The sequence below is a fragment of the Microcystis panniformis FACHB-1757 genome (genome assembly GCF_001264245.1).
Lineage (GTDB): Bacteria > Cyanobacteriota > Cyanobacteriia > Cyanobacteriales > Microcystaceae > Microcystis > Microcystis panniformis.
Genome location: NZ_CP011339.1, coordinates 1440228 through 1555570 on the forward strand (window position 1 = coordinate 1440228; position 115343 = coordinate 1555570).

Here is a 115343-nt window from a genome sequence, read left to right on the forward strand (position 1 = left end):
TCTTTCCGAAAGTCCTTGACTTGTTTCAGTTTTTCTATTAAGCTCAACATATATTTTAAAAGTTGCCGGTCACTTCTCATTTTACCTGATAGTGATCGCTTTTACTTTTGATATTCTGATGGGAGAATGAAACAGCCCTACCCGTTGGGGCGTGGCGCCGCCCCCAAACCCCGGAGCGCATTAGTTTTCCGGTGGGATGCTTACACGCAGCTGCTGATATATTTGTAATAATTTAAAAGTCACTGATAATTGCTGATTGTCCGTATTTCTGCAAATGTGAGATGCAGCCTCAACCCTTTTTTAGTCCTGTTGCTGCTAGAAAAATAGCCCCTAGAGTTTATAGAGTTCTTGCATAATTAATTTTTGAGAGTTCAAAAATGAGAAAAATAGACATAAAATTGCGTAAAATCCCTAAATAGAGCATTTAATTGATTAATGCTCATTCTTAATTCTCCTGACGACCGGCTACTGGCTCCTGACTCCTCACCTAAAGGAAGATTTTTGATTTTTGCAAGAGGTCTTATGACTAAAATTGTCATCATCGGTGCGGGTATAGTAGGGGCCACCATTGCCTACGAATTGAGCGCCATCGAAGGATTAGAAATTACCCTCATCGATGAAAAAAAACCGGGACAAGGAGCAACCGGGGCAGCTTTAGGGATTTTAATGGGGATTATCAGCCATAAAACTAAAGGTAGAGCCTGGAAACTGCGGCAAGAAAGTTTAAAACGTTATGAAACCCTCCTTCCTGAGCTAGAATCCCTCACCGGACTGACTATTCCCTGTTACCGTGATGGCATTGTCCTCCTGCGATCGAGTGCCGAAGACGAAGAAAATTGGCGCAAGTTAGCCCAAATCCGCCAAGAACAGGGATATTGTCTAGAAATCTGGGATAAAGAGACTTTGAAGCAAAAATGTCCCCAGGTGGCCGGGGAGCATCTCCATGGTGCCATCTATTCTCCCAGTGATCATCAAATTAATCCGGTCCTGCTCACGGAGGCTCTCGTCGCTGCTGCGGCAAGAAGGGGGGTTAAATGTCAATTTGGGGTAAAAGTTGAAAATTTCGGGAAGACAGAGCTTCATGGCTCTAATTTGAGGCAATGCACCCACGTTTATAGTTCCAATGGTATAGAGGAAAGCGACTTTTTGGTTCTTTCTGCGGGAATCGGTTCCACTGCTTTAACTGAAACTCTTAGCCATCCAGTGGAGATCCGACCGGTTTTAGGGCAGGCTTTACAGATAAAATTGACGCAACCTTTAGAAAGTTCCGATTTTAAGCCGATTTTAACGGGAAATGACCTGCATATTCTGCCTTTGGCCGGAGCGGAATACTGGATTGGAGCAACGGTGGAATTTATGGACGAAAAGGGCGAAATTATCCCTGATACTGCCCTATTAGAACAAGTGTATCAAAAAGCGATCGCTTTTTGTCCCTCTTTGGCTGCGGGTGCGATCGTGCGTACTTGGTCCGGTAAGCGACCGCGACCGGAGAAAAAATCCGCTCCCATCATCGAATATTTGCCCGGATACGATAACGTTATTCTGGCCTCGGGACACTACCGCAACGGGGTTTTATTGGCCCCTGCTACCGCTAAAATGGTCAGGGAAATGTTAAGTGGTAAGTTAGGGTTTACTGAAAAAGTTTGTTGATGGGGTTAGGAGTCGGTCGTCAGTATTCTCCGAGTCAGGAGATTATTTTTATTTATTCTCCCCTCTCCCCTCTCTACAATAATTACTCGCAGCCAGAAATACGTTGGGTTCCTATCATACTTTGTGCTTTTTGTCAAAAAAACTTTTTTTTTGCAATAAAACTACATAAAAAAAAGATCATCGTTGTGGGTGAAATTGACTGATTTACCCGTCTTAATTAGGATCACCTTCTAGGTGTGGCAAGGGTTTCAAGCACTGCTGTCCAAAAAGGCACAAAACAACCCATTATGAAATTCTATCAAATCGCTGTTACCTTCATAACATCGTTGTTAAATAAAAATCTTTCTCAATTAATTTTTAAGAATTTATAAATATTGCGTAATGTTAATTTAAATATTCTCAAGTTTTTGCAGTCAATAAATAATTTTTGCTTATCTTTGTCGGAGAATAGAACTCCTGCAACAATCCAACATCTACCATTGGGTTAGGAGTCAGTTATCAGTTATCAGTTATCAGTTCACTCAGAAAACTCCCCACACCCCACACCCCAATTCCCCAATTCCCCACTCCCTGCTATCGGCAGCCGATGACCCTATCTGACCAAGAAAGACAACAACTCTGTGACACTGCTCGGGAAGTGGCGAAACTTTCCTATTCTCCCTATTCCCGTTTTCGGGTGGGGGCAGCGGTCTTGACAAATAAAAAGATTTATGCTGGTACTAATGTAGAGAACGCGAGTTATGGCTTGAGTTTGTGTGCGGAAAGGGCAACTTTAGCGCAAATAATCGCGGCGGGCGATCGAGAAGTACGGGCGATCGCTATAGCCTGTATCGATGGGAAGGATGATATTAGTCAGTTAACTCCCTGCGGAGCCTGTCGTCAATGGATAGCCGAATTAGCACCGCAAGCGGAGATTATTATCTGTGGAACTCAGCAAAATTATTGTTTTAATCTCTCGGATTTACTGCCTTTTTCCTTTCGTTTTTAACTGTGGGTAAAGTATAGGGTTTAAGGTGCTACAACGCCATCACCTTGAGGCACTTTTGGCTATGAGATAATTAATGTATGCTGAACAAACCGAAAGCATAAATACCGCATCATCTTTTGTTACGGCGCTATGATCAGTCAGTGCATGGCGTATTCCCGATTCATCGCTTGTGTATCCATATAACTTGGACAAAGCCTCCTTTAGGACAGGATGAAGATACCCCATTTCTTCAATTTTCTTGATTGATTTCCCAAGTGTAGCTTTTGGATCACCCGTAAAGTCTCTACAGGCAGATTCAACCGCAGATATAGATTCTTTTATTGAATTACGATAATCTGGGTCTTCTCTATCGTAAAGAAATCTAACGGATGTTGTTATATGCGTGGCAGCACCAGCAAACTGATTTTGGTTTGCCGCATTTTCAATAGAATCTCTTGTATGTTCATCAATTAAGTCTGCCACCTTTCCATCAACAATTCTATAGCCACAGTTGTCTCGTTCCATAACACTGTTCATAAATTCGGTCATACTCCTAACTATGTTTTCGTCCTTTTCGTCAAAAGAAGATATCAGGCATTCGATGAAATCGTAAACCTCGTTCCACTTAAACTGGAAAAAGCGCTCACGGATAAATTCAACAAGTTTAGGCCAAGAAGTTGGGCATTCATCAAGTGGCATCTTAAAATAATTATGCCATAACCGCCTTAAGACAATCTCATGGCGACAATTGCCTTTCTGGACGTAGTACAAAGAACCCGGTTCTACAAATTTTAATGATATAGCAGACCATAACCCATTACGCAATCCCCTATCCATAGAATCTATCTGGACAGGAACCTCCGTCGGTTGAATATTTTTTCGTTGTGAAAATGTCATTGTGTTCTTTTTGGATAATTTTGTCCCCTAACTATTAATTCAATTATAGCAATTCTCATCCTGTTGAAGTACCAAGTCTCTTGTTTGAGAAAACAGGGAACAGAGAAAAAGGAGTGAGAAATCAATAGTTTAAGTGAGGTTATATCATGATACTGGTAAACTCTCTGGGTAGATTAAAAAGACAGGGTGAGCGTATCTCAAACGCTATTGACAATTGGCCAATTTTGTGAGTCGCTTGCTGTGTAGGCATTTCAAGTAATACCAGTCAATCATAAAAGTTACGAACTCGACCCATTTGGTCGATTATTGCTTAACAATTGAGATGGCAAATTATAAGCAAATATGCCTGAATTGTCCTCTGGGTAAGCAACCTCAATAAACTTCATTTTGTCAAGGATTGTCAAGATGCACTTACCCTAGATTAGAGAAACCAATTTTCAATCACTAAACCCTGAAAATCTTTAAAATCGTCAACATTATTGGTAACTAAAGTCAAATTGTTGGTAAAAGCAATAGACGCTATTTGAGCATCGACAAAGGCAGGACTCTTACCAACTTTAGATAAGCTTGCCCTTTCCCGTGCGTGATATTGGGCTGATTTTAAGTCATAATCGAATAAAGGTAGATTGGCTAAAATAACATTATTTACATAATCTTCTAGGTCTTGGCGTTTTTTGGACAAAGGAAGTCGAAAACAACCAAATAATAGCTCATGGATAACCAGAGTAGCTGTGGCTATTTCCCGTTTAGATAACCTGAGCTTTGTCATGACCTTCTGATTAGGTTGAGGTCGTTTAGCCTCTGACAAAACATTAGTATCTAGTAAATACTTGAGAGTCATAAATGAACATCTCTCCCCGTTGACTTGTCCCGTAAATTATCAAAAGTATCATCATCAAGACTTGCCAAATCTACCCTTTGCCTAAAATCTTGCAAGGCTGACCAAAAATCATTAACCTCTCTAATCTCTACTAATATCTCTTCATTATCGGGAAAATCAACTTCCTCTAATAACTCAATAATTTTGCCTTTTTTAATTCCTTTAACTAACATAATATCAACTCCTTCTAAATGATCTGTATCGTAGAATTCAACATAGAGATAATCATCAAAAATAGTTTTTGCTTCCTCAATTGAGACTTCGTGCTTTGATAGATTGCGTTCTGCCTTATTTTTATCCCAGTCAAACTGCATAAAGCCATTATACTGCTACTCACTGAAACTGATGGCACATTTTTGATATGTTTTGTCTATTACTTGAACGGGATATATTCAACTGTATTGAGCCATTCGTCAGGTTCAGAAGCCTTAGCAATCAATTCTAAATCCTTGACAAATTGACCAATAGTGCCTCCAAGTTGATGACCAAAAATTAAACCTGAAAACGGTTTGCCTGTTAGTTGCCAAGTTTCCGCTAAAACTCTAAAGCGAATGTCTTGGGTAAAGAGAATGCGCTTAAGCTCAGTTACTCTTAGCAAAAGTTGATCATCAGGTAGTTGTTCGGTTCCGTCTTCAAATGCTGTTAATACATCTATGCCTCGGCGACGCAACTGTTCGGTAATTGCTTGGGGAACATGAACATCCATGTACAAGGCAATAGTCATTTACAGTAGCCCTTTTGCTTTCATACGAATATAAAAAGGCGACTTGGCAGCTTGATGAGTCATATTTTCTTGTACTTGTTGCCATTCCAGGGTGATTTCTTGGTCAATTTCTTCTTGATGGTCAAAATAGTAACCCATGGCTGCATGAGCTTCGGCTAGGGTTAAATAAAGGTGTTGACGACAGATTTCTTCTACGGACCAACCATAGGCGATGTAGTCCATGACAATTTGAGCAACCCGGATACGCGGTAATCTTTGTAAATGTGCGGGTTGGTCGTCACTTTTTTCTATGTGTGGATAGGTTAGAGCTAACATAGGGCCTCTAGTTAATTGACTTGACCTATTCTAACAGTTTTAGGTGTTGCTGAATCAAGATATGAATGCCAATTGTGCATCCCATCCAAAAGTTATAGTCATTTCAGATAAGTCTGATACATTAGACCGTTAGGTGAGGAGTCAGACTTCGCACTGAACAGATGCGATCGCTATTATTCTCGTTTCTGATGGCCGAAGATTTCTTCAGTCTGTTATAATGGGTGTGTAATTCTGGATCAGATCAATTTGGTTAGACAGAAATATCGCAATATGTCCCAATTCAGATTAGGGCTGGCAGTATCATACAATCACCAAAGTTGATCAATTAAGTTAAACTAATTTAGTAACCCTATGGAAGTCAATTATGTTTGTTGAAACCATTGAGGCAATTGGTACAGGCGTAGGCGTAATTGAGATTTCGGAGAAACTATTTCCCACATTTAAGAGAATTTTTGATTTATTGAAGAATGGAGAATTAAAAATTGCAATTTTTGGTGCTGGTGGCACGGGTAAAAGCACCCTCGGTAAGCTATTATCGGGTGAGTTTGAGTTAAGCGGTCTCCTGCAAACTTATCAAGAGTCAATATCAATTGAACAGTACAAGCTGGAAAGTAATAAGATTGGCTCAGTAATAGTTGCCCCCGGCCAAAAGCGTCGAGAAGATACTTGGGATGATCTTTTAAGAACTTTGGTCGGTGGAAAAATTAAGCTAATTATTCATGTGGTGTCATGGGGTTATCACTCCTTTGGAGAGTTTAGCTATACTCAGCACCGGCTGTATCAAAGTGGTATGACTTTAGAGGAGTTTCTAAGAGAATATGCGGCAGTTTGTCGTAATCGGGAGTTAGATGTTTTAAGAAGAATAGAGCCACATTTATCAATTGCTGATCAAAGAAAAACCGTAGTAATTACTTTAGTTACCAAGCAGGATCTATGGTGGAACAACAGGTTAGAGGTTAATAAACACTATGTTGAGGGAGCCTATGAACAACTTATCCAAAATATTCGTAATCAGCGAGGAGCAAACAATTTTATTCATGAATATCGCTCTACTTCATTAGTAATGGAAAACTTTCTTTCAGGAGATAATGAGTTACTGATACCAACTACCCAAGGTTATGATCAACGATTAAAAGTTGCCAATTTTAGGTATTTTCTTAATGCGATCGAGTCTCTTTTTCAAATCTCATTGAGCGTTTAGGAGAAGTAAGCTAATGGCTATTTTTGATCAGGAAGACAGAAAGCTGATTATCTCTTTGTTAAATGAATACTCTGAGAAGCTTCTTAATATATGCGAACAAATAGATAGGCAGCAAAGAAACTTCGATTTTTTATGGTTGCTGTTAACATTTACCTGGACGATGGGTGTTTATTGGTTATTTTCTACAAAAATAATTACAATTATTACAATTCTTATAATAACTATCGTTTCGCAATCATTCATAATTTACATTTATTTTGGAATACAACAGCCAAGGCTAGAATTACTACAAAGAAAAGCTTCAATAATATCTGCAAAACTTGAGAAAGTTATACGGGCTGCCTCTCAAGCTCAGGAACATACTACCATGGCAGGAGGTTTTTTCGGCAATCTTGAAGTAGATTTGCGTTTATCAGATGCAGAATATGCTCTACAGCACTACAATAATCTGGTCAAAAAAAGAAAATTCTTTTGATATTTATAAGCTCAATTATCTCCTCCCGTAGCGACATTTTTAAATCTTTCTTGGGCAGCAGAAAAAGCCTCTTTCATCACCCTTTGAATCCTCTTAGGATCGGGTTTTTTACCCCCCATTAAATCGCCAAAATAGACACAAGCACCCTCTCCTAGGGCCCAGGTATAGGCAGCGGACCAAGAAGCGGCGATGACACTGCCAAAACCGGGGATAAATTTCACCAATTCCCGACCGATGGCCTGGGCCAAAAAGCCACCAGCGATCGCACTGACAATTCCACCGGCTTGGGATGGGGTTAAGACTTGACCGTATAATTTACCTAAAACCCCCACCATTGACACTTGTAGGGCGGTTAACACGGGCATAGTCGCGAAGGGTAAGGGAATCGCCGCCAAGGTTCCCGCTATGACGGAAAAGGCTAACATATAGCGTCGGGCCACGTCCCGATAGAGATGGCCTAATTTATCGCTGGTTTCCCGATCTAAAAGTTGGTGGATGGTGTTAGCCTCGGCTTTTGGCAATAAATCAGCTAAATTGTCTCTAAATGCCTCTAAACCGTAAAAAACGGGGTTGTAACCGTCTTCCTCTAGGGTGAAATCGACTACCACAGAATTGTCATATAAATCCTTAAAAGTTTCTTTAATTTCTTGATAGGCACGATTGATATCCTCGAAATCGGGAGGATAAGGGGGATGATCAACGGTATTAGGAGGATAAAGCTGATGAAGGCAGGTGACAGCCAGTAAACAGGGTATTTTAGGATATTTTTGCCGCAGTTGCTTGGTAATTTCCAGAAGGCTATCGGTGGCAAAATCATCAATTTTTACCGTCACGATAAAAACTTGGGCGCGTCCCGTGTTTTCGGCTAAATCTGCTAATAATTCCGCGATTATCGTCTCTGTGTGTTGATAGGCATCCCCTAACCCCACCGTATCGGTAAAAATCAACAGGGGTAAATCTTCTGCGGGGTAGGTGTAGCGCTGGGTGTTTTGGGTGTGGGGACGGAAACCTTGCCCGACGATTTCCGCCGAAACTCCCGTTATTCCCCGAATAATCGAACTTTTTCCCGTTTGGGGTTTACCGATTAACAGCGCCTCGGTGGTGGGTAATTCTTGACGGACTTTTTCTAAAATTTCCGCCACTTGAGTGTCACTAACACTAAACCACTGGAGGACAGTATTAGTCAACTGGTCGATGGGGAGTCTTTTCATCACTTCCCCCGTGAGACTATTCCAAGTATTGACCAAAGAATCAATGGGCAGTTTATTAGTCATGGGGATTAGAAGGGTTTATGATAACTAAAATAGAGATTTTCAGCGATAGAATCAGACGATGACAAAAGCCGCAATAACTCCGCAAGATTTATCATGGCCTTTTTGGCCAATTGTACCACTTTATCCCTACGGTCAAAGACGGACAATTCGCAAAGAAGTGGTGAAAGATACGCTCTGGACATTTGAGCAATTGCAGGGTATTTTCTATGTGGTCGTGCCGATTCGCATGACGGTAATTAAGTTAGCATCTGGGGGTTTATTTGTTTATGCACCAGTGGCCCCGACTCCTGAATGTATTCGCTTAATGCGTGAGTTGGAAAGTGAACACGGGGAAGTTAAATATATTATTTTGCCGACGATTTCTGGGATTGAACATAAGGTTTTTGTGGGTCCTTTTGCCCGTTATTTTCCTAAGGCTATAGTTTATGTTGCTCCTAATCAATGGAGTTTTCCTCTTAATTTACCTTTGAGTTGGTTGGGTTTACCAGCAAAACGAACGGAAATTTTACCTGCTGACTCGGCAACTACTCCTTTAGGAAAAGATTTTAGTTATGAAATTTTACCCGCAATCGATCTGAATGTGGGATACTTCTCGGAGGTGGCTTTTTTTCATCACTACTCTCAAACTCTGCTGCTGACTGATGGCATTATTTCTATCCCAGAAAATCCCCCCGCTATTTTAGAATTAGACCCCTATCCGCTGCTGTTTCACGCTAAAAATACGGCTAAGGATTTGGTGGAGGATACCCCAGAAAATCGCCGTCGGGGTTGGCAAAGAATTTGTCTTTTTGCTCTTTATTTTCAACCTCCTGTTTTAGCTGTTCCCAATTGGATTAAGGTCTTTCGAGATGCTTTTACTGCTAAGGAAAAGAGTAAAAAAGCCTATTTTGGTTTATTCCCTTTTCAATGGGGTGATGATTGGCAAAGGACTTTTTTAAATTTGCGTCGCGAGGGGAGGTTAATAGTAGCCCCAATTTTGCAAACTTTGATTCTTAATCGCACTACTGACGAGGTTAGTCAATGGGTTGATAGAATTTCTCAATGGCCGATTAAACAGGTTATTCCTTGTCATTTTGCTAGTCCGATTCAAGCTGATAGTCAAGAGTTTCAGCAGGCTTTTTCTTTCTTGTTAAAAGATTCTTATTTACCTAAAGATGACTTGGAATGTTTAGAAAGTATTGATAGTTTTTTAGTGCGTTGGCGATTGACTCCTCCTCCTGATAAAAAATTGTAATTTATGGCTAAGAACTGCTATAATATATGCAGTTGTTAGTTGATTGCTAATTAAGGTTATGCAAATTCCCGAAAATCCCAGTAATGATGACATCAGAGAAGCGTTGATTCAATTGCGAGAAGAACTTGGTCAAAAAGTTGACCGATTAGAATATAAATTTGATGCCTATCAAAAAGGTACAGATGGTATGGTGAGAATGGCTACTACTATCATCATTGCCACCGCTTCCGTGGTGGTTTTATCTAGTCTTAGTCCTGCGGTGACAGCAATTATCACCGCTTTATATTCTGCTAATGCTCATTAATTAATTTATCGCTAAATTCTGGTGCGTTAGGCTACCTTTCCTGAATTTTTACCCGTTGGTTTAATTGATTCATAGCCAGAGAAATCACCAGATTAAAGAATAAATAGGTGGCCATAACTACTATTAACATCTCTACAGCTTTTCCTGTTTGATTAGCGATGGTACTAGAGATAGCATAAATATCATTATAACCGATAGCGATCGCTAAACTAGAGTTTTTAACAAGGTTTAAACATTCATTAGTTAAAGGAGGAATAATCACCGGCAAAGCTTGGGGAAAAATTACTAATCTCATCACTAATAAAGGTTTTAATCCCAAGGCTTTAGCTGCCTCCCATTGTCCCCGATTAACCGATTGAATCCCTCCCCGTACCGTTTCCGCAATAAAGGCAGCTGTATAAACAGTTAAACCGATTAGGAGAGTAGCAAACTCAGAAGAAAGATGTAAACCGAAGTCAATATTTTGATTAAGAGGATTAACTTGGGGACTTTGCCATTGTAAACCCCAGATTAGAGGAATTATAACTAGGATTAGTAGGCTAGTTAGACATAAACCAAGTTTATTTTTTAGGTATAAAAATACTGAGATAATTATTCCTAAAATCATTATAGCTAAGGCTAACCATGTCCTGAAACTATTGGCAGGAAAAGGTAAATAGACTCCTGAGTTATTTAAAAATACCCTGCCAAAAAACTCTAGAGAGTCCTCAATTTTCGGCAGTTTCAGAAACACAGCAAAATACCAGAAAAATAATTGTAATAATAAAGGAGTATTGCGAATAGTTTCCACATAAATTGTTGCTAACTGACGAATTAACCAATTATCCGACAAGCGACCTAACCCGATGACTATTCCCAGACTAATCGCCAAAAATATGCCACTAATCATAATGCGGAGGGAATTAACTAATCCCACCAAAAGAGCGCGAAAATAGGTATCGGTGGGACTGTAGGCAATAGGAGAGTCACCAATCGCAAAAGAGGCTGGTCGGTCAGGATCAAAGAGAAAGCCAAAGCCAAAACTTAGGCGCAAACGTTGGAAATTAATCACTAAATTGCGGCCAAAAAACCAGAAAATTAGGCAGACAATTAGCAGAATAATTACCTGTAGAAAAATCTTCTGAAATCGCTCATCGTACCAAAAAGAATTTTTTTGAGGTAGAGTCATATTTATTAAGTAGCTGGTTCTAATTAAATCCCCCCTATATCCCCCCTTGATCCCCCTTGATAAGGTAGGGTTGATTCATGAATCAACCCTACCCTTGATAACGGGGGTGTCTGATAATTTTTAACGCCTACCTACTTATATAGTCGAGAATTTTTCACAAAAGAAATCGGTGACTTTTGGCCACCGATTGAGAAAATCAAAACATATTTAGATAACCCCCAGACGGGAAAGACCGAGGATGACACCGGCGCCGAGGACATGACCAAAACTGGTAGTACCCAGTAAAGCGCCTAATCCCATACCACCGAATAAAGCGGGGGAAGGTAAAGCAGGACCGACATTTTGTTGTTTAATAGTCGCTTTACCGAAAGCAATAGCGAGAATATTGCAGATAATCATGACAATCGCCACTTTGGGACTCCATTCGCTGGAACCTTGTACGGCGGTGGCGGCCATTAATAGGGTTGAATACATTGAAATTCTCCTGAACAGGTCGTTTTAAGTTTTTAATCTTAAAGGTAGTTTTCACCCCAGATCACGGCCTGTTGCAATACTTAATAATCAAAAGCAGAGGAGTCAACAATAAGGCCGATTCGTCTCCACTCATGAACTACTCGCCTAGTACAAATTTAAGTTTAAGCCTACTTCTCTAGCGAAGACGGCTAATCCTTTCTTTTCAATGGTTTTGATAGCTTTGGTGGAGATGCGTAGTTTTACCCAACGGTTGCCTTCCGACCACCAAACTCTTTTCCATTGTAGGTTAGCTTCTTGTAATTTTTTGGTGCGACGGTGGGAGTGGGACACCGCATAGGCGTTATTGGCCTTTTTCCCCGTCATAGTACAGACTCTAGACATAATTTACTCCTGTGCGATCGATGTTTGTCAATAGTCAACCTTTCTAGTTTAACTCAAATCTCGCCAGAAGTCCCCCTTCCCCTGGGTGAAGTGAACGGAGATAAATTTAACAGCAAGTGGGGGGATTAAGAAGTTGATTAAACCGGTTCACTGCTCAGACAATTTCGACAATTGCATCAAAGGTAATGGTGAGAATATTGTCAACAAATTTAGCTGTAATTTTTTACTGAATAAAAAATATTTTAATAAGTTTTACATAGTTTCTATTATTCTGGTTAATTCATTTTTGTTTTTCCACAATTTTACTTGAAAATCTTGGTATATTTTGGCGATAAAAGGGGCTTGATTACCTTGAGTTATTTTTTCAATTTTATCGATTGTTTCGACAAAAATATTAACCATGGTTTGACGAGGTAAGTTGCCAGAAACTAGAACAAATACTTGAGCCTGATAACGGGCTATCTGTTGAACTTCTAAAATATTTCTACCAATGTTTACATCTTTAGTTAATACTATCCATCCTCTTTGACTAACAATAGGTAGCCACTCCGTATCCGGTGCATCTGGGGCAAAATGGGCATGATGAAATTCAATTTTAACCCCTATTTCTTGCAAAGCTTCACCGATAGATTTTCCTAAAGCGCGGTCGATAAAATAGGTGTATTGATAGGTCATGCCGCTTGCCAATTGCACTCGAATAAAATCGCTTTTTCAATTTGCCAAGGTTGACAATTATAATCATTGGCAATATCTTCTATAGAGTCCCCCGCATCATAAAGTTCTGTGACAACTTTAGTGGGAATTCCTGTTCCTGTGATCACGGGGTTTCCAAAGGAAATATTAGGGTCTATCTTTAGGACTTTATTGCTGAAGTCTTCCCCATTTATGTCGATAGTGGGAAAAAGCCGTGTGGCGATATCTTGTTCATCCCATTCAATACGAGTTAAGAGATTATTTAAGAATTGTTTCATCGTCAATTGTCCCGAACGGGAGGCATTAATTAAATGTTCAAATTGTTCAATAAAAAGGTCAGTTCCATCGGTACTAAATTGTTTTTGAACCAGAGGATGATCGGTGTTAAATTGTTCACTAATATAGTCTAGTGCCAGTCTAACTTTATCGAGAGGGATGTTATGAACTTTGCGAATAACTCTTAAAACGTGCGCTTCCACTAAGTTAGTAAAGGAAAGTTGCGGAATATTCGGATTAGGTCGTTGAATGAGGGGTAAAAACTCTTTTTGTCCTTTTTTAGTGGGGTAGGTGCGTCCTCGTACCCACGTTCTCAGAGTGGGTAAAGGAATATGGAGATAGCGCGCAGTATCGGCTATAGTGTAGGTGGGAACATGATAGAGATGCTCTAGAGATAAGGGAGATGATGCTTTGACCATCGTTAATATTTTGGTGAAGTTGTTGAGATGAGATTATCGCCTATTATTTCATTTTAGCTAATTTTGGTATCCTTGAGGAGAGGGATAAAGCAGGATGAGGGCATCTCAGTGGACATTGGGGCTAAATGAGGTTATATTTTATCTATAGAAGAACGTTTGTATGTCGCAACGATAATGAGTAACTCACTGCCAAAATATCTAGAGGAAATCACGGGCATTTATCAACAGGGTAACGCCACAGAACACAGTTATCGTCCTGCTTTAAAAAAATTAATTGAATCCCTAAATAATAACCTACAAGCTCTCAATGAACCCAAAAGGATTGCTTGTGGCGCTCCAGATTTTGTGATTAATCAGGGTATGGTAGAAATTGGCCATCTGGAAGCAAAAGATATCGGAACTTCTCTCAAAAAGGTTGAAAATACTCCCCAAATAAAACGTTATTTACAGGCTTTGGGTAATTTAATTATCACCGATCATTTAGAATTTCGTTGGTATGTATCGGGAGAATTGCGTCTATCAGCTGCCGTGGCAAGTCTTAATCAAAAAAAGCAAATTAAACCTGATTCCCAGGGTATTTTACAAGTAGAACAATTGTTCTGTCAATTTTTCCTCTCAAAAGTTATTCAGATAACAACACCGCGAGAATTAGCCAAAAAAATGGCCGCTTTAGCGCAGTTAATTCGAGATGCAATCGGCCAAGCTTTAAAAGATCAAGATTGCGGGGGAATGTTGCGGCAACAATTGCAATCTTTTCAACGAGTTTTAATTAGTGATCTCAATGAAGCGCAGTTTGCCGATATGTATGCACAAACAATCTGTTATGGTTTATTCGCAGCACGCTGTAATACGGATCAAATAAGTTCTTTTTCCAGGGAAACGGCAGCATTTCGCCTCCCAAAAACTAACCCTTTTTTGCGGGGAATTTTTCATCAAATTGCTGGTACAGAATTAGATGAGCGGATTACTTGGGCCGTGGATACTCTAGCCACTATTTTACAACAAACGGACATGGAGGGGATTCTCGGCAGCTTTGGAAAACGCACGCGCAAGCAGGATCCTGTGGTTCACTTTTATGAGACTTTTTTAGCCGAATACGATAGTAAAATGCGTGAGTCTAGGGGGGTTTATTATACCCCTGAACCCGTCGTTTCTTACATGGTTCGCAGTGTGGACTATATTCTAAAAATAAGTTTCAGATTCCTAAAGGTTTGGCCGATGCCAAAAAATTACGATTAAGAATCCTAATGATAGCCAAGAAACTCAGGAAGTTCACCAAGTTTTAATCCTCGATCCTGCTGTGGGAACTGGCACTTTTTTACACTCTGTTATCGACCATATCTATGATAGTTTTCGTCAACAGAAAGGGATGTGGTCTAGTTATGTCAGTAAACATTTATTACCCCGTCTCTTTGGGTTTGAGTTACTGATGGCTCCCTACACCGTAGCACACATGAAATTAGGTTTACAACTTCAGGAATTAGGCTATGATTTTAGTGCCGATGAACGCTTGGGAATCTATCTCACCAACACCCTACAGGAAGCTTTTCAAATTCCCCCTGCTGATGGTTTTTTAAATCGTATTCGCGATGAAGCAGAGTCAGCGCAAGGTGTTAAGCAAGAACATCCGGTTATGGTGATTATTGGTAATCCTCCCTACTCTGGACATTCCGTAAATACAGGAGAATGGATTAAGGAATTATTGAAGGGAAAAGATATTATTTCTGGAGAAAAAACTGCTAGTTATTTTGAAGTAGATGAGCAACCTTTAGGCGAAAAAAATCCCAAATGGTTAAATGATGATTATGTCAAATTTATTCGCTTTAGTCAATGGCGCATCGAGAAAACTGGTTACGGAATTTTAGCTTTTGTTACTAATCATGGTTATCTGGATAACCCAACTTTTCGGGGAATGCGTCAAAGTTTATTAAAAACTTTTGATGATATTTATATTCTCGATTTACACGGCAATAGTAAGAAAAAAGAAGTTTGTCCCGACGGTTCACCGGATCAAAATGTGTTTGATATTCAGCAAGGTGTAGCTATTGGTATTTTTATTAAATATCACAATGGTTCTTCAAATTTAGCTAAAGTTTATCATGCTGATTTATGGGGCAAAAGAGAGATGATTGAGAATCAAGTTATTGTCGGTGGTAAGTATCATTGGTTAGAGGAAAATGATCTTTATTCTACTTCTTGGCAAGAATTACAACCTGATTCTCCTTTTTATCTATTTAAACCTCAGAATATTAATCTGCGCTCGGAATACGATCAATTTTGGAAGATTACTGAAATTATGCCAGTGAATGTCTTAGGATTTCAGACTCATCGAGATAATTTTGCTATAGATTTTGACAAATATAAGATAACTAAAAGATTTCAAGAACTAAGAGAAAATAATCTTTCTAACGAAGATTATACTACTAAGTATGATATTAAAGATAACCGAGATTGGAAATTAAATAGAGTTCGTCAAGCAATTCGTTTAGATGACCAATGGCAAAATAAAATAACTACTTGTCTCTATCGTCCTTTTGACCAGCGTTATTGTTATTATAGTGATTTGATCATGGACAGACCTAGGCGAGAGTTAATTGATCATGTCTTGGGAAAAGAAAATTTATGCTTACTATCTTCTAGACAACAGGCAACATTAGGTTATAGACATTGTTGGTTATCTGATCAACCTGCTAATGATTGTGTTATTTCAACAACGAGTAGAGAAGCAAATCAAGTATTCCCCCTTTATCTTTATCCAACCAATACCCCAACCCTATTTGAAACAGAACCAACCAACTCGCCAAATGGTCGCCGTCCCAATCTAGCGCCTGAATTTATTAAGGAACTTTCGGCAAAACTTGACTTAGAATTTATCAGTGATGGCAAAGGAGACGAAAAGAAAACCTTTGGACCAGAAGACATTTTTAACTATATCTATGCCGTCTTTCACTCTCCCCAATATCGCCAACGTTACGCCGAATTTTTAAAAATAGACTTTCCTCGTGTTCCCCTAACCAGTAATCAAGAATTATTCTGGGAATTAGTCAAAAAAGGTGACAGATTAGTACATTTACACCTGATGAAAGCAACGGGAAAAGAAATTAGTAGCTATCCCGTGGCGGGTTCTAATCTAGTCGAACAGGTGAAATATGACGAAAATAAACAACAAATTTCGATTAATTCTGACCAGTATTTTGCGGGGATTCCGCCCCAAATTTGGAACTTTTATATCGGCGGTTATCAAGTGTGTCAGAAGTGGCTAAAAGACCGCAAAGGTCGCCACCTTAGCTACGATGACCTAGAACATTATCAACAAATTATCTCCATTTTGGGCGAATCGATCGCAATTATGGAAACCATAGATATAATGGTTCTTCGGTTTGTCTTATGCAATGGACGGGGTTATAAGGAATGAAACCCTTATAGAGACAGACATTACCGCAATTTTTGTCAATTGTTTGCGATCTAGAGTGAACTAATCAATTAAATCCCTTACCAGATAAGGATTTAGTCGATTTATGCCCCCCTATCGAACCATACCAAGTCCCGAAGAGCCGATATAATTATCAATAAATATGGTGGTTTCCCCTTTAGTTAAGCCACCGGTGAGAGAAGATTAACTCTAAATCCGTTGACTATAGGCTACATATCAGGACAGGTAAAAGGGAGAATCAATAATCAGTACAGGTGCAAGATTTTGAGAGAATCGTGCTTCAAAACCTTGCGTTTTCATCGGCCCGCGTCCTGTAGGGGCGAAGCATTCGGGCAATAACCTATCGGTGAAACCGGAGATTTTCTATCCGAATGCTTCGCCCGTACTTTTTGCCGCAAACCCTAGATTGATATTTTATCGCAGGTTTCAACCACAGATAAAGCGTCTTCTAGGTTATATTTATTAGGGTTTTTCTTCCTTTTTTGTTGCGGTTGCCTTTTAAATTTATATTGAAATGTCTCAAAAATTTTGGCGTTGTCAAATTGAAAGATCTCCGAATCAGCACCGGAACTGAAATTACTTTGATAGGAAAGATTACATGGCATCTTGACAATTAGTGTTTAATGAACGAATAGTGCCGATAGTTGGCCTTAAGTGGGGAACAAGAGTCGCTCGATTTAGCAGTGGAATTAGCCCTACAATCGGCGTAGGGCTAATTCATGAATTAGCCCTACAATCGGCGTTGTCAAATTGAAAGATGCTCCGAATCAGTTGGGAGCATTGCATCTTTCCTCTTCTGAATCTGACAACGCCGTCCCTGTTCACCGATAAATGATTCTCCACTCCCAACCAGAGTGATACAATTGTTAACACCACAGACCAAGAGCCAATCGAAGCGAGAGAATAAAAACTGCTATGTTAAAAGCCCTACTCGGAGACCCCAACGCCCGCAAAATTAAAAAATTTCAGCCCCTCGTCACCGAAATCAACCTGCTGGAAGAAGACATTAAAAACCTGTCCGATGAGGAATTAAGGAGCAAAACCAGCGAATTTAAGGAAAGATTGGACAAAGCGAGAAATTATGACGAAAGAGAGGAGATTCTCGAGGAAATCCTCCCCGAAGCTTTCGCCATTGTCCGGGAAGCGGGAATCCGAGTCTTAGGGATGCGTCACTTTGACGTGCAGTTATTGGGGGGAATGGTACTGAACAAAGGACAAATCGCCGAGATGAAAACCGGGGAAGGAAAAACCCTGGTTGCCACTCTCCCCGCTTATTTGAATGGATTGACCGGAAAAGGGGTTCACGTCGTCACCGTTAACGATTATCTCGCCCGTCGTGACGCGGAATGGATGGGGCAGGTACACCGCTTTTTAGGGTTAAGTGTGGGACTAATTCAAGCCGGCATGAGTCCGGAAGAAAGAAAGAAAAATTATGCCTGTGACATCACCTACACCACTAACAGCGAACTCGGCTTTGATTATCTGCGCGATAACATGGCTACAGTGATGGGGGAAGTTGTCCAAAGACCCTTTAACTACTGCGTTATTGACGAGGTGGACTCAATTCTTATCGATGAGGCCAGAACTCCATTAATTATATCAGGAGCGATCGATCGGCCCACAGAAAAATATATTCTCGCCGCCGAAATCGCCAAGCAATTAGTACGCCAAGAAGTAGAAGACGGACCGGGAGACTACGAAGTTAACGAAAAAGACCGTAACGTTTTAATGACCGATGAAGGCTTTAAAAAAGCGGAAGAACTATTAGGAGTTACCGATTTATACGACCAAGAAAATCCCTGGGCGCATTATATTTCTAACGCTATTCGCGCCAAAGAACTCCAGAAAAAAGACGTTAACTATATCGTCCGCAGCGGTGAAATTGTTATTGTTGATGAATTCACCGGACGGGTATTACCGGGGCGACGTTGGGGCGATGGTTTACATCAGGCAGTGGAGGCTAAGGAAGGGGTAGAAATTCAACAGGAAACCCAAACCTTAGCCACGATTACCTATCAAAACTTTTTCCTGCTCTATCCGAAATTATCTGGCATGACCGGGACGGCCAAAACCGAAGAAACGGAGCTAGAAAAAGTCTATAACCTGCAAGTAACAATTATTCCCACTAACCGCGTTTCTCGTCGGCAAGATTTAGCCGATGTGGTCTATAAAAATGAACAGGCAAAATGGAACGCCGTCGCCGAAGAATGTCAACAAATGCACGAACAGGGTCGCCCAGTTTTAGTCGGTACCACCAGTGTGGAAAAATCAGAAGTGCTTTCGCTGTTATTACAGGAAAGAAAGATTCCCCATAACTTACTTAATGCTCGTCCAGAAAACGTGGAACGGGAATCGGAAATCGTCGCCCAAGCAGGCCGGGCCGGGGCCGTAACTATTGCTACGAATATGGCGGGACGGGGAACCGATATCATCCTCGGTGGTAACTCCGACTATATGGCCCGATTGAAAATTCGCGAGTATTTAATGCCCAAATTAGTTATGCCCGAGGATGACAATTTGGCCTTTAGTTTACCCAGTTTAGGCGAACGCAATCGCCCCCAAGGATTCGCTCCGGATAAAAAGAAAAAAACTGGCGTGCCTCAGCAGAAATTTTTCCCACCGAGTTACCGAAAGAGGTAGAAAATGCCCTGAAAGAAGCGGTTAAATTTGCCGTTGATACCCACGGAACTCAAAGTTTACCGGAATTAGAAGTAGAAGAAAAAATCGCTATCGCAGCCGAAAAAGCCCCGACGGATGACCCGGTTATTCAAAAGTTACGGGAAGTCTATAAATTAATTCGCAAAAGTTATGAAGATTACACGGGTAAAGAACACGATGAGGTAGTAGAAAGGGGCGGACTGCACGTTATCGGGACGGAACGCCACGAATCCCGCCGTATTGACAACCAATTGCGAGGCCGGGCGGGCAGACAGGGCGACCCTGGTTCCACACGCTTCTTTTTAAGCCTAGAAGACAATTTATTGCGGATTTTTGGGGGCGACCGCGTGGCGGGTTTAATGGATGCCTTCCGGGTGGAAGAAGATATGCCCATTGAATCGGGAATGTTAACTCGTTCTCTGGAAGGAGCGCAAAGAAAAGTGGAAACCTTCTATTATGATGCCAGGAAACAGGTGTTTGAATACGACGAGGTGATGAATAATCAACGGCGCGCTATTTATGCCGAACGTCGTCGGGTTTTGGAGGGGATGGACTTAAAAGAACAGGTGCTGCAATACGCCGAAAAAACCATGGATGAAATCGTCACGGCTTATGTGAATCCCGAACTGCCGGCGGAAGAATGGGATTTAGAAAAACTGATTAGTAAGTCTCAGGAATTCGTCCATCTGTTGGCAGATATTACCGCTAAAGATATCGAGGATATGAGTGTTAATGATATCAAGATGTTCCTACACGAAGAAGTTCGCAAAGCCTACGAAATTAAAGAACGTCAAGTGGATAATATTCGCGCCGGTTTAATGCGCGATGCCGAACGTTATTTTATTCTGCAACAAATCGATATGTTATGGCGCGAACATCTGCAAGCTATGGAAGCTTTACGCGAGTCGATTGGTTTACGCGGTTACGGTCAAAAAGACCCCCTAATTGAGTATAAACAGGAAGGCTACGAGATGTTTTTAGAAATGATGATTGATATCCGTCGCAACGTGGTTTATTCCCTGTTCCAATTCCAACCGCAAGGACAACCCCAAGCAGTGGCTAGTGAACAGTAAAAATTAAAAGTTGGTTTAAATTGGGGAGAATTGGCTAAGGCTGATTCTCTCATTTTTTTCTACCGAGAAATCAGTCACCCACAATCCACACTAGGACTAAAATTATCAGTCCGATTACTCCATAGGACAGCAACGACCCCAAAGAATTAAGAATTTGTATGGGAAAATGAATCAAAACTTGGTAAGTAAAATCCGTAACTGCCAGCAAGGCAGTGAAAAATATAGTCACAAGTGTTATCATAAGTAATATCTTCTCAATCTGATAGAATAAATGGCTATCCTTTGCGGGAATCGGCAGTGGATAGTCAGAAGTTAGGAGATTATCCCCAAGAAAAAACTCGGAGTGCGGTAGAATCGGGAGAGCGTTGGGTTTCATGCTTCAACCGTTCGGCAAAAGCTCACGGCCGAAGCCCAACCTACGTTCTTGTTAAATAAGATTTAGTATAACTCGATCGCTGTTAAAATTGCGGTAGAATCAGGAGAGCTAATTTGCTATAACCAGTCCAGAAGAGCGAGATTACTAAAAATTGACCAGTTTTTTGCGGGAACTGGGAAAATTAACAGCTAATCTGGGACAAGACGAGCTAAAAGCAGCAGAGAGCAACAATCAATGTCTAAAAACTCTATACCTCGAATCGAAAATCTGCGCGTACAAAATTACCGAGCTTTACAGGACTTAGAATTAAAAAGCATTGCTCCTTTAACCGTTTTTCTCGGTCCTAATGGGAGCGGAAAATCTACCATATTTGATGTCTTTGCTTTCCTCTCTGAATGTTTTACTGTTGGTTTAAAAAAAGCTTGGGACAAACGGGGAAGATTTAAAGAATTAAGAACCAGAGGACAAGAAGGTTACATCATTATCGAATTAAAATATCGAGAAAAATTTGCATCACCTTTAATTACCTATCATTTGGCTATTAATGAAGCTAACAATCGCCCTTATGTTGCCGAAGAATGGTTACAGTGGAGACAAGGAGCGAGGGGCAAACCTTATCGCTTTTTAAACTTTAAAGAAGGGGAAGGAATAGTGATTAGTGGAGAAAATCCCCAAGAAGAAGATGAACGAATTTATGAACGATTAGACTCCCCAGAATTTTTAGCTGTTAGTACCCTCGGACAATTGGCCAAACATCCCCGGGTTAGTGCTTTGCGTCGTTTTATCACAAGTTGGTATCTTTCCTACTTAACCGCAGATAATACTCGCACTCAACCAGAAGCAGGAGCGCAAGAAAGATTATCGCCAACTGGTGACAATTTACCTAATGTTATTCAATATTTAAAAGAAGATCATCCTCAACGATTAGAATCTATTTTACAAACCCTTTCTCGTCGAATTCCTAGATTAGAAAAAGTCGAAGCATCTATTATGCCGAATGGACAGCTTTTACTTCAAATTAAAGACGCACCTTTTCAAGAGCCAATTCTTTCCAAATTTGCCTCCGATGGCACTTTAAAAATGTTGGCTTATTTAACTATATTATACGATCCAAGCCCTCCGCAAGTACTGGGAATAGAAGAACCAGAAAATCATCTTCATCCCCGTTTATTACCTGAATTAGCAGAAGAATGTCGGGCAGCGACCGCAAGTACACAATTAATGGTAACAACTCATTCTCCCTTTTTTGTAGATGGTTTGAAACCAGATGAGGTTTGGGTACTTTATCGAGATGAAAATGGTTTTACTCAAGCTAAACGTACTTCAGCAATGCAAGGAGTTAAGGAATTTATTCAAAATGGTGCTTTGTTGGGTCAATTATGGATGGAGGACTATTTTGATGTGGGTAATCCTAGCATTTAAGTTTAATAGCAAAGGAGGGAAAAAGTGCATATTGAATTTTTAGTTGAAGAATTTTCTACCCAAGAATGTTTAAATCGAATTTTACCTAAAATATTATTTGAGAATGTCACCTATAAAATTCATGCCTTTCGAGGTAAATCCGATTTAATCAAAAAACTACCGGAGCGATTAAAAGGCTATCAATGCTGGATACCCGATGATTATCGAATCATTATTCTTGTAGATAGAGACAATGAAGATTGTCAAATGCTCAAAGAAAAGTTAGAAAATATTGCCCAACAAACAGGACTGATCACCAAAACGATTAGTGAAGATAAAAAAACATTTCAGGTGTTAAATAGAATTGCTATAGAAGAACTAGAAGCTTGGTTTTTTGGTGATATTCAGGCTATAGTCTCAGCCTATCCCAAAGTTTCTACTAATGTGGGACAGCAAGCAAAATACAGAAAACCCGATGAAATTACGGGCGGAACTTGGGAAAACTTAGAAAAGATACTTCAAAAAGCTGGGTATCATCGAGGAGGTTTAGAAAAAGTGAAAGCAGCCCGAGAAATTTCTCAATTTATGACTCCTGCTCATAATTGTTCTCCTAGTTTTCAGATTTTTTATCAAGGTTTATTGGCGATGATTAGCTAAGTATATTTAGGAAAGTAAATGATGAAACTGCTAGATCACTGTCAAGGATAAATCGATTTTTAACTGTTGAATAAATTGTTGCATAATTGTTCAAAATTCGGTGTTTAACTATAGCGTTTCCTAAGCTAGTAAGGTACACCTATTTTTCTTCCCTTTTGCATAAGTGCCTAAAACCCATAACTTTTGTACCTTAGCAGACTGAAAAACGCTATAAATCTTATTGAAAAAGAACGTAGGTTGGTTTGAAGCATGAAACCCAACCCTCTCCTGATTCTACCGCAATTTTAACAGCGATCGAGTTATACTAAATCTTATTTAACAAGTATAGAGTGGGAAGTGGGAAGTGGCAAGTGGCAAGTGGGTTTTTAAAGTTGGATTGGCAGTTAATGATACTATCAAAAATCAATTTAGTATAAGCTTTCATTGCACTGCAAAAAACTTCAGCAGAATAGTTCATCCTTCCTAGCTAATTAGCTAATAAGGACAAGTGAGGGAAAATATTTCCCTGTTTCCTGTTCCCTTTTGCGATAAGATAATTAATATAACTCTAAGAGGACTGCTCTATGAATATTCGTATTGGTAACGGCTATGATATCCACCGATTGGTAACAGGAAGACCTTTAATTTTAGGAGGAGTAGAAATTGCCCATACTGTCGGTTTATTGGGTCACAGTGATGCCGATGTCTTAACCCACGCTATCATGGATGCCATGCTGGGGGCGCTTAGTTTAGGCGATATCGGTCATTATTTTCCCCCCACAGACCCGCAATGGCAAGGGGCGAATAGTTTAAAATTATTAGAACAAGTTAATCAATTAATTATCGATAAAGGTTGGCAGATTAATAATATTGATTCGGTAATTGTCGCCGAAAAACCGAAAATGAAACCCCACCTTAATGCGATGCGAGCCAAGTTAGCAGAAACTCTCAAGATTAATCCGGAACAGCTGGGAATTAAAGCCACTACTAACGAACAATTAGGACCAGTGGGACGAGAAGAAGGTATCGCAGTTTATGCCGTGGTTTTATTGGTTAAGGAATAAGTAATTAGTAAGAATTAGCTCAGATTAAGTATCCCAAACCTATGAATATAGACACAAAAATCTTAGAAACTGTCGAAGCAATGCCAGAGTTATTAAAAATAGAGCTGCTTCACTATGCTGAATATTTGATGGCCAATTATCAATCAGATGTTATTATAGAGAAACCTTCTCTTAGAAAACGTCGTTCAGGAATTTTACAAGGTACATTTACCTTACCTTTGTCCGATGATTTTGATGAGTCTTTGGAAGATTTTCAGGAATATATGTGATGACATCTTTTCTTCTGGACACCCATACTTTCATCTGGTTAACTGAAAACGATCCTAACTTACCTAATAATCTTCGGGAGGAAATTGATTTTGCTCCTGAAGTTTATGTCAGTATTGTTAGTCTCTGGGAAATCGCGATTAAGTTAAATTTAGGTAAGTTAGCCCTACAAAAAAGTTATGAAACCATTGAAACTAAACTAGAAGCATCAGATATAACCTTACTGTCTATATCATTTTCTGATACTCTAAAAATTTGTACTTTACCCTTGTATCACCGTGATCCATTTGATAGAATGCTAATTGCTCAGTCTCTAAACAGATCGCTAATTCTAATTAGTAAAGATACTAAATTTGATGCTTATAATGTACCAAGAAAATGGACATAATACCCCGTCCGGCTCAATTCTATTCAAGATGAGAGCAAGATAAATTTCCTAATTCCCCATAGACTTCTAACATTCATTGCTAAATTCTCTCTATGACTGCCATTATCCAACAAATAAAAGAGCGTTTTTCCCAATCCCTAGTTAAATCCTTTGGGGAAAACTTTGCCGCTACCGATCCTCTAATTGTGGCCGCTAGTAACCCCCGTTTTGGCGATTATCAATGTAATATTTCCCTCTCTTTAGCCAAAGAATTAAAACAAAAACCGCGGGAAGTGGCGGCAACTTTACTAAAAAATCTAGAGATAGATGATCTCTGTCAACCCCCCGAAATTGCCGGACCCGGTTTTATCAATCTTACCCTTAAACCAGGTTATCTAGAAACCCAATTAAAAGACCTAATTATTGACAACCGTTTAGGAGTTGCCACTGCTAACCCCAGTCAAAAAATTATTGTCGATTTTTCCAGTCCCAATATTGCTAAAGAAATGCACGTCGGTCACTTGCGATCGACTATAATTGGTGATTGTATTGCTCGGATTTTGGAATTTCGTCATCATCAAGTAATTCGTCTTAATCACGTCGGGGATTGGGGTACTCAATTCGGGATGTTAATCACTTATCTACAAGAAGCTTATCCTAGCGCTTTAACCCAAGCAGATGCTCTCGATTTAGGGGATTTAGTTAGCTTTTATAAAAAGGCAAAAATTCGTTTTGATGAAGACGAAAACTTTAAAGAAACTGCCCGTCAAGCTGTAGTAAAATTACAGTCGGGTGATCCTCAAAGTCGTCAAGCATGGCAGTTACTTTGTCAACAATCACGACGGGAATTTCAGAAAATCTATGATATTCTCGATATAAAACTGACGGAAAGGGGGGAATCTTTTTATAATCCCTACCTTGAGGCAGTAATCAGAGAATTAGATCAACAGGGATTGCTAACAGAAGACAACGGCGCTTTATGCGTCTTTCTCGATGGTTTTACCAACAAAGAGGGGGATCCTCTGCCCCTAATTGTCAAGAAATCCGACGGCGGTTATAATTACGCTACCACCGATTTAGCAGCAATTTGTTATCGAGTGCGTCAAGATAAAGCCGAAAGAATAATTTATGTCACCGATGCTGGACAAGCTAACCATTTTGCCCAAGTATTTCAGGTGGCTAAAAAAGCGGGATTTTTACCCGATAATGTGGCAGTGGTTCACGTCGCTTTTGGATTAGTTTTAGGGGAAGATGGTAAAAAATTAAAAACTCGTTCCGGGGAGACGGTAAAATTACAAGAATTACTTGATCAAGCGATCGCCTGTTCCCTAGCTGACTTAGAAAAAAGACTGGCAAGCGAGGAAAGAGAAGAAACCGGCGATTTTATCGCTAAGACTGCCGAAACTGTCGGTTTAAGTGCCGTTAAATACGCCGATCTCAGCCAAAATCGCAATAGTAACTACGTTTTCAGTTACGACAAAATGCTCAATCTGCAAGGCAACACCGCCCCCTATATGCTGTACGCTTACGCTAGGGTCCAGAGTATCAGTCGCGAAGGTGGTATTAATTTTCAGGATTTAAGTGCCAATTCACCGCTAATTCTCAAGGATGAAAGCGAATTAATTCTGGCTAAACAATTACTGCAACTTCCCGAAGTAATTAGTGCCGTGGAAGAGGATTTATTACCCAATCGTTTATGTGATTATCTTTATGAACTCAGTAAAAAGTATAATCGTTTCTACGAGAATTGTCCAGTGCTGAAAGCGGCAGAACCGATTAAAACCTCTCGTTTATTTTTGTGTGATTTAACGGCAAGAACCCTCAAATTAGGCTTATATCTCTTGGGAATCCCCGTTTTGGAAAGAATGTAAATCAGTTATCAGTTATCAGTTATCAGTTATCAGTTATCAGTTATCAGTTATCAGTTATCAGTTATCAGTTATCAGTTATCAGTTATCAGTTATCAGTTATCAGTTATCAGTTATCAGTTATCAGTTATCAGTTATCAGTTATCAGTTATCAGTTATCAGTTATCAGTTATCAGTTATCAGTTATCAGTTATCAGTTATCAGTTATCAGTTATCAGTTATCAGTTATCAGTTATCAGTTATCAGTTATCAGTTATCAGTTATCAGTTATCAGTTATCAGCAAAAAACTACCCAATTCATAATTGATAATTGATAATTCATAATTCCCACACCCTACACCCCACACCCCACAGCTTGGATTGCGTATCTTTGACAAAAACTGGGTGATATTTTATACCCAGAAAAAGTGTACTATGCTGACGTGAAAAAATCTGAGTTTTTGCTAACCTAGAAATAGCTCTAATCAGAGCCAATATCTTTGGGCGAAGCTTAGAGATTAATCTAGTTAAACTCACTCGTGACGTTATCTTATTGTCGTCTGTTGCCTATTAGCTTTCAGGTGATAACTCGGAGATGGCAAGTTAGTACAAACGTTCAAATTGCCTCTCCGCAGCCCTAGCGTTACTGTGTAGTCTTAACGAGTAATTTTATCCCAGAGATGTTATCGTTAAAGCGGTCAAATGTCCGAACGTCCTAGGGGATTTTCGGGAAAGATTGTTCGCCCTGTCGTAATCTCAGATAGAACCTTATGACTCAATCAATTGAAGATAAAGCTATGGCCGATGCTGATGTATCAGATTATACCACAAATAAAATAATTGTCTCTAATTGGATCGCCCCTTGGTCGAAAGGCAATCGGAAAAACCCGTCACCGCAACCAAAATGGGATTTATGGCAACCCCTGCGGCAACGAATTGATCGCCTAGAAATCAATACGCCTGCACTAGCTCACAGGATTTGTCGTCTAATTCCGGCTCAATGTCCCTTTGCCCGGAAAATTACCCTATTTAGCTGGACAATTCTAGAGATTCCGCCCCTTTGCAAGCTAAATCCCCTCTACGAAAACCTGATGATGTTAAGATTTCGCGCTCTTTCTTACCTGGCCGATGAATGTGGAGAGGATATCGGTGCTTACTGCTAAAATGGGAGAGTGTCTTTAATCGCCACACCTATGGCCATCATCGCTCTGAAAGCTTGGTATCTGGACAAATACGAACCTATCCGCGAGGTTGTCAAACGTCCCCACGACTTGCGCTTAAGTCGCAATAGTCTCTTAAAATCGGGTTTAAGAGCCGATTTTCTCGATGATAGTCTGACAATACAGGGTTCTGTCTGGTTCCAACGCTATCTAGAAGGGGAAAGGGTGGAATTTTACCTCGAAGGTAGTGGCGGTTACGTCATCTCGAATATTGACCTGATTTCTCAAGAAATTTACTTTACTAAACAAGACCTCAGCACTTGGCTAGATCCCGTCATTTATTTTAGCTCCCAAAGCCAATTTAAGGACTCTAGCACCGCTTTAAAAACAGTTTTGACCGAAACCGTCGAAAATCTCAATAAACGCTCCCGTTTGCCCTTAAATATGGTAGAAACGCCTCGAACTGAGGGCAATGTCACTAGATTGAGTGATAGTCAATTACGCCAAATTCGCAAAAGTTTATTATTTATTGCTGATGCTACGGCGATTAGCCAAAAGGAAACGGAATTACTGCCCAGTCCCCTAGTGGGTGTAGAATTAGGTTATGCGATCGCTTGTAAACAGGGCGGACAAATTCTGTTAACCTATCAAAATCGAGCGGAATTAAAGGGTAAACTAGCTTTTGACCTGCCAAGCTACCAAAAATTGATTTTCTCGGATCTGAGCGAATTGCGTCTCACTTTCCCGCCTTTAATGGCAACTTTATTACAAAAATTCAATCTGATTAGTTAAAAAAATGAGTAGAAAAGCTGACGAGTACGCTGTACATTTGTTCTTAAGCAGTGGACATCGCGAGGAAGTCCGTTTTTTGACCATCCAAGAATTTCAAAAGTGGTACAGTAATGAATTAGTTCCGAAAGCCGATTCTCAGGATTTTATCAATGTTCCGATCAGAAATATCCAAGGGGAATATATGGTTTTACGTCCGGCTAGTGTCATTGCTATTCGCGTGGAACCCGTCTTTTTTGGCAGTGTGGAAAGAATCTAATTTGTCGTTATCCCTAAAAAAGATAGTTAGATAGGGAGAATTTTAGAGATTATTGATAATTCTCTCAATATCAGCTTGAATTTGATTGCTGACTTTGCCTTGCCAGCGTTCTTTTAATTCCCTTAATCCCACTTCTGCGTATTGACAGATCTTATCTAAAAATTCTTTACCGTCCCTGGGTTGAGGATAGGAATTCTTTTTACAGATAATATAAATTCCTGCGGTTAAAGCTAAAATAACTTCCGGATCGATTTGGCTAATATTAATTAAATCTTGTCGATTGCTGAGATTGATTCCGTAGATACTGAAGTCTTGTTTAATGGCAAAAGCAGCCGCAAATAAATAGGCATCTACCATGCGCTCAAAGGTTTTATTATCTTTTAGTACCTGTAGATAATTTCTGGAAGTTTCCGAGGCATAAATCTTCAAACTGGGATCGATTCTCTGCATTAGTAACTCTCCATCACTTCAATCACGGAAGCATCTTCATCGGCAGCTAAACGGTGTATTTTGAATATATCAGTAGTGTAGGGAAGCAGCAGATTTAAAAGTGGATCGGGAAGATCGCGATCCGTGGCTAAAATAATCACTTGGGAGTTTAAATTAGGAAGAGAGTTAATAATATTTTTTTGATGTTCTTTGTCTAAATGACCAAAAGGTGTATCCATAATTAGGGGAACACAAGTATCGGTTATTTGATTTAAACCGGTGATAAAAGCAAAAGCTAAAGCTTCCTTTTCTCCCGCACTTAAGACATCGGGATTTAATAATTTTCCTGTGATAGTACGGACTCCTAAACTGTATTCGGGAGTAATTTCTACTCCTCTATATTCCTCCGGTTTGTTGGTTATTTGTAAATAGCGATCGCTGGTTACTTGATTAATCATTTTTTGGGAATTATCGATATGCCATTCGATTAATTCGTTAGTGGCATTTTTTAAACCTCTGGCCATTTTAACCTGATTAGATAACATCAATGTGGTCTGATTTTCACTAGCTAAAATTTCCACTTCTTTGCGTAAATTTTCTAATTTATTTTCTTTGATTTCAATTTCCTTTTGTAAGCGTTCGATCTTTTCTTCAATCTCCTTAACTTTTCGTTCTGATTCGCCAACTTTTCGCCAAATCTCCCTCACCGAGTCTTGATTTATTCCCGTGGTTTCCTGTTTTAGCTGTTTAATATGTTGATTAATTTCTTCGATTTCTTCTTCTAAATGATCTCTTTGTAAAAGCAATTGACTATAATTGCTAAATTTGGCATTATCTCGGATGATTCCCTGTAAATCAATTCTAAGTTGGTCTTTTTCTATTCTGGTGACATTGTCCACTTCTAAGGACTCTAGTTCGGCAATTTTTTCAAGGATAAAGTCACGAGAATTTTTATCTAAACAACGACCACATAGACAGCTTTCCTCGTCAAGTATTGCTTTAAAAATTGCTGTAGAATTAGTTTTATAAGTGCTTTTTAAGCTAGTAACTTGCAAATCATAGGTCATTTCCTGCACAAAGTTAATCAGCAAAGGTATCGCAGCTTTTTTTAACCAAGAATCAATAGAATTTTGCAGGTTATTTAACTCAGTTTGTAAACCGATACGCTTTTTCTCTAAGTTATGAATTTCCTCTAACTTTTCTCGTAAACTTTCAATCTGAGCGGCTTTTTCTTGAGCGACTTGGTAGATAATTATAGCATCTTTTTCGCTATCTTTGGCATTTTTAAGCTGACCTTGTTGAAAAGCAATTTCTTCTTCTAATTCTCGCAATTGTTGCAGCTTATCTTTAAAAATTTGACTGGTTCCCTCTGCTTTATTTAAACGGTTTTCTAATTCTTGTAAGGCTTTTTCTGTATCATTGCGTAGATTTCTTAATTCCGGGATATCCAAAACTTTTTCAATTGCTTCTTTTGCTGCTTTAGTTTGAGTTATCTGGGTATATTGTTCTATTTTTGAGCCATCAAAACAGAAAAAATCTCGAATAGATTTAGGAAGCAATGCTTCGATATATTCCCTAGAGTTACTTCTCATGGTTCCATCTTCATAAAATAATGCTTCCTCTACGCTGGGATAAGAAGTGCTACCATTAACGTTTAATTTCGCTGTGCGACTGATAAAGTAATTTTTCTCGTTTCTAGTAAAATTTAATTCTACCCGCATTTCTATTGCCGGTGAAGAATCATCCTTACCTCGATAAAAATAGGTTTTCAGAGTCTCTTTAGATACAATATCTACCCCATAGAGACACCATAAAATCCCTGTCATCAGAGAAGTTTTACCGTGGCCATTATTACCGAAGATAATCTGAATTTTTCTGTCGGGATGCAGGTTAAAAGTAATATTTTGACTAGGATAACATTTCCAATTAGTTAAGCGAATTTGTTTCAGTCTCAAAGTCATAATAACTCTTGTAAAAATCAAAAATTTTGTGGTTGGTTAGGAGTCAGTAGCCAGTAGTCAGTAATCAGGAAAATTAAGAATGGTTTATTTAGATATTTTATGCGACTTAATATTTAATTTTGTCGTTTTTAAACTAAGTGGTTGGGTGAAATTTAAGATGAACGTAGGTTGGGTTGAAGCATGAAACCCAACGCCCGATTATGTTACGCTACCGCTAACCCATCCTACAAATAATTGTGCCTCCCTACTTACCAAAAATAAATTATGCAAGATATCTATAAAATTTATGATTGTGGGGAGTCGGTATATTTTTCGATAAGTTTGACAATTTTAGGTGATAGCCGCCGATTTTTTAGAGTAATTTTTGCTACTTCTAAAACCATCGCTTCCTTTAGCAGTTGGGGAGGTATCTCATATTTTTGTGCCAGTTCTTCAATTTTAGCAGTTATGTCCATGAATTTTTTGTGGGTTGGGTAGTGGGGATTGTCAAGTCTTAATTCCTATTGGCAAAGAGATACCTTGATGATGATAAATTTTATAACAGATCTGAGTAGGTAAGACCATAGTAACTTACAGCCTTAAGCGTAAATATGAAGTATAACCTAATTTGGTATTGACGACCGACTACCCAAAAGGAAAACTTCGTACTTCACCATTAAGATAACTGCTATAAGCTAATCTACTCTCAACCTTATACAAAAACACCATAAAAGCTAAAATAGATAGCTGACAGTGATTCTGAACACAATAGCAATATAGACTAAACCGCCTTGTATTACCGTCTTCTTCTTGATTTTAACACCCTAGAAAACGGGTTAATTGCCTTAACACCCGAACAAAGTCATTATCTTAAAAAAGTTGTTCGTTTAAAATCCCATGACCATTTTATTGCCCTAAATGGACAAGGACAAGCGTGGTTAGCGGAAATAATTGATAATTCGGCCCATCTTTTAGAAGCGATAAACGAAACCACCGAACTACCAGTACAAGTGAATTTAATGGTAGCAATTCCCAAAAATGGCTTTGATGATATCGTTCGCGCTGCCACCGAATTAGGAGTTTATCGGATTATCCCGCTGCTGACAGAACGCGGTTTAGTCAATCCTAGTCCTCAAAAAATTGACCGTTGGCGAAAAATTGCCCGGGAAGCTGTAGAACAATCAGAAAGACAGATTATTCCCATTATCGAAGAACCACAGCCATTTTTAGCCATCCTTAAGCGGGGAGCTAACCCACAGACAACTTGTTATATTGGTGTTACCCGTAGAACAGTGGCCCCGCTACTTTCTCAATTACAAACATCAACCGAGATAACCATGGCCATTGGACCTGAAGGGGGATGGACGGAGACAGAAATAGAACAAGCGATCGCTGCTGATTTTGTGCCTGTATCACTGGGAAAACGCATTTTGAGAACAATTACCGCTCCCTTAGTGGCTCTTGCTATCATTAACGCCTATTTAGACAGCTAATTGACTATAGTTTCTATGACCAAGACCAGCAATCGAGATAACTGGAATCCTTTCGCTTCTTACCTAAAGCAAGAACTAGCAGCAGTTCCCTGGTGGTCAGATTCTCCCCTTTTTGTCGAAACCACCCTGGTCAATTCCCATTCAAGACACCGACTGGGACACCGCCTTGCAACCCGATAGCACCCTCATATTCCTCGAAAAAACTCCCCCTAGCGCAACTTTATGACCTCTAGTAGCCCTTCTAACCCCTCTTTTGACTGGTTTAACCCTTCGCCCCAGCAAGACAGCGATTTACTGGCACAAATCGGCTTTATCCCCGGTTTCAAAGAATTTCTCACCCTGCGACAGGTTCACGCCTTGGAACACGCCACCGTCTGGGTATTAAGCGAAATGGCTGCCCGTCGTCAATCGCCTTTTGACCGCTCCCCTGCGGATAACGAGGCCCTGGGGGGACTGTCCACCGATAGGGGTTTTTATCTCTACGGACAGATTAATACAAATGAACTGCGAATCGCCGCCAAACAGGCACTCCATCGTCTCAAAAATGGCGAGGGGCAATTGGCATTACATCCGCGTTGTGGCACCAATTTATCGGTAACTTTAGCCTTAACCGCCGGCTTAGCCTTAGGAACTCATCTTCTCTTACCCAGAGGTCCGATTTCTCAGTTATTAGGCTTAGGTTTAGCCACCGCCACCGCTTTTCAAATCGGGCCGGATGTGGGAATGTCGGCCCAAAAATACCTGACCACGGCCATTCCCTTTAACTTAACAATCGTTAACATTGCCCCAAAGGCAGACCTATGGGGACGTTCGGGGCATTTCGTGGCAGTGGAGTGGCAAGATTTGCAATAAAACTTAAAGTAAAAACCCTTTCGGCAAACTCGCTCTGATTGTAACCTGTTAACTAAACCCTAAAAAAAAACACCTATGCCAGGAATCGAACGCGGAGCCAAAGTTAGAATCAAACGTAAAGAGTCTTACTGGTACAACGATGTAGGAACCGTAGCCAGTGTTGACAAAAGTGGTATCCTCTATCCCGTTATCGTCCGTTTTAACACTGTTAACTACCACGGTTTTAGTGGTAGCGCCGGTGGACTGAATACCAATAACTTCGCTGAAAGTGAATTGGAACTCGTTAAGGCTGCCCCCGCTAAGAAATAAAGCTGAGTAAAATTCGGCCTATCATCACCGACTGACTGACGGGAATTCTCTCTTGTTGGTCGGTTTTTTTATAGCTATCAGTTGTCAGTTATCAGTTATCAGTTATCAGTTATCAGTTATCAGTTATCAGTTATCAGTTATCAGTTATCAGTTATTTATCAGTTATCAGTTATCAGTTATCAGTTATCAGTTATCAGTTATCAGTTATCAGTTATCAGTTATCAGTTATCAGTTATCAGTTATCAGTTATCAGTTATCAGTTATCAGTTATCAGTTATCAGTTATCAGTTATCAGTTATCAGTTATCAGTTATCAGTTATCAGTTATCAGTTATCAGTTATCAGTTATCAGTTATCAGTTATCAGTTATCAGTTATCAGTTATCAGTTATCAGTTATCAGTTATCAGTTATCAGTTATCAGTTATCAGTTATCAGTTATCAGTTATCAGTTATCAGTTATCAGTTATCAGTTATCAGTTATCAGTTATCAGTTATCAGTTATCAGTTATCAGTTATCAGTTTATCAGTTATCAGTTATCAGTTATCAGTTATCAGTTATCAGTTATCAGTTATCAGTTATCAGTTATCAGTTATCAGTTATCAGTTATCAGTTATCAGTTATCAGTTATCAGTTATCAGTTATCAGTTATCAGTTATCAGTTATAGTCATTTCAAATAAGTGTGAGACGAGGGAAAAATAAGGTAAAATAAAGGGAAACGAGCAACCCATACAGAAAAATGTCTTATAGCCTAGACTTGAGAAAAAAAGTAATCGATTATGTAGAGAATGGGGGAAGCATAACCAAAGCCGCCGCTCTATTTAATATAGGAAGAGCGACGATATATAGATGGCTAGGTAGGGAAAAACTGGAAGCAACAAAGGTAAAACACCGTCAGAGAAAGCTGGACTGGAAAGCACTGTCAAAAGATGTCCAAGAAAATCCCGAGGCAAGATTAAGAGACAGAGCCGAGAAATTTGGAGTGAGACCAAGTGCCATTTGCTATGCCTTAAAAAAAATGAAAGTTACCAGAAAAAAGAAGGAACTTCGTTATAGAGAAAGAAACCGAGAAGAAAGAATGAAATACTACAGAGTGCTGAGAGAATTGATTAAAATATATGGAAGTGAAAGCCTTGTATTTATTGATGAGTCAGGGTTTGAAGAATTTCAAGCCTGTTTTTATGCTTGGTCAAAAAAAGGGAAGAAAGTCTTTGGAGATAGACAAGGAAAACGAGGAAAAAGAGAGAACCTTGTCGCTGGTAGAAGAAAGGGAAAAAAAGACTTTATTGCACCGATGGTATTTACGAGAAGCCTGAATGCCGAAGGTTTTGAAGGGTGGTTATCTTTATATTTGTTGCCCTCTCGCGCCCATAACATCAGTATTAATTATGGATAATGCACCAATTCATCGGAAGACAGTCATTAAACAACTGGTAGAGGAAGCAGGTCATCAGGTCGTGTTTTTGCCAAAATACTCTCCTGATTTAAATGATATCGAACATGATTTTAGTGCATTAAAGAGGGCAAGAATGTATGCTCCTGTGGGGACACCCCTTGATGAAATTATTCGTACTTATTGTGTCGCCTAGTGTCTCGTTCTTATTTGAAATAACTATATCAGTTATCAGTTATCAGTTAAGTAGGTGGGTGGAATTAAATATAAAATGAACGTAGGTTGGGTTGAAGCATGAAACCCAACGCCCGATTATGTTACGCTACCGCTAACCCATCCTACAAATAATTGTGCCTACCTACTTATCAGTGAACAGTAATCAGTTTACTGATATTACATTTTGTGCGCATCGCTTGCGCCCCTACTATATAAAAACTGACTAATAAATTATCTAAAAGTCGCTTGAACCTTTAGCCAATAAGAGTTAATTAGTTTAATTATCCTAGATAAGTGGCTGGTTATAATTAAATTAAAAATGGATTTTAGGTTCGATCCCCCCCGCCCCTTAGGGTTGATTCATTTAAATTAAGTACAGCTGATTTTAAGTCAATAAATTTGACCGAAGATTCTCAAGTTTATCTTTCTCTAACCAAAAGAGTTAGTCACAATAACTAATCTTTAATCCTCTGCCAAATTTATTATGAATAAATTGATAAAGCTTGTTCCCAAGCCACTAAAAGCCTATCTCTCTTGAAATTTTCTGAGAGTACATCCTGTTAATTTAGCTAATTTTTCCGCTTCTTACGTCGATAAAACTATCAGTTTTTCCCAACGTTCAGCTAACCACCTCTGTCCCTCTGTTATTGAGAGAAAACCCAAACCTCTGAAAAGATTCAATCCTATAGTTGTGAGAATTGACCAATTGCTGGCCGCTTGAAAATCACTTATCTCGCTTTTATCTTCCTCAAAAATTACATCTTTTACCCAATGTAACTGATTTTCTATTTTCCAATGTCCTCGAATAATTTTAGCAAATACTTGAGCGGATTCAGTTAGGCTACTGATATAGTAAGCTGTTTCTTCATAGGTTTTATCCCCGCGACTACCCCTTCTTTCTACTTTAATAACTCTTCGCAGATTTTCAAACCCTTGTCTTTCATTTTTCCTCACTTTAAAAACTTATATTTTTCTTGATATTTTTCGTCCATGACTATTATCTTGTTCGAGAAAGCAACTTTCTGGCTTTGAGGAATTACTCAGGTCTTGTATTCGCTTATAAAGATTTTTCTGATTTCCTTTAACGGTGATAAGTAGGTGGGTGGAATTAAATATAAAATGAACGTAGGTTGGGTTGAAGCATGAAACCCAACGCCCGCATGGGTTACGCTACCGCTAACCCATCCTACAAATAATTGTGCCTACCTACTTAACATAATCATTTTTACTCTTGGCTATTAAGCTGATTGTTTTTTTCTGACAATGTAAAGCATCGCCAGTAAAAACTTTATTTTGGAGAGAGCAATCCTCAATTATAGCTTGACCTTCGTCGATTTCAGACCCTTTTTTGTTTTCGATTCTTTTTAGGTGTAATACCAAGCCACTTTCTTGACTAAACAATGAGACAAACATGATAAAATTTTGTTGTTCATTGTTGGGATTCTTTCGGGTGTTTTTGAGACTTTTTCCATCCATCCCTAGCCAATTTATATCATCTCTTTGTCCATATTCTTCTAAGGCCCATTCCTTAAACATTTTTAACAAACTCTGCCAGTCAACTCCCATCATTACCCTTCTAATTGTTGAAGAGGATGGGACTCTTTCTGGAATTATGTTAAATTCTTGACTGAGCCTGTGCCGATTATTTTTAGCCAACTCTCCTAGCTCTCTCTAACCTGAGTATCCTAGCATTGTTCCCAGTATTATTACTACTAATACTATCCATAAAGGGTGTCTTTTTCCTTGATCTTTCCGAAAGTCCTTGACTTGTTTCAGTTTTTCTATTAAGCTCAACATATATTTTAAAAGTTGCTGGTCACTTCTCATTTTACAAAGACATTGATCGCTTTTACTTTTGATATTCTGATGGGAGAATGAAACAGCCCTAGGGTAGGGCTGTTTCATTCTCGAAGAATAAAAAAAAGTAAGGTGAACAAACTCATTTAAAATGAGTTTGTTCACCTTATCTTTTTATACTATGCAGAGGCTAATCGAAAAATTAAAGAAAGTCAAGGATTTTCGGAAAAGTTATGGAAAAAGACACCAGCTATGGGTCGTACTTTTAATCATTATCCTGGCAATTATGCAGTCCTATACTAACATCAGTCTTTAATGTAAATCATCCCTTTAATAATGTTTGGGAACACATTAAAAGTTATATTAAAGTGGAAAGGTATGGTGAAAGAGGGGGACAAGGGTATTATAATTGTGCCTAGTACATTAGTAGTTTGGTAGAAAGTGCTCAAACTTTTGCTCGAAAAATTCGAGGTCATTGGAACATAGAAAATCAGTTGCACTGGGTAAAAGACGTAATTTTTAAGGAAGATACTTTACCTTTAACTGACTTTCAAGCTGTTAGTAATTTGTCAATTCTCCCAACTATAGCTCTAAATCTTTTCAGAGGTTTAGGCTTTTTATCCTTTATCCTTTTATCCATTACAAAGGGGCAAAGATGGCTTGATAACAAGTGGTTCAGGCTTTGCGATTTGTTAGAATAAATCAGCCCTAGGGGCCGCTTGGGAATTCGGCAAAACCTTGGCCAGCCAAGCTATCCGCCAAAAAAACGCTAAAAAATAGTTAATATGTCCAGTTTGTTTCATCCCCTTTGTGGTAGTAACCTTAGTACCCTATTACGTTTATTTTTGACTAATGGCGGCATCGATCGCCCCAATTTCGCCCCGGCAACCCTGGCGCTGGCAGTTACCCTGGCGCGACTGCCTTTTTCTACCCTAGAACGAATTTTGATGACAGGGTTTTATGAGCGCCGCGTGCAGGTAAAAGCACCCATTTTTATTGTCGGCTATTGGCGCAGCGGCACGACCCATCTGCACAATTTACTCGGTCAATCGGAGCAATTTGGCTATATTTCGCCCCTAGCGGTGGGATTACCCTGGGATATCCTCGGTATCGTCCGCTTATTTCAACCGCTGCTAGAATTGGCCCTACCGAGCGATCGCCATGTGGATAACGTCGCTGTTACTCCCGATTCACCCCAAGAAGACTCGATCGCCCTGGCCAGCATGATCCCCCTTTCCTACTACCATGGTTTATACTTTCCCCAACGTTTTCAGTACCATTTCGATCGAGGGGTTTTTTTTCAGGGCTGCAGCGAGAAAGAAATCGCCACTTGGCAGCGTTGGCATACTCATCTATTAAAAAAAGTTTCCATCCATCAAAGAGGCAAACAATTACTAATCAAAAACCACGTTTATGCGGCACACATTGCCAAATTGCGAGCTATCTGGCCCGATGCTAAATTTATTCATATCTACCGCAATCCCTATCGAGTTTTTCCTTCAACCCGCCACTTTTTTACCCGCATCCTACCAGAACTAGCACTGCAATCCTACGATAATTTATCCACAGATGAAATCGAGCAGGTAATTCTAAAAAGTTATCCCCCAATGATCAATTCTCTCCTGCGAGATAGTGCCGATTTACCCGCCGATAGTTTTGTAGAAATTCGTTTTGAAGATTTAGAAAAAGAACCCCTAGCACAAATCGAGAAAATCTACGATCAACTGCAACTTCCCGACTTAAAAATATCTATGCCTCGCTTTGAGAAATATATCGCTAGTCTGCAAGGATATAAAAAAAATAATTATCCCCCAGAACCAAAAGCGATCGAATTAGTCGAATCTCATTGGCTACCATTTATTCAACGTTGGAATTATTTTTAGTCATCAGCTTTTTCAGTTATCAGTTATCAGTTATCAGTTATCAGTTATCAGTTATCAGTTATCAGTTATCAGTTATAATTCATAATTCCCCATCTCCCCACTACCCCACTTCCCGCTCTCCTAGACCTTTTAAACAGGATTTAGTAAGTACCTAAGCAAAATTAATTACACCTATCTAACTACTTCTTGCCTATTGCCTATTGCCTATCCTAACCAAGAAATTAATTTTGCACGACTACTTATGAAATATCTTAAATTTATCTTTCTGGGTTTAGGTTTTGTTTTACTAGGGGTAATTTTACGCAAAACAAATCTGCAAGAAGTTTGGCAACAAATCACCCTAGTCGGTTGGTGGGGAATGACATTAGTAATTATTTTTTATTTCCTAGAATTCCTCACCGATGTTTTTACTTGGCAACTAACTTTTAAAAGCATTCCTATCCAACCTCGATGGACAATTCGCCTATTATTAATTTACATGGTAGGGGCAGCCTTTAATCGCGTGACTCCCTTCGCTTCTTTGGGAGGAGAAGGTTTTAAAGCAGTGATGTTAAAAACTCACTATCAGATTAGCTATAAAGAAACCAGTGCCTCGATTATTCTGACCAAGACATTAAATACTGCTTCCCTTGTCTTCTTTGCAATTATCGGTTTTTTTCTGCTCCTAGCTTCCCCAAAATTCTCCAATTCTTTTAAAACTTTTACTGGATTAAGTCTCGCTATATTCTCCAGTTGTATCCTGATATTTTTCTTGATTCAGCGATTCCGTTTATCCTCCAGAATAGTTAATCGATTAGGTCATTCTTTTTTAGGTGATCGCCTAGCTAAACCTTTAGAAAATCTTCGCAGTGTCGATGATCGTTTAGGGGAATTTTACCGGAATCTGCCCCTATTTAGAAATGGCTTGATCGTCGGTTTTCTCAATTGGCCTCTCGGAGTTTTAGAAATCTATGTTTTAATGCAGTTTCTCCAACATCCGATTAGTTTTGCCGATGCTTGGTTATTTGATTCTGTCGCTCAATTAGTGCGTGCTGGAACCTTTTTTATTCCCGCTAATATCGGTACTTTAGAAGGTTCTTTAGTGCTGCTGGGTGCTTCCTTAACCGGGAGTCTAGAATTAGGTTTAGCGATTTCTGTAATTCGCCGGGTTAAAGATATTCTCTGGATTATATTAGGTTTATTGATCTGGTGGTTATTTTCCCTAAGACCAACTTTACCCGATCGCCCTTCAAAATAATCTCAATCATACTAAATCCGTTGAGTATAGGTAACATATCAGGATAGGCAAAATTAATTACATACTCGCCTCCAAAATTGTCCAGCACTTTTTTAACGTAAGCGAGGAGGCTCTTTCGGTCTTTATAGGCGCTAAATTCAATCCATTCATATTTTAAAAATCTCCATAATATTTCAATTAAATTTAAATGAGGTGAATAAGTGGGCAACCAAAATATTTTCAAGTTTTTCTTTTCCCATTCCTCAAGTTTCTCCATAAATGCCTCGCTGGTATGAATGGAAGCTTGGTCAATTATTATGACGGTTTTTTTCTGTATATTTTGGCAATATTTATCCAGAAAATTAATAACTATCTCGCTAGTAACCGTTCCGACCTGTGTCTCATAAAATAATTGATTATCTCGTTTCATTATTCCTAAAATATTTAGTCTTTTACCTTCAATTGGTGGTAACTTTATCGTGGTTTTTTCTTCTTGCCAAGCGTAAGGAATACAAGGCTTTGAATCCCATCCCATTTCATCCAAATATCCTATCTCAATCTCTCCTCTTTTTTCCTGTTTTTTTAGTTCTTCTAAAATAGGTAGTTTGACCTCAAGCTCCCACTCATCAGGGGTTTTGGCGACCCCTCTTCTCACCCTTTTCCACCTCATGTTGATTTTTTTTATGAGTCTTTTTATCGTGTCTTTGCTTACGGTTAATTTCCATTCTTCTACAATTTTTATCTGGATTTTTTTTAAGCTTTTCGGTTCTTCTTTTACCCAGTCAATAACTTGTTGACCTTGTGCTTCTGTCAATTTAGGTTTTCTCCCTCTTCCTCGACGATTATAAAAACCAATTAGTTTTCTATCTTCCCAGGCCGTCAACCAATTATAGATGGTCTTTCTCGTAACTCCAAATATTCCGCTCAATTCTTCTATCGTGGTTCCCTGAAAACTTAAGAGTATACATTTCGCTCGCTCTCTTACTTGATGATGTTTACTAGCTCGATAAATTCTCTCTAGCATTTTCTGGCTCTCGGGGTTTAGGTCTCTAATCAATCTCATTGTATTTTCCTGCTGCTTCGTTTTTTTATGTATTATACTTCTTAATTTTTTATTTGGGTAATTAATTTTGCATGACTACTTATCAGGATAGGCAAAAAACAAAAAGGGGAATAAATAATCAGTCTTTAATAACCAGATTTAGTATTATCAGTAACTTTTAAATTAGTACAAATATATGAACAACTGCGTGTAAGCATCCCACCGAAAAACTAATGCGCGGGGGTTTGGGGGCGGCGCCACGCCCCCAACGGGGGGTTTGGGGGGTAGAACCCCCCAAAAGTCTGGATTGAGGACAAAAAATCTAGAAAGCACAGTTTTTAAAAATTTGCCAGGTTAAAGATGTTCTCTGGATTATATTAGGTTTATTGATCTGGTGGTTATTTTCCCTAAGACCGACTTTACCCGATCGCTCTTCAAAATAATCTCCATCAGTCAACCCCCGATTATTCATCCTGTAATTTTTCGCGCACATTGCGAACAATCCGCGATAATTCACTCTTTTCATCGACGCTAATTTTAGTTGGAGAACCACTAATAATCCGCTCGTAATTGCGGAAAGAATCCTTGATATCCGCCCCATCCTGACTGATAGTATATTCACGAATCCCTTTATCGTGCCAAGAACCGCGCATCTTAAAGACGTTAATCGCTCGCGACATTTCGCCGCGAATTTCCACATACTGCAACATTAAAATCGTGTCGGTAATCGTAGAAATATGGGATTCGGTGATCGAGTGCGCTCCCATGAATTGGTCGGTGGTATTGGTGAAAAATCCCGTAATTTCCTCCTGTTTGGCGTATCCTGTCACCCCGATCACAAATTGCCGAAAAGCATTATTTGTCACCCCGCGCGCGAGCGCCGATAGAGAATCGATGGCAATACGGGAGGGTTTAAATTCCGAGATTTCCGACTTAATCATCTGTAAATGGTCTTCTAATCCCGCCGATTCGGGGTAAGAACACAATAATTTTAATAATCCCTTGCGTTCCATCTCCTCAAAATCGATCCCCCAAGAAGAAGCATTTCGGGACAATTGGGCGCGAGATTCTTCATAAGCGAACAAAATCGCCCGCTCACCGCGCCGACAGCCTTCTTCCAGAAATTTACTGACTAAGAGAGTTTTACCCGTACCTGTTGCTCCTGTAGCCAAAATAATCGAATCCTTGAAAAAACCGCCCCCACACATATCATCGAGGGTTTTTACTCCCGAAGAAATGCGGACATTAGAGGAGCGCTGAGTTAAACGCATCGCACCGAGGGGGAAGATATTAATGCCATCATTGGTGATAGTAAAGGGATATTCCCCCTTCATGTGGGTTGTTCCCCGTAATTTGAGGATTTCCGCCGTTCTGCGTCGCCTTTCTCCCTCTAGCACGTTCCGCATAATTACCACATTATCAGAGACAAATTCCTCTACACCAAAACGGGCCACCGCTCCGTATTCTTCGATACGTTCCGTGGTCATAATTGAAGTCACTCCTAATAATTTTAACCGGGCCACGAGCCGAAAAATTTCCCGCCGCACCACTGACACCGCTTCGTACTGCTGAAAAACAGCAGTTACAGAGTCAATTGATACCAGTTTTGCTTTATATTTGGTAATTGCGTATTGAATGCGCTCGATTAGGGCCGAAAGATCAAAACTACCCACCACCTCTTGACCTTCCGGATCTGGAGAAGCATCGAGAATAAATAACTTACCCTGGTCAATTAATTCTTCTAAATCCCAACCAAAACTATAGGCATTTTGGATAATATCGGTGGGAGATTCTTCAAAAGTAACAAACAGTCCCGGATAGTCAAAATACTTGATCCCGTGGTAGAGAAATTGCACAGCAAGCAGGGTTTTTCCCGTGCCAGAAGTGCCACTAACTAAGGTAGTTCGCCCCATGGGTAAACCACCGTGAGTGATCTCATCAAAACCTTCAATTAGGGTTCTAATTTTGCGAACACCTTTCGGTTTAATCGGTGGATTCAATTGGCTATTAGAGTTAGATTGAGTCATTATTTATCCAGCGAATATTTAAAGAGTAGGATTTTTATCTAATTTTTCCACAGAAACATATCAAGCCTGACTAGACACTTTACACCATCTTGATTTCCATTGACTCTTGACTTTCCCCTAGACGTACTAGATTACGCCCCGATCATTTCTTCTTCAATAAATATAACCCGTCTAATCACCTATGGCCGAAGACCTAGCTATCATTTTCTCGTTCACGAATTTCCTCGTACAGTAAGTCTAAACCGATCAGAACCTTCTCTCGATCGGACAAATCACCGATAATTTTCCGCACCGGGGGAGGGAGGACTTTCGCAAGGGTAGGAGTAGCGAGAATCTTGTCTTCCTCCGCTAGTTGCGGGTTTTTCAGCACGTCAATCACCTTGAGCGCATACACTCCCTGAAATTCCTCTTCTAGGATATTTTTCAGGGTTTTCAAGGCACGCACGGAGTTGGGGGTATTGCCGGCGACGTACAGTTTTAAAACATAGGTTTTTTTAAAGACGCTCATAGGTTAAGATCAAAGGGACTGGGGATACGAGTTCATCGCTATTTTTCTGGGATATTTTAGTCTATTCCCAATAATAAATCATAAGGGATATCCTCGCGAGGTATGGAACGACGATACATTTCCCCCAAGTGAGCAAGGATATCAATGAGAGCGAGACGATAATCTAGGAGAATTTCCTCACTTCTGCCTTCTAATTTTAACTGTTGGGAAAATTCATCCATTAACTCCATGTGAATTTCCAGAATTTGCGACACTGAGAGATCGGTAAAAAAGACATTATTAACCAACTCATCGATCGCTTGATTAATCGGATAATCCTGTTGGAAGTAATTTAAAATAATCTCCCGATAATCTCTTCTTACTTCCCGCAGTAATTCGTTTTTTTCCTCTGGGGCAAGATTGCGATAGAATAGCTGCGGGTTGCGTTTGTAGTAAACACCTAAATAGCCGAGTCTTTCTTTTAATTTTTCCGCTAAACGGCGCTGTTGTAGGAGGAGAAAACTGTGATTATTTTCCACGGGATTTGGTTGGTTAACAATCGTGGTAGGTTCGGAAAAAGAGCAATTAGGAGCTAAATGGAGAAATCGAGCGATCGCTTGGTCGATTACCGAGGTGATGCTGTCTAATTCCTTGACGGTAATTTGTAATTCGGCACTATGATAGAGACAGGTGGGAGAGTCATTCGTCTCGGCAGTGATGTTCTTGTCAGCGACAATGATCACTACTGGCAGTAAAATCCCCCCTTCGTAGAGTTGATTAAAAGTCGGCTGTAGGGAAGGATGAAAGACCACCAGCAAACAATCGATTTTTTCCTTCTGTGCCTCGATATTAGCCAGTAATTCGCTAGAAGACGACCCTAGGGTCAGATGATAGCGTTCATTAGCCAATAAAGCCGTCAAAGAATTAACCAGCCCCGGAGGTGAACTCACTCCCGTCAAGGGTGGGTCCGTTGGGACAAAAGCATAAATAGTCAGTCTCGGAGGCAACGTTTTCTCACCCGCAAGGTAGATAGAAAATAACAAACTATAGGTTAGGCTTTCTCTGTTGAGAAGACAACCCCCCCGCCATCAGCTAAGGGAAGTTAAAGTTAACTCGGCTTTTTGGCAGTGGGTATCGTAGTTAATTGTAATCAATGGAGCAGTCCTCTAGATGAGCGATCGTCATCATCAAGGTAGATTCAAGTTCCAGGACTACTAATAGTTTGGCCATCAGTTTGTTAATTATGCCCTAAAGTTACCGCCACCGCCCACCCAATTATCCCCATGCCTAGCGTTACCCTCAGCCTCCATCACTTTCATCAATCCGTCACTGCCTGTGAATTAATTATTGACCGGGCAAGTCTTTGCGATTTAATTAACACGGGCAATCCAGAAGCGATCGTGGTGGTGGATGAGCGGTATTGTCCCCTAGGACTGATTGAGAGTCAAACCCTGATTGCTTACCTCCTCTATCAACAACAGCACCCCGAAACCAGAAACCCCTCCCCCAGCTGCCTGGATCTGAGCGGTTGGCTGCGTCCGATTATCCCTCTTAACTCGCGCATGGCCGTGAGTGAGTTTCTGGCCACCCTGAGGGGAGAAGCGCTCGCCTTCGTCCCCATTTTAGTGGATGCTCAGGGCAAACTGTTAGGACGCTTAGACACGGGCAAACTTCTCCAATTTTGTCTCGGGTACTCGATTCTCGATGATCCTCCCCCGCAGCCCCGCATCAGCGATCGCAATCCCCCCCCCCGCAGCGATCGTCCTCTGGAATTTCTGGAACAATTACCGCTGCCGCTGCTGCTCTACAGTCCAGAAGCAGGGATTTTATACCAAAATCAGGCTTGGTGTCAACAAATCGGGGCAGCTTTCCCCGCTAATATCGATAACTCTGCCTTGGCTTTAGTTAATGACCCCTTAACCCTCCCATCCCCCACTCCCCCCCTGTTTCCCCAGCGTCTAGAAACGGTGACATCGGGTGTAGCCAAGACTTGGCGCCTGTTGTCCGTGCCGTTAAATTTAACGGATAATTATCCTTTGATCGAGAAAACTTCGGGACTGTGGTTACTGTTAGCCACCGATATCACGGAACAACAGCAATATTGTCAGGAATTAGCGGTTAAAAATGCCGATTTAGTCCATTTAAATCGTCTTAAGGATGAATTTCTCGCCTGTGTCAGCCATGAGTTTAAATCGCCCCTCACCGCCGTTATCGGTCTTTCCAATCTGCTGCGGGAACAAAAAATCGGTGAACTTAACCCCCGACAGTCCAAATATGCCGATTTAATCTATCGCAGCGGTCGTCAGTTGATGGCTTTGGTCAATGATCTCCTCGATTTAACCCGCCTAGAGACAGGACAACTACAATTAACTTTATCTAGAGTCAAAATCGATCGCCTCTGTCAACGGGTGTACGATATCATCGTCGATAAATATCCCCAACGTCTCGATCTCCCCAGCAGCTATCGTCTTGACATCGAATCGGGGTTAGATTATGCCCTGGCCGATGAAACCCGTTTACAACAGATGTTAGTGCATTTGTTAGATAATGCGGTAAAATTCACCATTGATGGCGGTAATTTGGGCATTAAAGTCAATCGTTGGGAAAATTGGCTGGCTTTTACCGTCTGGGATACGGGTATCGGTATTCCGGAAGAATCCCAGCATCTGATTTTTCAGAAATTCCAACAGCTAGAAAGTCCTTTCACCCGTCAATTTGAGGGTGCAGGTTTAGGTTTAGTCCTCAGCCAAAAATTAGCGCGCTGTCACGGTGGAGATCTATCCTTTGTCTCCAGGGCCCGGGAAGGCAGTCAATTTACCTTACTGCTGCCGGTTCATCCCCAAAGTGCAGACCAAGAGTCCGCCACTCCCCAGCGTCTGGTGTTAGTGGTGGAAGCTAATCCCCAAGTGATCGAACAGTTTGTCGATCGCTTGAGTGAATTGGGATTAAAAGCTATTATCGCTCGTAGCGGCACTGAGGCGATCGAAAAAGCCAGGCAGTTAAAACCCCGTTGTGTTTTTCTCAATCCTAATCTCCCCCTCTTGTCCGGTTGGGATGTGTTAACGCTGCTGAAATCCCATACCCAAACCAAAGACATGAAAGTTATTGTCACCGCTGCCGATTCTGAGCGCAACCGCAGTCAACAGCAAGGGGCCGATAGTTTTCTGGTTCCGCCAATCACCTCGGCAGCTCTGCAAGCTTGCCTGAATCTGACCGTTTCCCCCATTCCTAGTCGAAAAAGGCGCACTGCTCCGACTCTGCTGCGTTTACACGGCCATTATGCCCCCAATTTCTCCGATTTATCTTCCTTTAGCTGGATTTGGAATAATCAATTAGTCCGGGAAAATTATCGTTTTATTGAGGCCGATAGTTGCGAACAGGCGGAACTTTTAGCTACTGTCTGGGAGGTGGACGCTATCTTAATCGATAGTTCGATCGCAGAAGATTTATACTCTTATCTGCAAACCTTGAGCAAGTCGGAAACCCTAGCTAATTTACCCCTAGTCACCCTTGATGTGGCTGTCACCGAGGTGGCCAATCAAATCCCCGGTTTAGCCGTTTTTCCCTGTTTGGCCCCCCCGACGGAAAACCGCATCGAACAGCTATTAAAGGTGATCGAGACTGCTGATCTGGCTTTTTCTCGCCACTTGAGCGGCGATCGCATCCTGTAGGGGCGAAGCATTCGGGCAATAACCTATCGGTAAAACCCCACACCCCAGCTGCCCCCCCCGATCCCCAGGGGAAGCTTTTTTTAGTGATCTATTGGCAATTTTTCTGTGATCTATTGACAAATGAGAAATTTAGTGTTGACGGCTAAGAAAGCTTATGTAATACTAGCAGTTGTAATCTATTACATCCACCTTACCTCTGCGGAGATTTCTGTAAGATGACAAAAATACGGAGATACACCATTCCTAGCGCTGCTGTTCTGGCTGTTGCTGCTGGCGTAGGCCTCGCCACTGCGCCAGCACAAGCCGCAATGGTAGCCTATAACGGCTGTGCAAGTACCTCATTCTGTACACTCACCGAGCTACTTGCCGGTGGTTCCATCACAGTTGATGAGGACGGAAATGGCACAATTGAGAAAACCTTCGACAATTGGATGAATTACGAGTTTACGAAAAGTCCTATGGCTAATCCTGTGGCCGATCCCCTAGACAACATTCAAGTGAGTGCAACCGGCACTTACATTCCTGGTGTCTCTGGTAGTGCTACTCTCAATTACACTATTGTTGGTGGCATAAACCTAGCTCCGCCGAGCGGGAATGCCAACTGGACTGCTGGTATCTCCTTCGAATTCGACGTCACATCCGCTGGATATGTCCCAATGACTCGCCAGATAGATGCCATAACAGGTGCTTCAGTTACAGGACCCACTACGGGAACACTTAGTAATGTGGCCTTCAATGGTGCAACGCTTATGGGCAGCAATGCATCCGCTACCCCTAGCAACCCTGAGACTGACACTATGTCGTTCGCACCAACAAACACGCTTGCGATCATGAACAACCTGAGTTTGTTAGCTCGCCGGACTACTGCAATACCTGGAACCGCCAGCGTCACGACTTTCTCACAAACCTTCACCCAGGCGGTTATTCCCGAACCGGGTACTGTTGTTGGACTGCTGGTTGTTGGTGGCTTAGGTCTGGCGATGAAACGCAAGCAACAGGGATAACTGAGCTTGGCTTCAGGACAACTTTGAGCAGAGACATCGTAGCTGCTTGCATTGAAACTCCGTCCTTTGGGGGCGGTTTTTAATTAGGGTATGCTGAACGAACCCGCGTCAGTCCCCACAGGAGAAACTTTTTGGTTCTTCGTTACTTGGTATGGTTCGATAGGGGGGCATAAATCGACTAAATCCTTATCTGGCAAGAGACTTAATTGATTAGTTCGCTCTAGAGCAAAAACAATTGACAAAAATCGCTAAATGCCTTTCTATATAAGGGTTCCATCCCTTATAACTCCCGTCCATTGCATAACACAAACCGAAGAGCCGAGTATATTCTCGGCTAGTCTTTTCGTATAGGTTCGTTTCTTGGCGACAAAATCTAACTCTTCGCTAAAGGGTTTCTGACAATTATCGCACTTAAATTGACGACGATTAACCTGTAGGTACACTGGTTGTCCTGAGATTGGTAAATCTTTGACTAAATGTCGATGATTTTGGTGGAGTTTATCGCTCTCTAACCCACAACGAGGACAGGTTGCTTTTTGATTTTTCGATTCGATTCGGCAAACTATACCGATATTTTCTAGGTGTAGATAGCCTTGAATACAGGTTCCTTTTAGGTTCAAAAATTTGTCAAGTATCATAAGTAAAATAATCTCGTTTTTGGCTATTATATCAAATCTTAACTCAATTGTCTATCTTTTGGTATTAACCTGTTTGTGCCTTAAGTCCTTCCCTGTATGGATTTCAGCTACTTTTGAGCGTAGGCGCTCTCATCGAATTTTATTTTAAGTTAATTATTTGCATAACAATTCCCGAAGAGCCATATACTCGAACAATTAAAAGAAGGAGATATTTTAAATGTTAGTCGAAGAAATGACGTAACGGAAGAAGAGATTCAAAGAATGATAGAGGACATAGCTGAAGAAATTACAGAGACAGACCTATCGAAATTAAAAAGACTAGGAATTGACGAAATCGCTCTAGTCAAAGGACAAAAAAATTACTGTGCGGTTTTAGTAAATTTAGATACGGGAAAACTAATAGCTATTCTAGAGAAGCGAACACAAGAAGAATTGAGGGAAACGCTTACAGGGTGGGGAAAAGAGGTGTTAGAGCAAATTGAAGAAGTCAGCATAGACCTTTGGTTGCCCTATAAAAATTTGGTGAAAGAATTGATGCCATCGGCCGAGGTAGTCGCCGATAGATTCCATGTAATGAAACAAATTAATCAAGAGTTAGACGAACAAAGAAAAGCAGAAAAAAGAGCCGTAGAAGCGCAGAAAAATAAAAAACAGAAAGCGGAAAAAGAAGCGAAGCTAGAAGTTTTAAAGCGAAGTAAATATAGCTTGTTAAAAAATGAAAAAGATTTAACGGAAACTCAAAAAATCAAACTAGAAGCTATCAAAGAAAATTGACCAAATTTGAAAAAGATGCACGAGTTAAAGGAAGAATTTAGAAAGATTTATGAAACCTCAGAGAATCCGACAGAAGGACTGCTATCCATCTCGGAATGGTTGGCAAAATCCTCCAGTGTTTTTACCAAGAGTTGTCAAACAATCCGAAACTGGTTTGGAGAAATAATTAGTTATTTCGAGCGAAGGACAACGAATGGGGTGGTCGAGGGAATCAACAATAAACTTAAACTAATAAAACGGAGAGGCTATGGCTTTAGAAACTTTCGGAATTTTTGGGTTAGAAGTATGTTATCTTGGCATCTTGTATGTTGATTTAGCATAAAGGGTAACGAAGAGCCTAATTTAAGAGTCACTGATAATTGCTGATTGTCGATATTTCTGCAAATGTGAGATGCACCCTTTTTTAAGCTACAAGAAGACCCAGAGAATAGGGGGGCTAAAGTGTTGAAAGTATCGCCAATATTTAAAACTAAACTTTTTTCTGTCCGGTTATCCCATAAGAGTTAAGGATAAACACAAAGGCATAAAGAACACAAACAGAAAGACAGATTCGATTTACTTAGGGCTGGCTGAATAAATGTGAAATGTAGTCCTGTAGGGGCGAAGCATTCGGATAGAAAATCTACGGTTTCACCGATAGGTTATTGCCCGAATGCTTCGCCCCTACTTTTTGCCGCAGACCACTAGGTAGGGTTTGCGGCAAAAAGTTTGTTGGTGGGGTTAGGAGTCGGTCGTCAGTAGCCGGTCGTTTCAGGCTTTGTTGCCCTCTCTTTTTGTACTAATTTATGTACTGAAAGGAGGATAATGCCAGGTTTTTGGGGGTCCCAATCCGATTTTCGCAGCACTAACATCGGATTTTAACAGGTCAAAAGCCTTATTTTCAAAGGGTTTTACCATTATTCAGCAAACCCTAAATAAATATTTTTCTTTTCTGTCTCCCCTTTTGGATTAGACTGGTAATTGAGAATAATTAGCATTTATTTAAGCGATCGCAATTCTGAGACAGTTCAAAAACCGTTGACTGAGGCTGACATTAGGGGAGTTCTCACCCTTTAGCTACTTCAGTAAACTCGATGAGCTATCAAGAAATTATTGTCACTCTTGAATGAAAGACCTTCATTACCTTTGGAGATAGGAAAAGCATGGACGATAAAATTAGAGCTAATGAACCAGAAAAACCAGAAAACTGGCAAAAAGACGACCAATTCTCCTATTGGGGCGGTACAGAGGCAGAATTAGATAATGTCACTCCCAGGGGTAATGACTTGGCTGCCACTTATCCTTTAGCACAAGTGGAAATGGGAAAAACCGTCTGGTTAGCGGGATTTCAGGGGACGGGAGGGATTAATCGACTCCTAGGTATGGGATTAAACCCCGGCATTCAATTACAGGTAATTAGTTCCCAACCGAGGGGGTCAGTTTTAATTGCCATTCAAGACAATCGTATTGGTATCGGGGCAGAAATGGCCGAAAAAATCCTCGTTAGTGACAGTCAACCGCAAAAACTGGAACCCCAAAAAGACCTACCTGAAGTAAGAACATTTCTGCGGGAGATACCCATAGGAAAAGCGGGTAAAGTCGTCGGTTATGACCGAGCATTACGAGGATACAAAGGAAAATTGTTATCAATGGGATTAACTCCGGGGACAGAGTTTACCGTCATTCGTGTGGCACCTTTGGGGGATCCCGTCGAGATTCGAGTGCGGGGATTTAATCTCAGTCTGCGTAAACAGGAGGCAGACGCTTTAATCGTGGAAGAAATAGACCCAGAAAGCTAAATTTAATTATCTAAGCCTATTCGTCACTTAATATCCTAAATTATGGTCAAACCGATTATCGCCTTAATTGGCAATCCTAACTGTGGCAAAACTACCCTTTTTAATGCTCTCACGGGGGCCAATCAACGGACCGGCAACTGGCCGGGAGTAACAGTCGATCGCAAGGAGGGACGATTTCAAGTTAACGGGGAAGATATCACCCTTGTGGATTTACCCGGAGTCTATTCCCTTGATGTGGAAGAAGGGGAGACAGGAATGGATGAATTAGTCGCTAGGGACTATCTGCTGTCAGGAGAAGCGGATTTAGTGATTAATATCGTCGATGCTGCCAATTTAGAGCGCAATCTCTACCTTACTACCCAAATCATGGAGATGCGTTTACCGATGTTGATTGCCCTGAATATGATGGATGTGGCCAAAACTAGGGGTATTGTGGTTAATCCGCAACTCTTAAGCGATCGCATGGATGCAATTGTCGTCCCGATTAGTGCGGTTAAAGGGGAAGGAATCGGAGAATTAAAGCAAAAAATTGGGGAATTAGTCAGTAATATTAGCCATACTGCTGCTTATGTCGCTTATCCTGCGGTAATTGAGGAAGCTCTGAACGAGATTGTTACCTACATTAACGACCATAGCAGTAAAAGGATCGTTGAGCCAAGATGGACTGCTTTAAATCTACTGCAATACGAGGATCGCATCGCCCCAGAATTGCGCTCCCAGGAACTATTAAGCATTATCGTCAAGCATAGACGACAAATACACCAAGTTTTAGGGGAAGACCTCGATATTTTAATTGCTGATACTCGTTATGGCTTTATTCAACAAGTTACCCAGGGAGCCACTCAACGGACTGGACAGATAAATGATACTATGTCTGATCGCCTCGATCGCATTGTTCTCGATCGCTGGTTAGGAATTCCGATATTTTTGGGCGTAATGTACCTAATGTTCTTGTTTACCATCAATGTTAGTGCTGCCTTTATCGATTTCTTCGATTTAACTGCCCAGACTATCTTTGTCGATGGTTTTGCCCAAGTTTTACAAACAATCCATACCCCGGTTGGCTAATTGCTCTGCTCGCTGATGGAGCGGGGGGAGGTGTGCAAACCGTCGCCACTTTTATCCCCGTAATTGGCTTTATGTTCCTCTTTTTGTCAATTTTAGAGGATTCTGGCTATATGGCCCGGGCAGCCTTCGTCATGGACCGATTGATGCGTTTGGTGGGATTGCCGGGTAAATCCTTTGTTCCCATGCTAGTGGGATTTGGTTGCAATGTGCCGGCAATTATGGCCACCAGGACCCTAGAAAATTCCCGCGATCGTTTAATGACGATTATGATGAACCCTTTTATGTCCTGTGGGGCCAGATTACCTGTTTATGCCCTATTTGCGGCGGCTTTTTTCCCCATAGGTGGTCAAAACATCGTTTTTGGTCTTTATATCTTAGGAATTCTCGCCGCTATTTTGACGGGATTGGTGATGAAAAAAACCCTACTCAAGGGAGAAATCAGTCACTTTATTATGGAATTGCCTCCCTATCATCTACCGCGTCTGAAAGGGGTTTTAATTCGCACTTGGGAACGTCTGCAAGCGTTTTTGTGGAAAGCTGGACGAGTTATCGTTTTAATGGTGATGATTTTGGGACTACTCAACTCCGTCAGTTTTGATGGTTCTTTTGGTAATCAAGACAGCGAGCGATCGGTTTTAAGTGCCACCAGTAAAGCTGTAACTCCTATTTTCTCACCCATGGGACTAGAGCAGCAAAATTGGCCGGCAACGGTGGGCATTTTTACGGGAGTTTTTGCCAAAGAAGCGATGGTAGGCACATTAAACTCAATTTACAGCCAACTAGCGGGGGAAGATAACCCTAATCAGGGGGTAGCAGCCGAAAAATTCGACTTTTGGGGGCAAATTCAGACAGCTATCGCCACTATTCCCGCCAATTTAGCGCAATTACCCAATCAATTACTTGATCCCTTGGGTTTGAATATTGGTAATCTGCAAGATCAAAAAACGGCTGCCGAAGAGCAAGAGGTAGATTTAGGAATCTTTGGGGCGATGGCGAAAAGATTTGATGGTCAAGCGGGTGCTTTTGCCTATCTTTTGTTTGTTCTGCTCTATTTTCCCTGTGTTTCGGCCACATCGGCCGTATATCGCGAAACTAATGCCGGTTGGACTGTTTTTATTGCCCTCTGGACCACAGGAATGGCCTATATTGTTGCCACTTCCTTCTATCAAATCGCCACTTTTTATCGACATCCGGGATTTTCTCTCTTTTGGATAGTCTTGATGGGTTTAACCGTAGTCGGGGTTTTATTCACCTTAAAAAATCTCCGTCCCCGAAAAATCAACCGTCCCGCAATTTAAAAGTAGGGTGGGTTAGGCGACAAAAAGCTAGGCAACTAACAAATTATTTAGATTCGCCGTAACCCACCGCAATCAAGTAACTTTTCTCGATTTTTTTCGCTTATAAACCATGATTTTAACCGATATACAGGCTTATCTTGCCAAAAATCAGAAAGCATCTCTGTCTGACTTATCTACACACTTTCGGATGTCAGCGGATGCCTTAAGTCCCATGCTCGATCGCTTGCTGAAAAAAGGGCGAATTCGCCTGATTTCCCTAGAAAAATGCGGAGGATGCAGCCGTTGTTCCCCGGAATCTATGGCTTTTTACGAATGGATTGAGGGCAATTCCACAGGGACAAACAACTAAGAGTTGAATAAGTACCTAGGCAAAATTAATTACACATTTCGATAAAGCTTTTGCCTTTTGCCCATCTTCACTAGGAAATTTATTTTGCACGACTACTTACTATCTTTTTGTAGGAGATAAAATTATGATCACTAACACAGAAATTGTCTCGACACAATCGGCCACCAGCGAGGATCCGCAAATACAATTGGCCGAATTTCTGCGAGAACATAATGAAGTGGAGATGATTATTCCAGTTTTAATGGGATTATTTATTACCAGTCGTTTTCAACTGCGAGGGGCCAATGCACTATTAGTTAATTTAGCCGTAGCCAGTATCTCGCGACAAATTTTCCAACAGTTAAAATCTCCCTTCACCAGTGACCCAAAAACTGCCGAAAAAAGCCCAGATTATAGCAATCAGGAAATAATACCGGGTTGTCGCATTGTTCACTCGGTACCGGGACGAATTCGCCTTCGTATCGACCGTTTAAGTCAAGATGCTGCCTTTGCTAAAAGATTAAACCACCTCCTCGCAGCTGAGACAATTGTTCTTAGTCATCGCCTTAATCCTACCGCTGCCTCTCTGGCAATTACCTACGAAGCAGCCGGCCTCTCCGAGTTAGATTTAGGCTTTCGTCTGATCAATCTACTTAATTTAGCCAATTCTGACAGTAATCTTGAAACTAGCTAGATTTTACTCCGATGAACTTAAGCAAACTTTCCCTCAATTCCGTAAGCGTTGTTCACTCTCTCCCTGGTCGGCTGCGCTTGCGAATTTCCCGCCTAGCATCTGATAGGCATTTTGTCAAGACCTTAGAACAAAAATTAACTTCCCATCCCGCCATTACCCATTTCCGCATCAACGCCGCCGCCGCCTCTCTGGTGATCGAGTATGCTCCCGCCCTCACCCCTGAAATAAACAGGGATTTTGGCTCGCTTTGGCAAAAAATGCTCAATCAGCCCAACGAGTCTTCGATCGAGCCAGACAAGCCCCAAAAACTAGGTAAAGAAGAATGGTCTAACCTTGCCCTTCCTACCGCCGCCACCCTCCTTGCGATCGCCTGTCAACGTTTTCCCCAACCCGGTTTGAGCATCTTGGCCAGAAGCGTCCTTTTAGCCGCAGCTTTTCCCGTGGCAGCCCGGGCGCTGAAAAGTATCTTCGGAGAGCGTAAACTAAATATCGATTGTTTAGACCTCTTAGCCCTGATTTTTAGCGGTTTTCAAGGGAAATTATTGACACCTTCCCTGATTATCACCCTCCATGAATTGGGGGACATTATTCGCGATCGTACCGCTAGGGCAACGGAAAAACGAACGGCTAATTTATTAGATACAATCGGTCATTACGCTTGGGTGGAAAAAGACGGCGAAATCAAGCAAATTACCAGTGATGCTGTCCAAATTGGCGAGACAGTGGTGGTTTATCCCGGGGAAAGCATCCCCGTTGATGGCACAGTCTGGCAAGGGGAAGCGGTAATCGACCAACAGCAACTAACCGGGGAATCCTTGCCTATTGTCGCCCGAAAAGGAACTCTCGTTTATGCCTCCACCTTAGTTCGTTCCGGTCAGATCCGCCTCACCTGTGAACGAGTCGGTCAACAAACTCGCGCCGCTGCCAGTATCGAACTTCTGCAAAAAGCTCCTGTCCATGATACCCGCATGGCCAATTATGCCGCTAATCTGGCTGATCGCCTGATTTTGCCTTCTTTAGGGTTAGCATCACTAATTTTTCTCACCACCCGAGATGCTGCCCGGGCCGCCGCTATTCTCACCCTCGATTTTGTCACGGGGATTCGGGTATCTTTACCTACAGCTTTTTTAGGTGCGTTGAATCATACCACCCGTCACGGGGTTTTGGTACGCAGTGGCAGAACTTTGGAGTTATTGGCAGATATCGATACGATTGTTTTTGATAAGACGGGAACTTTGACCACGGGGGAAGTGATGGTGGTGGGAGTGGAAACTATCCCTGGCCGCTTATCCCCAGAACGAATTCTCCAATTAGCGGCCTCGGCCGAACAAAGGATCACCCATCCCGTCGCTATGGCGATCGCTGACTATGCCCAGCGCCAGGGTGTGGAAATCTTACCGAGGGGAGATTGGGATTACCAGTTAGGACTAGGAATGCGGGCAGAAATTGATGGTAATCAGGTATTGGTGGGCAGTGACAAGTTTTTACGCCAGCAAGGGGTCAATTTAGACGAATTTGGCGGTGATTTAGCCAACCCCGCCAGTGCTTGGGTGTCTCGCAATTATCTGGCCTGTAATGGGCAATTTCAGGGGGTAATCCACTATACTGACCCTTTGCGTGCCGATAGTCGTTGGTTAATCGATCGCCTACAGCAAGATTATGGCATGACTGTGCATCTGTTGACGGGGGATAATCAACAAAGGGCGAAAGAAGTGGCGCAAGCGTTAAATATTCCCTTTGGCCAGGTTCATGCTGAGGCTTTTCCCGAACAAAAGGCTAAAATAGTTCGAGAATTGCATCGCTCTGGCCATACAGTCGCTTTTGTTGGCGATGGTCTCAATGATTCCGTGGCTTTGGCCTATGCAGATGTGTCGATTTCTTTCGAGAAGGGTTCGGAAGTGGCAAGAGAAACCGCCGACGTGGTACTGATGAATAATGATCTGAGCAGTTTACTAGAGGCGATCGCTATTGCCCAAGAAACTAAAGCTTTAATTGAACAAAATATTTTTCTAGTGGTCGCCCCGAATTTAGTCGCCCTCGTTTTGGCCACTAGCATCGGTCTTAATCCACTTTTAGCCACCGCAATTCATAACGGGACAGCAATTATTGCCGGTTTAAATAGTTTGCGTCCTCTGGTTTTTCATCAACTACAAGGTCAAAGGGAGACTCCATGAGTAAATATGATAAATTAGCTAATAAAATTGCCAAAAAAGTTACTAAAAAATTGAGCAAAAAGTTAATTAAAGCCATCTATAACCGACTGGATTTAGAAAATATTCTCTCCTCCCGTTCTTTTCCATTAGAAGAATTCGAGCGAGGTGATAATAGACATTAAACCATCATAAAAATCAAAGATTGTTATGATGGTTTAAGAGTCGGTATCTGGGGAAGTCTTGACCCATCCACTAATAACTGATAGGTGAATATCTAGGCTATATTCTCTTGAAAAAAAACTTAATAATATTCCCTCAAAAACTATTCTATAATGGTACTCGTAGGTAGATAATGCTTCTAAGTTAAAAACTTTTGCTATCTACAGACTGAAGGCAACAAAATCAATGGTTTAAAGCTCATGGAAAAAACACAGATGTTAGAACAAACGAGAAAACTAGCACAAATTACTCCAGGGAAAGCGATCGTTTTCGGAATCGGTGCGCTGCTGTTGGCCCCCACCGTGATTTCTTTACTGAAACCGGTCGCCAAAGCAACGATTAAAACTGGCGTTGTTCTCTACGAAAAAACTAAGAGTTCCTTGGCCGAAACAGCAGAAGTGCTGGGGGATATCGTCGCCGAGGCCAAAGCAGAAGTCATAGCCGAACGCGATCATCAAGTGGTTCTACCCAGTGGGGTTAATTCGGAACCCTCATTACGCGATAGTTAATTTCTGGTGAGTAACCAAAGTCACTCAACCCTGTTAGCCCTCAGCCGGCAGAACCTCAAAGTTATATAATCTTTAAGAGATATTAAGCTTTGTGTCAGTTTGCCCAGTAGGATTGAATGAATATACTTTTGGTGACATCATCTTTAGGGTTACTCCTAGCGATCGCTATCGTCGTCTATTTTGTTTCCTCTCGCAAGTACCAATCGTCGGACTCGGTGGCCAATTCCTACGACCAATGGACCGAGGACGGGATTTTAGAATATTATTGGGGGGAACACATCCATTTAGGTCACTACGGTTCCCCACCAGAAAAAAAAGACTTTCTAGCGGCAAAAGCCGACTTTGTGGCGGAAATGGTCTCTTGGGGAGGTTTGGACAAATTACCCGCCGGTGCAACTCTCCTTGATGTCGGTTGTGGTATTGGTGGCAGCAGTCGCATTCTGGCCCGGGACTACGGATTTGCCGTTACTGGTGTCACCATTAGTCCCAAACAAGTGGCACGGGCCAAAGAACTAACACCCCCAGATTTAAATGCTCGCTTTTTGGTCGATGATGCCATGGCCCTTTCTTTTCCCGACGAGAGTTTTGATGTGGTCTGGTCAATCGAAGCCGGTCCCCATATGCCGGACAAAGCCGTTTTTGCTGGGGAATTACTGCGAGTTCTCAAACCAGGGGGAGTCCTGGTGGTAGCGGACTGGAATCAGCGAGATGACCGTCAAAAACCGCTTAATTTCTGGGAACGTCCCGTCATGCGCCAACTTTTGGATCAGTGGTCTCACCCCGCTTTTGCCAGTATCGAAGGTTTTGCCGAACAGTTGGCGGCCACGGGATTGGTAGATGGGGAAGTGGTGACTGCTGACTGGACAACAGCCACTCTACCCTCTTGGATTGATACCATTTGGCAGGGGGTGATTCGTCCCCAAGGCTGGTGGCAATTTGGTCTAACTGGGTTGCTTAAATCCGTCCGAGAAGTGCCGACAATTCTGCTGATGCGTTTGGCCTTTGGCACGGGTTTATGTCGTTTTGGGATGTTCCGCGCTGTTCGCGCTCAATCCCATCTGCAAGCAAGTCAGCAAGAGTCTCTTACCTCAGTTATGTAGGGTTTGCTGAATAAATCTAAAAATCTTGTTGGGTAAGACTTTTGGACTTTTTTTTCCTCAAAAAGTCCCAACCATTGGAGTGATCGGGGGGAAAATTCCTGGACTTTTTCCCTGAAAATTAGGTAATTGACCCTCTCAAAATCGATAAAACCCCACACCCCACAGGAAAAACTTTTTGCCACAAACCCTAACTAGAGGCAATCCAATTAATTATTGATCGGGTTGTGGGAATAGTAGGAGTTTTGATCAGTGACGATCGAGCTTGGAGAGATAGGCCACTTTTGATAATTTGTTTGAGAATTGGTCGGCCTAATTTGACCGCAGCTGGCAGCACAACCGCACCGATAACAATTGTTCCCAAACCAAAGAGAGCCGTTCGATCTCCTGATTCGTGATCTTCGATAATTTCTTTGAGATGAAAAGTCAGAATCGATTTATCCCAGTGAATAATCGCCATAGGTTTATCTCCTAATAAGGATGAAATTGGGTGTCAGCAGAAGGTAAAACAATAATATGTCCTCCCGCACGAGAAATCAGACCTTGTTGCTCGAATTCATTGATGAGTCGGGTAATGCTCACTCTGGTCATCCCGACCATTTCGGCTAATTCCCGATGAGTGAAACGGATATCGATACGCTGGCCCGTTTCTGCGGGACGACCGAACTTTTGCGATAATTGAATTAGAGTTTTCAGAAAACGCAGCCTAGGCCGATCGCGACGCAGGGAACAGAGCCAATGCTCAGTTTGTTGAACGTGACGACAGAGAGCCGAGGAAAGACTGCTACCCCGTTCAAGAGGAAGACAAGTAGCTTCAACGCTAGTGCAGCACTGCATCTCGTAGGGTTGAATCTGCGATAGGGGACGGCCGACCACATCATTTTCTCCCCAATAGCCGAGGATGACGATTTCTCCTTCCTCATCCCACGTCATCACCTTAACCACACCGCGATTGATTAACCAAAGAGCATCCAGACGCGAGGGTAGGGGGTCACGGGGTTGAAATAGACGAGTGACGAGAGGTTCCCGCATAAGTACCACCGCTAGTAGAATTACCTTCTCCTCTAATTATTGCATAATTTTCTCAATAAAATCAACAGGGATCTTCCAGAAAAATTTCCTCCAACTGATGGGACTTACCAAAGATGAGCTTCCTTATACCCCTCATTCAAAGCTGTCAACAGCCAAAGACCAAGATTTCACCTCGAAATATCCCCTCGATCGAGACTGAGAATGATCGCGATTAGCTTTCAACCAATTGATAATTATTTGCAACTGTGTGATAATGAAGTTATGAGATTTCCCCCGCAACCATGAATAGTCCCCCGAAAAACTCCTTTACTCCCCACCTCTCTCCTCTGGGGAAAGACGGGAAGTCTATTATCGTCTTCTTTCCCTTGGTATTTGCTGTCAATGTCCAATGTACTCCCCCCTGACGGTGCAGATCGAGTCACCCTACGATTTAGTTCAGCTTTTGGGTGTGTTGCGTTCTCTCCATTGCTCTAGAGGGGAATTAATTCAATTATTGAAAGATTGCTGGCGCTTAGAAGTTAGCGGTGTCGATCATTAATTAGGGTTTGCTGAATAAATCTAAAAACCTTGTTGGGTAAGACTTTTAGACTTTTTGTCAATCAAAAAGTACCAAATATGGGAGTGATTGGGGGGAAAATCCCTGGACTTTTTCCCTGAAAATTAGGTAATTGACCCCGGCTCGACTGAGCTCGCCGAACGTCCTCAAAATCAGTAAAACCCTACACCCCACACCCTGCCTCCACCAACAAACTTTTTCAGCAAACCCTAATTATAATTGCTATTGTTTGACTTTTTATTGCTAATCAAAGTGTCGGTGTTTTTGACCCATTTTTTGACTCATGATAGTTTAACTACTGCTTTCGTCGGTCAATGAAAACTAGGAGTTAAATTCGGTTTGGGTAGAAAATCTCCTCTAATCCCGAACTTAGCCTAAAAAAGGCAATATTGCCTCACTTACAGGGATGGGATATTCTTCATGAATTCCTAGAGTTCCTCGTAGTTTTAGCGTTTGTACTTGGGGTAAAGTCCCTAAAGCTTCCATTTCTGCTTTCGATTTTGGGGGTGCATTTTCGGCGATAATTACTAACACTGGCAGCTTTAAATCAGCAAAATAATCGATAAATTGCTGACGATTAGTCACTGGATCCAGTTTACCCGTCACAAACGCAGCTGGGGCAAATCTAGCGTGAGGATGTTGAGTAATTTTATGTTTCTGGGCAATTAATTCGGGTGTTAATTTTTCCCCATCTACATAAACATGACGACTAGACATAAAACGCAGGAAAGCAGGAGTGGTGTTGAGAAAATATAACCCTTCTCCTAACAAAGGAAAACGCACCATTTCCCGCAAGAAATTACGCATTTCTGGGGACAATCCCATGGCACACAATGGACCCAACCAAGTGGGAGCAACTAAGACTAATTTATCTAGTAAATTGGGGTAATTTTTGGCTAAATTGAGGGCATATCCCGCCGCGTGACCTGCCGCAATAATGGTGACTGGTTGCTTAAAAGTGGACTGAACAAAATCAATTAATAATTGTTTAAAAATAGCGGGTTCGTAGTTGAGAATTGGTCGTTCAGAATCACCAAAACCCAACCAATCCAAGCTATATATTTGAAACTTTGTCGCTAATATTTTCCCTATCCCTGCCATTTCTCTGCGACTGGAAACGGTACTAAAAGCAGGTAATAATAAAACGGGTGTACCTTGTCCTTGAATATCGTAAACAATCTCAAAAGTTTGATTTTGCCACTGCCAAGAAAATTTCTGGAGATTAGCTGCGTCTGAAGTGACCACCATAACTATTACCTCATAGTTAACTAGATTGATTCTATCTTTAATCTAACTAAGAATAATTGCTTTTACTCGGCATTATATCATAATCAAGAGCAACCAAATTAATCTTTAATATTTAATTAATCTCTGAAAGATTAATAAGATACGGTTCTAAACTCCACGCAATTATTACTAGGATTATAGAGAGTGTAAACTGCTTTATTTAATTCTTTACCAACGCTACCAACCCCAATTAAACGCTTATCTTGAATCGTCAAAGTTTCCCTTGTTTGCCGTTTATCTAAAGTAGTAACAGTGCTAGTTAAATTAGCGGACTGTAAAGAATAATCAAAAACTTTTCCTGCGCGACCACAAAATAGATTATTAACTCCCATCCGTTGCAGTCGATCTAAAATTTGCCATGGGGGAGTATCGGGGGTTAATTCTTCACTAACACTGACAGTGCTGCCATGAATTAATAAACAATCCAACTCGACAAAACCAAAATCGAGATTTCGTAACCATTGCACCGTTTCTAAAGAAACTGCGTCCCAGAGTTGTTTAGTGCTATCAATTCCATATTTAGCGATTAATTCTGTCGGTTCTCCTGTTGCTCCCAAACTGTGTAAAATTAAACATTGTTCTTCCCACCATCCCCGACAAACCTGCGGATATAAGTTATTTTTAGTGGGATAACGTATTTGTTCCACCAGCATTTCACTATCGGGATTAACACCGATAAAATCTCCTAAAATATATAAATTTTCTACAGTAACTGACCGTTGCTGAAGATCTTCCAAGACCGCTTGATAGGCTGGTAAATTACCTTGAATACCGCTTAAAATCGCCCACATAATTTCTTGATTTATCACAAATTAACGTTCGCAAACATGAGTCGGATCATCGGCTTTTTCCGCATATTCTAGACCCTTAGCCAATCGCCAAGCGAAAATAGGAGGTAAACCCGATGCTAAAATAGCCTGACAGGTTTCTTGATAGTTATAGGCCACTTCTCGCAGTTGTACCGCTGCCGTTTCTCGATCGTAAATCACATAGGTGGCATTTGGACGACCGTGACGCGGTTCTCCCACCGATCCCACGTTGATGATACGTTTAACCGGTGTGGTAAATTGCCGCGACTGTTCCCCATCGGGTTGATACACTTTTATTTGCAAGCTTCCCTCGTCGAGAGTGCGAATGTAGGGGATGTGGGTATGTCCACAGAATAAAACCTCTGTATCTACCGATAAAACCCGTTCTAAAGCTGTAAAAGCGTCCATTTCGGCTAAAAGGTACTCATGGTTACTTTGGGGACTACCATGAACAAAACAGAGGTGATCTAGCTTAAAAATTTCGGGCAGTTTTGACAAATAATTACGGTTTTCTGGGGTGATCATTTGGTTTGTCCACTCATGAGCTAATCTACCGCGTTTTTCTGCTAAAAGCGACGGATAACTGCATTCACAGGCATTTAATCCCTCAACGATATCCTCATCCCAACACCCTTGTACTGTAGTAATCCCCAGTTGACGGATTTTTTCCACCACTTGGTTAGGATGGGGTCCATACCCGACTAAATCCCCTAAACAGTAGATTTCTTGACAACCCTGTTGGTCTAAATCTTGCAAAACAGCATTTAAAGCGGGCATATTGCCATGAATACAGGATAAAACGGCTATTTTCATCAGATTAACTCCATTTCTGGCTCTAAAGATTCTTGAAATTGTTGTTGATAATAGAAAAGTGCCTCATCGGACAGACAACAATCACTCAGGGTATCGGCAATTATCGGTTTATCGAGATTGCGACCGACGATTTCAATCCCACTGAAGCGATTCGGTCTCCCATCGAGATTTAAGGGGAAATTTAAGCTTTGAAAGTCTTTTTCTGGCCATTCATCCATAAATTCCCCATAAATACACTGACCATCGATGATATCGAAGATACTTTTAACCCGCAGCACTTCCCCATAGGCCCCTTGGGTTAATTCTGTCCAAAAGGTAGTTAAACTGGAAAAATCGAGGATTTCTCCCGTTAAAACGGCTCTATAAATCTGTATTTCTCGTTTTTTTAACCATTGATCACCTTTTATTGTCGTTTTGACGGGACTGATGACAATTTCATCGACGGGAACTTGTCCTTCGGGGATTTCTTCGTCTGGAGACGTAATCGCTACCCGATGACAATTGAGGGGTTTTAGAAAGCTTTCGAGGGATTGGGTGTCTAAATGCCATGGTACTTCCATATAGATCGTGTTTTCCATCGATAAACTGCTCAAAAGGTCTTCTTCTTCCCTAGAAATAGAGGACAACTGGGGAAAGTCACTCTGTAAAGTGAGATGATCAATGGGAAAAGTTTCCGTCTGGGGACTAAAATATAGACTTGGCTGCTTGCTCTGAGCGATTTGTTCGCGAATCCAATGGGTTTTTCCCGCAGCTATACCCCCCGTCACCACGATAATCATTCTGCTCCTTCTCTACTGTGGTAATGATAATCATTCTAGCATAAGTTAGATTGGGGCAAGTAATCTTCCTTAACCAATCCTCTCGACTTAGTAAGGTTATTTGGGGAAAAATTGGCGGTTTCTTGGGATATTAATCATGGTTATGGCTCTTTTCTCTAGGATACCATTGGCTTTGTCCATCGGGTAAATCAACTAAGATAATTCCCCTCATTTTTAATTGTGATCGCCGCTTCCGTGAAGTGCAAGGGTTTGCGATGTTCTCTAAGTTCATTAATGAACTTAGAGAACAAAGAGATGTAAAACCATTGGATCGAGGGTTCGTTAAATTTTAAAGTTTTTATCCATAAATTATTCATAAGTAGCTGGTTATAATTAAATTAAAAATGGATTTTAGGTTCGATCCCCCCTGCCCCCCTTGATAAGGGGGGTGCCGATCCCCCCTCAATCCCCCCTTTAATCTCCCCTTAATAAGGGGGGTGTCTGAAAACTTTTAACACCTACCTACTTAGTTTGTGCTTTTTAATTTTTTGAGAACTAGCCAAGCATTCGTTTAGTTGTGTCACAATTTCCTCTTTATTCAAATTTCTGCCGATAAAAACTAATTGATTGTTGGGTACAGTGTCCCATTCTACTGCTTGCAGATCGTAACGAAGACCGCTCAATTGAAAAATATGTTTTAAATCGCTTTGTTGAAACCAGAGAATACCTTTAGCTCGAAAAACATTGATCGGCATTTTTTCCGTGAGAAAAGGCTCAAATTTATCTAGATTAAATGGTTTATCGCTAACAAAGGAGACAAAATTAAAGTCTTCAGGAGATTGATTATCACTGGAGATTGGGCGATTTTTTTGAAAGTCTCTCAACTGGTTTTTATACAATTCTTCTTTAGTTAAACCTAGATCTAACAATAAACCCAAAGGAACCTGACCATAACTACTTTTTAGGAGTCTTATACCCTCTTTTTCTCGACGAATAAACTTTTCTAAATCATCTAATTTCTTGGAACTGACTCGATCTATTTTATTGAGAATTACCACGTCACCATAACGAATTTGACTAAGGGCAATATTACTATCAAAATGATCGGCAGTAAAGGTTTCAGAATCCACGAGGGTAATAATAGAATCTAAGCGAGTCAGATATTTTAATTCTGTGGCCAAGAAGGTCAGAATAATTGGCAAAGGATCGGCTAATCCTGTGGTTTCAATGATTAGATAGTCCACGGGAATTTCCTTTTCTAAGACCTGATAGACTGTCTCAATTAAACTATCATTAATCGTACAACAAATACAGCCATTACTCAATTCTACCATATCTTCATCGATGGAAACAAGCAATTGAGAATCAATATTAATATCTCCAAACTCATTGACTAATACGGCAACTTTTAACCCTTCTTTATTGTCAAGAATATGATTTAGTAAGGTGGTTTTTCCACTCCCTAAAAAACCAGTAATAATCGTGACAGGCATTCCCGATTTTGGTAAGCAAGGGAGGGAATCGGAGAGAGGAATTATCAAAGAACTCATGGCAGCTAACCCACTTGTAAGTTAATTAATTGGCAGAAAATAGGCTTTTCTCAACCCTGTTAAATTCGCTTGGAGGGGATCGATATCCACTAATTGCTGGTTTATACAAAAGTTTCAGAGATTAGTTTTAGATAGGATCGCTGTTTGCATTTTTTCTAATAAATCTGCCAGCGTCATCGAACCTAGATCACCCCCTTGTCGAGTGCGAACACTTAGAGTTTTACTGCTAACTTCTCGTTTTCCAATCACAGCTAAGACAGGGATTTTTTCTAGTTCTCCTGTACGAATTTGTTTACCTAAACGCTCACCACTTTTATCGATTTCCACTCGATAACCAGCTTGTTTTAACTGCATTGCTACCTCTAAAGCATAATGATGCTGTTCATCACTAACGGGTAATAAACGGACTTGAATAGGTGCTAACCAGAGAGGAAAATCTCCCGCATAATTCTCGATTAAAATACCAAAAAATCTTTCCAAAGAGCCAAAAATAGCTCGATGAATCATAATCGGTTTTTCCCGAGTACCATCCCTAGCGACATATTGCATATCAAAGCGTTCTGGCAAGTTAAAATCGACCTGAATCGTGGAACATTGCCACATTCTACCGATCGCATCTTGAATTTTTATATCAATTTTCGGACCATAAAAAGCCCCACCTCCCTGATCCTCAATATAATCCCACTTTTTAGCATTTAAGGCCTCAATTAGAGCCGCCGTTGCCAATTCCCAAACACTATCACTACCCACGGATTTACTGGGGCGAGTCGATAAATTTACCTGATAATTAGTAAAGCCAAAATCGGAAAGAATTTTCTCGGTTAAATTTAAAACTCCTAGAATCTCTGCGGCAATTTGTTCTGGTAAACAGAAAATATGAGCATCATCTTGAGTAAAACCTCTTACCCGCATTAATCCGTGTAAAACCCCCGATCGCTCGTAACGATAAACTGTGCCTAATTCTGCCCATCTGAGGGGAAATTCTCGATAGGAATGCAGGTCATTTTGATAGGTTAAAACATGAAAAGGACAATTCATCGGCTTAATTTGATAGCTTTGCTGTTCTAACTCGATCGCCTCAAACATATTGTCGCGATAAAAGTCCCAATGTCCAGAAGTTTTCCACAGATCTAAATTAGCTAGATGGGGAGTATAAAGAAATTGATAACCCGCTTCTAAATGAGCTTGGCGCCAATAATCTTCGATTAAATAACGCATTGTTGCACCCCGGGGATGCCAAAAAACTAAGCCGCCACCGGCATCTTCTTGGATGCTAAATAATTTTAATTGTTGTCCCAATTTGCGATGATCTCGTCGCTGCGCTTCTTCTTTTTGTTGGAGATAATTTTGTAATTCTGCGGGGGTTTGCCAAGCTGTGCCGTAAATTCGCTGTAATTGCGGCTGTTTTTCATCTCCTTGCCAATAAGCACCCGCTACACTCTCCAAGACGAAAGCATCTGGGTTAATTTCCCCCGTCGAGTTGAGATGGGGTCCCGCACACAGATCCCACCAAAATTCTTCTGGGGGAGAAACAGCGCCATCAATTAACGAGGGTTCTCGATCGCTCCGTCCTGCGTCCGGACTACCGATAAAATAACGGGTAATGGTTTCATCTGGGGGAATTCTCTCTAAAATTAACTTTTTGTAGGGTTGATTAAGGCGCTCGATTTCTGCGGTAATTTCGCTTCTTTCCAGCACTTCTCGGATAATTGGCAGGTTTTTCCCGATAATTCGCCCCATTTCTGCCGCTATTTTCTCCAAATCTTCGGGGGTAAAGGGTGTTTGGCGATCGAAATCGTAGTAAAATCCCGTTTCTGTCCAAGGACCAATAGCAACTTTGGTTTCAGGAAAGAGAGTTTGTACGGCCATTGCTAAGACATGGGCGCAAGTATGACGTATTTTTACGATTTTTTGCGAATCTTCCTCGATAACGGGGCTTTCTGTTAGAGGATACCTAATTTGATTGACCATTGCCAGTTAAAACGATAATCATTATCATCTTAGCAGAGCAGGGCTGATGTCTGAGAGAAAAATGCGCTCAAATCCTCTAGCGGCAAGCTCAACGCTGATAAGTACCTAGGCAAAATTATTTACACATGACGATCATTGCCCCGTAAGGGTTTTAGCTCGATCGGGCAGGTAATTAATTTTGCATGACTACTTAGCTTACCGCTCAAACTGGAAGTCTCCCTACTTTAAAAAGCAGGTATTATCGACGATATTCTCAACTTAACAGCCAGAATCCAGGTTATGATGACGAGAAAAGAAACTGAGAAAACAGGTTTCTTCAAGAAACCCATTTTCTGATTTTCCTGAATTTCTCGCTCAAAATCCCGACAATCGATCGCCTCTTCCGAAAAAGCGCGCATTGGATGCACCGCACATTTCAAGCGATAATCTCCAGTACAAAAAACACAGCGACTACAGGGAATTCGATGCAGCTTTTGCAACTGCCGGCGCCCTTGGGCAACAGCAAGAAAAAGAGCAGTAAAAAAGAACAGCAGCGTTATCCAGATCGCGATCGGACAAAAGAGCGGTATTAGCCTTAACATAAATCTCGATTTTTGTCAATTAAGGAATAATTACAGTTGGCTCAGAAAGAAATTCCTGTGGAACTAGAGATCGCCAAAAACTAAAAATCTCTTGACTGACGCTGTAGGGGTGGGAATAGTGGAAAAAATAACGCCCTTTGTGACAACTCCAAATGCGATCGCCTGACTTTAACCAGGGCTGCCATCCCTGCAATAAATGCTGATCGATAATCGTATCGATATCTCCCCCACAGATTAACAGGGGTACGGGAACTGTCCCCGGGGCGAAATGGGCATTCTGATAGAGATTATGGGGAGAAAGGGACAATAATAAATCCTCTTCCAAGAGATAGCGATATTCTTGGGTTAAAGCGCAGGATTGATGACCAAAAAGATTGTGAACCGATTGATTGAGCAGAGTTTGACGAGAACAAGGCAGTAATTTTGATAGCACATAATAATGAGCTTGCCAATCGATCGCCGGATAGACTCCCACAGAGAGCAAAGTTAAGGATTTTACCCTTTCCGGATAACGACGCGCATACAGTAATCCTACTAATCCCCCCGTGCCGTGGCCGACTAAATGCAGCGGTCGATCGCATTGTTTCAGGTAATCTTGTATTAATACCAAGGCAATATCAAGAGAAGCTGGCTCATCAAGAGATTGACAGTATTGCCAATCAGCGATCGCAATTTCCCTGGCTAAAAAATCCAACACTGGGCGATCAAAACGGCGAAAACTGGGGTTAACATTAATCCAAACTGCATCAGGTAATCGAGACATAATAATCAAGGATATAGGGGATTTTTCAGTGATTAGTAAACAGTAATCAGTAATCGATGAAAAGAAAGCTGCGAACTAGCCACTTAATACTATTCACTGGTAACTGATAACTGATAACTGATAACTGATAACTGATTGATAGCTAACTAAACGCCAAATTCGCCCTTAAGTCCCGCGACCCAGGTTTTGATCCGTTGTTCAGTTAAATCGGATTGGTTGTCTTCATCGAGGGCTAAACCGACAAATTTGCCATTTTTTAGGGCTTTCGACTCGTTAAAATCGTAACCTTCTGTCGGCCAGTAACCGACGGTTTTACCCCCCAGGGAGGCGATTTTTTCTTCCAGTATCCCCAGAGCATCTTGAAAGTTATCCGCATAACCGATTTGATCCCCCATCCCGAAATAAGCGACCTTTTTGGAGACGAAATCAATGTCATCCAATTCATCGTAAAAACCCTCCCAATCGCTTTGTAATTCGCCGATATTCCATGTGGGACAACCGATAATCAGGGCATCGTAGGGGGCAAAATCCTCGGTAGAAGCGGAGGAGATATCGTGTAATTCTACAATTGCCTCACCTCCAAATTCTTTCTGAATCATTTCCGCTACCGTTTCGGTTTTGCCGGTTTGCGTGCCAAAAAATAAGCCAATTTTTGCCATAAAATTTGTCCTTGTTGCGAAATAAGTGAGTTTAACTCTTAATTCTCCTTGATAGGGAATAAAGCCCCTGATTACAGTTTTCGGCCTCTGAAACTGGCATTTCCTGCCGGCAAGAACTACAGTACCAATAAGAGCGAGAGCGTCCAATGTGATGCAGCAATTTGGTGTTACAACAGGTACAGTAAGGCATAAGGGACAGTTAGAAAGATTGATCAGCGGGGAAAATTAGGAAAATCGATAATTTATCCTAATCTTCCTTGAAAAAACTAGGCTTCTATCGCATTTAAGGCTTTTTCTACTCGTTTAAAGTCAAAACCCATCGCGCGTAAAGCGTGCCAGAGATGACCTTGTAAAAAGAAGAAAGCGAGAAAAAAGTGGGCATTAGCTAACCAACAACGCGCCGTATGCACTCCAAAGGGCAATTTCACCGTGTCGGCAAAGTAGGGAGCAATTCCTAACTTCACTTCTAAAATTGGCCCGTAAAATTCGACTGGATAAGCGAGAGTATTTACCCCACAGAAATAGGCGGCCACGAAACCAGCGAGGGCAATTCCGCCCAAAGAATAGGATAAAATGGCTTCTCCGGAGAAAATCAGCACATTTCTCGCCCATTTGAGCGGGGGAACAATAATATGCCAGATACCGCCCCCAATTAACATTAAACCGACGTAGATATGACCACCGACTAAATCTTCGAGATTGTCCACAGTAGCGAAGTGGGTTTGATAGCCATAGATAACCCAAGGATCGAGGGTTGGTTCACTAACGACTCGGACAGCGCCGATAGTTGCGTCGTATAATCCCCCCCAGTACATAGCTTTGGCCACTAATAATAATGCAGCTATACCTAAAAAGAGCAGGTGATGACCGAGAATAACTCCTAATTGTCGGGGTTCACTCCAATCAAAATGGAATTTTTTCCCCGGACCGGAGGAATCTTTCAGGGTTTCTGGGACTCTTAACAGGTGAAATAAGGCTCCTGCTCCCAAAACTGCCGAAGAAATCAGATGAATTGAGCCAATCACGAAAAAGGGATAGATATCGATGATTTGCCCCTTTTCTCCGACTCCAAAGCCTAAAGTGGCCAGGTGCGGCAGTAAAATTAAGCCCTGTTCTGCCATGGCTATATCGGGGCGATACTGGGAAATTTCAAATAAGGTGAAGGCTCCTGCCCAAAAAGCGATTAAAGCAGCTTGGGCAACGTGGGCAACGATAAATAAGCCTGATTTATCGGCAAAACGGGCATTTCCTGCCCACCAGTCGTACTTGATCTGAGGATTGTCGTAGGTCTGCATGGCATCTTTTAACGAAAATAGAACCAAGCTTATTGATAATAATATGCAATAAGCTTTAAGTCTTAGTTTAGAATAATTCTCAATACAGTCAAGTTAAGAATTGTTACAGTTGCTCGATATCCTTTGATACATCAGTATTTTTAGCCGGTTTAGCCTTTGAAAATCAAGGCTTTTCAGCATGAATCTTGGATCGCAGCTAGAGTAGTCACCTCAAATAATTGAGAATAATTATTAATTAATTTTTAACGAAGACTAGAGGATAATTAGCTTGTCATCACTTAAACAAGCCTGTAATTAGGCATTAAAGAGCATAAATAAGCTTATTTATGCTCTTTATTTAATTTTTAACCTGAAATCTCTTTTTTATTCGATAAAATACCCGCCGGTGCTACTCGCCTCGCTGTCGGTTGTGGTAAGCTGTACTGAATTTAAACTGCGTAAGAGTCTCTGCGCGCCCATTTATAGGGATTGCCGCCTCTGGAGGTTCCTTTCTCTCCCCTCCCCAGTTCTGAAAAGATACTTAGAGCTTGCTGAATAAATCTAAAAACCTTGTTGGGTAAAACTTTTAGACTTTTTGTCAATCAAAAATTACCAGATCTGGGAGTGATCGGGGGGGGAAATTTAGGCACTTTTTCCCTGAAAATTAGGTAATTGACCCCCTCAAAATCGGTAAAAACCTACACCCCACACCCTGTCCCCACGAAAAACTTTTTCAGCCAACCCTAAGTACACTGGCAAAATTTACCCTTTTTTTGTTCAGGTTGGTTAAAAATTTAGCAATAATAAACCCAAAAAAAAGAGAGCTTGCGCTCTCCTTCTTGGTTATTTGCTAATTTTACTAACTGGCGACAATATATTCCTTGACGTTAGCCCGGCGACGGCGTAAATGAGCCAGAGCCTGGTGTTCTAATTGTCGCACTCGTTCCCGACTGATGTTCATTCTCTGACCGATTTTGGCTAGGGATAACTCTTTGCCATCGGTTAAACCGAAACGGAGAGTAATCACTTCCCGTTGTTGGGGGGTTAATTCGGCCAGGAGATTGGCTAAGTCTTGCCGTAATAACTCTTGGGTGATGAAGGTATCGGGAGAAACTCCGCTATCTTCTAATAGTTCCGACAATTCCGTATCTTGGTTATCGCCGACGCGCACATCAAGGGAGATGGGTTGACGAGCCATACTGAGATATTCGCGGATTTGAGCGGGTTCTAGCTCTAATTCTAGGGCAATCTCGGCGGGAGTGGCACTTCTGCCCAGTTTTTGGGCGAGTTCGCGCTGGGTTCTTTTGATTTTATTCAGTTTTTCGGTGATATGGATGGGTAAACGAATGGTGCGGGCCTGTTGAGCGATCGCACGGGTAATCGCTTGTCGAATCCACCAGTAGGCATAGGTAGAAAATTTATAACCTTTGGTGGGATCAAATTTCTCTACACCTCTTTCTAATCCCAGACTACCCTCTTGAATTAGATCTAGGAATTCCATGTTCCGCTTTTGATATTTCTTAGCGATCGCAACCACCAAGCGGAGGTTAGCTTCAATCATTTTCCGTTTAGCTCGATCGCCGGTTTTCAAGGCGCGATCCAGTTCATTTTCGCTTAAATTCACCGAATCCGCCCACTCCAAGTGCTGTGGTTCCCGTCCTAATTGTTTCGATAGTCCTTCTTTCGCTTCTAACAGGCTCATCATCCGTTGGACTTGTTTGCCGTAAATAATTTCTTGTTCGTGAGTTAGGAGGGGAACCCGCCCAATTTCGTGCAGATAGGTACGCACCATATCGGCATTGAGGGTGGGCTGTGGTTGAGTTTGGTTGGTTTTTGCTGTGGGCATTGGTTTGGTGGTGACTCCTTGACACAGAAAAAGTCTGTTACTATTCCGACTCGCGGGTGAGTCTGGCTTATCTGAAGTCGGTATGAGTTCGATTCGGAATTCCTTTGATTGTATCCTGTGCTTTTAGACGCAGACAATCCCCTAAAGGTTCAAAGCTAATTCATTCTTTGGTATGATGTTAAGTTTATCCTTTTTCTCCCAACATCCAGAACAAAAGTATTACAGCCTAGAACTATCAACTACAATCGCTTGTTTTTGGGTCGCTTTTTCCTGAATCCTCGGCAGTGCCGCTGATACTGTTAGGTAAGATTACAAAACAAAAAGGTGATTTTCCCGATTAGCCGTCAACAATCTAGCTGAATTCCGACCCTTTCGCCCTCAGCCTTGAGAGGAAGACTAACAGCCGAGAACCGACTTCTATATATATAATGACCGATCAACACCAGCAAAGAGAGACACAATCATTGCGGATTCCCGAACTATTTTCTGTAGTATTTGCTACAAAATTTTAATTTTTTTTCCGATTGAGAATCGGAAAAAATTGTCAAAAAAATTAGGATTGCTAGGAGGGTAATAACTATCATAGAAACAGCAGGGCGGAGATCGGGATAAATTATCTTTGAAACCAAGCTCGATCGCAATCTCCACAATGCCGTTCTGTGAAACTCCTGAACAATGAGGACTTACTATGACTAAAACCGTCGTTATCGATCCCGTCACCCGGATCGAAGGCCATGCCAAGATCTCGATTTTCCTTGACGATGGGGGGGAAGTGGATGACGTGCGTTTTCATGTGGTCGAGTATCGTGGTTTTGAGAAATTCTGCGAGGGACGGCCGATGTGGGAGATGGCGGGAATTACTGCCCGGATTTGCGGCATTTGCCCCGTTAGTCACCTGCTTTGTGCCGCCAAAACCGGCGATAAAATTCTAGCGGTGCAAATCCCCCCTGCGGGGGAAAAACTGCGGCGCTTGATGAATTTGGGACAATTAACCCAATCCCATGCTTTAAGCTTTTTCCATCTTAGCAGTCCCGATTTTCTGCTTGGTTGGGAAAGTGACCCGGCTAAACGGAATGTTTTCGGTTTAATTGCCGCCGATCCCGACCTAGCGCGAGCAGGCATCCGTTTACGTCAATTTGGACAGAAAGTTATTGAACTTTTGGGAGCAAAAAAAATTCACCCCGCTTGGTCTGTCCCGGGAGGTGTGCGTTCTCCCCTGAGCGAAGAAGGGCGACAATGGATTAAAGAACGACTGCCGGAGTCTAAAGCGACTCTTTACACGGCTTTAAACCTGTTTAAAAGACTTCTGGACGATTTAACCATAGAAATCGCCGCTTTTGGTAATTTCCCTTCCCTGTTTATGGGATTGGTCGGTAAACGGGACGAGTGGGAACACTACGGTGGTCATATTCGTTTTACCGATAGTCAAGGCAATATCGTGGCCGATAACCTGAGCGAAGACAATTATCGCGATTATATCGGCGAATCAGTAGAAAAATGGTCTTATTTGAAGTTTCCCTACTATAAACCCCTCGGTTATCCCAACGGTATCTATCGGGTTGGTCCGTTGGCGCGCTTAAATGTTTGTTCCCATTTTGGCACGGAGGGGGCGGATATCGAGTTACGGGAATATCGCCATCGGGTCGGTGGTGTAGCCACCTCTTCTTTTTACTATCATTATGCCCGATTAGTGGAGATTTTAGGCTGTTTAGAGCGTATCGAACTTTTAATCGACGATCCCGATATAGTTTCTCCACGCTGTCGCGCCGAAGCAGGAATTAATAATCTGCAAGGGGTGGGAGTTAGTGAAGCGCCCCGGGGTACTTTATTCCATGATTATAAAGTGGATGAGAATGGTTTGATTGAAACGGTGAATTTAATTATTGCCACGGGTAATAATAATTTAGCCATGAATCAAACGGTGAAACAAATCGCCCAACATTATATCCATGGTGGCGAAATTCCTGAAGCGATGTTAAACCGGGTGGAAGCGGGTATTCGTTGCTATGATCCCTGTTTAAGTTGTTCCACTCACGCTATGGGACAAATGCCGCTACAGCTAGAGTTAGTTAATGCAGCCGGTGAGGTGATCAATACTCGACAAAGGGGTTAATTATCTAAGTTGTTGGGGGGTTAGGAAATAGGGTAAATTTCTCCTAATACCTGACCCCATTTGACTATTTTTACGGTCAAGATTCTAGCTAAGAATTTCTAGGTTTTGATAAAGAATTTCTATCGGACAAGAAAAGTTAATACAGTTAATAGTGATTAAATCTCCCCCTTGATAAATATGGGGAATCCAGAGGTTATTAGATTGACGTTGATATTGTTCGATTAGGACTTGTTTTTGTTCGATCAATAGATATTCCTCTAATTCGGGGATAGTTTGATAATCGGCAAATTTATCGCCTCTATCAAAGGCTGCCGTAGAGTCGGATAAAACTTCGATAATCACTTGCGGATGCAGGATAAAATCTTCCTGGGAAACTCGATCGAGTTGGTCACAAGTAATGGCAAAATCGGGATAATAGAAGATATTTAAGCTAGGGAGACGCACTTTCATATCGGTAGCATAGGCAAGACAACCACTACCCCGTAAATGATTAATTAATTGGGCCGAAAGATTACCTGTGATGATAACATGGGCTTTACTGGCCCCCGCCATCGCCAAGATTTGCCCTTGTATATATTCATGTTTAATGGGACTAATTTTCTCTATTTCTAGATAGTCTTTTGGAGTAAAATAAGCGTGACTTTTACCGGCTGTCATGGTGTTTACCTCGCTCATTGTTAGTTTTCTAACGGACAATTAAGTAGCTGGTTATAATTAAATTAAAAATGGATTTTAGGTTCGATCCCCCCTGCCCCCCTTGATAAGGGGGGTGCCGATCCCCCCTTAGTCCCCCCTTAATCCCCCCTTAATAAGGGGGGCATCTGATAATTTTTAACGCCTACCTACTTAAGCCAAATAACTGAGTCTAAATCAGTCTTATTGCCTTCAGTAATTAGCTTTCGTATCAGTTCAATATAATTAAAATTACTCTCGAATAAAACAAAACGTCTATCTAAAGAAGCGGCCGCTAGTCCCACGGTTCCTGAACCAGCAAAGGGATCTAAAACCACATCGCCTTTAAAAGAGTAATAGGTAATCACTTTTTCTGCCAATTCTACGGGAAAAGCGGCGGGATGTTTTGAGTTAGTGAATGGGTTAATTTTCCAGACATTAGTGCGTTCATAACCATCGGCAATTTTTGAGGCTTTTACTACTTCTTGATCGGGATGATTACGAATATGCCAATCGATGAGTAAATCCGTGTGTTTACGATAGACTAAAACGTATTCAGTCACCGGCACAGTTTTGTATTGGAGAGGATTTCTATCAGCGGCAAATCTGCGTCCTCTACCAGTTGCCCACCCTGCTCCCTCTGGTTTTAGCCAAATAATATCATCAATAAAATCGTAACCTTCCTCAATAAAAATTCGATGCAAATCAAAGGGGACAGCAATACGTTTAGAAGCTTGATTACGGGAAGCACGACGCAACAGCACGGGAGAAATATTAATGACAAAAAAACGTCCTTCACTCAAAACTCGATGGCATTTTCTGATCACCTGTCGCAGCTTCAATAGATAGGTTTCGTATTCTTCAAATTCCGAATATTCCGGGCGAGCATTAAAATAGGGTGGTGAGGTAAAGATTAAATCAACACTTTCTGCTGGCATTTCCTCCAAAAGTTCACTACAATCACCAAATCCGATGGTATTTCTCAGAGAGGAAAGCTTGTATTCTTTTTTGGTTTTCTTGCGGGTTTCTAATTTAGATTCATCCTGTTTTAACAAACGAGCGATAATAATTTCAGTCCGGGTTGTCCTATCGGCTAAAATTTCGGTGGTGTAGGCATCGATCACCACTTCCCCAACGGTTTTTTTCTGTTCATTACATAAAGGAATTCGCCAAATGTGATATCTGTCATCCACTTCTGGTAAACCTAATTTAATCGCATTAACTAAATTTATTTCCCGCAACCAATTAAGGACAATTTCTTTAGCTTCTGCCACCGTGCGAAGCAGATAACCGCGCTTTTCCGATACCAGTTCTTTTTCCATGGCCTTACTCTAGTTCTCTCTAGAATTCTAGCTGATCATTATCCAAAAAACTAGGAGAGTCTCAAGATAGAAATTAGCCACCCTTTAAAAATTCCACATTTCTAACACTTTTCCCGTAACTGTTTGATTTAACCAGAAAGTATTATGACTGAGGGAGTGAAGATTATTTGCTGTTACTTTCCAGCTTGCTTGGGGATGAAAAAGAATTGCTTCTGCGGGATTACCCGGGTTGAGAGATGCCGGTTTTTGTTGTAAACAATGACAGGGATTGAGACTAAGCGCTTGCCATAATTGTAAAGCTGATAATTGCCCAGTTATTACTAATTTTTCCCAGAGTAGCGGTAAAGCTAATTCTAACCCGATTGCGCCGGGGGGTGCTTCTGCAAAAGAGACGGTTTTTTCTTCGTAGGTATAGGGACGATGATCGATCGCGATTGCATCGATAATTCCCTCCTTAATTGCCGCAATTAACGCCTTGCGATCGCTTTCGTTGCCCAAGGGGGGAGCGAGGTGTAAACTGGGATGGTAGCTGGCGATCGATCCTGTATTTAAGAGCAGATGCAACCACGTCACACTAGCGGTTATCGGCAATCCCCGCATTTTTGCCTCGCGAATTAATTCCACTCCTCGACGGGTAGAAATTCGCATTAGGTGAACAGGTGTATTAATTTCGCCGACGATTTCTAAAATTGTGGCTAAAGCAGTGGTTTCGGAAATAGCAGGATCCCCGGTAAACCTAGGCGAATCGAGGTTTCTCCCTCACGCATGACTCCATTACCCTTTAATTGCTGATTTACGGGGGAAAGGGCAATATTTTTACCGAAGGGTTTTAGGTATTCCAATAAGTGCCGCAACAGTCCCAAATCTTCCAGACTGCGATTATCGGTAAAACCCACCGTTACCGGCATTAAATCGGCTAATTCCGTCATTTTTTGCCCTTGTCTTCCTAGGGTGAGACTTGCCCAAAAATGCAGACGAGTCGATTTTGAGTCAAAAAACCCTTGACTTTTTTGCTGTAATGTGCTAATCAGTGCGGGGTGATCGAGGGGTGGGAGAGTATTGGGGAGAATTGCCACCCGGGTGCAGCCTCCGGCCGTGGCCGCTTTGAGCAAAGATGCGAGGGTTTCTCTGTCCTCGTGGCCGGGTTCCCCGGAATGACTGTAGAGATCGACTAATCCGGGGGCAAAAATACAGTTTTGACCGGAAATATAGTTACTATTTTCTCTTGGGGGAAGCTGAGATTCGATCGCTTTAATTACCCCCTCCTCAATCCAGACATCGGCAATGCGATCGGTTTGTGTCAGGGGGTCAAGGACTCTAACCTGTTCTATGATCGTCGAGGATTGGCTATTCACGCAGACTAATTAAAACGTCATTTTTTCCTCTGGCAGTATATCACGTTAAGTAAAAAGTAAAAAAGCTGAGTTGTCGGTTAGGTTAGGGGACGATAAGTTAGAATATTGATCAACTACGGTTTTAATCTTTATTTTAATTGGCTAGTCCACCCTAGGGAGAATTGATAGCCGAATCATGCAGTTAAGTGGGTGGGTGGAATTAAATATAAGATGAACGTAGGTTGGGTTGAAGCATGAAACCCAACGCCCGCTCATGTTACACTACCGCTAACCTATCCTACAAATAATTGTGCCTCCCTACTTAGAACTTTTCGATTCTAATAATTTAGAAGAAATTAATCGGGGAACCCCGCGATTAGTTTCTTTTCGAGATTTAGTGCCAGAAATCACCAGCACCAGTTATCTAACCCACGGCATCTATTATTATCCTGCTAAATTTATTCCCCAAGTGGTGAGATTTTGTCTTGATAATTATACTAAAAATGATGATTGGATTATCGATCCTTTTGCTGGTTCGGGTACGGTTGGTTTAGAGGCTAAACTTTGTCAAAGAAACGCGGTTTTAACTGACCTTAATTATCTTTTAAACCATATTATACCGATTAAGATCACAGAACACCAAGAACCATTGAGTTACTCAGAGTTAGATAAAAAAATCTTAGAAGTTTTTGCCAATGAGGATAAATTTATCCCTCAGTGGTCAAATTTAAACTATTGGTATCCAGAGGATATTTTAGCAGTTTTACAGAAACTTTGGGCAGGTCAAAAAAGTCTAGAACCTGATTTGTATTCCCAGATCATTCAAGCGGTTTTAGTGAAAGTTAGTAAACAGTTTTCCTATGCAGAACATACCAAACCTAAATTATTTCAATCGAAATACAAAAAATCAGATATACAGGAACTATTACAAAGAAATTGGCAAGAGGAATTAAAACGAACGATTAAAGAGATGAGTTTTGAAACTTTAACCAGCGTCAATCAATATATTACCGTAACTTGGCGCAATTATAATCAGGTGCTTTTTTATGGAGGAGTAGATAGTGCCACTTTTGAGATTGAGCAAAATCTAGAGTTAGATTGTTTAATTAGTTCCCCCCCCTATCTGCAAGCACAGGAATATATCAGAACAGCAAAACTAGATTTATATTGGTTAGGATATACAGAAAAAGAAGTGCAAAAAATCTCTAAGCTAGAAATTCCCTACCGACAGGCTACCAGATTAATCGAAACCGAAACCTTAAATCAAGTGAGATCAAGTTTAGAGAAAGAGAATTTACATAAAATACTCGATTCCTATTTTTGTCACACTATCAACGCTTTAGAAAATGCCACCAGAAAATTAAAACAAGCTGGGAAAGCTTGCATTTTTGTGGGTAATCCGAAAGTGGATGGAGTGGAAGTAGAAACTTGGCGAATATTAGGGGAATATTTTCAGGAAAATGGCTTTATTTTTGATACCGTCTTTGAGGATAGAATTAAAACCAGACAATTATTCAAATCTCGCAAGAATAAAAATCCTGATGGCATGAAATCTGAATATTTACTAATCTTAGAAAAAAGGTAAATTTTTATTGCTTATGTATCCCAAATATTCCCTATTTCATAAATATTTGAACTGTCTGGAATCCTTACCTAATTTTCAGGAAAATATTGAAGATAAACCCTATATATCTGGTCAATTACTGGCTGAAGTAAAGTTAATTATTAAGACAGATTATGCTACCGTTAATTATGTTTGTGAACTTAAAACAAGATTAAATCATGATCTATCTGAATCGGTGATATAATATTTCGTAAGCTTGGTTCAAAGATTACCATAAAATCAAAGAATTTTACTAATTATCGGGGGGTTATCTAGCTTAATTGTTAAGGAATTTATAGCAAGTAATCTTGAATTTATTGATGTGGATGGTAGCAATTACAAAGACAAAACGCTGACGATGTTTGATAATATTTGTAAATTTATTGCCGAAAACTTCTCCGATGATCTAGCCACTTGGTTATTGGGTTCTCCCCTCTCCTTAACCGTCCTCGACCCGACGGAATTACAATTAGACCCCATTCGTGCCGATTCTCTGATTTTTTTGCAGTCAGAGGAATTAATTCTTCATACCGAATTTCAAACCGACCCCGACTCCAAAATTCCTTTCCGAATGCTCGATTATCGCATTCGCGTCTATCGTCGTCATCCCCAAAAACCAATGCGTCAAGTGGTAATTTATCTGCGACGCAGTGATTCCCCCCTAGTACAAGAAAATACTTTCCGTCTAGGGGAAACCTTTCATTCCTTCCAAGTCATCCGTCTTTGGGAAGAAAATACACCACAATTTTTCCATCATCCCGGTTTATTACCCTTTGCTGTCCTCAGCAATACCGATGACCCCGAACAGGTGTTAAGTCTGGTGTCCCGTTCTCTAGAAACTATCCCCGAAAAACAGGTGCAAAGCAATCTCGCTGCCGCTACCAGTATTCTCGCCGGGTTAGTATTAAATCGAGAGACGATTAAAAAAATTCTTCGGAGTGAGATTATGAGAGAATCCGTCATCTATCAAGATATTTTAGAGGAAGGCGAGGAAAAGGGACTACAAAAAGGACGACAAGAAGGACGACAAGAAGGATTGCAAGAAGGCAAAGAAGAAAAAGCTCGACAAATTGCCCTAAAAATGCTATCTGCTGGTTTTTCTATCCCAGAAATCGCCCGATTTACCGATTTATCCCCCGACGCGATCGAGGAATTACAAAGGCAGCAGGACAATTAAAGCTTTTAACCGCAAAGGGTGGGGAATTAGGAAAATTTTAACTCATCTCCCCACTCCACACCGATTAACCACGTTTAGCGAGGCGACGCACCACTAAACCGCCCCCTAGTATGCCTAATCCGATAATACTAGAAGGTTCGGGCGTTCTGAATACCTGTACGCGATTGTTGACCGTATCGGCTACATAGATATTACCACGGCTACCGAGAGCGATACCTTGGGGCATACTGAACTCACCGTTCCCCGTACCGAAGCTACCGAAAGTGGACTGGAAGACACCACTGGGGTTGAATACCTGTACGCGATCGTTGAGCGTATCGGTTACATAGATATTACCGCTGCTATCGACAGCGATACCTTGGGGCATACTGAACTCACCGTTCCCCGAACCTTGGCTACCGAAAGCGAACTGGAAGACACCAGTGGAGTTGAATACCTGTACGCGATTGTTGAACGTATCGGCTACATAGATATTACCACTGCTACCGACAGCGATACCGTAGGGGCCTTGGAACTGACCGTTCCCCGTACCGAAGCTACCGAAAGCGGACTGGAAGACACCACTGGAGTTGAATACCTGTATGCGAAAGTTGCCCGCATCGGCTACATAGATATTACCACTGCTACCGACAGCGATACCGTAGGAGCCTTGGAACTGACCGTTCCCCGAACCTTGGCTACCGAAAGCGGACTGGAAGACACCACTAGAGTTGAATACCTGTACCCGATTGTTATCCGTATCGGCTACATAGATATTACCACTTCTACCGACAGCGATACCGTAGGGGCTTCGGAACTGACCGTTCCCCGAACCTTGGCTACCGAAAGCGGACTGGAAGACACCACTAGAGTCGAATACCTGTACCCGATTGTTATCCGTATCGGCTACATAGATATTACCACCTCTACCGGCGGCGATACCACGGGGGAGCATGAACTGACCGTTCCCCGAACCTTCGCTACCGAAAGCGAAGGAAAAACTGGCCGCAGTGGCACCGGTGGCGACACTAATACATCCGATCGCAGTGGCCGTGACTAGGGAAAAGGATTTCAGCAGAGCCTTTGATAAGCTACGCTTCTCCCGCCCCCCATGATTGATAACTTTAGATAGGGACATAAAACTTCAGAAAATCTGCTCCTAATGTACCCTTTCCTCTAGCAATTGTCAAGAAATTTCTGGGAAGATGTGACGAATTTGCCGATATCCATAGAATTTAGTCCATGAGTAGAATTGAATTTTGCCGATAATGTATTCTGCGCTACGATTCTCCTCGGCAACAGTTACGACAAATACAGGATGTCAACACCGGCGACCGAGGGGATCCTAGGAGAAACGGAAAGTAATCCCTGACGATGTTTGATAATATTTGTAAATTTATTGCCGAAAACTTCTCCGATGATCTAGCCACTTGGTTATTGGGTTCTCCCCTCTCCTTAACCGTCCTCGACCCGACGGAATTACAATTAGACCCCATTCGTGCCGATTCTCTGATTTTTTTGCAGTCAGAGCAACTAATTCTCCATACCGAATTTCAAACCGACCCCGACTCCAAAATTCCTTTCCGAATGCTCGATTATCGCCTTCGCATCTATCGTCGTCATCCCCAAAAACCAATGCGTCAAGTGGTAATTTATCTGCGACGCAGTGATTCTCCCCTAGTGCAAGAAAATACTTTCCGTCTGGGGGAAACCTTTCATTCCTTCCAAGTCATCCGTCTTTGGGAAGAAAATACACCGCAATTTTTCCATCATCCCGGTTTATTACCCTTTGCCGTCCTCAGCAATACCGATGATCCCGAACAGGTGTTAAGTCTGGTGTCCCGTTCTTTAGACACTATCCCCCAAAAACAGGTGCAAAGCAATCTCGCTGCCGCCACCAGTATTCTCGCCGGGTTAGTATTAAATCGAGAGACGATTAAAAAAATCCTTCGGAGTGACATTATGAGAGAATCCGTCATCTATCAAGATATTTTAGAGGAAGGCAGAGAGGAAGGCGAGGAAAAGGGACTACAAAAAGGACGACAAGAAGGATTGCAAGAAGGATTGCAAGCGGGTAAAGAAGAAAAAGCTCGACAAATTGCCTTAAAAATGCTATCTGCTGGCTTTTCTATCCCAGAAATCGCTCGATTTACTGATTTATCCCCCGACGCGATCGAGCAATTACAAAGACAAAACGCTTTCTCCATACCGAATTTCAAACCGACCCCGACTCCAAAATTCCTTTCCGAATGCTCGATTATCGCCTTCGCATCTATCGTCGTCATCCCCAAAAACCAATGCGTCAAGTGGTAATTTATCTGCGACGCAGTGATTCTCCCCTAGTGCAAGAAAATACTTTCCGTCTGGGGGAAACCTTTCATTCCTTCCAAGTCATCCGTCTTTGGGAAGAAAATACACCGCAATTTTTCCATCATCCCGGTTTATTACCCTTTGCCGTCCTCAGCAATACCGATGACCCCGAACAGGTGTTAAGTCTGGTGTCCCGTTCTTTAGAAACTATTTCCCAAAAACAGGTGCAAAGCAATCTCGCTGCCGCTACCAGTATTCTCGCCGGGTTAGTATTAAATCGAGAGACGATTAAAAAAATCCTTCGGAGTGACATTATGAGAGAATCCGTCATCTATCAAGATATTTTAGAGGAAGGCAGAGAGGAAGGCGAGGAAAAGGGACTACAAAAAGGCTTGCAAGCGGGTAAAGAAGAAAAAGCTCGACAAATTGCCCTAAAAATGCTATCTGCTGGTTTTTCTATCCCAGAAATCGCCCGATTTACCGATTTATCCCCCGACGCGATCGAGCAATTACAATCGAGAGACGATTAAAAAAATCCTTCGGAGTGACATTCTGAGAGAATCCGTCATCTAAGTACCTAGGCAAAATTATTTACACATGACGATCATTGCCCCGTAAGGGTTTTAGCTCGATCGGGCAGGTAATTAATTTTGCATGACTACTTATCAAGATATTTTAGAGGAAGGAGAATTATCCGCTAAATTAACCTCTATACCCCGTTTATCAGCCTTAGGATTAAGTGCTGAACAAATTGCCCAAGCTTTAGACTTAGAAATTGAACAAGTACAACAAGTCATTGAGGGACAAAATTGAGGGAAAACGGACAGTATTTTCTATCGTCTCTTTCAGTAATAATTTTTGATCATTAATTCCCTACCAGATGCCGCCGCTCCTTGTTTATAATTATTCATGCCATACTGAAGATTCCACTCGATAATATGGGCAAAATCAAAGAGTTTTCGTATCTCTGGACAATCATCGTAGGTAATTAACCATTTAGCCTGACATTGACGCATATTATCGGCAAAACGTTGATGATCGAAGCTGGTATGTAAATTACCTCTTACACCGTACAAACGGGATTTTGTGGCACTATAGTAGGGGGGATCGAGAAAGATAAAAACTTCTTTTCCCTCAGCAAATAATAATTCTTCGTAGTCTTGGTTAGTAATTTTTACTGATGCTAATAACGGCGCAATTTGAGTTAATCTGGCAATTGATGAATCAGTAAATCTACTGGTAAAAGCTGCTTGGGAATACCCCCCGAATCCACTGTTCCCGAAAAAGTAATCCGATTTAAGATAAAAAAACGCACCGCTTTCTCAAAGTCGGTTAACTTTAAATCTTCCCTTGTCAAATCTTGAAATAATTCTCGTCCAGTATCATATTTTTGTTTAATTTCTGTTATTTTTGCTACCAATAAATCAATATTTTCTTGAGCGCATTGCCAGAAACAATATAAATCATAATTTAAGTCATTAATCCAATAGGTTTTTATTTGTTGTCCAAAGAGTTGCTTAACAGCAAAAAACACAGAACCACCACCAAAAAAAGGTTCTCGATATTCCCTAATATTCACAGGAATTTGCGGCAGAATTTGCTTAATTGCCCGGGATTTCCCCCCGGGATAACGCAAGGGACTTTTAATTTTTGACATTTTATACTAAATCCGTTTATTAAAGACTGATTATCTATTCCCCCTTTTGCCCCTTGCATGAGTGCCTGTCCTGATATGTAGCCTATACCCATAAGAATTCCATTTAATTCCACACTTATGACTCGTATCCTAAGGTTAGCAAAACCACTTCTTCCAATTGGGCAATTATTTCGGGACTCAGTTGTCCCAGTGTGCGGATCAAACGAGTTTTATCCAGCACTCTCATCTGAAAACATAGGGCAACAGAATCTTGGCCGAGTCCACCATTACCTTGTTCTATCAGTAAGCATATAGGCAAAGCAGCGCGACGTTGGTTGGTGGTGAGCGGAATAGCAATGATCGTAGTTGAGAACTGGGAAACAAGGTCATTCTGGAAAATGATGACGGGACGAATGCCCGCTTGTTCAGAACCTTGAGTTGGATTGAGGTCGGCTAGCCAGACTTCACCCCGTTTCAGAGGATTAGTCATCATTGATCTTCTTGATGGAGTATTACTGCATAGTCATTCATACCTTCTTCAGCAAAGGCGCGATCTTGATCAGCAAACTCTGCAAACAGATCGGCCAGTTGCATTGGATCGAGAACAGCCTGATGACGCTGACTGCGAAACTTTAAGAAGGCAATAAAATCAGCCACTTGCTGAAGCTGATTATCAGTCAGTCGATCCAAGTCTTGCTTAAGAGCTTCAGCGCTTACTGGCATAGGAAGAAAAAACATTCCGACTTCCCCATTATAAGGGATCCTGGCCAACAGCCGTCTTCAACAAACCCCCATGAGTCCCTGAGTGCGTAGCGGGGTAGGGAGGACGTTCAGACGTTTTGAGCGATCGCCTGTTGGAGCAGTTCAGTGATAATTCAATAGGGAAAAATCCCAATGCCGATAATTTCCTATCCCACTTGTTAGACAAGCTAATCTACAAGGTAGTCGGCAAGAAATCGGCCAACATCTTTAATCATGTCAGAAACATCTTGAACTGTAAATTCATTCTGTTTTCCATGGGCAGCGCTATTACGAATATCTGCGATCGCTGTTATTCGCTTCTGATTCAATTTGTTATATACACCAGCTTTTGCCAATTCGGAATTCATTTTATCTAACTTCCCATGCGGAATCCCACTTCTATCACATAACTCTCGCAATGCCGTCTCTAACACAACTCCTGCAATCACAGCCGCAGCGGTATGATAACCACTAGAAAAAAGCTCATTTGCTTGTTCAAGCTCAGAATCAAAAACTTCGGCTTGAACCAGTGTTTTAATAGACGAGAGATAACCACCCTCAAAATCTTCTTTTGCTGCCAAAAATACCGCTTTAAATGCCTTAAATCTCCCATAAGTTGAATAATACCTGTTCTTTTCTTCCCGCTCAAATTGTTTGAAGTGCTGAGAATCTTCACCACAAACTTTAGACAATAAGTTTTTTACTTTTACCTTCCAGCTTAAAAGTAAGTAGCTATCGATGACTTCATTGGTGCCGCCAATTATCTCTGTTCGGAGAACTTTTTTAGAAGATTCCAATTGGGATGCTTGCTCCTCTAGCTCTTCAAATCGCTGCTTAAAAACTTCTTTCAACGTCATAAGTAGGTAGGTGTTAAAAATTATCATATACCACCCTTATCAAAGAGGCAGGGGGGATCAAAGACAAAATCTATCTTCAATTTAATTATAACCACTTACTTAACCTTAAAAGAATTGAATTCCGTCTAACGACCAAGTTAGTCCTCGTGCTTCTCCCCCGACTTTTACTTACTTTGTCTAGCTTGACCAACTTTTAGCCATGCAAAGATTTGTTGTGGAGTCAGTGTCAACTCAACCCCTGCAATTACCTTAAGTTGGTGATCCCCTCTGCAAACTTCTGGCTCTTGTTGGGGAGTAAACATTAAAACAGAATAATCATCTGGATCAAGCATCCATCCTAATTTACTGCCATGTTTTAAACAGTGTAGAATGTTGTCAATTACACGGTTTACCTTTTGATCCGGTGAAAGAATTTCGATAGTCCAATCAGGTGCTTCGGTAAAGTCGTCCTCTGGTTCACCTGCTTGATTCAGGTTAATTCGATTCCATGCAATTACCGCCACATCAGGAACGATCGAACGCCCGCCGAAGGTACATCGCAACTCAGGTAAGGCTGTATAATCAACAGTATGGCTGTCAACCTCAGCTAAAAGACGTTTTTGCAGGATAGAGTGTCGAGTCTTAGGCATGGGTTTCTGAATTGCGACTCCATGCAAGTATTCCCATGCTGGAGAATCCTCCAAATATGGCAATTTGAGGAAATCTTCAAGGGTGAGACTCTCAGTCAAGGAAGTCGTCATCGGTTCAAGCAAAGGTTTTTTTTGTGACTTCATTATAAATGAAGTTTATCTGGGTTGCTTACCGACGATTCAGGCATATTTGACTGGTAATATGCTTCTGGCTCAACATCGGGAACTTTTGTTAAGATTACCTGATACTTTTCTCGACTTCCCTTTTTGGACCTTTCTATTAGGTAATTTTCTGTCATCAACGCTGAAAGTTTCTCAGCGATCGCAGTAGAGATAAATTGATCGATCGAAATTCCATCACGAGCCGCTAGATCATCTAAACTTTTCTGTAATGAGTCGGGAATTTGAACTTGGATGGTACTCATGGTAACTTACCTATTAATCGTAGGAAACCTGAAGGCTCAAAGCGTGGGTTTCATTTTTAACCTAGCCACCTTTACTCGATCGATAAATTACGATCAAACCAATTAGATTAACCATCTACTTAACTGTTGGTTTGCGGAATTTCGAGGGAGAAGGAAAATATTCTACCCGTTCATTTTTCAGAGCTTGTGCCATGAAATCGCGCCAAATGGGAGCAGCAAAACCACCGCCGGTGATACCTTTACCTAAAGTGCGGTTTCGGTCATCTCCAATCCACACTGCGGTGGCTAATTGGGGAACATAACCGACAAACCAGACATTTTTCTCGTTATCGGTAGTACCGGTTTTTCCCGCTGCCGGACGACCGATTTGGGCCGAAGTGGCTGTTCCCCCTTGAATAACTCCCTGTAGGACAGAATTGAGAGAAGCGGTGGCCCAGGGGTCTAAAACTAGCTTCGGTTTGGGTGTATTATCGAGCATGACGTTACCGCGGCTATCGGTAACACGCATGATAAAGGTAGGCTTAGAATGCCAGCCATTACTGGCAAAAGTAGCGTAGGCCCCCGCCATTTCCAGAGGGGTAACATCCACGGAACCCAAAGGTAAAGAGGTGACGGCAATTAAAGGACTCTCGAAACCCAGCAGACGACAGACTTCAATGACTTTATTGATCCCGACACGACGACCGAGAACAACTGCGGGAATATTCAGAGACTGCATCAGAGCGCTACGCAGGGAAACCGGACCAGAAAAGCCGCCACCGTAGTTTTTTGGGCTATAGAAGCCGCCGGCCTCGCGAAAACGGATGGGAGCATCATTAACCACCGTTTCGGGGGTAAAACGACCACTAGCGAAGGCAGTATAATAAACGAAAGGTTTAAAAGCTGACCCCGGTTGACGACGGGATTGAATAGCGCGGTTTAATTGACTTTTATTGTAATCAACGCCACCGACGAGCGCTTTGACGAAATGGGTGCGGGGATCCACCGCAACTAGAGAAATTTGTAGGTCTTTGGTGCGAATACCGCGACCACGCAAGCTATTATAGGCCCGTTGGATGGTGGACTCGGCCATATTTTGAAAGTCGAGATCAATCGTGGTTTGAATCCGCATTCCCCCTTTCGTTAGGGTTTCCTTGCCAAATTTTTGCCGCAATTCTGCCACCACTGCATCGGTAACGTAGGGTAATTTACTTTCTTGCCAAGCGGTGGGTTTACCCAGTTTCAGAGGTTCCTTTAAAGCGGCCTCTTCCTGTGCGGGGGTAATCCAACCTAAAGTACGCATCCGACTGAGAACCAGTGCCTGTCTTTCCTTGGCGGTTTTATAATTATTAAAAGGACTATAAACTTCCGGCGCTTGGATTAAACCGGCCATCATCGCCGATTCTGCTAAATTTAACTGGGCAGCGGGTTTATTAAAATAACTTTTAGCGGCGGTTTGCACTCCGTAATTATTATGACCCCAATAGATATTATTGAGGTACATTTCCAGAATGTCATTTTTGCTAAAAACCTGTTCCACTCGTACTGCCAGGACCGCCTCGGCTAATTTACGGCTAACGGTGCGCTGATGGGAGAGAAAAATATTTTTGACTAACTGCATGGTGATAGTAGATGCACCTTCCACCACACCGCCACTTTTCCAGTTAGCGACTACTGCCCGGCCGATACTATTAGGATTAATACCACGATGGTGATAAAAATGGCTATCTTCGATCGCCATCACTGCACGTTTCAGATTGGGAGAGATTTGATCGAGTTCCACCACTTCCCGATGCGCTTCCCCGTGTAAGCTGGTCAGGGGTCTGCCTTTAACATCATAGATATAACTGGTTTCCGTGGGAACGTAACCCCGTAAAATCCTCACATCGGGTAGATTGCGGTAACTAATCGCCAATCCTACCACAGCCCCCGTCACCACGGCCGTGGATACCATCAACAGGCCGAGAACAGTCCCCCCTGCGACTCTGGAGACTCCTTGGAAAAAGCTATCCGAGTCACTACTAGGTTTCTGCTCTTTGTCTTGATTGCCGAGGGTACTGGTGGACACGATGGTTACAATTTCCTTTTTCCAAGAGGGGACTGATTGATCGAACTGGCTTGAAAGTCTATTCTAAAGGTTTTATTAAAAAATCGAATACTAGCTTACAGCAATTATGGCCGATCTGGCTCTAGATTCGATCGGCTATGGCAGGGGTATTAGGAGCAGAATAGTTAGATATCAGGGACAAAACAGGGTATCGCGGGTATTTCTGCCAGTTATGGGGTTAGTTCCTTTGGCTATCTCACAAAGATATTTTTCCACATCGGAGCGAATAATTGCATCGGTAAAATCGGCCCCGTCGATAATTGCACCTTTGATTAAAATGTTAGTGGCGAAAGCTCCTTCGAGAACAGCATTGGTAAAGTTGGCTCTGGTTAAACGGGCCGATTCTAAATCCACGTTTCTCATATTGGCATCGCTAAAGTCGGCCCCCTCCAAGTTGGCAGAAAAAAAGCGTACTCCTTCTAGATTGGCATGACTGAAGTTGCTACCGCGCAGATTAGAGTGATCGAAGGTGGAATCGCGCAAATCCTGCCCTGCAAAGTCATTATTGGTCAAATTGCGGTTATTATAACTTAGCGCTTGGGCCGGAGCCAAGGAGAATAATAATACTAATATACTAGCAAACAAGGTTAGTAGAGTTTTACGAGAAAATTGCGCCATATTGCCACCTGATCAATCAACCTTTTCTATAATAAGCTGTACTGGATTTAAACCGCATATCGGGAATTTTAGTACAAATGCTCGAACTGGCCGCCCCTCTATAGTTTCTCAACAGGATTTATTATCATTACCCGGCACTCGTTGACAATTATCCCCAGATTTACCAAGAGCGATCGATCTGCTAGATTTTTGATGTTGGATATCTTAGATAGATATGGCTGGTCATAGTAAATGGGCAAATATTAAACGACAAAAAGCCCGGGTTGATGCCAAAAAAGGGCAAACTTTCACCCAGTTATCCCGGGCCATTATCGTGGCTACCCGTAACGGTGTTCCCGATCCGGCGGGCAATTTTCAGCTACGCACGGCGATCGAAAAAGCCAAGGCGGCCGGTATTCCCAATGACAATATCGAAAGAGCGATCGCTAAAGGGGCGGGAACTTGGGAAAATGACTCAGCTTTTGAGGAAATTCGCTACGAGGGTTATGGTCCCGGGGGTGTGGCGATCCTGATCGAAGCACTGACCGATAATCGCAATCGCACGGCTGCGGATCTGCGGGCGGCTTTTAGCAAAAATGGCGGTAATTTAGGTGAAACGGGCTGTGTGGGCTGGATGTTTGACCATAAGGGGGTAATTCGCCTTGAGGGAACTATTGATGAGGATAAGCTTTTAGAAGCTTCCCTAGAGGGCCAGGCCCAATCCTACGAGTTTTTTGACAGTGAGGAGGAAGGTCAAGGAGCAGAAGTTTTTACTGAGGTGTCTAACCTGGAGAGATTGAATAAGGTTCTGCAAGCAGCGGGATTTAAGGTCAAAGAAGCAGAATTACGCTGGATTCCCACTAATACCCTAGAAGTAAGCGATCGAGAGCAGGCCCGTTTTTTATTGAAGTTAATCGACACCCTAGAATCCCTCGATGATGTGCAATCGGTAACGGCTAATTTTGATTTAGTCGAGGAATTGATGTTAGGGGATCTGTGATCCTAAATTCCCAGACCGCTCACTGATTCTGGGCCCAATCAAGAAATAATCTGTCCCCACAATCCCGTAAAAATTCGGGTTCCGTCTTTGAGAATATGAATTTCTACTTGATCCGATGCCCAATTAATCTGATCTTGCAGAGCGGGATTGAGGAGATGAATCCGTTGATTGCTAGAAGAAACGGGAGAATCGGGAGAATGAATAGCCAGGGATTCCACATAGGCCCCATCTACCAAAATATCTAACTGGGCCAATAATTCTTGAGAGTGGGGCGGTGCTTCGGTTGAGCGCAATTGTTCGATCGTAAATCCCGTGAAGGACATCACATTTAAGCCTTTTTCCTTAACATATTTAGCCAATTCTGTCAAGGCTTTTGCTTGCCAAAAAGGTTCACCCCCGGAGAAAGTTAGGCCGCTATTGCGGGGATTAGCCAAAATTTTGGCAGCTAGAGACTCAACAGTAATTAATTGATTGATCTCGAAGGACCAGGAAGCTTGATTAAAACAACCTCGACACTCGCGAGAACAACCCTGTACCCAGACCACGGCCCGACAACCGGGACCGTTAACGGCGGATTCATCCACATAGCCCATGATATTGAGATGATGGGCGGGAATTTGTGCTAATTGGGCAGCAATAGTCAGACTCATCGCTTATAATCCTCGATCGATTCCTATCTTTTTCATGCTAGAGAAAAACGGCAAAAATCGATCGCTGTTGCAATGATTTGTTAACCTTTGACACACATCACCTGCTTGAGAGTGGCGACAATTTCCACTAGATCCGCCTGTTGATTCATCACCTGTTGGATCGGTTTATAGGCCCCCGGAATCTCATCAATAACGCCCTCATCTTTGCGGCATTCAACCCCTTGGGTTTGGGCGATTAAATCATCAAGAGTAAAGGTTTTTTTAGCCAGATTTCTCGACATCAAGCGCCCGGCCCCGTGGGAACAGGAGCAGAAGCTATTATGTTCTCCTTTGCCTTTAACAATATAAGATTGCGCTCCCATGGAGCCTGGGATAATACCATAATCGGTTTCTCTAGCGCGGACGGCTCCTTTGCGGGTGACATAAACCTCCTCCCCAAAATGAATTTCTTGTTCGGCGTAATTGTGATGACAATTAACTACTAAGAGGGGTTTAGTTGGTTTGCCTCCCGCTAGATGTTTTTCAACAATGCGCTTAAATCTAGCCATCATAATTTCTCGATTATAACGAGCATATTCCTGGGCCCATTGTAGGTCATGCCAGTAGGCAGTAAATTCTTCTGTACCGGCAACAAAGTAGGCCAGATCGAGGTCAGGTAATTTACATTCTGCTAGTTTGGCTAACTCTTTGGCGGTATTAATATGACATTGGGCTAGTTGATTACCAATACCCCTAGAACCGGAATGCAGCATTAACCAAACTTGATTGTCTGTATCTAAACAAATTTCGATAAAGTGATTACCACCTCCCAGGGAACCCATTTGTTTAAGGGCTTTTTTCTCTAGGTTTTGTACGCCTCGATGAATCTGTTTAAATTCCGCCCATTTTGGCCATTTAGTTACTTCCCGATCCACTTCTTTATTTTCCGCAAAACCGACGGGAATATTCGCCTCCACATCGAGGCGAATTTTTTTAAGTTTTCCCTGCAATTGTTCACCGGTGAAAGGCATTTTTAGGGCAGCCATGCCGCAACCGATATCGACTCCGACGGCGGCAGGAATTACGGCATCTTTGGTGGCAATCACCGAACCGACTAAAGCACCTTTACCCAAGTGAACATCGGGCATTAAAGAAATGTGTTTATAAACAAAAGGTAGGGAAGCAACATTTTTGGCCATTTGGGTTTCTTGGGGTCCTAATTCATGCCCCGCCCAAGATAAAATCGGTGTCGGTGTGGAAATATCCAGAGTTTCGTAAGCCATAGTTTTTAGGAAATAATCAGGTCAAAAGCCGATGTAACCAAGACAATAAGGCAATTTAGATTCTGCGATGAATTAGATAAATTGTTATCAGTGATCGTGTTTTAACACAGAGGATAAGCTGTTGACTATCTAAATTACTCGTTCAGACTGCACCAGAGTTCTGAGCATTTGTACTAAAATTGTCAAGACGCAGTTTAAATGCAGTACAGCTTATTACCTATATTACATTATATACTACATTCGTGTTATCAACAAGTTCCCAGAAAGAGCAGGCATTGGGGAGCTTTTTTGCTGTGATCGGTAAACAGTAAGCTGTTCAGCATCTAAATAGCGTATAACAGAAACAGTAACTTAGTCAAAAAATTCAATGATGAGCAATCTTACTGATTTACTCGCACTTCCATTTGGCAAACCTTTAGCTGAGATCGATGCCACAATCCTTGAGAGTTTTGGGGATAATTGTTACAAAATAAATGATCAGATTTATTTATTAACAATGAGTATTGACAATATTCCTGTATATAGAGGTCTTGCTTGGGTAGTTTCTGAGCGGGCAGCCGCCTGGATTTTTACAGGTCGTTGGTCTGATGATGAAATCAAACTGCCGCCACCAGATATTCTTTTACCAATGTTTACTATAAAAGATTATCAAAGTGTTTGTGAATTTGGCCAGCAAGTAGATGCGAAAAACTTTGTTAATGATCTTCCAGGGCCGCGAAGAGTAAAATTTAGCAACTACACTTACTATTATCGCATGGTAGAACCCCGTCAATCGGATGATCCTATTGGTATCGAGATCGATCGCCGACCAGAACAGTATAGGTATTGGGGAAATTCTCTAGTCATTATTAATAGTTGGCAAAGAACGATAACTAAAACCTTTCTTGACTTTCAACAATGTTCTCTTAACAATTTAAGAGGAGGGGGAGTCAATACTGGTAGTCATCTTATTCAGTTGAGAAGTTTTGGAAAGCCTGATAATTATCGGGAATCTATTTTATCTGTTTTTAATCCACCTACTCTATGCTATTTTGATTTGGGCTTAGAATTTGTGCCTTCTGTAGATATGCGTTTGGCCTACATCTACATCTATTTACAACCTAACTGTAGCAGTTTATTTTCCGAGGAAACCCGTTCTTCTACCTTTAGGGTTTTTTCTGGTGATCTTCTTTACGGAAATAGATTAATTAGTGCCTCTGAATTAGAGGATTTTCCTGGGTTAATTAACAGTTTTCAAGATAGCAGATTTAAACGATATGACACCGATACTTATATTCAAGAAATAAATGGAATACGCACAGGAACAATTGTTTTTACTCATGATTACATAATCTTATATTAATAAGTAGGGTGCGAAACGTTTAGGCATGAAATAGGGCTGAAATGCCTGAAATAACCGCCTAGTAAGGTCTTCAGTCCCCCGACTGAATCTAAGAGGTCAACACAGACCAACCTTATAACTGTTTATATGTCCCGACGTTTAGTATCATCCGATACCAAACTAGGCAAGGGAACTCAAGGTCAATACACTTGTAATAAATCTTTACAAGGTGAGAGTAACGGCGATAGCCACCCCCAGATTCAGAAATCACAATTCTGGGACTGAAGCGGGGAACGGAAGGCTCCGAGGTGTTACCTAACACCAGAATCGAGACCACTGCCAACCATCCATGATTAGGCGTGAGCCGAATGTCTGACCTGAACCATCGTAATTAATAAGCAGTGAAATAGGTTGACACACTGCGTTCAAAAGAATAAGGGGAATAGTGAGGAAATCTTACTCTCACTCACACAGACCTTTAAAAGTACCCCGGTGGATAGGACAAATCTAAAGATGGAATGCCCATATAAACGGAACGTGATAAACCCTTTTAGGCTCTGAGTATCGGTCGAAATACTCAGTAGTAATAAGTGTAAGCGCAAGCCTTCAAGGGTGTGAGATGTAACCAAAAGCCAACGCTTGACGGTAACAGTCAAGATATGCTAACAGGTTACGGTTTGATTGTAAGGATAGAGTCTAGTAGGAGTCTATATGACGAAATCGAGAGAAGGTAAAGGGTTCGGGAAACCGAAAACCACTAAGACTACGAATGTATGGAAAACTATCAACTGGGGTAAAATCCAAAGATATGTTTTCAAGCTCCAAAAGAGGATATACCAAGCGGCTAAATCGGGACAGGGTGCAAAGGTTAGAAAGTTGCAACGTCTATTAGTGAAATCATACTACGCTCGTCTATTAGCAGTACGCAAAGTAACCCAAGACAATCAAGGAAAGAAAACAGCAGGAGTCGATGGAATGATAGCAGTATCCCCAGAACAAAGGCTAAATCTAACCGAAGAAATCAAAGGAACACTGAAAGCAAAACCGTTAAGAAGGGTATGGATTCCTAAACCCGGCAGGGATGAAAAACGTCCATTAGGAATACCAACTATCAAAGACAGAGCTAGACAAGCGTTGATTAAATCGGCTCTTGAACCAGAATGGGAGTCAAGAATGGAAGGAACCAGCTATGGTTTCCGACCGGGAAGGTCAGCCCAGGACGCAATATCAAGGATATTCTCAACCATCAATAAAGGTAATTACTTTGTATTAGATGCTGATATTGCCAAATGTTTTGACCGAATTAATCACGACCTTTTACTGTCCAAAATTCATTGTCCAAGTTCCTTGAAAAGAGATATTAAACAATGGCTTAAAGCAGGAGTATTGGACAACGGCGTATTTGAAGAAACAGAAACAGGGACACCTCAAGGAGGGGTAATAAGTCCACTACTTGCCAACATCGCACTGGATGGAATGGCAAGATTGATTGAAACACTATTCCCCAAAAAGAGTGATAAAAGAAATCAAGCTGTTTTAATAAGATACGCCGATGATTTTGTAGTAATTTCCCCATCACTCAAAATCATTGAACAGTGCCAAACTGCTATTTCTGAATGGTTAAAGCCGATAGGATTAGAACTCAAACCAGAAAAAACCAGAGTGTGTCATACACTTAACCCCATTGAATACAATGGGAAAACGGAGGAACCCGGCTTTGATTTTCTAGGATTCAATATTAGGCAATACCCAGCAGGAAAATATAAAGCAGGGAAAATAAATAAAGGAATACCCAAAACATTTCTAACACATATTAAACCTAGCCAAAAAGCAGTTAAAGCCCACACAGAAGCGATTAAAGGTGTAATCAAAAAACACAAGACAGCACCTCAATCAGCCTTGATTAGTCACTTAAACCCAATTATTAGAGGTTGGGCTAACTACTACTCAGGAGTAGTATCCACAGATACCTTCAATAAACTAGACTACACAATCTGGTCAATGTTAAGGGCATGGACAGAATCAAGATGCGGTAAAGCGGACTACGAAAAGCTGAGAAACTACTTTAAACCGGGTACAGTTAAACTTAGCAATGGGAAAGAAAGACAAGAATCTTGGCTATTTCAAACCAAAGACGGTCTCTATCTATGGAAACATAATTGGACACCAATTGTCAGACATACCCTAGTACGCCCCGACGCATCACCATTCGACGGAAATTGGACTTACTGGGCGACCAGACGAGGACAAGCAATCGACACACCGACAAGAGTAGCCAAACTACTTAAGAAGCAACAAGGCAAGTGTAGCCGATGTGGGCAGTATTTTACCCCATCGGATTTAATTGAAGTTGACCACATTCATCCTCTCAGCCTAGGCGGAAAGGATGAATATAAAAACCTTCAATTACTACACCGCCACTGTCACGATGATAAATCGGCAACCGATGGAAGCCTAAATCCATCTGGTTTGACAAAATCAGAAGTCAAACTAGATAATACAAGGTTAACCAAAGGAAGTCAAGCTGTATCCTTAACAAGGGAACAGTCAAACTAGGAGCCGTGTGAGGTGAAAGTCTCATGCACGGTTCTGAATGGGAGGGGAGGTCGGTGACGACCTTCTCGACCCCTAATTGGGTGGAATTAAATATAAGATGAACGTAGGTTGGGTTGAAGCATGAAACCCAACGCCCGCTCATGTTAGGCTACCGCTAACCCATCCTACAAATAATTGTGCCTCCCTACTTATACTTTGCACGGCTACAACTTGCATTTTTTACTCAAGGACAATAATATAGTTTAAGAGTCATAATTAGAAGCAAAGCACTCATTAAAAACATGATTAACCTAGAATTCACGGAAGAAGAAAAGAACTCACTGTATTATGAAAGATTTCATCATCCCCATCCCCGGGTTCAACTGAAGATGGAAGTTCTCTGGTTAAAAAGCCAAAAGATACCGCACCAAAAAATTTGTCAGTTAGCAGGAATCTCGCCAAATACCTTATTAACCTATCTTCGAGATGAGCAAGAGGGCGGAATAGAAAAATTAAAAGAAATCAACTTCTATCGCCCTAAAAGTGAATTAGAGTCTCAAAAAGAAACCCTCAAAAAATACTTCGAGAAAAATCCACCAGCCACAATAAATGAAGCTGTATATAGGATAGAAGAATTGACGGGAATAAAACGAAGTCCTACCCAAGTGAGAAAATTTTTAAAATCAATGGGAATGAAATGTTTAAAAGTAGGTTCTCTTCCTTCTAAAGCTGACCCAGATGAACAAGAGGACTACAAAGAAAAAAAGCTAGAACCCAGACTAAATGAGGCTAAAGAAGGAAAAAGGGCTGTTTTTTTTGTTGATGCCGCTCACTTCGTCATGGGAGCATTTCTCGGTTTTGTTTGGTGTTTTGAGAGACTTTTTGTTAAGTCACCGAGCGGGCGTAAACGCTTCAATGTTTTAGGAGCATTAAATGCAATAACTCATGAAGTTATTCTGGTTACGAATGACACTTATATTACGGCAACTCAAGTCTGTGAACTCCGGTCAAAAATAGCTGCTTTAGGACTAATGATTCCCATCACTCTAGTCTTAGATAATGCCCGCTATCAAAAATGTAAAATTGTTGAAGAATTAGCTTTTTCTTTGTCAATAGAACTGCTCTATCTGCCGTCTTATTCACCTAATCTAAATTTAATTGAAAGGCTGTGGAAATTGGTCAAAAAGAAATGTTTATATGGTAAATATTATGAAAACTTTTCTGACTTTTCTTCAGCCATTTATGAATGTTTGAATGATGCCCATTTGAAACATAAAAAAGAACTGGATTCCTTGCTGACTCTACGATTTCAGAAGTTTAATAAATCTCAGATTATGAACGTCTAAAGTATAGCACGATCTTTCAGTTATTAATAAAGTAAAGTGGCTCTTCTGGTTTCTGTGTGGAAACGAGGTCTATACTGATACTTTCTTCCGCAAAATAGCCCTAAAAGTCTTGCCCGATAAGCATTTCACGATTCCATAAGCAAAAATTATCACACAAAGTCGAGAAGAGCCGTAAAGTGCGGTAAATTTCTGAACTATGGTAATGATCTTGATGTCTGAGATTCATATTTTCTACTTAAAAGAGAGGAAGTGAGGGATTTCCACCACCACTCCAGGGAAACCAAGGAGAGCGAGCATGGAGTGGTAAGAACTAAGAGTTTGTCTCACTTCTGACTCCTTTCCTTCACCACTAACTCTTTGATCCCGAACTGACATTAGCAATACTACCAAAAAGGTTCGGATACCTACACTATCAAGAAAGCGGGGTTATTTTGCACTATAGAGATAACAAAGGAACTGATAGGGGTGGGTATCGCCTAAAAACCGAGTACAGTTCCGATTCTAGAAGTCACTATAAGTTGTATCGGAGCAGCACAAAGATTATGGGAAAAGTAGTTGGAATTGACTTAGGGACGACTAACTCCTGCGTCGCGGTTATGGAAGGGGGTAAACCCACCGTTATCGCCAACGCCGAAGGGTTTAGAACTACGCCCTCAGTCGTCGCCTACGCCAAAAGTGGCGATCGCCTAGTAGGACAAATCGCCAAACGTCAAGCGGTAATGAACCCGCAAAATACCTTTTATTCCGTCAAACGCTTCATCGGCCGGAAATTCAACGAAGTTACCAACGAAGCCACAGAAGTATCCTACAAAACTCTCCAGGACGGCAACGGCAACGTTAAATTAGACTGTCCCGCCCAGGGCAAACAATTCTCCCCCGAAGAAATTTCCGCCCAGGTACTGCGGAAACTGGTGGAGGATGCCAGTAAATACCTCGGCGAAACCGTTACCCAAGCAGTCATCACCGTACCCGCTTATTTTAATGACTCCCAACGTCAAGCCACCAAAGATGCCGGGAGAATTGCTGGGGTTGAAGTTCTCCGCATTATCAACGAACCCACCGCCGCCTCTCTTGCCTACGGATTAGACAAAAAAGCTAACGAAACCATTCTCGTTTTTGACTTGGGTGGGGGAACCTTTGACGTATCGGTTCTAGAAGTGGGTGATGGTGTCTTTGAAGTTCTTGCTACCTCTGGAGATACTCATCTCGGTGGTGATGACTTCGATAAAAAAATCGTCGATTATCTAGCCGGAGAATTCAAAAAAGTTGAAGGAATAGATCTCCGTCAAGATAAACAAGCCCTGCAACGTCTCACGGAAGCGGCAGAAAAAGCCAAAATTGAGCTTTCTAGCGTTACCCAAGCGGAAATTAACCTGCCCTTTATCACCGCTACCGCCGAAGGACCAAAACACCTAGATACCACTTTAACTAGAGCTAAATTTGAGGAAATTTGCGCCGATTTAATTGATCGCTGTCGGATTCCCGTCGAAAACGCCATCCGTGATGCCAAAATCGATAAATCTGCCCTCGATGAAGTGGTTCTCGTCGGTGGTTCAACCCGGATTCCCGCCGTCCAGGAATTAGTTAAAAAAGTTCTGGGCAAAGATCCTAACCAAAGCGTTAACCCCGATGAAGTGGTAGCCGTCGGCGCCGCTATTCAAGGTGGTGTTCTCGCCGGTGAAGTCAAAGATATTCTTCTGCTTGATGTTTCGCCCTTGTCTTTGGGTGTGGAAACCCTCGGCGGTGTGATGACGCGGATTATTCCCCGCAACACCACTATTCCCACCAAAAAATCGGAAGTTTTCTCCACGGCAGTGGATGGACAAACTAACGTGGAAATCCACGTCCTGCAAGGGGAACGGGAAATGGCCAAAGATAACAAGAGTTTGGGAACTTTCCGACTCGATGGCATCCCTCCCGCTCCTCGTGGTGTGCCTCAAATCGAAGTGGTTTTCGACATCGATGCTAACGGTATTCTCAATGTCACCGCTAAGGATAAAGGTACAGGAAAAGAACAATCGATCAGCATCACCGGCGCTTCTACCTTGCCCCAAAATGAAGTGGAACGCATGGTAAATGAGGCAGAATCGAACGCCTCGGTGGATAAGGAACGTCGCGAACGCATTGAACGCAAAAATCAAGCTGATTCCCTGGTTTATCAAGCTGAGAAGCAGTTGGAAGAGTTAGGCGATAAGGTTCCCCCATCCGAGAAAAATAAAGCCCAAGGGTTGATTAAAGACCTGAAAGAAGCGATCGCTCAAGACGATGATAGTAAGATCAAAACCATCCTACCGGAATTACAACAAGCCCTCTACGCGATCGGTAGCAGTATGTATCAGCAAGCGCCCCCTAGCAATCCCACCGGTGGCAATGATAACAATGGCCCCTCTGGTGGTGCTGGTGGTGGCGATGATGTCATCGATGCGGAATTCTCCGACGCTAAATAAAAATTAAGTTCTTAGCTTCGGGAAGGACACAAGTTACCTTGTGTCCTTTTTTTGTTGCAGCTTTCTTAAAGATAAACCACATCAGGGTTTCCCTACGTCAACCCATCGCTACCAAGATAACTAAACAAAGTTAAAGTGGTTCTTCGTTACTTGGTATGGTTCGATAGGGGGGCATAAATCGACTAAATCCTTATCTGGCAAGAGATTTAATTGATTAGTTCGCTCTAGACAAAAAACAATTAACAAAAATCGCTAAATGCCTTTCTATATAAGGGTTCCATCCCTTATAACCCCTGTCCATTGCATAACACAAACCGAAGAGCCGTTAAAGTAATAACTGGTTAACTGAATACTGGTGTTATCTTGAACTACTCCAATTAAGTCACTTCCTTGATAGATGGCTGTATCTAAAGCAGAACTACCAGCCCAATCTTCTCTTCTGAGACTGAGAGAACCACCCTTGGTAGTGATTCGGTAGTAGTGGTAAGCCATCTTGCTTATCTGGACTGAGTCGTGTAGAATATTTACTAATAAAAATAATTGCTTGATAAATGTTGGGGATTTGCTTTTTATGATTGCTATTCTTATCAATATCGGCTCTTCGGGAATTGTTATGCAAATAATTAACTTAAAATAAAATTCGATGAGAGCGCCTACGCTCAAAAGTAGCTGAAATCCATACAGGGAAGGACTTAAGGCACAAACAGGTTAATACCAAAAGATAGACAATTGAGTTAAGATTTGATATAATAGCCAAAAACGAGATTATTTTACTTATGATACTTGACAAATTTTTGAACCTAAAAGGAACCTGTATTCAAGGCTATCTACACCTAGAAAATATCGGTATAGTTTGCCGAATCGAATCGAAAAATCAAAAAGCAACCTGTCCTCGTTGTGGGTTAGAGAGCGATAAACTCCACCAAAATCATCGACATTTAGTCAAAGATTTACCAATCTCAGGACAACCAGTGTACCTACAGGTTAATCGTCGTCAATTTAAGTGCGATAATTGTCAGAAACCCTTTAGCGAAGAGTTAGATTTTGTCGCCAAGAAACGAACCTATACGAAAAGACTAGCCGAGAATATACTCGAACAATTAAAAGAAGGAGATATTTTAAATGTTAGTCGAAGAAATGACGTAACGGAAGAAGAGATTCAAAGAATGATAGAGGACATAGCTGAAGAAATTACAGAGACAGACCTATCGAAATTAAAAAGACTAGGAATTGACGAAATCGCTCTAGTCAAAGGACAAAAAAATTACTGTGCGGTTTTAGTAAATTTAGATACGGGAAAACTAATAGCTATTCTAGAGAAGCGAACACAAGAAGAATTGAGGGAAACGCTTACAGGGTGGGGAAAAGAGGTGTTAGAGCAAATTGAAGAAGTCAGCATAGACCTTTGGTTGCCCTATAAAAATTTGGTGAAAGAATTGATGCCATCGGCCGAGGTAGTCGCCGATAGATTCCATGTAATGAAACAAATTAATCAAGAGTTAGACGAACAGAGAAAAGCAGAAAAAAGAGCGGTAGAAGCGCAGAAAAATAAAAAACAGAAAGCGGAAAAAGAAGCGAAGCTAGAAGTTTTAAAGCGAAGTAAATATAGCTTGTTAAAAAATGAAAAAGATTTAACGGAACCCCAAAAAATCAAACTAGAAGCTATCAAAGAAAATTGACCAAGTTTGAAAAAGATGCACGAGTTAAAGGAAGAATTTAGAAAGATTTATGAAACCTCAGAGAATCCGACAGAAGGACTGCTATCTATCTCAGAATGGTTGGCAAAATCCTCCAGTGTTTTTACCAAGAGTTGTCAAACAATCCGAAACTGGTTTGGAGAAATCATTAGTTATTTCGAGCGAAGGACAACGAATGGGGTGGTCGAGGGAATCAACAATAAACTTAAACTAATAAAACGGAGAGCCTATGGCTTGAGAAACTTTCGGAATTTTTGGGTTAGAAGTATGTTATCTTGGCATCTTGTATGTTGATTTAGCATAAAGGGTAACGAAGAGCCACGATAACACCGTAACGATTGATAATTTTGCTGCCGCAACTCCCCCGGAAATGCAGCCGGTAGGATTAGCTGTCACTACCTACCAAGGTAGAAATACTTTTAGCGGAAAAAGTCAAGCAGGAACACCGGTTAGTTTTACCCTAGAAAACAATCTTCGCACCATTAAAGTTAAGCATGGTGGTGATTCTTTCACGGGAGTCTGTCACTAAAATTACCCTAATATGGGTTAACAGTTTTGTTAGTCCTCTTTGACTTGAGCATCTCAAAAGCTGGCTGTTATATTAACCCAGCTTTTTTTAATTATAATTAGTTATCTTTTAGCGACAATGAACAAGAATCAACTTTTAAGCGAACCTTTTTTACAATTACCCACCGAAACATCAATACAAGTGGTTTGGTTTACGGAATTTTTTGGCACTCGTCATCAAGTCCGCTACGGGGAAAAACTAGAGAAAATGGTCCCCGCTCGCACTAGCAAATTAACTAGAGTTAGAGAAGATGCTCAATCGAGAACCCTTGAAGCTTATCAATCTTTAACCGAGCGAGAAATCTGGCGACATCAGGCAGAAATTACTGATTTAAATCCCGGGGAAAGGATTCCCTATCAAGTCACCAGTTTTCAGGAAAATACAGCGATTAGAAGTGATATTTATACCCTTACCCCAAGACCAAAAAAAGGAACTAATCTCAAAATTTTGCTCACTTCCGATCATCAATTAATGCCCATGACTGCCGCTAATTTGCAAAAAGTTAGCGAAACTATTGGACAAGTAGATGCAGTTTTTTTAGCAGGAGATTTAGTTAATATACCCGATCGAGCTTCCGAATGGTTTGATGATAGTCGCGGTGGGGCATTCTTTCCCTGTTTACAAGGTCGTGCCAATTATACTCTTACAAAGAATGGTATTCAGACTATTTATAAAGGGGGGAAAATTATTCAAAATGCGCCCTTATTTTCTGCTATTGGTAATCATGAAGTTATGGGCAGATTTTCTAATTCCACAGGTTTAAATGAACAGTTTGAAGATGCTATTCCTGAATTTATTGCTAAACAACTAGCAGCGGATACAGCAGCAATTAATGAAACCTGGTTAAAAAATCATGCTTTTAACACAGAAACCTACGAAGAAATTTTTTCTTTACCTCAAAATAAATATTATTCTCTCACCTTTGGTGATATTCGTTTAGTGGTTTTATATGTTACTAATATCTGGAGAAATCCCAATTTAGAACCCAGTACAAAGGGAAGATATTACGAAAATCAAAGAGATTTAGATAGGTCAGATCTCTGGGGTTACGGTCAGCATATTTTTGAGCCAATTGCTCAGGGCAGTACTCAATATCAATGGCTAGAAAAAGAATTAAATAGTCGAGAATTTCAAGAGGCTAAATATAAAGTAGTTATGTTTCATCATCCTCCCCATACCCTAGGAGGAAATATCGTGCCACCCTACACCGATCCCGTGCCGACAATTAAACGGGATGCCACGGGAAAAGTTAGATCGGTACGTTATGATTATCCCCAAGAAAATGATTATATTATTCGTGATCTAATTCCTTTATTAGAATCAGCCAAGGTTAATTTGGTTTTTTATGGTCATTCCCATTTATGGAATCGTTTTCTTAGTCCTAAGGGTATGAATTTTCTCGAATCTTCTAACGTTGGTAATAGTTATGGCGCTCATTTAGGTGATAAAAAACGTCCTGTACCTCTCGATAGAAATTATGGGAGCGTCGGTAATCCCAATCGATTACCAGCAATTATCCCAAACATTGCTCCTCTAGTGGATTGGGTTAATCAACCTTTACCCTATATTGCCAGTAATGATCTGACGGTTTTTAGCATTTTAGATACAGAAAAAGGAACCGTGAGCAGTTATCGTTTTGATACTCGTTATCCTGACTCGGAAGTAATTAAATTTGATGAATTTGACCTTTTTGGCGTAGGTGAAGTATAATAAAATCAAAGAGTGCCGGTTAAATAGATTCTCTTAGGGTTAATTCTATGACTACTGTTACCAGCAATGATATTCAGGAATTGAAAGACTTACTCTCGGCAATGCGACAGGAAAACCGCGAGCAAATGATTTCTCTGCGAGAAGACACCCGTGAGCAAATGATTTCTCTGCGAGAAGACACCCGTGAGCAAATAAGTTCCCTGAGGGAAGACACCCGTGAGCAAATAAGTTCCCTGCGAGAAGAAAACCGCGAGCAAATAAGTTCCCTGCGGGAAGAAAACCGCGAGCAAATAAGTTCCCTGCGAGAAGACACCCGTGAGCAAATTGATACGCTAAAGGAAGATAATCGCCAACAACTAGAAACCCTGAGAGAAGAAAATAACCAGCAATTTGTTAACCTACACAAAGAAATCACGGAAGTCAAAATTATCACGGCTAAAATTGAAGGAACAATTCAATCCCAAGCAGTATTAACCCAAAAAATTCCCGATTTAATCGAGAAAGTTGGGGAATTAAAAAACTGGAAACAAATAGCTATTGTCGCTATCACTGCTTTTACCAGTGCCACAATTACTTGGTTTATTCGAGGAGGAAATTTAAAACCTTAAAGTCTGGTATTTTTCTCAATTCCTAATTGGTGCATTTCCAGAATAATCGGTTTCAGGGTTTCTCCGAAAGCGGTTAAAGAATATTCAACTTTAGGAGGAATTTCTGGATAAACTTCTCGGTGAATCAGTCCATCTAACTCTAGTTGTTGGGTGAGAACTTTTTGACTAATGGGACTTAAACAAATTTTAAGCCCAAACAAAGCCGAAACTGGCTTGATAAGCGGCAAACACATCCTGATTCTCGGTCAGCCACCTAAAGAAACGAAAAGACATCGCTGTCCGAAAAGCTTCCAAAGCTTCCACAAAAGTGTTTAAAGGTCGATTCGTCCACCGCCTTTGCAGTCCCCCAGTTAACTTATGCCACAGGATAAATGTATAGGCACAAAACACCAAGATAAAATAAAGTGATGTAATCGGTTATAAACTACTCCGACGGCATTATTGGCCATTTGAGGGAGGTTTTTCCTCTCACTTTCCCCTAATAATCCTCCTAAATATTGTCTGAAGCCGTTTTTTTGCGCTTCGTTTTTGAAGCAATTGTCAAACCGCCGACACCATCGGTCAAAGCATGGGGGCATCGCGGCTGGGGTTGTCTCTTTCATCGCCGATTTTTCAACGTAAAGTGCTTATTCTATAACGATTATACTCTATTATACTCTTGTTGATCGTTTAAGTCCCACTAGGATAAATTGATCTCTAATAACCCCGGTGGTGGCGCAATCTCGATGCGTGCCGCTTTCAGATCCACCAGTGGAACAATTTCTTTGACAAAGGGGACCAGGGCCGTGGCCTCTGAGTCGGAGGATGGACTTTTTTTCTTGACGGAAGCTAGATTTGCTTCTAGTTGCACTGCTAAAATGTCATTACCCGCCCACAAAATATCTACTACAACCCCGATTTTTTCTCCTGTCAGGTGATGATAAACTTCTAAGTTTACTAGCTCACTAACATGATATTCATCCGCTTTTAGGCGAGGTTTTTCTAGTTTATTCGCCCATAATTTATATCCGCGCAAAGCTTCGGCCTGTTCCCGATTTTCAACCCCCTCTAACTTGATAATATAAACATTTTTGCCCGGTAGCTCACGTCCCCTGAGCAGAGTAATTTCTCGGATTTCTCCCCCTTGAGTCCCTTGTATTCCCCTAATACCTCGCTTCTGAAAACGTTCGGGAAAATCTGATACCGATAAAACTCGCAATTCTCCCTCCAGTCCCTGGGGTGCTACTATTGTCCCAATTTCTAGCCAATTTTCTTCCATTGTCTCAATATTTTTTGCTATAGCTTTCCCTAGTATATAGCCTTTTTTGTCTCGCTCCTAGATTTTTAAAGTCTTGGTAGGGTAAAATTTTTAGTTGACCTCTACTCCTGACCATTTTTTGACTTTTTACTGGTGGCTTTTTACTGAATTATGACTATTTGGCAAGCGGATTTTTATAAATCTTCATCTTCTCCTTCTCTTGGCACAGTCTGGCAATTGTTAATTTCCGATTCTCTTGGTCATCTTATCTATGAAAATTCCTGTCCCCAATCCCAAGCTAATAGCGACTGGTTAACCCAACAGTTACAGCAAGCTTGTCAAGTCTCCCCCCGGAAATTATCCAAGTTTTTCGCCCCCAATGCGCCAATTTATTTCTCCTCGCCGGCCAAAATTTACAGATCAAAATTGAGTTAACCCGTCACGTTAACGCTCTGAAAAAACAGCTAGAATTACGGCAAATCCCCATCAATATCGACTCTCCTCCACCGCAACCCCTACCAGACCAATTTTTAGGTCAAGAGTGGCGTTTTGCTCGCTTTCCCGCCGTTGATTTAGTTAACTTTTTTGGCGATCGCAGAATACCGATTCTTTCCCTACCAGAAGCCTTTTCTCCTTTAAAATTAGGTTTAGCCTCCACTCTCATGATCCCCGGCGTGGTTATTACCGGTGGTAAAAAATCTCTTGCCATCGCTCGTTGGTTAGAGGAAATTAACCCGGTATTTATCGATCATATTCCCACAGAAAGGGGGCGATCGGGCGGTTTAGTCTTGGAATCGGGTCTAAATGAACGTTGGATTTTTCTGACCTACGAAGATGAAGAAGTGGCCCTGGCAGCCAATGTTTATCAAGCAACCAAACAGGAAAGCCAAGGTTTGCACTTTCTCCTGATACAACCGGATGATTCTGGTCGCACTTTTACCGGCTTTTGGCTACTGAAACAAGTTTAACCCCCAAGCTGTCCCCAAGAGGCAAAGAATACCCGCTAAACCCGCTAAAGGTTGGTTATAGATACCTTTGACCCAAACTAACCCAGAATCGCTGTAAGACATCAATTCGGCACTGTCTAGCAAAGCTAATCCCCATACCCAACCGCTATGAAGTCCCCAAGCTAATCCTAAACTACCATGATCGATCGCCCGCGCCCAGACCAGAACCATCCCCATCAGAAATAAACCGGGTAGTTGCGGCAGCGTTTGCTGACGTTCCCAAAGCAGATGCAGCAGGGCAAAAATTAGGCTAGAAATGGCTCCCGCCACCCAAAAACCGTATTCTTGGCTTAATTGACTCAAAAAGATGCCCCTAAAGATTAATTCCTCGGTAATACCCACCCAGAGGGCCACTATCAACAGGGGTAAACTCAAGGCAAAAGCGCGAGTTAGATTTTTGGGCTGCCAATGTACCCAGGCCAAAATCCCCTCTAGGAAAAAAATTATCCCTAATCCCACCACTGCCAAGATTAATCCTTTGGTTAGGGAGATAAATAGGGAAAATGACCAAATTAATCCGTAATTATGGAGGCTGCTCCCCTCTATCTTCAATAATCCCCAGATAACTAAGGGAGCCAAGGCGTAAAGAGAGGCCACTAGGGGCAATTTCTGGTCAGGTTTTGTCCCTTGCAGCGGTTGCCATCCCAAACGACTCCCTAAACCAATGGCAATGGGCAGCCAGAGAATTAACCAGGCTAACAGGAAAATAATAATTTTTATTAAGGCAGCCATGTCCATTGTCAATTAGGTGCTATGGAAGTGGGGTGTGGGGTTTTGGGGTTTTGGGGTTTTGGGGTTTTGGGGTTTTGGGGTATTAGTTGAAATTTCCCTATCCCCCCATTTCCCCATTTCCCTACCCCCTACCCCTAACAGCCATAAAACAAACCCCCTAGGCATAGGATAACTGTGGAACTCTGCTCTGGTAAAGCCTAGCTCCAACAAAAATCCATCCCTAGGGGGTTGCGAAAAAGAAGAAAAAGTGCTTAAGTAAAACCCCTCGAGTTGATGAAAGAGGCGGTCAGGGGTTAGAATTAGGGATAAGAATCTATATTGTCTTTTTGGTCGGTCTTGTCAAAACTAGCCCTTTTGACTGCCGATTTTTTTTGTCCTTATCCCTACTCCGTAACCTATTTAAGCTTCTACCGGTTCTTCTGATTCCGTTTGTTTGAGGTGGATGTGCTTGTAGCCAAGTTTGATTTCAAACTCATCGCCGGGCTGCAAGTTCATTTGTTCGGTATAGGTGGAACCGATGACGATTTGACCATTTTTGTGGACACTAACCCGGAAAGTGGGTTCGCGGCCGCGGCCATCTTTAGTGCCTTCGGGATCGAGAGGAACCCCTTTTGCACCTAAAACAGCATCGTAAAAGTCGGTTAAATTGACCCGAACTTGGCCATCTTTACTTTGAGAGTAGTAACCACAACGTTTTGCCGTTTCGCGACGGGGTAAGTGGGATAACTCTTTGACTTTTTGTAGTAGAGCTTTCCCGGTTAGGGGAGTAGGAGAGATGTCACTCATGGTACTTTTTAATGTTCCTTGATTTTTGACTGACTGTCAATTAAGTTTACACTGACAAATTGATCATACCAAAAATCTTGCCAAAAATGTCTAGAGGGGAATAATAAATTTTTTAAAACTGATGGTTCGGTGATGACAATCGTGCTAAGAAGACCCCGGACTAGGTAGTAAGTGTAAACCTTGTGGGGGAGAGGAAATTTTGGGTTAAGACTCTGGCAATTTTTGGTCGGGTGGGAGGAAAACAGGGGGGAGAAAGTAAGTCCATAAAACCGATAAAGCTATACCCAGCAAGGAATTGAGAAAATTTACTTGTGGTTGGAGTTGGCAAAAAACTAATGACCCAGAGCAGTAAATCCGGGGGGATTAAACTGTTTTCGAGCGACTTGCCCATCTATCATTAGGCCTAGATACCCACCCCTTGGCTCAACCGACCGGGGAAAATCTTAAGGATTAATTACCATTACTAGCTCCCCTTTGGCCCGTTAACATCGATTATCCTGAGTATTAGGAGTCCCTCACCCCCGTGCCGAGTATGGAAGTTTCTTTTAAAATTCTGCGTCAACGACCCAACGACACCCCCTACCTAGAAAATTTTACCCTAGAGGTGGAGGCCGGAAATACAATTCTCGACTGCCTTAATCGCATCAAATGGGAACTTGATGGAACTTTGGCCTTTCGTAAAAATTGCCGCAATACAATTTGTGGCAGCTGTGCCATGAAAATTAACGGTCGTTCGGCCTTGGCTTGTCAACAAAATATCGCCAGTGAATTAAACCATTGTAGCCAAAAAGATGCCGGAGAAATTCCCGAAATCACGATCGCCCCTCTGGGGAATTTACCGATTATCCGGGATTTAATCGTCAATATGCAACCGTTTTGGGACGATTTAGAAAGGGTTGAACCTTATATTAGTAGTCAAGCGCGCACCATTCCCGAACGAGAATTTCTGCAAACTCCAGAAGAAAGAGCCAATCTCAATCAGATGGGTAACTGCATTATGTGCGGGGCCTGTTATTCGGAATGTAACGCCAAGCAAGTCAATCCCGATTTTGTCGGGCCCCACGCTTTAGCAAAAGCGCAGCGCACCCTAGCAGATTCTCGCGATGGTAATCAAGAAGGTCGTCTAGAACTTTATAACCAAGGCACCGCAGGGGTTTGGGGGTGTACCCGTTGCTATTTCTGTAATGCGGTTTGTCCTATGGAAGTGGCTCCTATGGATCAGATCGGTAAAATTAAACAGGAAATACTCGCTCGCAAGTCGGCCGATAGTAGTCGTCCCATTCGTCACCGGAAAGTTTTAGTGGAATTAGTCAAAGCAGGAGGATGGGTGGATGAACGCCAATTCGGCCTCTATGTGCTGGGCAATTATTGGCGCGATTTACAGGGTTTATTAAGTATTGCCCCCTTGGGATTGCGGATGATTACTAAGGGTAAATTTCCCACTTCCTTTGAAGCTTCCGAGGGAACCGAGGAAGTGAGAGGTTTAATTACTGCCATTCAAAATTCTCGCTCTCGATAGTTAGAGCAATTTTCAGATGTATTATGATCTATATTCTATATGACTGGAGAACCCCTTATCATGTTCGATCGAGATAGTATCCGTGGTTTTTCTGCCCTGCTCACCCTTGTGGGAGTCGCTTCTAGTTTGGGTTTTAGCTTCAACGCACCGGCTTTCTCCCAAGCTACCTCTAACAATTTACCTTTACTCTTAGCCCAAAAAAGCGAAAAGGTGCGAGTAGCGGTTTTAGACTTCGATTATAGCGGTCTCAGTAATCCCCAATGGTTAACATTTCTCAATGGTGGAGCCAGTGGTGTCAGTGATATTCTCGTCAATAGATTGGTGGAAAGTGGTCGCTATACAGTCATTGAGCGCAGTCGCATTGATGCTGTCCTCAGAGAACAGAATTTGGGAGCTTCGGGACGGGTAGATGCCGCTACCGCTGCTCAAATCGGGCAAATTTTGGGGTAGATGTGGTGATTATCGGTTCGATTACCCAATTCGATTTACAAAAAAAACAATCCGGTGGCTCGTTTATTATTTTTAGCACCGCCAAGACAGAAACCGATGCTTTTGTCAAGTTAAATGTCCGGGCAATTAATACCACCACGGCCGAAATTATTAGCACCGCTCAGGGAAATGGTAGTGCCAATCAATCCGATGGTTCAACCGTGGTTTTAGGGGTTGGGGGTGGTTCCCAAACCTCCAACGAAGGGAAATTACTCAGTATTGCCACCGATAAGGCAGTAGCGCAGGTGGTGGATAATCTCAACAATAAAGCCGAACAAATCGCCGCTACACCTCGCTCGCTCCCGACTGTCACCGCTTTAGTGGCTGCCGTGACGGGAAATCAGGTAATTCTCAATAAAGGCACGGGAGAAGGCTATCGTGTTGGTTTACGCATTTCCATCGAACGGACGACTCAAACGGTCAAGGATCCGCAAACGGGCAAGGTTATCCGTCAGATTACTCAACCGATTGGCACTCTCGAAATTGTCGAAGCTGATGGTCAATCTAGCGTCGGTCGCATCATTACCGGTAATGGTTTTAAAATCGGTGATTTAGCTAAACCGATTCGTTAATTGGGAATTATGAATTATGAATTATGAATTGGGGAGGTGGGGTGTGGGGAAGTGGGGAAGTGGGGAAGCTGTCTCATCACCCTATCACCCCAAAACCCTATCACCCTATTTATTTCCTGCCTCCTGACGACCGGCTACTGACTCCTGATAAGTGAACACTCACGCAAATTTGAAGTTATTTGACACTCCCGTCGCACTAAGCGCTTCGGGATTCTTAGTTCAACGAGTCCACTTAAATTAGATGCCTTGCGTTATCCAACCCAGAGGTGGTTCTCTCCCTAAGCGTTACTTTTCGTATGCCCTACGATAGTCCCCCCTTGCCCCCCCGACGTCGGGGGCAAGGGGGGGTACAAAGTTTGCTTGAATTGAAACGTTAGCTTCAAATACTGCTTTGTCTATTTCCTGTAAAGATTTTACCTACTCACAGGGGGAAACTATAGGACTTACGCACTGTACAAATTCACCATGATGTGTATGAACGAAAATCCGTCGTTCCAGACTTTTGGCGATTAACTTCTGATCGATAGCGATCGCTCAAAAGTCATCAAAAAATCACGTTAAAATGCCCGAAACCTATACCTCATATTTGGTCGATCCTGTCAATGCGTAAGTCCTAAAACTAGAACTATTGAGTAGAACCCCATATCTTTAATTGTCAAGGTGCAGATAGCGTAGTGGTTAGACTACATGGGTTTTTAAAGCGGTTGATTACCCTATCCGCTCTACTTACATGGTAGCTATTTGGCCTGAGTAGGTCAAGACCCTTACAAGAAGAAGTTATTCGAGATTTTGTCAGGAGACTGGACGCTTATTTTGGCTCTTCGGTAATTGTTATGCAATGGACGGGGGTTATAAGGGATGGAACCCTTATATAGAGAGGCATTTAGCGATTTTTGTCAATTGTTTTTGCTCTAGAGCGAACTAATCAATTAAGTCTCTTGCCAAATAAGGATTTAGTCGATTTATGCCCCCTATCGAACCATCCCAAGTAACGAAGAACCCTTATTTTTAATCGTGCTTCGTGTCACTGAGCCTTTACATTGAGCCTTTACATCGAAGCCCCTCGAAATGTGTCGAAGTGCTGTTTTATATTGGCGCTTGGTTTCATCCCGTCGCTTTTAGGGACGGGATGAAACCCCGACATTTGAGATAAAATTTATAATTGGAATCCCTTGGATATTCCCTAGACCAGAGCGATTAACGAAAACTATCAAAAAATGGTACAAGATCAAAAACCCACGGTAATCATTACTGGGACAACTTCTGGAGTCGGTCTCTACGCCGCTAAATCCCTTGCTCAAAGAGGTTGGTTTGTGGTTATGGCCTGTCGGGATATCCCGAAAATGGAACAGGCGGCCAAGGAATTAAACATTCCCCGGGATAACTACTGTATTGAATTTATCGACCTCGGTTCCCTCGATAGCGTCCGGCGCTTCGTTAAAAATTTCCGGGCCTTGGGCAGACCTCTAACCGCTTTAGTCTGCAATGCCGCTATCTATCTACCTTTGCTCAAAGAACCCTTAAGAAGTCCCGACGGTTATGAATTGAGCATGGCCACCAATCATTTAGGTCATTTCCTCTTGTCGAATTTGCTCTTGGAAGACCTAAAAAATTCCCCCTCTCCCGACCGGCGTTTAGTCATTCTCGGTACTGTCACCCATAATCCCGATGAATTAGGCGGTAAAATTCCTCCTCGTCCCGATTTGGGCGATTTGGAGGGGTTTGCCAAGGGTTTCAAAGAGCCGATTACTATGGCCGACGGCAAAAAATTTGAATCGGTCAAAGCCTACAAAGATAGTAAGGTGTGTAATGTTCTCACCATGCGGGAACTGCACAAACGCTATCACGAATCCACCGGAATCACTTTTACTTCCCTCTATCCGGGTTGTGTGGCCGATACACCCCTTTTCCGCAATCATTACCCCTTTTTCCAGCAGTTTTTCCCCTGGTTCCAGAAAAATATCACCGGTGGCTATGTTTCCCAAGAATTAGCCGGGGAAAGAGTCGCCCTGGTGGTGGCTGACCCCGAATACCGTCAATCCGGCGCTTACTGGAGTTGGGGCAACCGTCAGAAAAAAGAGGGTAAATCTTTTGTACAAAGGGTTTCTCCTCAAGCTCGCGACGAGGAAAGAGGCGAAAAAATGTGGGAATACAGCGCTAAATTAGTCGGATTAGCCTAATTTCTGATTTTGAGACTAAAAAGGGACACAAGGTAACTTGTGTCCTTGTGGAAACGGGGAGCGCTGGGACAGGGAAAAACAGTCCATAACTGGGTTTTTAAAGCTTGATTGGCAGTTAATGATACTATTAAAAACCGATTTGTTATTATTCCGATTTGACTGCAAGCTTTTAATGGGGGGGCGGCTTATTTGTTTCAATCTGCACAAGAGCCACCGCAGTCTGTCCCCGAAGGCGATAACGTGGTTGGTTTACTTCTCCTTGCAGGGGGATTTAGCTTAAAACGGGTGATTTCTCGGTTATTGAATCAGTAAACTTTGATGAGGATGAATTGGGGACGTAAGCGATGGGGTTTATGTCTCTTTGTTATAATTCAAAGGCTAGGCTATAATAACTCTTCATAAACACCGATAATTTTAGTCAAAGATGTAAAAAAGGAAGAGTATTATTGTGAGAGCGTGTAATTAGTATAATTAAAGTAAAAATCATCCCAAGGTAGCCATGATTAAAAACATTAATGTAACTGGACTTAAACCTGAACAAATTCAGCAGATACAGGTACTTATTGCCGCATTTAAAGCTCAAAATCAACTCAATCAAAGTGAACCTGAAATTGATCTGATTGAATATCTGTTGGAAAATCCTATAGAGGTTGATAATTTAGAATTGATGAAACGAGAAGAAATTTATGACAGAACTTAAAAATCATAGTTGTTTTGTTGATTCTAATATTTGGCTTTATGCTTTTTCCACTGATAAAAAAGAAGAAAGTAAAAGAATATTGGCAAAACAATTAATTAAAGAAAAGTCCATAATTATCAGTACCCAAATAATTAATGAGGTTTCTTGTAATTTACTTAAAAAGCATAAGCTTGATGAAAAACAATTGTTTAAATTAATTGTTTCCTTTTATAGAAAATATCAAGTTATCTCCAGCAATTCTCATTTTAAAAAGTAACAAGTGATACAGACAGAAACAAAGCTTTAAGCAAGCTACAAAATGCGCTCCCGCGAGTGCGACTGCATCGCAGAGAAGTGAGTATATAGAGTATTTATACTCAAAATATTTGAAAGATGGGAGAAATCTAGAACAAAAGTTCTCTACATCAGAAAGAGAACCAAATAAAAATTGATGATTGTTGTCTGTTGAGGTAAAATTATTAAGTTGGAAATATTAATTAATCAAACTGTTCTGCGATGACGAAAAAGGCTGTGACTTGAGAAATTCCTGAATTAAGACAATTTTTAGTTCAAGAATTACATGACTTACCCGATGACAGAAAACCAGGAAACAATACCAAATATCAGGTAGAAGATGCAGTT

Annotated in this window: 103 protein-coding genes and 19 pseudogenes (2 of these 122 cut by a window edge); 64 read left to right on the forward strand and 58 right to left on the reverse strand. The window is 41.6% G+C overall.

What is annotated here, in order from left to right; translation table 11 throughout:
- Positions 1–50: pseudogene (locus tag VL20_RS27565) on the reverse strand (ISAs1 family transposase) (its annotated part extends 535 nt beyond the left edge of the window); the annotation flags it as partial.
- 472 nt (positions 51–522) lie between these two features.
- On the opposite strand from VL20_RS27565, the gene VL20_RS07030 reads away from it, so the two are divergent.
- Both VL20_RS07030 and cdd read left to right on the forward strand, forming a co-directional pair.
- On the forward strand, positions 523–1650 hold the full coding sequence (locus VL20_RS07030) for an NAD(P)/FAD-dependent oxidoreductase (RefSeq protein WP_052276049.1): 1128 nt from the start codon (positions 523–525) through the stop codon (positions 1648–1650).
- Positions 1651–2236: 586 nt separating this feature from the next.
- Positions 2237–2638, forward strand: coding sequence for a cytidine deaminase (gene cdd / locus VL20_RS07040; RefSeq protein WP_052276051.1), 402 nt, complete (start codon positions 2237–2239; stop codon positions 2636–2638).
- A gap of 39 nt (positions 2639–2677) precedes the next feature.
- Here the strand turns inward: cdd and VL20_RS07045 are convergent, their stop codons facing one another.
- The 6 genes and pseudogenes from VL20_RS07045 to VL20_RS07065 all read right to left on the reverse strand — a co-directional run bounded on the left by VL20_RS07045 (position 2678) and on the right by VL20_RS07065 (position 5433).
- Positions 2678–3514, reverse strand: a complete 837-nt coding sequence (locus VL20_RS07045) for an AbiJ-NTD4 domain-containing protein (RefSeq protein WP_052276052.1) — start codon at positions 3512–3514, stop codon at positions 2678–2680.
- A 421-nt stretch (positions 3515–3935) separates the two neighbouring features.
- Positions 3936–4355 (reverse strand): type II toxin-antitoxin system VapC family toxin, encoded by a 420-nt coding sequence (locus VL20_RS07050; protein ID WP_052276053.1) that lies wholly within the window; start codon positions 4353–4355, stop codon positions 3936–3938.
- Positions 4352–4567, reverse strand: coding sequence for a hypothetical protein (locus VL20_RS33635; protein WP_024970209.1), 216 nt, complete (start codon positions 4565–4567; stop codon positions 4352–4354). The genes VL20_RS07050 and VL20_RS33635 overlap by 4 nt, the downstream gene beginning before the upstream one ends.
- A gap of 57 nt (positions 4568–4624) precedes the next feature.
- Positions 4625–4708 (reverse strand): annotated as a pseudogene (locus VL20_RS33640) (BrnT family toxin); the annotation flags it as partial.
- A gap of 59 nt (positions 4709–4767) precedes the next feature.
- Positions 4768–5118 (reverse strand): DUF5615 family PIN-like protein, encoded by a 351-nt coding sequence (locus VL20_RS07060; protein WP_052276054.1) that lies wholly within the window; start codon positions 5116–5118, stop codon positions 4768–4770.
- Positions 5119–5433: a DUF433 domain-containing protein gene (locus VL20_RS07065; RefSeq protein ID WP_052276055.1), complete on the reverse strand. Its 315-nt coding sequence runs from the start codon at positions 5431–5433 to the stop codon at positions 5119–5121. It abuts the gene before it with no gap.
- A 364-nt stretch (positions 5434–5797) separates the two neighbouring features.
- Between VL20_RS07065 and VL20_RS07070 the strand changes: the two genes are divergently transcribed.
- Positions 5798–6634 (forward strand): ATP-binding cassette domain-containing protein, encoded by an 837-nt coding sequence (locus VL20_RS07070; RefSeq protein WP_002787179.1) that lies wholly within the window; start codon positions 5798–5800, stop codon positions 6632–6634.
- Between the two features lie 13 nt (positions 6635–6647).
- Positions 6648–7109: a hypothetical protein gene (locus VL20_RS07075; RefSeq protein ID WP_052276056.1), complete on the forward strand. Its 462-nt coding sequence runs from the start codon at positions 6648–6650 to the stop codon at positions 7107–7109.
- Between the two features lie 11 nt (positions 7110–7120).
- Here the strand turns inward: VL20_RS07075 and VL20_RS07080 are convergent, their stop codons facing one another.
- On the reverse strand, positions 7121–8383 hold the full coding sequence (locus VL20_RS07080; RefSeq protein ID WP_052276057.1) for a YcjF family protein: 1263 nt from the start codon (positions 8381–8383) through the stop codon (positions 7121–7123).
- A 58-nt stretch (positions 8384–8441) separates the two neighbouring features.
- On the opposite strand from VL20_RS07080, the gene VL20_RS07085 reads away from it, so the two are divergent.
- Positions 8442–9617, forward strand: coding sequence for a DUF4336 domain-containing protein (locus tag VL20_RS07085; RefSeq protein WP_052276058.1), 1176 nt, complete (start codon positions 8442–8444; stop codon positions 9615–9617).
- A 58-nt stretch (positions 9618–9675) separates the two neighbouring features.
- Positions 9676–9921 carry a ssr2422 family thylakoid membrane protein gene (locus VL20_RS07090; RefSeq protein WP_004157920.1) on the forward strand — a complete coding sequence of 82 codons (246 nt, stop codon included), beginning with the start codon at positions 9676–9678 and terminating at the stop codon, positions 9919–9921.
- Between the two features lie 31 nt (positions 9922–9952).
- Here the strand turns inward: VL20_RS07090 and VL20_RS07095 are convergent, their stop codons facing one another.
- From VL20_RS07095 to VL20_RS07115, 5 genes are all read right to left on the reverse strand, one after another.
- Positions 9953–11089: an amino acid ABC transporter permease gene (locus tag VL20_RS07095; RefSeq protein ID WP_052276059.1), complete on the reverse strand. Its 1137-nt coding sequence runs from the start codon at positions 11087–11089 to the stop codon at positions 9953–9955.
- 207 nt (positions 11090–11296) lie between these two features.
- A complete protein-coding gene (gene psaK, locus VL20_RS07100) occupies positions 11297–11563 on the reverse strand; it encodes a photosystem I reaction center subunit PsaK (RefSeq protein WP_002734065.1) in 267 nt (88 codons plus the stop codon).
- A gap of 144 nt (positions 11564–11707) precedes the next feature.
- Complete coding sequence (gene rpmB / locus VL20_RS07105; RefSeq protein ID WP_002732080.1) at positions 11708–11944, reverse strand: 50S ribosomal protein L28; 237 nt, start codon at positions 11942–11944, stop codon at positions 11708–11710.
- 252 nt (positions 11945–12196) lie between these two features.
- On the reverse strand, positions 12197–12619 hold the full coding sequence (locus VL20_RS07110) for a PIN-like domain-containing protein (RefSeq protein WP_052276060.1): 423 nt from the start codon (positions 12617–12619) through the stop codon (positions 12197–12199).
- A complete protein-coding gene (locus VL20_RS07115; protein ID WP_052276061.1) occupies positions 12616–13332 on the reverse strand; it encodes a DUF433 domain-containing protein in 717 nt (238 codons plus the stop codon). Before VL20_RS07115 ends, VL20_RS07110 begins: the two co-directional genes overlap by 4 nt.
- A gap of 174 nt (positions 13333–13506) precedes the next feature.
- Here VL20_RS07115 and VL20_RS33645 point away from each other — a divergent pair, with 174 nt between their 5' ends.
- The 13 genes and pseudogenes from VL20_RS33645 (at position 13507) to VL20_RS07180 (ending at position 28662) form a co-directional block, all read left to right on the forward strand.
- The gene (locus VL20_RS33645; protein WP_369800447.1) at positions 13507–14571 is read left to right on the forward strand and encodes a hypothetical protein; all 1065 of its coding nucleotides are present in this window, start codon (positions 13507–13509) and stop codon (positions 14569–14571) included.
- Positions 14572–14632: 61 nt separating this feature from the next.
- On the forward strand, positions 14633–16747 hold the full coding sequence (locus tag VL20_RS07120) for a type ISP restriction/modification enzyme (RefSeq protein ID WP_369800448.1): 2115 nt from the start codon (positions 14633–14635) through the stop codon (positions 16745–16747).
- Positions 16748–17680: 933 nt separating this feature from the next.
- Positions 17681–20496 (forward strand): annotated as a pseudogene (secA, locus tag VL20_RS07130) (preprotein translocase subunit SecA).
- A gap of 297 nt (positions 20497–20793) precedes the next feature.
- A complete protein-coding gene (locus VL20_RS31625) occupies positions 20794–20931 on the forward strand; it encodes a hypothetical protein (protein WP_284526030.1) in 138 nt (45 codons plus the stop codon).
- 175 nt (positions 20932–21106) lie between these two features.
- Positions 21107–22294: an AAA family ATPase gene (locus VL20_RS07140; protein ID WP_052276064.1), complete on the forward strand. Its 1188-nt coding sequence runs from the start codon at positions 21107–21109 to the stop codon at positions 22292–22294.
- Between the two features lie 24 nt (positions 22295–22318).
- Entirely contained in the window at positions 22319–22930 is a 612-nt protein-coding gene (locus VL20_RS07145) for a DUF4276 family protein (protein ID WP_052276065.1), read from the forward strand.
- 563 nt (positions 22931–23493) lie between these two features.
- Positions 23494–23973, forward strand: a complete 480-nt coding sequence (ispF, locus tag VL20_RS07150; RefSeq protein WP_052276066.1) for a 2-C-methyl-D-erythritol 2,4-cyclodiphosphate synthase — start codon at positions 23494–23496, stop codon at positions 23971–23973.
- Between the two features lie 41 nt (positions 23974–24014).
- Complete coding sequence (vapB, locus tag VL20_RS07155) at positions 24015–24242, forward strand: type II toxin-antitoxin system VapB family antitoxin (protein WP_002732589.1); 228 nt, start codon at positions 24015–24017, stop codon at positions 24240–24242.
- Positions 24242–24628 (forward strand): type II toxin-antitoxin system VapC family toxin, encoded by a 387-nt coding sequence (locus tag VL20_RS07160; protein WP_002793526.1) that lies wholly within the window; start codon positions 24242–24244, stop codon positions 24626–24628. The genes vapB and VL20_RS07160 overlap by 1 nt, the downstream gene beginning before the upstream one ends.
- Before the next feature lie 92 nt (positions 24629–24720).
- Positions 24721–26478: an arginine--tRNA ligase gene (gene argS / locus VL20_RS07165; protein WP_052276067.1), complete on the forward strand. Its 1758-nt coding sequence runs from the start codon at positions 24721–24723 to the stop codon at positions 26476–26478.
- 746 nt (positions 26479–27224) lie between these two features.
- Complete coding sequence (locus tag VL20_RS07170) at positions 27225–27617, forward strand: Mo-dependent nitrogenase C-terminal domain-containing protein (protein ID WP_002767460.1); 393 nt, start codon at positions 27225–27227, stop codon at positions 27615–27617.
- Between the two features lie 30 nt (positions 27618–27647).
- Positions 27648–28406, forward strand: a complete 759-nt coding sequence (locus VL20_RS07175; RefSeq protein WP_052276068.1) for a hypothetical protein — start codon at positions 27648–27650, stop codon at positions 28404–28406.
- A 4-nt stretch (positions 28407–28410) separates the two neighbouring features.
- Positions 28411–28662, forward strand: a complete 252-nt coding sequence (locus tag VL20_RS07180; protein ID WP_002760725.1) for a hypothetical protein — start codon at positions 28411–28413, stop codon at positions 28660–28662.
- Between the two features lie 42 nt (positions 28663–28704).
- Here VL20_RS07180 and VL20_RS07185 read toward each other — a convergent pair whose 3' ends face one another.
- The 3 genes from VL20_RS07185 to VL20_RS31630 form a co-directional block, all read right to left on the reverse strand.
- Positions 28705–29112, reverse strand: coding sequence for a hypothetical protein (locus tag VL20_RS07185; protein ID WP_052276069.1), 408 nt, complete (start codon positions 29110–29112; stop codon positions 28705–28707).
- The gene (locus VL20_RS07190) at positions 29112–31052 is read right to left on the reverse strand and encodes an AAA family ATPase (RefSeq protein WP_052276070.1); all 1941 of its coding nucleotides are present in this window, start codon (positions 31050–31052) and stop codon (positions 29112–29114) included. The genes VL20_RS07185 and VL20_RS07190 overlap by 1 nt, the downstream gene beginning before the upstream one ends.
- A gap of 284 nt (positions 31053–31336) precedes the next feature.
- On the reverse strand, positions 31337–31507 hold the full coding sequence (locus VL20_RS31630) for a hypothetical protein (protein WP_167341540.1): 171 nt from the start codon (positions 31505–31507) through the stop codon (positions 31337–31339).
- A gap of 315 nt (positions 31508–31822) precedes the next feature.
- On the opposite strand from VL20_RS31630, the gene VL20_RS07195 reads away from it, so the two are divergent.
- From VL20_RS07195 to VL20_RS27590, 5 genes and pseudogenes are all read left to right on the forward strand, one after another.
- Positions 31823–32524, forward strand: a complete 702-nt coding sequence (locus VL20_RS07195) for a 16S rRNA (uracil(1498)-N(3))-methyltransferase (protein ID WP_052276071.1) — start codon at positions 31823–31825, stop codon at positions 32522–32524.
- 222 nt (positions 32525–32746) lie between these two features.
- Positions 32747–33376: a DUF6391 domain-containing protein gene (locus tag VL20_RS07200; protein WP_052276072.1), complete on the forward strand. Its 630-nt coding sequence runs from the start codon at positions 32747–32749 to the stop codon at positions 33374–33376.
- Positions 33377–33451: 75 nt separating this feature from the next.
- Positions 33452–33685, forward strand: a complete 234-nt coding sequence (locus VL20_RS07205) for a photosystem I reaction center subunit IV (protein ID WP_002767446.1) — start codon at positions 33452–33454, stop codon at positions 33683–33685.
- A gap of 55 nt (positions 33686–33740) precedes the next feature.
- Positions 33741–34364 (forward strand): hypothetical protein, encoded by a 624-nt coding sequence (locus VL20_RS31050; protein ID WP_158499324.1) that lies wholly within the window; start codon positions 33741–33743, stop codon positions 34362–34364.
- A gap of 59 nt (positions 34365–34423) precedes the next feature.
- Positions 34424–35273 (forward strand): annotated as a pseudogene (locus VL20_RS27590) (IS630-like element ISMae21 family transposase).
- A 605-nt stretch (positions 35274–35878) separates the two neighbouring features.
- On the opposite strand, the pseudogene VL20_RS27595 reads toward VL20_RS27590, so the two are convergent.
- Positions 35879–36385 (reverse strand): annotated as a pseudogene (locus VL20_RS27595) (ISAs1-like element ISMae8 family transposase); the annotation flags it as partial.
- Positions 36386–36505: 120 nt separating this feature from the next.
- Positions 36506–37090 (reverse strand): annotated as a pseudogene (locus VL20_RS27600) (ISAs1 family transposase); the annotation flags it as partial.
- A gap of 151 nt (positions 37091–37241) precedes the next feature.
- On the opposite strand from VL20_RS27600, the gene VL20_RS27605 reads away from it, so the two are divergent.
- From VL20_RS27605 to VL20_RS07250, 5 genes and pseudogenes are all read left to right on the forward strand, one after another.
- The gene (locus VL20_RS27605; RefSeq protein WP_128575160.1) at positions 37242–37406 is read left to right on the forward strand and encodes a transposase family protein; all 165 of its coding nucleotides are present in this window, start codon (positions 37242–37244) and stop codon (positions 37404–37406) included.
- A pseudogene (locus tag VL20_RS07240) lies at positions 37399–37791 on the forward strand (ISAs1 family transposase); the annotation flags it as partial. The gene VL20_RS27605 and the pseudogene VL20_RS07240, both read left to right, overlap by 8 nt.
- Before the next feature lie 84 nt (positions 37792–37875).
- Positions 37876–38973 (forward strand): sulfotransferase family protein, encoded by a 1098-nt coding sequence (locus VL20_RS07245; protein WP_052276075.1) that lies wholly within the window; start codon positions 37876–37878, stop codon positions 38971–38973.
- Positions 38958–39128 (forward strand): hypothetical protein, encoded by a 171-nt coding sequence (locus VL20_RS31055; protein ID WP_158499325.1) that lies wholly within the window; start codon positions 38958–38960, stop codon positions 39126–39128. Before VL20_RS07245 ends, VL20_RS31055 begins: the two co-directional genes overlap by 16 nt.
- 86 nt (positions 39129–39214) lie before the next feature.
- Positions 39215–40210, forward strand: coding sequence for a lysylphosphatidylglycerol synthase transmembrane domain-containing protein (locus VL20_RS07250; protein ID WP_052276076.1), 996 nt, complete (start codon positions 39215–39217; stop codon positions 40208–40210).
- Between the two features lie 46 nt (positions 40211–40256).
- Here the strand turns inward: VL20_RS07250 and VL20_RS07255 are convergent.
- The 4 genes and pseudogenes from VL20_RS07255 to VL20_RS07270 all read right to left on the reverse strand — a co-directional run.
- Positions 40257–41252, reverse strand: a pseudogene (locus VL20_RS07255) (IS630 family transposase); the annotation flags it as partial.
- 443 nt (positions 41253–41695) lie between these two features.
- Positions 41696–43258 (reverse strand): circadian clock protein KaiC, encoded by a 1563-nt coding sequence (kaiC, locus tag VL20_RS07260; RefSeq protein ID WP_002760201.1) that lies wholly within the window; start codon positions 43256–43258, stop codon positions 41696–41698.
- Positions 43259–43451: 193 nt separating this feature from the next.
- Complete coding sequence (gene kaiB, locus VL20_RS07265) at positions 43452–43766, reverse strand: circadian clock protein KaiB (protein ID WP_002733742.1); 315 nt, start codon at positions 43764–43766, stop codon at positions 43452–43454.
- Between the two features lie 56 nt (positions 43767–43822).
- A complete protein-coding gene (locus VL20_RS07270) occupies positions 43823–44752 on the reverse strand; it encodes a circadian clock protein KaiA (protein ID WP_052276077.1) in 930 nt (309 codons plus the stop codon).
- Between the two features lie 276 nt (positions 44753–45028).
- Between VL20_RS07270 and VL20_RS07275 the strand changes: the two genes are divergently transcribed.
- Together VL20_RS07275 and VL20_RS07280 are read left to right on the forward strand one after the other, a co-directional pair.
- The gene (locus VL20_RS07275) at positions 45029–47416 is read left to right on the forward strand and encodes a hybrid sensor histidine kinase/response regulator (RefSeq protein WP_052276078.1); all 2388 of its coding nucleotides are present in this window, start codon (positions 45029–45031) and stop codon (positions 47414–47416) included.
- A 215-nt stretch (positions 47417–47631) separates the two neighbouring features.
- The gene (locus VL20_RS07280) at positions 47632–48420 is read left to right on the forward strand and encodes a PEP-CTERM sorting domain-containing protein (protein ID WP_052276079.1); all 789 of its coding nucleotides are present in this window, start codon (positions 47632–47634) and stop codon (positions 48418–48420) included.
- 83 nt (positions 48421–48503) lie between these two features.
- Here the strand turns inward: VL20_RS07280 and VL20_RS31060 are convergent, their stop codons facing one another.
- Both VL20_RS31060 and VL20_RS27610 read right to left on the reverse strand, forming a co-directional pair.
- Positions 48504–48662, reverse strand: a complete 159-nt coding sequence (locus VL20_RS31060; RefSeq protein WP_158499326.1) for a hypothetical protein — start codon at positions 48660–48662, stop codon at positions 48504–48506.
- Positions 48663–48740: 78 nt separating this feature from the next.
- Positions 48741–49058 (reverse strand): annotated as a pseudogene (locus VL20_RS27610) (transposase family protein); the annotation flags it as partial.
- Positions 49059–49235: 177 nt separating this feature from the next.
- Here VL20_RS27610 and VL20_RS27615 point away from each other — a divergent pair.
- From VL20_RS27615 to VL20_RS07330, 9 genes and pseudogenes are all read left to right on the forward strand, one after another.
- Positions 49236–50144, forward strand: a pseudogene (locus tag VL20_RS27615) (ISL3 family transposase); the annotation flags it as partial.
- A gap of 830 nt (positions 50145–50974) precedes the next feature.
- A complete protein-coding gene (locus VL20_RS07300; protein WP_052276082.1) occupies positions 50975–51610 on the forward strand; it encodes a FeoA family protein in 636 nt (211 codons plus the stop codon).
- 42 nt (positions 51611–51652) lie between these two features.
- A pseudogene (gene feoB, locus VL20_RS07305) lies at positions 51653–53976 on the forward strand (Fe(2+) transporter permease subunit FeoB).
- A gap of 109 nt (positions 53977–54085) precedes the next feature.
- Complete coding sequence (locus tag VL20_RS07310) at positions 54086–54325, forward strand: FeoC-like transcriptional regulator (RefSeq protein WP_002742208.1); 240 nt, start codon at positions 54086–54088, stop codon at positions 54323–54325.
- Between the two features lie 124 nt (positions 54326–54449).
- Complete coding sequence (locus VL20_RS07315; RefSeq protein ID WP_002742210.1) at positions 54450–54998, forward strand: HMA2 domain-containing protein; 549 nt, start codon at positions 54450–54452, stop codon at positions 54996–54998.
- Between the two features lie 11 nt (positions 54999–55009).
- Entirely contained in the window at positions 55010–57172 is a 2163-nt protein-coding gene (locus VL20_RS07320; protein ID WP_002742211.1) for a heavy metal translocating P-type ATPase, read from the forward strand.
- Positions 57169–57333 carry a hypothetical protein gene (locus VL20_RS31635; protein WP_002742213.1) on the forward strand — a complete coding sequence of 55 codons (165 nt, stop codon included), beginning with the start codon at positions 57169–57171 and terminating at the stop codon, positions 57331–57333. The genes VL20_RS07320 and VL20_RS31635 overlap by 4 nt, the downstream gene beginning before the upstream one ends.
- A 237-nt stretch (positions 57334–57570) precedes the next feature.
- On the forward strand, positions 57571–57879 hold the full coding sequence (locus VL20_RS07325) for a DUF5132 domain-containing protein (RefSeq protein WP_002742215.1): 309 nt from the start codon (positions 57571–57573) through the stop codon (positions 57877–57879).
- Between the two features lie 116 nt (positions 57880–57995).
- Positions 57996–58979 carry a methyltransferase domain-containing protein gene (locus VL20_RS07330; RefSeq protein ID WP_052276083.1) on the forward strand — a complete coding sequence of 328 codons (984 nt, stop codon included), beginning with the start codon at positions 57996–57998 and terminating at the stop codon, positions 58977–58979.
- Here VL20_RS07330 and VL20_RS32355 read toward each other — a convergent pair.
- The 3 genes from VL20_RS32355 to VL20_RS07340 are packed head-to-tail and all read right to left on the reverse strand — an operon-like array spanning position 58949 to position 60008.
- The gene (locus VL20_RS32355) at positions 58949–59137 is read right to left on the reverse strand and encodes a hypothetical protein (protein ID WP_249264813.1); all 189 of its coding nucleotides are present in this window, start codon (positions 59135–59137) and stop codon (positions 58949–58951) included. The two genes, VL20_RS07330 and VL20_RS32355, sit on opposite strands and share 31 nt — an antisense overlap.
- A gap of 29 nt (positions 59138–59166) precedes the next feature.
- Complete coding sequence (locus VL20_RS07335) at positions 59167–59436, reverse strand: hypothetical protein (RefSeq protein WP_052276084.1); 270 nt, start codon at positions 59434–59436, stop codon at positions 59167–59169.
- An 11-nt stretch (positions 59437–59447) separates the two neighbouring features.
- Positions 59448–60008: a Crp/Fnr family transcriptional regulator gene (locus tag VL20_RS07340; RefSeq protein WP_002742223.1), complete on the reverse strand. Its 561-nt coding sequence runs from the start codon at positions 60006–60008 to the stop codon at positions 59448–59450.
- A 370-nt stretch (positions 60009–60378) separates the two neighbouring features.
- Between VL20_RS07340 and VL20_RS32360 the strand changes: the two genes are divergently transcribed.
- Positions 60379–60546, forward strand: a complete 168-nt coding sequence (locus tag VL20_RS32360) for an Asr1405/Asl0597 family protein (protein WP_369800471.1) — start codon at positions 60379–60381, stop codon at positions 60544–60546.
- Between the two features lie 387 nt (positions 60547–60933).
- Here VL20_RS32360 and VL20_RS07345 read toward each other — a convergent pair whose 3' ends face one another.
- From VL20_RS07345 to VL20_RS07395, 11 genes are all read right to left on the reverse strand, one after another.
- Positions 60934–61812 (reverse strand): alpha/beta fold hydrolase, encoded by an 879-nt coding sequence (locus VL20_RS07345; RefSeq protein ID WP_052276085.1) that lies wholly within the window; start codon positions 61810–61812, stop codon positions 60934–60936.
- Positions 61813–61943: 131 nt separating this feature from the next.
- Positions 61944–62642 (reverse strand): metallophosphoesterase family protein, encoded by a 699-nt coding sequence (locus VL20_RS07350; protein ID WP_052276086.1) that lies wholly within the window; start codon positions 62640–62642, stop codon positions 61944–61946.
- Between the two features lie 21 nt (positions 62643–62663).
- The gene (locus tag VL20_RS07355) at positions 62664–63473 is read right to left on the reverse strand and encodes a metallophosphoesterase family protein (protein WP_052276087.1); all 810 of its coding nucleotides are present in this window, start codon (positions 63471–63473) and stop codon (positions 62664–62666) included.
- Positions 63473–64252, reverse strand: coding sequence for a hypothetical protein (locus VL20_RS07360; protein ID WP_052276088.1), 780 nt, complete (start codon positions 64250–64252; stop codon positions 63473–63475). The genes VL20_RS07355 and VL20_RS07360 overlap by 1 nt, the downstream gene beginning before the upstream one ends.
- Before the next feature lie 497 nt (positions 64253–64749).
- Entirely contained in the window at positions 64750–65781 is a 1032-nt protein-coding gene (locus VL20_RS07365; RefSeq protein WP_052276089.1) for a CobW family GTP-binding protein, read from the reverse strand.
- 114 nt (positions 65782–65895) lie between these two features.
- Positions 65896–67752 carry a threonine--tRNA ligase gene (thrS, locus tag VL20_RS07370; protein ID WP_052276090.1) on the reverse strand — a complete coding sequence of 619 codons (1857 nt, stop codon included), beginning with the start codon at positions 67750–67752 and terminating at the stop codon, positions 65896–65898.
- 224 nt (positions 67753–67976) lie between these two features.
- Complete coding sequence (locus VL20_RS07375; protein WP_002736022.1) at positions 67977–68333, reverse strand: hypothetical protein; 357 nt, start codon at positions 68331–68333, stop codon at positions 67977–67979.
- A 19-nt stretch (positions 68334–68352) separates the two neighbouring features.
- Entirely contained in the window at positions 68353–69096 is a 744-nt protein-coding gene (locus tag VL20_RS07380) for an alpha/beta hydrolase (protein WP_052276091.1), read from the reverse strand.
- A gap of 146 nt (positions 69097–69242) precedes the next feature.
- Positions 69243–69755: a flavodoxin FldA gene (gene fldA / locus VL20_RS07385; protein WP_002760221.1), complete on the reverse strand. Its 513-nt coding sequence runs from the start codon at positions 69753–69755 to the stop codon at positions 69243–69245.
- A 266-nt stretch (positions 69756–70021) separates the two neighbouring features.
- Positions 70022–71050 carry a chlorophyll a/b binding light-harvesting protein gene (locus tag VL20_RS07390; RefSeq protein WP_002742255.1) on the reverse strand — a complete coding sequence of 343 codons (1029 nt, stop codon included), beginning with the start codon at positions 71048–71050 and terminating at the stop codon, positions 70022–70024.
- Positions 71051–71888: 838 nt separating this feature from the next.
- Positions 71889–72875: an RNA polymerase sigma factor, RpoD/SigA family gene (locus tag VL20_RS07395; protein WP_052276092.1), complete on the reverse strand. Its 987-nt coding sequence runs from the start codon at positions 72873–72875 to the stop codon at positions 71889–71891.
- Positions 72876–73563: 688 nt separating this feature from the next.
- Between VL20_RS07395 and VL20_RS07400 the strand changes: the two genes are divergently transcribed.
- On the forward strand, positions 73564–74988 hold the full coding sequence (locus VL20_RS07400) for a Ni/Fe hydrogenase subunit alpha (RefSeq protein WP_052276093.1): 1425 nt from the start codon (positions 73564–73566) through the stop codon (positions 74986–74988).
- Between the two features lie 84 nt (positions 74989–75072).
- On the opposite strand, the gene VL20_RS07405 is transcribed toward VL20_RS07400, so the two are convergent.
- From VL20_RS07405 to VL20_RS07415, 3 genes and pseudogenes are all read right to left on the reverse strand, one after another.
- Entirely contained in the window at positions 75073–75645 is a 573-nt protein-coding gene (locus VL20_RS07405) for a Uma2 family endonuclease (RefSeq protein ID WP_052276094.1), read from the reverse strand.
- Positions 75646–75830: 185 nt separating this feature from the next.
- Entirely contained in the window at positions 75831–76982 is a 1152-nt protein-coding gene (locus VL20_RS07410) for a DNA-methyltransferase (RefSeq protein WP_052276095.1), read from the reverse strand.
- Positions 76983–77066: 84 nt separating this feature from the next.
- Positions 77067–78337 (reverse strand): annotated as a pseudogene (locus VL20_RS07415) (dihydroorotase).
- A gap of 289 nt (positions 78338–78626) precedes the next feature.
- Here VL20_RS07415 and VL20_RS07420 point away from each other — a divergent pair.
- From VL20_RS07420 to VL20_RS07430, 3 genes are all read left to right on the forward strand, one after another.
- Positions 78627–79901 (forward strand): DNA methyltransferase, encoded by a 1275-nt coding sequence (locus tag VL20_RS07420; RefSeq protein ID WP_052276096.1) that lies wholly within the window; start codon positions 78627–78629, stop codon positions 79899–79901.
- Positions 79902–79914: 13 nt separating this feature from the next.
- Positions 79915–80124, forward strand: a complete 210-nt coding sequence (locus VL20_RS07425; RefSeq protein ID WP_052276097.1) for a hypothetical protein — start codon at positions 79915–79917, stop codon at positions 80122–80124.
- 153 nt (positions 80125–80277) lie between these two features.
- Positions 80278–81096 carry an Rpn family recombination-promoting nuclease/putative transposase gene (locus VL20_RS07430; RefSeq protein ID WP_052276098.1) on the forward strand — a complete coding sequence of 273 codons (819 nt, stop codon included), beginning with the start codon at positions 80278–80280 and terminating at the stop codon, positions 81094–81096.
- A gap of 64 nt (positions 81097–81160) precedes the next feature.
- Here VL20_RS07430 and VL20_RS07435 read toward each other — a convergent pair whose 3' ends face one another.
- Complete coding sequence (locus VL20_RS07435; protein ID WP_052276099.1) at positions 81161–82213, reverse strand: 6-bladed beta-propeller; 1053 nt, start codon at positions 82211–82213, stop codon at positions 81161–81163.
- A gap of 236 nt (positions 82214–82449) precedes the next feature.
- Here VL20_RS07435 and VL20_RS07440 point away from each other — a divergent pair, with 236 nt between their 5' ends.
- The 3 genes and pseudogenes from VL20_RS07440 to VL20_RS27635 all read left to right on the forward strand — a co-directional run bounded on the left by VL20_RS07440 (position 82450) and on the right by VL20_RS27635 (position 84198).
- A complete protein-coding gene (locus VL20_RS07440) occupies positions 82450–83388 on the forward strand; it encodes an Rpn family recombination-promoting nuclease/putative transposase (protein WP_284526034.1) in 939 nt (312 codons plus the stop codon).
- Positions 83277–83915, forward strand: a pseudogene (locus VL20_RS07445) (Rpn family recombination-promoting nuclease/putative transposase); the annotation flags it as partial. The gene VL20_RS07440 and the pseudogene VL20_RS07445, both read left to right, overlap by 112 nt.
- Before the next feature lie 124 nt (positions 83916–84039).
- A complete protein-coding gene (locus tag VL20_RS27635) occupies positions 84040–84198 on the forward strand; it encodes a hypothetical protein (RefSeq protein WP_284526201.1) in 159 nt (52 codons plus the stop codon).
- A gap of 32 nt (positions 84199–84230) precedes the next feature.
- On the opposite strand, the pseudogene VL20_RS07450 reads toward VL20_RS27635, so the two are convergent.
- The 8 genes and pseudogenes from VL20_RS07450 to VL20_RS07485 all read right to left on the reverse strand — a co-directional run bounded on the left by VL20_RS07450 (position 84231) and on the right by VL20_RS07485 (position 90377).
- Positions 84231–85042 (reverse strand): annotated as a pseudogene (locus VL20_RS07450) (DNA adenine methylase).
- Positions 85043–85157: 115 nt separating this feature from the next.
- Positions 85158–85514 (reverse strand): type II toxin-antitoxin system PemK/MazF family toxin, encoded by a 357-nt coding sequence (locus VL20_RS07455; RefSeq protein WP_002760242.1) that lies wholly within the window; start codon positions 85512–85514, stop codon positions 85158–85160.
- Positions 85511–85759, reverse strand: a complete 249-nt coding sequence (locus tag VL20_RS07460) for a hypothetical protein (RefSeq protein WP_008202603.1) — start codon at positions 85757–85759, stop codon at positions 85511–85513. The genes VL20_RS07455 and VL20_RS07460 overlap by 4 nt, the downstream gene beginning before the upstream one ends.
- 191 nt (positions 85760–85950) lie before the next feature.
- Complete coding sequence (locus tag VL20_RS07465) at positions 85951–86619, reverse strand: DUF4145 domain-containing protein (RefSeq protein ID WP_052278402.1); 669 nt, start codon at positions 86617–86619, stop codon at positions 85951–85953.
- Positions 86620–86783: 164 nt separating this feature from the next.
- A complete protein-coding gene (locus tag VL20_RS07470) occupies positions 86784–87359 on the reverse strand; it encodes a Uma2 family endonuclease (protein ID WP_052278403.1) in 576 nt (191 codons plus the stop codon).
- Between the two features lie 32 nt (positions 87360–87391).
- A complete protein-coding gene (locus VL20_RS07475) occupies positions 87392–87673 on the reverse strand; it encodes a CopG family transcriptional regulator (protein WP_052276100.1) in 282 nt (93 codons plus the stop codon).
- A 115-nt stretch (positions 87674–87788) separates the two neighbouring features.
- A complete protein-coding gene (locus VL20_RS07480; protein ID WP_052276101.1) occupies positions 87789–89720 on the reverse strand; it encodes a transglycosylase domain-containing protein in 1932 nt (643 codons plus the stop codon).
- Positions 89721–89891: 171 nt separating this feature from the next.
- The gene (locus VL20_RS07485; protein ID WP_052276102.1) at positions 89892–90377 is read right to left on the reverse strand and encodes a pentapeptide repeat-containing protein; all 486 of its coding nucleotides are present in this window, start codon (positions 90375–90377) and stop codon (positions 89892–89894) included.
- 214 nt (positions 90378–90591) lie between these two features.
- On the opposite strand from VL20_RS07485, the gene VL20_RS07490 reads away from it, so the two are divergent.
- Positions 90592–91356, forward strand: a complete 765-nt coding sequence (locus tag VL20_RS07490; protein WP_052276103.1) for a YebC/PmpR family DNA-binding transcriptional regulator — start codon at positions 90592–90594, stop codon at positions 91354–91356.
- 38 nt (positions 91357–91394) lie between these two features.
- Here the strand turns inward: VL20_RS07490 and VL20_RS07495 are convergent, their stop codons facing one another.
- Together VL20_RS07495 and VL20_RS07500 are read right to left on the reverse strand one after the other, a co-directional pair.
- Positions 91395–92006, reverse strand: a complete 612-nt coding sequence (locus VL20_RS07495) for a 4Fe-4S single cluster domain-containing protein (protein WP_052276104.1) — start codon at positions 92004–92006, stop codon at positions 91395–91397.
- 80 nt (positions 92007–92086) lie between these two features.
- Positions 92087–93268 (reverse strand): RtcB family protein, encoded by a 1182-nt coding sequence (locus tag VL20_RS07500; protein WP_052276105.1) that lies wholly within the window; start codon positions 93266–93268, stop codon positions 92087–92089.
- A gap of 496 nt (positions 93269–93764) precedes the next feature.
- Between VL20_RS07500 and VL20_RS07505 the strand changes: the two genes are divergently transcribed.
- The 4 genes from VL20_RS07505 to dnaK all read left to right on the forward strand — a co-directional run bounded on the left by VL20_RS07505 (position 93765) and on the right by dnaK (position 100917).
- The gene (locus VL20_RS07505; RefSeq protein WP_128575162.1) at positions 93765–94610 is read left to right on the forward strand and encodes a hypothetical protein; all 846 of its coding nucleotides are present in this window, start codon (positions 93765–93767) and stop codon (positions 94608–94610) included.
- A gap of 690 nt (positions 94611–95300) precedes the next feature.
- Entirely contained in the window at positions 95301–97145 is a 1845-nt protein-coding gene (gene ltrA / locus VL20_RS07510; protein WP_052276107.1) for a group II intron reverse transcriptase/maturase, read from the forward strand.
- A 281-nt stretch (positions 97146–97426) separates the two neighbouring features.
- Positions 97427–98470 carry an IS630 family transposase gene (locus VL20_RS07515; RefSeq protein ID WP_128575163.1) on the forward strand — a complete coding sequence of 348 codons (1044 nt, stop codon included), beginning with the start codon at positions 97427–97429 and terminating at the stop codon, positions 98468–98470.
- A 542-nt stretch (positions 98471–99012) separates the two neighbouring features.
- Positions 99013–100917, forward strand: a complete 1905-nt coding sequence (gene dnaK, locus VL20_RS07520; protein WP_052276108.1) for a molecular chaperone DnaK — start codon at positions 99013–99015, stop codon at positions 100915–100917.
- A gap of 264 nt (positions 100918–101181) precedes the next feature.
- Here the strand turns inward: dnaK and VL20_RS07525 are convergent, their stop codons facing one another.
- Complete coding sequence (locus VL20_RS07525; RefSeq protein WP_052276109.1) at positions 101182–101409, reverse strand: hypothetical protein; 228 nt, start codon at positions 101407–101409, stop codon at positions 101182–101184.
- Between the two features lie 284 nt (positions 101410–101693).
- Here VL20_RS07525 and VL20_RS07530 point away from each other — a divergent pair.
- From VL20_RS07530 to VL20_RS32365, 4 genes and pseudogenes are all read left to right on the forward strand, one after another.
- A pseudogene (locus tag VL20_RS07530) lies at positions 101694–102908 on the forward strand (ISL3 family transposase).
- A gap of 76 nt (positions 102909–102984) precedes the next feature.
- Positions 102985–103143, forward strand: a complete 159-nt coding sequence (locus VL20_RS07535) for a hypothetical protein (protein ID WP_284526037.1) — start codon at positions 102985–102987, stop codon at positions 103141–103143.
- 117 nt (positions 103144–103260) lie between these two features.
- Positions 103261–104892 (forward strand): purple acid phosphatase family protein, encoded by a 1632-nt coding sequence (locus VL20_RS07540; protein ID WP_052276110.1) that lies wholly within the window; start codon positions 103261–103263, stop codon positions 104890–104892.
- A 47-nt stretch (positions 104893–104939) separates the two neighbouring features.
- Entirely contained in the window at positions 104940–105500 is a 561-nt protein-coding gene (locus tag VL20_RS32365) for a hypothetical protein (protein WP_249264843.1), read from the forward strand.
- Here VL20_RS32365 and VL20_RS07550 read toward each other — a convergent pair.
- From VL20_RS07550 to rimM, 3 genes and pseudogenes are all read right to left on the reverse strand, one after another.
- Positions 105497–105700: a winged helix-turn-helix transcriptional regulator gene (locus VL20_RS07550; protein WP_283160172.1), complete on the reverse strand. Its 204-nt coding sequence runs from the start codon at positions 105698–105700 to the stop codon at positions 105497–105499. The two genes, VL20_RS32365 and VL20_RS07550, sit on opposite strands and share 4 nt — an antisense overlap.
- Positions 105687–106102 (reverse strand): annotated as a pseudogene (locus VL20_RS27650) (hypothetical protein). The gene VL20_RS07550 and the pseudogene VL20_RS27650 overlap by 14 nt, the downstream one beginning before the upstream one ends.
- Positions 106103–106179: 77 nt before the next feature.
- A complete protein-coding gene (gene rimM, locus VL20_RS07555) occupies positions 106180–106758 on the reverse strand; it encodes a ribosome maturation factor RimM (RefSeq protein ID WP_052276112.1) in 579 nt (192 codons plus the stop codon).
- A 150-nt stretch (positions 106759–106908) separates the two neighbouring features.
- On the opposite strand from rimM, the pseudogene VL20_RS07560 reads away from it, so the two are divergent.
- Positions 106909–107705 (forward strand): annotated as a pseudogene (locus VL20_RS07560) (Tab2 family RNA-binding protein).
- On the opposite strand, the gene VL20_RS07565 reads toward VL20_RS07560, so the two are convergent.
- Positions 107688–108482 (reverse strand): CPBP family intramembrane glutamic endopeptidase, encoded by a 795-nt coding sequence (locus VL20_RS07565; RefSeq protein ID WP_052276113.1) that lies wholly within the window; start codon positions 108480–108482, stop codon positions 107688–107690. The pseudogene VL20_RS07560 and the gene VL20_RS07565 overlap by 18 nt on opposite strands.
- Positions 108483–108875: 393 nt before the next feature.
- Positions 108876–109262, reverse strand: a complete 387-nt coding sequence (locus tag VL20_RS07570) for an AbrB family transcriptional regulator (protein WP_002734386.1) — start codon at positions 109260–109262, stop codon at positions 108876–108878.
- Between the two features lie 532 nt (positions 109263–109794).
- Between VL20_RS07570 and VL20_RS07580 the strand changes: the two genes are divergently transcribed.
- The 6 genes and pseudogenes from VL20_RS07580 to VL20_RS07605 all read left to right on the forward strand — a co-directional run.
- Positions 109795–110781, forward strand: a complete 987-nt coding sequence (locus VL20_RS07580; protein ID WP_052276115.1) for a succinate dehydrogenase/fumarate reductase iron-sulfur subunit — start codon at positions 109795–109797, stop codon at positions 110779–110781.
- A 60-nt stretch (positions 110782–110841) separates the two neighbouring features.
- Positions 110842–111842, forward strand: a pseudogene (locus VL20_RS07585) (CsgG/HfaB family protein).
- 1217 nt (positions 111843–113059) lie between these two features.
- Complete coding sequence (locus VL20_RS07590; protein WP_002765916.1) at positions 113060–114022, forward strand: protochlorophyllide reductase; 963 nt, start codon at positions 113060–113062, stop codon at positions 114020–114022.
- Positions 114023–114521: 499 nt separating this feature from the next.
- Positions 114522–114722: a hypothetical protein gene (locus VL20_RS07595; RefSeq protein ID WP_052276116.1), complete on the forward strand. Its 201-nt coding sequence runs from the start codon at positions 114522–114524 to the stop codon at positions 114720–114722.
- Positions 114709–114978 (forward strand): PIN domain-containing protein, encoded by a 270-nt coding sequence (locus VL20_RS07600; RefSeq protein WP_221634801.1) that lies wholly within the window; start codon positions 114709–114711, stop codon positions 114976–114978. Before VL20_RS07595 ends, VL20_RS07600 begins: the two co-directional genes overlap by 14 nt.
- 266 nt (positions 114979–115244) lie before the next feature.
- Positions 115245–115343, forward strand: a pseudogene (locus VL20_RS07605) (ISNCY family transposase); it runs 1123 nt beyond the window's last position.

Bases quoted from the DNA above. Each gene is read 5' to 3' on its own strand.
- rimM (WP_052276112.1), bottom strand. From the start codon at position 106,758: ATGGAAGAAAATTGGCTAGAAATTGGGACAATAGTAGCACCCCAGGGA.
- VL20_RS07485 (WP_052276102.1), bottom strand. From the start codon at position 90,377: ATGGCGCAATTTTCTCGTAAAACTCTACTAACCTTGTTTGCTAGTATA.
- cdd (WP_052276051.1), top strand. From the start codon at position 2,237: ATGACCCTATCTGACCAAGAAAGACAACAACTCTGTGACACTGCTCGG.
- VL20_RS07425 (WP_052276097.1), top strand. From the start codon at position 79,915: ATGTATCCCAAATATTCCCTATTTCATAAATATTTGAACTGTCTGGAA.
- VL20_RS07490 (WP_052276103.1), top strand. From the start codon at position 90,592: ATGGCTGGTCATAGTAAATGGGCAAATATTAAACGACAAAAAGCCCGG.
- VL20_RS07095 (WP_052276059.1), bottom strand. From the start codon at position 11,089: ATGACTCTACCTCAAAAAAATTCTTTTTGGTACGATGAGCGATTTCAG.
- VL20_RS07380 (WP_052276091.1), bottom strand. From the start codon at position 69,096: ATGTCTCGATTACCTGATGCAGTTTGGATTAATGTTAACCCCAGTTTT.
- VL20_RS07110 (WP_052276060.1), bottom strand. From the start codon at position 12,619: ATGACCTATCAATACACCTATTTTATCGACCGCGCTTTAGGAAAATCT.
- VL20_RS07060 (WP_052276054.1), bottom strand. From the start codon at position 5,118: ATGACTATTGCCTTGTACATGGATGTTCATGTTCCCCAAGCAATTACC.
- VL20_RS07505 (WP_128575162.1), top strand. From the start codon at position 93,765: ATGAGTATTGACAATATTCCTGTATATAGAGGTCTTGCTTGGGTAGTT.
- VL20_RS07310 (WP_002742208.1), top strand. From the start codon at position 54,086: ATGATTTTAACCGATATACAGGCTTATCTTGCCAAAAATCAGAAAGCA.
- VL20_RS07475 (WP_052276100.1), bottom strand. From the start codon at position 87,673: ATGAGTACCATCCAAGTTCAAATTCCCGACTCATTACAGAAAAGTTTA.
- VL20_RS07470 (WP_052278403.1), bottom strand. From the start codon at position 87,359: ATGACGACTTCCTTGACTGAGAGTCTCACCCTTGAAGATTTCCTCAAA.
- VL20_RS07175 (WP_052276068.1), top strand. From the start codon at position 27,648: ATGGCCATCATCGCTCTGAAAGCTTGGTATCTGGACAAATACGAACCT.
- VL20_RS07080 (WP_052276057.1), bottom strand. From the start codon at position 8,383: ATGACTAATAAACTGCCCATTGATTCTTTGGTCAATACTTGGAATAGT.
- VL20_RS31635 (WP_002742213.1), top strand. From the start codon at position 57,169: ATGAGTAAATATGATAAATTAGCTAATAAAATTGCCAAAAAAGTTACT.
- VL20_RS07325 (WP_002742215.1), top strand. From the start codon at position 57,571: ATGGAAAAAACACAGATGTTAGAACAAACGAGAAAACTAGCACAAATT.
- VL20_RS27605 (WP_128575160.1), top strand. From the start codon at position 37,242: ATGAGTTTGTTCACCTTATCTTTTTATACTATGCAGAGGCTAATCGAA.
- VL20_RS07570 (WP_002734386.1), bottom strand. From the start codon at position 109,262: ATGAGTGACATCTCTCCTACTCCCCTAACCGGGAAAGCTCTACTACAA.
- VL20_RS07460 (WP_008202603.1), bottom strand. From the start codon at position 85,759: ATGTTTTTTCTTCCTATGCCAGTAAGCGCTGAAGCTCTTAAGCAAGAC.
- VL20_RS07085 (WP_052276058.1), top strand. From the start codon at position 8,442: ATGACAAAAGCCGCAATAACTCCGCAAGATTTATCATGGCCTTTTTGG.
- VL20_RS07345 (WP_052276085.1), bottom strand. From the start codon at position 61,812: ATGGTGGTCACTTCAGACGCAGCTAATCTCCAGAAATTTTCTTGGCAG.
- kaiB (WP_002733742.1), bottom strand. From the start codon at position 43,766: ATGAGCGTCTTTAAAAAAACCTATGTTTTAAAACTGTACGTCGCCGGC.
- VL20_RS07205 (WP_002767446.1), top strand. From the start codon at position 33,452: ATGCCAGGAATCGAACGCGGAGCCAAAGTTAGAATCAAACGTAAAGAG.
- VL20_RS07050 (WP_052276053.1), bottom strand. From the start codon at position 4,355: ATGACTCTCAAGTATTTACTAGATACTAATGTTTTGTCAGAGGCTAAA.
- VL20_RS07300 (WP_052276082.1), top strand. From the start codon at position 50,975: ATGGACGATAAAATTAGAGCTAATGAACCAGAAAAACCAGAAAACTGG.
- VL20_RS07280 (WP_052276079.1), top strand. From the start codon at position 47,632: ATGACAAAAATACGGAGATACACCATTCCTAGCGCTGCTGTTCTGGCT.
- VL20_RS07465 (WP_052278402.1), bottom strand. From the start codon at position 86,619: ATGACGTTGAAAGAAGTTTTTAAGCAGCGATTTGAAGAGCTAGAGGAG.
- VL20_RS07375 (WP_002736022.1), bottom strand. From the start codon at position 68,333: ATGTTAAGGCTAATACCGCTCTTTTGTCCGATCGCGATCTGGATAACG.
- VL20_RS07565 (WP_052276113.1), bottom strand. From the start codon at position 108,482: ATGGACATGGCTGCCTTAATAAAAATTATTATTTTCCTGTTAGCCTGG.
- VL20_RS07340 (WP_002742223.1), bottom strand. From the start codon at position 60,008: ATGCGGGAACCTCTCGTCACTCGTCTATTTCAACCCCGTGACCCCCTA.
- VL20_RS07200 (WP_052276072.1), top strand. From the start codon at position 32,747: ATGACCTCTAGTAGCCCTTCTAACCCCTCTTTTGACTGGTTTAACCCT.
- VL20_RS07250 (WP_052276076.1), top strand. From the start codon at position 39,215: ATGAAATATCTTAAATTTATCTTTCTGGGTTTAGGTTTTGTTTTACTA.
- VL20_RS07500 (WP_052276105.1), bottom strand. From the start codon at position 93,268: ATGGCTTACGAAACTCTGGATATTTCCACACCGACACCGATTTTATCT.
- VL20_RS07350 (WP_052276086.1), bottom strand. From the start codon at position 62,642: ATGTGGGCGATTTTAAGCGGTATTCAAGGTAATTTACCAGCCTATCAA.
- psaK (WP_002734065.1), bottom strand. From the start codon at position 11,563: ATGTATTCAACCCTATTAATGGCCGCCACCGCCGTACAAGGTTCCAGC.
- VL20_RS07090 (WP_004157920.1), top strand. From the start codon at position 9,676: ATGCAAATTCCCGAAAATCCCAGTAATGATGACATCAGAGAAGCGTTG.
- ispF (WP_052276066.1), top strand. From the start codon at position 23,494: ATGAATATTCGTATTGGTAACGGCTATGATATCCACCGATTGGTAACA.
- VL20_RS07315 (WP_002742210.1), top strand. From the start codon at position 54,450: ATGATCACTAACACAGAAATTGTCTCGACACAATCGGCCACCAGCGAG.
- VL20_RS07275 (WP_052276078.1), top strand. From the start codon at position 45,029: ATGCCTAGCGTTACCCTCAGCCTCCATCACTTTCATCAATCCGTCACT.
- ltrA (WP_052276107.1), top strand. From the start codon at position 95,301: ATGACGAAATCGAGAGAAGGTAAAGGGTTCGGGAAACCGAAAACCACT.
- VL20_RS07395 (WP_052276092.1), bottom strand. From the start codon at position 72,875: ATGCCCACAGCAAAAACCAACCAAACTCAACCACAGCCCACCCTCAAT.
- fldA (WP_002760221.1), bottom strand. From the start codon at position 69,755: ATGGCAAAAATTGGCTTATTTTTTGGCACGCAAACCGGCAAAACCGAA.
- VL20_RS07335 (WP_052276084.1), bottom strand. From the start codon at position 59,436: ATGGCGATTATTCACTGGGATAAATCGATTCTGACTTTTCATCTCAAA.
- dnaK (WP_052276108.1), top strand. From the start codon at position 99,013: ATGGGAAAAGTAGTTGGAATTGACTTAGGGACGACTAACTCCTGCGTC.
- VL20_RS07525 (WP_052276109.1), bottom strand. From the start codon at position 101,409: ATGGCTTACCACTACTACCGAATCACTACCAAGGGTGGTTCTCTCAGT.
- VL20_RS07360 (WP_052276088.1), bottom strand. From the start codon at position 64,252: ATGATTATCGTGGTGACGGGGGGTATAGCTGCGGGAAAAACCCATTGG.
- VL20_RS33645 (WP_369800447.1), top strand. From the start codon at position 13,507: ATGAGTAACTCACTGCCAAAATATCTAGAGGAAATCACGGGCATTTAT.
- VL20_RS07495 (WP_052276104.1), bottom strand. From the start codon at position 92,006: ATGAGTCTGACTATTGCTGCCCAATTAGCACAAATTCCCGCCCATCAT.
- VL20_RS07515 (WP_128575163.1), top strand. From the start codon at position 97,427: ATGATTAACCTAGAATTCACGGAAGAAGAAAAGAACTCACTGTATTAT.
- VL20_RS07535 (WP_284526037.1), top strand. From the start codon at position 102,985: ATGCAGCCGGTAGGATTAGCTGTCACTACCTACCAAGGTAGAAATACT.
- VL20_RS07320 (WP_002742211.1), top strand. From the start codon at position 55,010: ATGAACTTAAGCAAACTTTCCCTCAATTCCGTAAGCGTTGTTCACTCT.
- VL20_RS07435 (WP_052276099.1), bottom strand. From the start codon at position 82,213: ATGTCCCTATCTAAAGTTATCAATCATGGGGGGCGGGAGAAGCGTAGC.
- VL20_RS33635 (WP_024970209.1), bottom strand. From the start codon at position 4,567: ATGTTAGTTAAAGGAATTAAAAAAGGCAAAATTATTGAGTTATTAGAG.
- VL20_RS07540 (WP_052276110.1), top strand. From the start codon at position 103,261: ATGAACAAGAATCAACTTTTAAGCGAACCTTTTTTACAATTACCCACC.
- VL20_RS07430 (WP_052276098.1), top strand. From the start codon at position 80,278: ATGTTTGATAATATTTGTAAATTTATTGCCGAAAACTTCTCCGATGAT.
- VL20_RS07070 (WP_002787179.1), top strand. From the start codon at position 5,798: ATGTTTGTTGAAACCATTGAGGCAATTGGTACAGGCGTAGGCGTAATT.
- VL20_RS07115 (WP_052276061.1), bottom strand. From the start codon at position 13,332: ATGGTCAAAGCATCATCTCCCTTATCTCTAGAGCATCTCTATCATGTT.
- VL20_RS32365 (WP_249264843.1), top strand. From the start codon at position 104,940: ATGACTACTGTTACCAGCAATGATATTCAGGAATTGAAAGACTTACTC.
- VL20_RS07440 (WP_284526034.1), top strand. From the start codon at position 82,450: ATGTTTGATAATATTTGTAAATTTATTGCCGAAAACTTCTCCGATGAT.
- VL20_RS07600 (WP_221634801.1), top strand. From the start codon at position 114,709: ATGACAGAACTTAAAAATCATAGTTGTTTTGTTGATTCTAATATTTGG.
- VL20_RS07455 (WP_002760242.1), bottom strand. From the start codon at position 85,514: ATGATGACTAATCCTCTGAAACGGGGTGAAGTCTGGCTAGCCGACCTC.
- VL20_RS07390 (WP_002742255.1), bottom strand. From the start codon at position 71,050: ATGCAGACCTACGACAATCCTCAGATCAAGTACGACTGGTGGGCAGGA.
- VL20_RS07365 (WP_052276089.1), bottom strand. From the start codon at position 65,781: ATGAGTTCTTTGATAATTCCTCTCTCCGATTCCCTCCCTTGCTTACCA.
- VL20_RS07075 (WP_052276056.1), top strand. From the start codon at position 6,648: ATGGCTATTTTTGATCAGGAAGACAGAAAGCTGATTATCTCTTTGTTA.
- VL20_RS07065 (WP_052276055.1), bottom strand. From the start codon at position 5,433: ATGTTAGCTCTAACCTATCCACACATAGAAAAAAGTGACGACCAACCC.
- VL20_RS07185 (WP_052276069.1), bottom strand. From the start codon at position 29,112: ATGCAGAGAATCGATCCCAGTTTGAAGATTTATGCCTCGGAAACTTCC.
- VL20_RS07590 (WP_002765916.1), top strand. From the start codon at position 113,060: ATGGTACAAGATCAAAAACCCACGGTAATCATTACTGGGACAACTTCT.
- VL20_RS07180 (WP_002760725.1), top strand. From the start codon at position 28,411: ATGAGTAGAAAAGCTGACGAGTACGCTGTACATTTGTTCTTAAGCAGT.
- VL20_RS07410 (WP_052276095.1), bottom strand. From the start codon at position 76,982: ATGGAAAAAGAACTGGTATCGGAAAAGCGCGGTTATCTGCTTCGCACG.
- thrS (WP_052276090.1), bottom strand. From the start codon at position 67,752: ATGGTCAATCAAATTAGGTATCCTCTAACAGAAAGCCCCGTTATCGAG.
- VL20_RS07160 (WP_002793526.1), top strand. From the start codon at position 24,242: ATGACATCTTTTCTTCTGGACACCCATACTTTCATCTGGTTAACTGAA.
- VL20_RS07170 (WP_002767460.1), top strand. From the start codon at position 27,225: ATGACTCAATCAATTGAAGATAAAGCTATGGCCGATGCTGATGTATCA.
- argS (WP_052276067.1), top strand. From the start codon at position 24,721: ATGACTGCCATTATCCAACAAATAAAAGAGCGTTTTTCCCAATCCCTA.
- VL20_RS07140 (WP_052276064.1), top strand. From the start codon at position 21,107: ATGTCTAAAAACTCTATACCTCGAATCGAAAATCTGCGCGTACAAAAT.
- VL20_RS07245 (WP_052276075.1), top strand. From the start codon at position 37,876: ATGTCCAGTTTGTTTCATCCCCTTTGTGGTAGTAACCTTAGTACCCTA.
- VL20_RS07355 (WP_052276087.1), bottom strand. From the start codon at position 63,473: ATGAAAATAGCCGTTTTATCCTGTATTCATGGCAATATGCCCGCTTTA.
- VL20_RS07595 (WP_052276116.1), top strand. From the start codon at position 114,522: ATGATTAAAAACATTAATGTAACTGGACTTAAACCTGAACAAATTCAG.
- VL20_RS31630 (WP_167341540.1), bottom strand. From the start codon at position 31,507: ATGGACATAACTGCTAAAATTGAAGAACTGGCACAAAAATATGAGATA.
- VL20_RS07030 (WP_052276049.1), top strand. From the start codon at position 523: ATGACTAAAATTGTCATCATCGGTGCGGGTATAGTAGGGGCCACCATT.
- VL20_RS07405 (WP_052276094.1), bottom strand. From the start codon at position 75,645: ATGACAGCCGGTAAAAGTCACGCTTATTTTACTCCAAAAGACTATCTA.
- VL20_RS07400 (WP_052276093.1), top strand. From the start codon at position 73,564: ATGACTAAAACCGTCGTTATCGATCCCGTCACCCGGATCGAAGGCCAT.
- VL20_RS07580 (WP_052276115.1), top strand. From the start codon at position 109,795: ATGGAAGTTTCTTTTAAAATTCTGCGTCAACGACCCAACGACACCCCC.
- VL20_RS27635 (WP_284526201.1), top strand. From the start codon at position 84,040: ATGACTACTTATCAAGATATTTTAGAGGAAGGAGAATTATCCGCTAAA.
- rpmB (WP_002732080.1), bottom strand. From the start codon at position 11,944: ATGTCTAGAGTCTGTACTATGACGGGGAAAAAGGCCAATAACGCCTAT.
- VL20_RS07045 (WP_052276052.1), bottom strand. From the start codon at position 3,514: ATGACATTTTCACAACGAAAAAATATTCAACCGACGGAGGTTCCTGTC.
- vapB (WP_002732589.1), top strand. From the start codon at position 24,015: ATGAATATAGACACAAAAATCTTAGAAACTGTCGAAGCAATGCCAGAG.
- VL20_RS07330 (WP_052276083.1), top strand. From the start codon at position 57,996: ATGAATATACTTTTGGTGACATCATCTTTAGGGTTACTCCTAGCGATC.
- kaiC (WP_002760201.1), bottom strand. From the start codon at position 43,258: ATGACTCAATCTAACTCTAATAGCCAATTGAATCCACCGATTAAACCG.
- VL20_RS07190 (WP_052276070.1), bottom strand. From the start codon at position 31,052: ATGACTTTGAGACTGAAACAAATTCGCTTAACTAATTGGAAATGTTAT.